The organism is Streptomyces sp. NPDC048288 (assembly GCF_043201555.1).
Taxonomy (GTDB): domain Bacteria; phylum Actinomycetota; class Actinomycetes; order Streptomycetales; family Streptomycetaceae; genus Streptomyces.
On record NZ_JBICZD010000001.1, the window covers coordinates 1,094,411 to 1,209,125 of the forward strand.

101 protein-coding genes and 2 pseudogenes (2 of these 103 cut by a window edge) are annotated in these 114,715 nt (G+C 71.8%); 59 read left to right on the top strand and 44 right to left on the bottom strand.

What is annotated here, in order from left to right:
- Positions 1–264, bottom strand: a pseudogene (locus ACGFZS_RS04850) (DUF4184 family protein) (it extends 577 nt beyond the left edge of the window).
- 321 nt (positions 265–585) lie between these two features.
- Between ACGFZS_RS04850 and ACGFZS_RS04855 the strand changes: the two are divergent.
- From ACGFZS_RS04855 to ACGFZS_RS04865, 3 genes are all read left to right on the top strand, one after another.
- A complete protein-coding gene (locus ACGFZS_RS04855) occupies positions 586–2,349 on the top strand; it encodes a lytic murein transglycosylase (protein WP_393793886.1) in 1,764 nt (587 codons plus the stop codon).
- A 146-nt stretch (positions 2,350–2,495) separates the two neighbouring features.
- Positions 2,496–2,630 (top strand): SPW_0924 family protein, encoded by a 135-nt coding sequence (locus ACGFZS_RS04860; protein ID WP_123977979.1) that lies wholly within the window; start codon positions 2,496–2,498, stop codon positions 2,628–2,630.
- A 21-nt stretch (positions 2,631–2,651) separates the two neighbouring features.
- Positions 2,652–3,644 (top strand): DUF3068 domain-containing protein, encoded by a 993-nt coding sequence (locus ACGFZS_RS04865; RefSeq protein ID WP_393793887.1) that lies wholly within the window; start codon positions 2,652–2,654, stop codon positions 3,642–3,644.
- Between the two features lie 28 nt (positions 3,645–3,672).
- On the opposite strand, the gene hrpB is transcribed toward ACGFZS_RS04865, so the two are convergent.
- Positions 3,673–6,150 (bottom strand): ATP-dependent helicase HrpB, encoded by a 2,478-nt coding sequence (gene hrpB / locus ACGFZS_RS04870; protein WP_393793888.1) that lies wholly within the window; start codon positions 6,148–6,150, stop codon positions 3,673–3,675.
- 40 nt (positions 6,151–6,190) lie between these two features.
- Entirely contained in the window at positions 6,191–7,039 is an 849-nt protein-coding gene (locus tag ACGFZS_RS04875; protein ID WP_393794120.1) for a class I SAM-dependent methyltransferase, read from the bottom strand.
- Between the two features lie 368 nt (positions 7,040–7,407).
- Here ACGFZS_RS04875 and rpsA point away from each other — a divergent pair, with 368 nt between their 5' ends.
- The 5 genes from rpsA to ACGFZS_RS04900 all read left to right on the top strand — a co-directional run bounded on the left by rpsA (position 7,408) and on the right by ACGFZS_RS04900 (position 13,130).
- Positions 7,408–8,904: a 30S ribosomal protein S1 gene (rpsA, locus tag ACGFZS_RS04880; protein WP_123977983.1), complete on the top strand. Its 1,497-nt coding sequence runs from the start codon at positions 7,408–7,410 to the stop codon at positions 8,902–8,904.
- Between the two features lie 351 nt (positions 8,905–9,255).
- A complete protein-coding gene (locus tag ACGFZS_RS04885; RefSeq protein ID WP_393794121.1) occupies positions 9,256–10,770 on the top strand; it encodes a flavin monoamine oxidase family protein in 1,515 nt (504 codons plus the stop codon).
- Positions 10,771–10,889: 119 nt separating this feature from the next.
- A complete protein-coding gene (locus ACGFZS_RS04890) occupies positions 10,890–11,828 on the top strand; it encodes a PAC2 family protein (RefSeq protein WP_359209891.1) in 939 nt (312 codons plus the stop codon).
- 231 nt (positions 11,829–12,059) lie between these two features.
- Entirely contained in the window at positions 12,060–12,671 is a 612-nt protein-coding gene (coaE, locus tag ACGFZS_RS04895; RefSeq protein WP_355708098.1) for a dephospho-CoA kinase, read from the top strand.
- 72 nt (positions 12,672–12,743) lie between these two features.
- Entirely contained in the window at positions 12,744–13,130 is a 387-nt protein-coding gene (locus ACGFZS_RS04900; protein ID WP_359209897.1) for a tetratricopeptide repeat protein, read from the top strand.
- A 12-nt stretch (positions 13,131–13,142) separates the two neighbouring features.
- On the opposite strand, the gene ACGFZS_RS04905 is transcribed toward ACGFZS_RS04900, so the two are convergent.
- Complete coding sequence (locus ACGFZS_RS04905; RefSeq protein ID WP_393655499.1) at positions 13,143–13,442, bottom strand: DUF6343 family protein; 300 nt, start codon at positions 13,440–13,442, stop codon at positions 13,143–13,145.
- 95 nt (positions 13,443–13,537) lie between these two features.
- On the opposite strand from ACGFZS_RS04905, the gene ACGFZS_RS04910 reads away from it, so the two are divergent.
- Entirely contained in the window at positions 13,538–14,452 is a 915-nt protein-coding gene (locus tag ACGFZS_RS04910; RefSeq protein ID WP_393793889.1) for an acyltransferase domain-containing protein, read from the top strand.
- Between the two features lie 106 nt (positions 14,453–14,558).
- Positions 14,559–15,239 carry a methyltransferase domain-containing protein gene (locus tag ACGFZS_RS04915; RefSeq protein ID WP_393793890.1) on the top strand — a complete coding sequence of 227 codons (681 nt, stop codon included), beginning with the start codon at positions 14,559–14,561 and terminating at the stop codon, positions 15,237–15,239.
- Positions 15,240–15,306: 67 nt separating this feature from the next.
- Here ACGFZS_RS04915 and ACGFZS_RS04920 read toward each other — a convergent pair whose 3' ends face one another.
- A complete protein-coding gene (locus ACGFZS_RS04920) occupies positions 15,307–15,987 on the bottom strand; it encodes an RNA-binding S4 domain-containing protein (protein ID WP_393793891.1) in 681 nt (226 codons plus the stop codon).
- Between the two features lie 64 nt (positions 15,988–16,051).
- Between ACGFZS_RS04920 and ACGFZS_RS04925 the strand changes: the two genes are divergently transcribed.
- Positions 16,052–16,744: a uracil-DNA glycosylase gene (locus ACGFZS_RS04925; protein ID WP_393793892.1), complete on the top strand. Its 693-nt coding sequence runs from the start codon at positions 16,052–16,054 to the stop codon at positions 16,742–16,744.
- A gap of 10 nt (positions 16,745–16,754) precedes the next feature.
- On the opposite strand, the gene ACGFZS_RS04930 is transcribed toward ACGFZS_RS04925, so the two are convergent.
- Positions 16,755–18,227, bottom strand: a complete 1,473-nt coding sequence (locus ACGFZS_RS04930; RefSeq protein WP_393793893.1) for a LamG domain-containing protein — start codon at positions 18,225–18,227, stop codon at positions 16,755–16,757.
- 112 nt (positions 18,228–18,339) lie between these two features.
- Positions 18,340–19,101 (bottom strand): GntR family transcriptional regulator, encoded by a 762-nt coding sequence (locus ACGFZS_RS04935; protein WP_393793894.1) that lies wholly within the window; start codon positions 19,099–19,101, stop codon positions 18,340–18,342.
- 138 nt (positions 19,102–19,239) lie between these two features.
- Here ACGFZS_RS04935 and ACGFZS_RS04940 point away from each other — a divergent pair, with 138 nt between their 5' ends.
- Positions 19,240–20,697 (top strand): NCS1 family nucleobase:cation symporter-1, encoded by a 1,458-nt coding sequence (locus ACGFZS_RS04940; protein ID WP_393793895.1) that lies wholly within the window; start codon positions 19,240–19,242, stop codon positions 20,695–20,697.
- Between the two features lie 5 nt (positions 20,698–20,702).
- Complete coding sequence (locus ACGFZS_RS04945) at positions 20,703–21,425, top strand: aspartate/glutamate racemase family protein (protein ID WP_393793896.1); 723 nt, start codon at positions 20,703–20,705, stop codon at positions 21,423–21,425.
- Positions 21,426–21,481: 56 nt separating this feature from the next.
- Here ACGFZS_RS04945 and ACGFZS_RS04950 read toward each other — a convergent pair whose 3' ends face one another.
- Together ACGFZS_RS04950 and ACGFZS_RS04955 are read right to left on the bottom strand one after the other, a co-directional pair.
- Positions 21,482–21,940 carry a GNAT family N-acetyltransferase gene (locus ACGFZS_RS04950; protein WP_393793897.1) on the bottom strand — a complete coding sequence of 153 codons (459 nt, stop codon included), beginning with the start codon at positions 21,938–21,940 and terminating at the stop codon, positions 21,482–21,484.
- Entirely contained in the window at positions 21,937–22,353 is a 417-nt protein-coding gene (locus ACGFZS_RS04955; RefSeq protein ID WP_365680558.1) for a RidA family protein, read from the bottom strand. Before ACGFZS_RS04955 ends, ACGFZS_RS04950 begins: the two co-directional genes overlap by 4 nt.
- 148 nt (positions 22,354–22,501) lie before the next feature.
- Between ACGFZS_RS04955 and ACGFZS_RS04960 the strand changes: the two genes are divergently transcribed.
- Complete coding sequence (locus tag ACGFZS_RS04960) at positions 22,502–23,233, top strand: hypothetical protein (protein ID WP_359209928.1); 732 nt, start codon at positions 22,502–22,504, stop codon at positions 23,231–23,233.
- Between the two features lie 540 nt (positions 23,234–23,773).
- On the top strand, positions 23,774–25,630 hold the full coding sequence (locus ACGFZS_RS04965; RefSeq protein WP_393793898.1) for an FUSC family protein: 1,857 nt from the start codon (positions 23,774–23,776) through the stop codon (positions 25,628–25,630).
- 1 nt (position 25,631) lies between these two features.
- Here the strand turns inward: ACGFZS_RS04965 and ACGFZS_RS04970 are convergent, their stop codons facing one another.
- Positions 25,632–27,029 (bottom strand): SMI1/KNR4 family protein, encoded by a 1,398-nt coding sequence (locus ACGFZS_RS04970; RefSeq protein WP_393794122.1) that lies wholly within the window; start codon positions 27,027–27,029, stop codon positions 25,632–25,634.
- A 113-nt stretch (positions 27,030–27,142) separates the two neighbouring features.
- Positions 27,143–28,099 (bottom strand): endonuclease/exonuclease/phosphatase family protein, encoded by a 957-nt coding sequence (locus ACGFZS_RS04975; RefSeq protein ID WP_393794123.1) that lies wholly within the window; start codon positions 28,097–28,099, stop codon positions 27,143–27,145.
- Positions 28,100–28,221: 122 nt separating this feature from the next.
- Between ACGFZS_RS04975 and ACGFZS_RS04980 the strand changes: the two genes are divergently transcribed.
- The 3 genes from ACGFZS_RS04980 (at position 28,222) to ACGFZS_RS04990 (ending at position 30,695) form a co-directional block, all read left to right on the top strand.
- Positions 28,222–29,610 carry an amidohydrolase gene (locus tag ACGFZS_RS04980; protein ID WP_393793899.1) on the top strand — a complete coding sequence of 463 codons (1,389 nt, stop codon included), beginning with the start codon at positions 28,222–28,224 and terminating at the stop codon, positions 29,608–29,610.
- Between the two features lie 113 nt (positions 29,611–29,723).
- Complete coding sequence (locus ACGFZS_RS04985) at positions 29,724–30,368, top strand: DUF899 domain-containing protein (RefSeq protein ID WP_393793900.1); 645 nt, start codon at positions 29,724–29,726, stop codon at positions 30,366–30,368.
- A 153-nt stretch (positions 30,369–30,521) separates the two neighbouring features.
- Positions 30,522–30,695, top strand: a complete 174-nt coding sequence (locus ACGFZS_RS04990; protein WP_355708130.1) for a hypothetical protein — start codon at positions 30,522–30,524, stop codon at positions 30,693–30,695.
- Here ACGFZS_RS04990 and ACGFZS_RS04995 read toward each other — a convergent pair.
- The 3 genes from ACGFZS_RS04995 to ACGFZS_RS05005 all read right to left on the bottom strand — a co-directional run bounded on the left by ACGFZS_RS04995 (position 30,692) and on the right by ACGFZS_RS05005 (position 33,822).
- Positions 30,692–32,647 carry an ABC transporter ATP-binding protein gene (locus tag ACGFZS_RS04995; protein ID WP_393793901.1) on the bottom strand — a complete coding sequence of 652 codons (1,956 nt, stop codon included), beginning with the start codon at positions 32,645–32,647 and terminating at the stop codon, positions 30,692–30,694. The two genes, ACGFZS_RS04990 and ACGFZS_RS04995, sit on opposite strands and share 4 nt — an antisense overlap.
- 195 nt (positions 32,648–32,842) lie before the next feature.
- Complete coding sequence (locus ACGFZS_RS05000) at positions 32,843–33,286, bottom strand: hypothetical protein (RefSeq protein ID WP_393793902.1); 444 nt, start codon at positions 33,284–33,286, stop codon at positions 32,843–32,845.
- The gene (locus ACGFZS_RS05005; protein WP_355719050.1) at positions 33,283–33,822 is read right to left on the bottom strand and encodes an ATP-binding protein; all 540 of its coding nucleotides are present in this window, start codon (positions 33,820–33,822) and stop codon (positions 33,283–33,285) included. The genes ACGFZS_RS05000 and ACGFZS_RS05005 overlap by 4 nt, the downstream gene beginning before the upstream one ends.
- A 488-nt stretch (positions 33,823–34,310) precedes the next feature.
- On the opposite strand from ACGFZS_RS05005, the gene ACGFZS_RS05010 reads away from it, so the two are divergent.
- Entirely contained in the window at positions 34,311–35,171 is an 861-nt protein-coding gene (locus tag ACGFZS_RS05010; protein WP_393793903.1) for a helix-turn-helix domain-containing protein, read from the top strand.
- Positions 35,172–35,447 carry a DUF397 domain-containing protein gene (locus tag ACGFZS_RS05015; RefSeq protein ID WP_089100964.1) on the top strand — a complete coding sequence of 92 codons (276 nt, stop codon included), beginning with the start codon at positions 35,172–35,174 and terminating at the stop codon, positions 35,445–35,447.
- 917 nt (positions 35,448–36,364) lie between these two features.
- Here ACGFZS_RS05015 and ACGFZS_RS05020 read toward each other — a convergent pair.
- From ACGFZS_RS05020 to ACGFZS_RS05030, 3 genes are all read right to left on the bottom strand, one after another.
- Entirely contained in the window at positions 36,365–37,852 is a 1,488-nt protein-coding gene (locus ACGFZS_RS05020; protein WP_393793904.1) for a glutamate synthase subunit beta, read from the bottom strand.
- A gap of 200 nt (positions 37,853–38,052) precedes the next feature.
- On the bottom strand, positions 38,053–38,532 hold the full coding sequence (locus ACGFZS_RS05025) for a DUF1772 domain-containing protein (RefSeq protein WP_393794124.1): 480 nt from the start codon (positions 38,530–38,532) through the stop codon (positions 38,053–38,055).
- 171 nt (positions 38,533–38,703) lie between these two features.
- Entirely contained in the window at positions 38,704–39,408 is a 705-nt protein-coding gene (locus ACGFZS_RS05030) for a DUF2293 domain-containing protein (RefSeq protein ID WP_393793905.1), read from the bottom strand.
- Between the two features lie 215 nt (positions 39,409–39,623).
- Here ACGFZS_RS05030 and ACGFZS_RS05035 point away from each other — a divergent pair, with 215 nt between their 5' ends.
- Positions 39,624–40,256, top strand: a complete 633-nt coding sequence (locus ACGFZS_RS05035; protein ID WP_393793906.1) for a uridine kinase — start codon at positions 39,624–39,626, stop codon at positions 40,254–40,256.
- Between the two features lie 102 nt (positions 40,257–40,358).
- Positions 40,359–40,628 (top strand): pyridoxamine 5'-phosphate oxidase family protein, encoded by a 270-nt coding sequence (locus ACGFZS_RS05040; RefSeq protein WP_393793907.1) that lies wholly within the window; start codon positions 40,359–40,361, stop codon positions 40,626–40,628.
- Here the strand turns inward: ACGFZS_RS05040 and ACGFZS_RS05045 are convergent.
- The gene (locus ACGFZS_RS05045; RefSeq protein WP_393793908.1) at positions 40,570–41,697 is read right to left on the bottom strand and encodes a magnesium and cobalt transport protein CorA; all 1,128 of its coding nucleotides are present in this window, start codon (positions 41,695–41,697) and stop codon (positions 40,570–40,572) included. The genes ACGFZS_RS05040 and ACGFZS_RS05045 overlap by 59 nt on opposite strands.
- 180 nt (positions 41,698–41,877) lie before the next feature.
- Here ACGFZS_RS05045 and ACGFZS_RS05050 point away from each other — a divergent pair, with 180 nt between their 5' ends.
- A complete protein-coding gene (locus ACGFZS_RS05050) occupies positions 41,878–42,672 on the top strand; it encodes a methyltransferase domain-containing protein (RefSeq protein WP_393793909.1) in 795 nt (264 codons plus the stop codon).
- A 140-nt stretch (positions 42,673–42,812) separates the two neighbouring features.
- Here ACGFZS_RS05050 and ACGFZS_RS05055 read toward each other — a convergent pair whose 3' ends face one another.
- Positions 42,813–43,703, bottom strand: coding sequence for a carbohydrate kinase family protein (locus tag ACGFZS_RS05055; RefSeq protein WP_393794125.1), 891 nt, complete (start codon positions 43,701–43,703; stop codon positions 42,813–42,815).
- A gap of 98 nt (positions 43,704–43,801) precedes the next feature.
- Positions 43,802–44,710 carry a pseudouridine-5'-phosphate glycosidase gene (locus tag ACGFZS_RS05060; protein WP_393793910.1) on the bottom strand — a complete coding sequence of 303 codons (909 nt, stop codon included), beginning with the start codon at positions 44,708–44,710 and terminating at the stop codon, positions 43,802–43,804.
- A 99-nt stretch (positions 44,711–44,809) separates the two neighbouring features.
- Between ACGFZS_RS05060 and ACGFZS_RS05065 the strand changes: the two genes are divergently transcribed.
- Positions 44,810–45,238, top strand: a complete 429-nt coding sequence (locus ACGFZS_RS05065; RefSeq protein WP_355718932.1) for a VOC family protein — start codon at positions 44,810–44,812, stop codon at positions 45,236–45,238.
- 25 nt (positions 45,239–45,263) lie between these two features.
- Here ACGFZS_RS05065 and ACGFZS_RS05070 read toward each other — a convergent pair whose 3' ends face one another.
- Complete coding sequence (locus tag ACGFZS_RS05070; RefSeq protein ID WP_359222148.1) at positions 45,264–45,818, bottom strand: methylated-DNA--[protein]-cysteine S-methyltransferase; 555 nt, start codon at positions 45,816–45,818, stop codon at positions 45,264–45,266.
- Between the two features lie 50 nt (positions 45,819–45,868).
- Positions 45,869–46,738 (bottom strand): glycerophosphodiester phosphodiesterase, encoded by an 870-nt coding sequence (locus tag ACGFZS_RS05075; RefSeq protein ID WP_393793911.1) that lies wholly within the window; start codon positions 46,736–46,738, stop codon positions 45,869–45,871.
- A 277-nt stretch (positions 46,739–47,015) separates the two neighbouring features.
- Here ACGFZS_RS05075 and ACGFZS_RS05080 point away from each other — a divergent pair, with 277 nt between their 5' ends.
- The 7 genes from ACGFZS_RS05080 to ACGFZS_RS05110 all read left to right on the top strand — a co-directional run bounded on the left by ACGFZS_RS05080 (position 47,016) and on the right by ACGFZS_RS05110 (position 55,763).
- A complete protein-coding gene (locus ACGFZS_RS05080) occupies positions 47,016–47,882 on the top strand; it encodes an MHYT domain-containing protein (RefSeq protein ID WP_393793912.1) in 867 nt (288 codons plus the stop codon).
- 40 nt (positions 47,883–47,922) lie between these two features.
- Entirely contained in the window at positions 47,923–50,070 is a 2,148-nt protein-coding gene (gene uvrB / locus ACGFZS_RS05085; protein ID WP_393793913.1) for an excinuclease ABC subunit UvrB, read from the top strand.
- Positions 50,071–50,227: 157 nt separating this feature from the next.
- Positions 50,228–50,806 carry a TerD family protein gene (locus ACGFZS_RS05090; RefSeq protein ID WP_355718919.1) on the top strand — a complete coding sequence of 193 codons (579 nt, stop codon included), beginning with the start codon at positions 50,228–50,230 and terminating at the stop codon, positions 50,804–50,806.
- Between the two features lie 64 nt (positions 50,807–50,870).
- Positions 50,871–52,892: a TerD family protein gene (locus ACGFZS_RS05095; RefSeq protein WP_393793914.1), complete on the top strand. Its 2,022-nt coding sequence runs from the start codon at positions 50,871–50,873 to the stop codon at positions 52,890–52,892.
- A 222-nt stretch (positions 52,893–53,114) separates the two neighbouring features.
- Complete coding sequence (locus ACGFZS_RS05100; protein ID WP_365680597.1) at positions 53,115–54,116, top strand: TerC/Alx family metal homeostasis membrane protein; 1,002 nt, start codon at positions 53,115–53,117, stop codon at positions 54,114–54,116.
- Positions 54,117–54,245: 129 nt separating this feature from the next.
- Positions 54,246–54,548, top strand: coding sequence for a hypothetical protein (locus ACGFZS_RS05105; RefSeq protein ID WP_365680599.1), 303 nt, complete (start codon positions 54,246–54,248; stop codon positions 54,546–54,548).
- Between the two features lie 114 nt (positions 54,549–54,662).
- Complete coding sequence (locus ACGFZS_RS05110) at positions 54,663–55,763, top strand: ionic transporter y4hA (RefSeq protein ID WP_365680601.1); 1,101 nt, start codon at positions 54,663–54,665, stop codon at positions 55,761–55,763.
- Between the two features lie 18 nt (positions 55,764–55,781).
- On the opposite strand, the gene ACGFZS_RS05115 is transcribed toward ACGFZS_RS05110, so the two are convergent.
- Positions 55,782–57,086 carry an MFS transporter gene (locus ACGFZS_RS05115; protein ID WP_393793915.1) on the bottom strand — a complete coding sequence of 435 codons (1,305 nt, stop codon included), beginning with the start codon at positions 57,084–57,086 and terminating at the stop codon, positions 55,782–55,784.
- A 139-nt stretch (positions 57,087–57,225) separates the two neighbouring features.
- On the opposite strand from ACGFZS_RS05115, the gene aroQ reads away from it, so the two are divergent.
- On the top strand, positions 57,226–57,699 hold the full coding sequence (aroQ, locus tag ACGFZS_RS05120) for a type II 3-dehydroquinate dehydratase (protein WP_362581397.1): 474 nt from the start codon (positions 57,226–57,228) through the stop codon (positions 57,697–57,699).
- A 39-nt stretch (positions 57,700–57,738) separates the two neighbouring features.
- Here aroQ and ACGFZS_RS05125 read toward each other — a convergent pair whose 3' ends face one another.
- From ACGFZS_RS05125 to ACGFZS_RS05145, 5 genes are all read right to left on the bottom strand, one after another.
- Positions 57,739–58,491 carry an amino acid ABC transporter ATP-binding protein gene (locus ACGFZS_RS05125; RefSeq protein ID WP_393793916.1) on the bottom strand — a complete coding sequence of 251 codons (753 nt, stop codon included), beginning with the start codon at positions 58,489–58,491 and terminating at the stop codon, positions 57,739–57,741.
- Entirely contained in the window at positions 58,488–59,390 is a 903-nt protein-coding gene (locus tag ACGFZS_RS05130; protein WP_393793917.1) for an amino acid ABC transporter permease, read from the bottom strand. The genes ACGFZS_RS05125 and ACGFZS_RS05130 overlap by 4 nt, the downstream gene beginning before the upstream one ends.
- Positions 59,387–60,271, bottom strand: coding sequence for an ABC transporter substrate-binding protein (locus ACGFZS_RS05135; protein ID WP_393793918.1), 885 nt, complete (start codon positions 60,269–60,271; stop codon positions 59,387–59,389). Before ACGFZS_RS05135 ends, ACGFZS_RS05130 begins: the two co-directional genes overlap by 4 nt.
- A gap of 378 nt (positions 60,272–60,649) precedes the next feature.
- The gene (locus ACGFZS_RS05140; RefSeq protein ID WP_393793919.1) at positions 60,650–61,306 is read right to left on the bottom strand and encodes an MBL fold metallo-hydrolase; all 657 of its coding nucleotides are present in this window, start codon (positions 61,304–61,306) and stop codon (positions 60,650–60,652) included.
- A 44-nt stretch (positions 61,307–61,350) separates the two neighbouring features.
- The gene (locus ACGFZS_RS05145; protein WP_393793920.1) at positions 61,351–62,040 is read right to left on the bottom strand and encodes a maleylpyruvate isomerase family mycothiol-dependent enzyme; all 690 of its coding nucleotides are present in this window, start codon (positions 62,038–62,040) and stop codon (positions 61,351–61,353) included.
- Between the two features lie 224 nt (positions 62,041–62,264).
- On the opposite strand from ACGFZS_RS05145, the gene uvrA reads away from it, so the two are divergent.
- Positions 62,265–65,294, top strand: coding sequence for an excinuclease ABC subunit UvrA (uvrA, locus tag ACGFZS_RS05150; protein ID WP_393793921.1), 3,030 nt, complete (start codon positions 62,265–62,267; stop codon positions 65,292–65,294).
- Between the two features lie 179 nt (positions 65,295–65,473).
- On the opposite strand, the gene ACGFZS_RS05155 is transcribed toward uvrA, so the two are convergent.
- On the bottom strand, positions 65,474–66,385 hold the full coding sequence (locus ACGFZS_RS05155; protein ID WP_393793922.1) for a carbohydrate kinase: 912 nt from the start codon (positions 66,383–66,385) through the stop codon (positions 65,474–65,476).
- A 99-nt stretch (positions 66,386–66,484) separates the two neighbouring features.
- Positions 66,485–67,549: a LacI family DNA-binding transcriptional regulator gene (locus tag ACGFZS_RS05160; RefSeq protein ID WP_393793923.1), complete on the bottom strand. Its 1,065-nt coding sequence runs from the start codon at positions 67,547–67,549 to the stop codon at positions 66,485–66,487.
- 347 nt (positions 67,550–67,896) lie between these two features.
- Between ACGFZS_RS05160 and ACGFZS_RS05165 the strand changes: the two genes are divergently transcribed.
- The gene (locus ACGFZS_RS05165) at positions 67,897–68,325 is read left to right on the top strand and encodes a ubiquinol-cytochrome c reductase iron-sulfur subunit (RefSeq protein WP_393793924.1); all 429 of its coding nucleotides are present in this window, start codon (positions 67,897–67,899) and stop codon (positions 68,323–68,325) included.
- Between the two features lie 30 nt (positions 68,326–68,355).
- Here ACGFZS_RS05165 and ACGFZS_RS05170 read toward each other — a convergent pair whose 3' ends face one another.
- A complete protein-coding gene (locus ACGFZS_RS05170; protein ID WP_393793925.1) occupies positions 68,356–69,303 on the bottom strand; it encodes a hypothetical protein in 948 nt (315 codons plus the stop codon).
- A 694-nt stretch (positions 69,304–69,997) separates the two neighbouring features.
- On the opposite strand from ACGFZS_RS05170, the gene uvrC reads away from it, so the two are divergent.
- The 13 genes and pseudogenes from uvrC to ACGFZS_RS05235 all read left to right on the top strand — a co-directional run.
- The gene (uvrC, locus tag ACGFZS_RS05175; protein ID WP_393793926.1) at positions 69,998–72,118 is read left to right on the top strand and encodes an excinuclease ABC subunit UvrC; all 2,121 of its coding nucleotides are present in this window, start codon (positions 69,998–70,000) and stop codon (positions 72,116–72,118) included.
- The gene (rapZ, locus tag ACGFZS_RS05180; protein ID WP_393793927.1) at positions 72,115–73,158 is read left to right on the top strand and encodes an RNase adapter RapZ; all 1,044 of its coding nucleotides are present in this window, start codon (positions 72,115–72,117) and stop codon (positions 73,156–73,158) included. Before uvrC ends, rapZ begins: the two co-directional genes overlap by 4 nt.
- Complete coding sequence (gene yvcK, locus ACGFZS_RS05185) at positions 73,155–74,222, top strand: uridine diphosphate-N-acetylglucosamine-binding protein YvcK (RefSeq protein ID WP_355715338.1); 1,068 nt, start codon at positions 73,155–73,157, stop codon at positions 74,220–74,222. Before rapZ ends, yvcK begins: the two co-directional genes overlap by 4 nt.
- Entirely contained in the window at positions 74,213–75,202 is a 990-nt protein-coding gene (gene whiA / locus ACGFZS_RS05190; RefSeq protein WP_030791337.1) for a DNA-binding protein WhiA, read from the top strand. The genes yvcK and whiA overlap by 10 nt, the downstream gene beginning before the upstream one ends.
- Positions 75,203–75,372: 170 nt before the next feature.
- Positions 75,373–78,327, top strand: a complete 2,955-nt coding sequence (locus ACGFZS_RS05195) for a M14 family zinc carboxypeptidase (protein WP_393793928.1) — start codon at positions 75,373–75,375, stop codon at positions 78,325–78,327.
- Positions 78,328–78,601: 274 nt separating this feature from the next.
- Entirely contained in the window at positions 78,602–79,612 is a 1,011-nt protein-coding gene (gene gap, locus ACGFZS_RS05200) for a type I glyceraldehyde-3-phosphate dehydrogenase (RefSeq protein WP_365680629.1), read from the top strand.
- 152 nt (positions 79,613–79,764) lie between these two features.
- Entirely contained in the window at positions 79,765–80,976 is a 1,212-nt protein-coding gene (locus tag ACGFZS_RS05205; RefSeq protein ID WP_393793929.1) for a phosphoglycerate kinase, read from the top strand.
- Positions 80,977–80,982: 6 nt separating this feature from the next.
- Positions 80,983–81,759, top strand: coding sequence for a triose-phosphate isomerase (gene tpiA / locus ACGFZS_RS05210; RefSeq protein ID WP_359222121.1), 777 nt, complete (start codon positions 80,983–80,985; stop codon positions 81,757–81,759).
- 140 nt (positions 81,760–81,899) lie between these two features.
- Positions 81,900–82,130: a preprotein translocase subunit SecG gene (gene secG / locus ACGFZS_RS05215; protein WP_352224631.1), complete on the top strand. Its 231-nt coding sequence runs from the start codon at positions 81,900–81,902 to the stop codon at positions 82,128–82,130.
- A gap of 210 nt (positions 82,131–82,340) precedes the next feature.
- Positions 82,341–82,676, top strand: coding sequence for an RNA polymerase-binding protein RbpA (locus ACGFZS_RS05220; RefSeq protein WP_003976875.1), 336 nt, complete (start codon positions 82,341–82,343; stop codon positions 82,674–82,676).
- A 186-nt stretch (positions 82,677–82,862) separates the two neighbouring features.
- Entirely contained in the window at positions 82,863–84,056 is a 1,194-nt protein-coding gene (locus ACGFZS_RS05225; protein ID WP_393794126.1) for an MFS transporter, read from the top strand.
- Positions 84,057–84,127: 71 nt separating this feature from the next.
- Positions 84,128–85,783 carry a glucose-6-phosphate isomerase gene (gene pgi / locus ACGFZS_RS05230; RefSeq protein ID WP_393793930.1) on the top strand — a complete coding sequence of 552 codons (1,656 nt, stop codon included), beginning with the start codon at positions 84,128–84,130 and terminating at the stop codon, positions 85,781–85,783.
- 123 nt (positions 85,784–85,906) lie between these two features.
- Positions 85,907–86,242: pseudogene (locus ACGFZS_RS05235) on the top strand (alkanal monooxygenase); the annotation flags it as partial.
- A gap of 70 nt (positions 86,243–86,312) precedes the next feature.
- Here the strand turns inward: ACGFZS_RS05235 and ACGFZS_RS05240 are convergent.
- Positions 86,313–87,416, bottom strand: coding sequence for a prephenate dehydrogenase (locus tag ACGFZS_RS05240; RefSeq protein WP_393793931.1), 1,104 nt, complete (start codon positions 87,414–87,416; stop codon positions 86,313–86,315).
- A gap of 282 nt (positions 87,417–87,698) precedes the next feature.
- Here ACGFZS_RS05240 and ACGFZS_RS05245 point away from each other — a divergent pair, with 282 nt between their 5' ends.
- From ACGFZS_RS05245 to ACGFZS_RS05275, 7 genes are all read left to right on the top strand, one after another.
- Entirely contained in the window at positions 87,699–88,199 is a 501-nt protein-coding gene (locus tag ACGFZS_RS05245) for a flavin reductase family protein (RefSeq protein WP_355715317.1), read from the top strand.
- A 132-nt stretch (positions 88,200–88,331) separates the two neighbouring features.
- Complete coding sequence (locus ACGFZS_RS05250; RefSeq protein ID WP_393793932.1) at positions 88,332–89,945, top strand: FAD-binding oxidoreductase; 1,614 nt, start codon at positions 88,332–88,334, stop codon at positions 89,943–89,945.
- 44 nt (positions 89,946–89,989) lie between these two features.
- Positions 89,990–91,210, top strand: coding sequence for an acyl-CoA dehydrogenase family protein (locus ACGFZS_RS05255; protein WP_393793933.1), 1,221 nt, complete (start codon positions 89,990–89,992; stop codon positions 91,208–91,210).
- Complete coding sequence (locus ACGFZS_RS05260; protein ID WP_393793934.1) at positions 91,207–92,868, top strand: AMP-binding protein; 1,662 nt, start codon at positions 91,207–91,209, stop codon at positions 92,866–92,868. The genes ACGFZS_RS05255 and ACGFZS_RS05260 overlap by 4 nt, the downstream gene beginning before the upstream one ends.
- A 1-nt stretch (position 92,869) precedes the next feature.
- Complete coding sequence (locus tag ACGFZS_RS05265; RefSeq protein WP_393793935.1) at positions 92,870–93,463, top strand: flavin reductase family protein; 594 nt, start codon at positions 92,870–92,872, stop codon at positions 93,461–93,463.
- A gap of 73 nt (positions 93,464–93,536) precedes the next feature.
- Positions 93,537–94,520 (top strand): LLM class flavin-dependent oxidoreductase, encoded by a 984-nt coding sequence (locus tag ACGFZS_RS05270; RefSeq protein ID WP_393793936.1) that lies wholly within the window; start codon positions 93,537–93,539, stop codon positions 94,518–94,520.
- A gap of 72 nt (positions 94,521–94,592) precedes the next feature.
- Positions 94,593–95,816, top strand: a complete 1,224-nt coding sequence (locus ACGFZS_RS05275; protein WP_393793937.1) for a styrene monooxygenase/indole monooxygenase family protein — start codon at positions 94,593–94,595, stop codon at positions 95,814–95,816.
- Positions 95,817–95,857: 41 nt separating this feature from the next.
- On the opposite strand, the gene ACGFZS_RS05280 is transcribed toward ACGFZS_RS05275, so the two are convergent.
- On the bottom strand, positions 95,858–96,487 hold the full coding sequence (locus ACGFZS_RS05280; RefSeq protein ID WP_359222102.1) for a TetR/AcrR family transcriptional regulator: 630 nt from the start codon (positions 96,485–96,487) through the stop codon (positions 95,858–95,860).
- A 154-nt stretch (positions 96,488–96,641) separates the two neighbouring features.
- On the opposite strand from ACGFZS_RS05280, the gene ACGFZS_RS05285 reads away from it, so the two are divergent.
- Positions 96,642–98,162: an MFS transporter gene (locus ACGFZS_RS05285; protein WP_393793938.1), complete on the top strand. Its 1,521-nt coding sequence runs from the start codon at positions 96,642–96,644 to the stop codon at positions 98,160–98,162.
- Between the two features lie 72 nt (positions 98,163–98,234).
- Here ACGFZS_RS05285 and ACGFZS_RS05290 read toward each other — a convergent pair whose 3' ends face one another.
- The 9 genes from ACGFZS_RS05290 to tkt all read right to left on the bottom strand — a co-directional run bounded on the left by ACGFZS_RS05290 (position 98,235) and on the right by tkt (position 109,795).
- Complete coding sequence (locus ACGFZS_RS05290) at positions 98,235–99,047, bottom strand: class II aldolase/adducin family protein (protein WP_393793939.1); 813 nt, start codon at positions 99,045–99,047, stop codon at positions 98,235–98,237.
- 65 nt (positions 99,048–99,112) lie between these two features.
- Complete coding sequence (locus tag ACGFZS_RS05295; protein ID WP_393793940.1) at positions 99,113–100,624, bottom strand: FAD/NAD(P)-binding protein; 1,512 nt, start codon at positions 100,622–100,624, stop codon at positions 99,113–99,115.
- Positions 100,625–100,861: 237 nt separating this feature from the next.
- Complete coding sequence (locus ACGFZS_RS05300; RefSeq protein WP_393793941.1) at positions 100,862–101,761, bottom strand: helix-turn-helix domain-containing protein; 900 nt, start codon at positions 101,759–101,761, stop codon at positions 100,862–100,864.
- Between the two features lie 449 nt (positions 101,762–102,210).
- Complete coding sequence (locus ACGFZS_RS05305) at positions 102,211–102,876, bottom strand: SDR family NAD(P)-dependent oxidoreductase (RefSeq protein WP_393793942.1); 666 nt, start codon at positions 102,874–102,876, stop codon at positions 102,211–102,213.
- A gap of 216 nt (positions 102,877–103,092) precedes the next feature.
- Positions 103,093–103,875: a 6-phosphogluconolactonase gene (gene pgl, locus ACGFZS_RS05310; protein WP_393793943.1), complete on the bottom strand. Its 783-nt coding sequence runs from the start codon at positions 103,873–103,875 to the stop codon at positions 103,093–103,095.
- On the bottom strand, positions 103,872–104,996 hold the full coding sequence (opcA, locus tag ACGFZS_RS05315) for a glucose-6-phosphate dehydrogenase assembly protein OpcA (RefSeq protein WP_393793944.1): 1,125 nt from the start codon (positions 104,994–104,996) through the stop codon (positions 103,872–103,874). Before opcA ends, pgl begins: the two co-directional genes overlap by 4 nt.
- Positions 104,993–106,531, bottom strand: a complete 1,539-nt coding sequence (gene zwf, locus ACGFZS_RS05320; protein ID WP_355715272.1) for a glucose-6-phosphate dehydrogenase — start codon at positions 106,529–106,531, stop codon at positions 104,993–104,995. The genes opcA and zwf overlap by 4 nt, the downstream gene beginning before the upstream one ends.
- Before the next feature lie 4 nt (positions 106,532–106,535).
- Positions 106,536–107,654, bottom strand: coding sequence for a transaldolase (tal, locus tag ACGFZS_RS05325; protein WP_359222085.1), 1,119 nt, complete (start codon positions 107,652–107,654; stop codon positions 106,536–106,538).
- Positions 107,655–107,686: 32 nt separating this feature from the next.
- Positions 107,687–109,795: a transketolase gene (gene tkt / locus ACGFZS_RS05330; RefSeq protein ID WP_393793945.1), complete on the bottom strand. Its 2,109-nt coding sequence runs from the start codon at positions 109,793–109,795 to the stop codon at positions 107,687–107,689.
- A 378-nt stretch (positions 109,796–110,173) separates the two neighbouring features.
- On the opposite strand from tkt, the gene ACGFZS_RS05335 reads away from it, so the two are divergent.
- The 4 genes from ACGFZS_RS05335 to ACGFZS_RS05350 all read left to right on the top strand — a co-directional run bounded on the left by ACGFZS_RS05335 (position 110,174) and on the right by ACGFZS_RS05350 (position 113,552).
- Positions 110,174–111,127 carry a heme o synthase gene (locus ACGFZS_RS05335; RefSeq protein ID WP_359222081.1) on the top strand — a complete coding sequence of 318 codons (954 nt, stop codon included), beginning with the start codon at positions 110,174–110,176 and terminating at the stop codon, positions 111,125–111,127.
- 58 nt (positions 111,128–111,185) lie between these two features.
- Positions 111,186–111,512, top strand: a complete 327-nt coding sequence (locus tag ACGFZS_RS05340; RefSeq protein ID WP_359222079.1) for a hypothetical protein — start codon at positions 111,186–111,188, stop codon at positions 111,510–111,512.
- Positions 111,513–111,689: 177 nt separating this feature from the next.
- Entirely contained in the window at positions 111,690–112,796 is a 1,107-nt protein-coding gene (locus ACGFZS_RS05345) for an amidohydrolase family protein (protein WP_393793946.1), read from the top strand.
- Between the two features lie 18 nt (positions 112,797–112,814).
- On the top strand, positions 112,815–113,552 hold the full coding sequence (locus ACGFZS_RS05350) for a nucleotidyltransferase domain-containing protein (protein ID WP_393793947.1): 738 nt from the start codon (positions 112,815–112,817) through the stop codon (positions 113,550–113,552).
- Here ACGFZS_RS05350 and ACGFZS_RS05355 read toward each other — a convergent pair.
- Entirely contained in the window at positions 113,507–114,526 is a 1,020-nt protein-coding gene (locus ACGFZS_RS05355; protein ID WP_393793948.1) for a heme A synthase, read from the bottom strand. The two genes, ACGFZS_RS05350 and ACGFZS_RS05355, sit on opposite strands and share 46 nt — an antisense overlap.
- A 34-nt stretch (positions 114,527–114,560) precedes the next feature.
- A protein-coding gene (locus ACGFZS_RS05360; protein WP_393793949.1) for an ABC transporter permease crosses the window boundary here: on the bottom strand, positions 114,561–114,715 show its end. It continues 628 nt past the right edge of the window; 155 of the gene's 783 nt are visible here — the last part of the coding sequence; its start codon lies off the right edge, out of view — the gene reads right to left on this strand; its stop codon occupies positions 114,561–114,563.

The window sequence follows — 114,715 nt, forward strand, 5'->3', positions numbered from 1 at the left end:
GAGCGCCGCCAGGGGCTCGCGCACCAGCACCCACAACGCCACCAGCGCCCAGGCGAACAGCACATCGACCGTGAGGACACCGGCGAAGGAGTGCGTGAACCCGCCGAACTCCATCGCGTCCGGCTCCGCGCTCGCCGCGTAGTAGGTGAGGTCGGGCGCGAAGGACCCCGCGACGAGCACCGCCGGCACCAGCCGCCCGCGCCCGGTCCCGTCACCGCGTACGGCGGGCAGCACGGCGGCGGCATGGCTGAGAGTGAACGGCACCCGGGCTCCCTGGAACGGTCGTCGGCCGAAGCGCCGAACAAGTGATCGCGTACGGCAAGTATCCGGGACGCCACCATCGTTCAACGAGGGATGGCCAACTGGTGAAAATCGGGCACCGCCGGGTGTCCGTGGAAGGGAAGTTGTCGTAGGGTCGCCTGGGTCGCCGCCCCGGCGCGCACCGCGGGATGCACCACCTCACACCTCGAAAGAGGTAACGGAGGCAACAGGGGGCAACCACAGCACCGGGTCAACCGTCACACCAGGGCGAGCGGACAGACGGAGACGGGCGCTCAGCAGGCGCCCATGGGAGGGGTTCACCTTATGGCGGCGCACATCGGCAAGCGGCTGCGCAAGGGAGCGGCGACGACCGCCGCCGCCGCGTTGGCGGTAGCGGCTCTGTCCGCGTCCCAGGCACCCGGCGGAACGGCCGGCGACGCGGGCCGGCAGGCCAACGCCGGCGCCAGCACCTCGGTGCCCGACGGGGGCGGTGCGGCCGACGGCGCCACCGGCAACTCGCCGTACTACACGGACCTGCCGCCGCTCAACAGCCCGAACCCCAGTTCCAGCCCCACCGCCTCCTCGTCCAGCATCGGCACCGCCGTCTCCCGGGGCGCGGCCGAGGCCGGCATACCGGCCACCGTCCTCGACGCCTACAAGAAGGCCGAGGCGGAACTGCGCAGCTCCAAGCCCGGCTGCAACCTGCCCTGGCAACTGCTCGCCGCCATCGGCAAGGTGGAGTCCGGCCAGGCCCGCGGCGGTGACGTCGACGCCGAGGGCAACACCCTGCACCGCATCCTCGGCCCCGAGCTCGACGGCAACGGCTTCGCGCTCATCAAGGACACCGACGGCGGCAAGTACGACGGCAACAGCCAGTACGACCAGGCCGTAGGCCCCATGCAGTTCATCCCGTCGACCTGGGCGTGGGCGGGCCGCGACGGCAACGGCGACGGCGTCAAGGACCCCAACAACGTCTACGACGCGGCGCTCGCGGCCGGCCACTACCTGTGCCGCTACGGCTGGGACCTGTCCGTCCAGGCCGACATGAACAGCGCGATCCTCAGCTACAACAACTCGCAGGACTACCTGAACCTCGTCCTGTCCTGGTACGAGTTCTACCGCAAGGGCACGCACTCGATCCCGAACGGCACCGGCACCCTGCCCACGCACCGCAGCGACGGCAAGACCGGCTCCGGTTCCGGCTCCGACGGCTCCACGGGCAAGCCCTCCACGAGCACGCCGGATCCCACCGAGCCCACGCCGAGCACCCCGAGCACGGACCCGACCCTGCCGCCCACGGCCACCGACACCGTGGACCACCTGGAGGACGCGGGCACCGCCAAGCTCACGGCGACGGCAGGCGACGCGTTCGCCAAGAAGATCAGCACACGCGCGGAGACCAAGGCCGGCCGGACCGTCGCCAAGGTCCGCGTCCGCTTCACCATCGTCGGGGACACGGACACGACCTTCACCGGCGGCGAGAGCGTCGCCACGGTCGCCACCGACAGCAAGGGCGTCGCCGTCGCCCCCACGCTCCAGGCGGGCGAGAAGACCGGCGACTTCACGATCCACGCCAGCGTGGTCGGCCGTACCGCGAAGGGCGTCGACTACGACGCGACGGTCACCGCGCGGGCCGCCGACACCCTCGCCCTCGTCAACACCACGGCGCCGACCTGCGTGGCGGGCGGCGAGTTCGCCGACCAGGTGCAGGCGAAGGCCACCTACCAGGGCGCCGTCGCCGACAAGGTCGCCGCCACCGCCACGCTCGTCAAGTCGGCGGACGACACGAGCGAGAACGACAAGGGCCCGTACTTCAAGGACGCGAACGGCAACGCCGTGCGCACCCTCACGGACCTCCAGACGGACGCGGACGGCCTGCTCACGCTGCCCAAGCTGTACGCGGACGACGCCACCGGCACGTTCCTGCTCCGCATCACGACCACCGGCGGCGCCACGCTCACCGTCGAGCTGACGGTCACCGCGGACAGCTCGCCGAGCCCGTCACCGACCGCCTCCGAGTCCGCTTCCGCCTCCCCGTCGGCGTCGGCTTCGGCTTCGGCGAGCGAGTCCGCCTCCGCCTCCTCCTGATCCACGGCCGTACGGCCACCGGGGCGCCCTTCCGCGACAGCGGGAGGGCGCCCTCGTGTGTGAGACCTGTTCTCATCTCACCCTCCCGTTGCTACGGTGCCCCGACCTGACGATCCATCAGGAAGCCGTCCGCAGGGAGGCCCCGCATGCGTGCCCTGATCGCCGCCGCGACCGGTCTCGCCCTCGCGCTCGTCCTGGTCGTGACCATCAGCGCCCTGGGGTCGCCGAACGGGAAGACGTCCCCGAAGCCGCTGCTCACGACGGTGCCCTCACACCCGTAACCGCCGCCCCGGGAGGCCGAGATGCGCCGCAAGGCCAGTCTGGTCCTGCTCGCCTGCGCCGTGTTCTTCGCGGCCCTGTCCCCGCTGCTGCGCTGGTACGCCTTCCCGCGCCTCGCCAAGATCCCGGCCGACCAGTACCAGGACATGGTCCTGGTCGCGAAGGACGCCACCCTTCTCGACTACGGCACCATGCAGGCCAAGAAGGTCCCCCGGGTCACCATCGTGCAGACCCTCAAGGGGAATGTGGAGGCGGCGAAGAAGATCGAGAAGACGGCGGGCCGGGACGTCGTCGTCTGGGACGGCCTGTCGTACGTCCAGGGCCCCGACGGCAAGATGGTCTCCGAGATCCCCGAGCGCTACATCTTCGACGCCCACAGCCAGGAACCCGTCCACGCCACCGGCGAGATGGTCGACGGTGACCCGGTGAAACGGGACGGCATCGAGTTCAAGTGGCCGTTCCTGACCGAGAAGCGCGACTACGAGTACTTCGACGCGCAGACCCGCACCACCAACCCCATCCACTACAAGGGGACGCAGACCTTCCGGGGCGTCAAGGTCTACTACTTCGAGCAGACCATCCCGTGGACCAAGGTCCCCATGCCCAAGAAGATGCCGGTGCAGGGCATCACCCCGGAGAGCGTCGCCAAGACCGGCACCACCCGCTGGTACACCACGGTCCGCAAGTTCTGGGTCGAGCCGGTCACCGGGGCGCCCGTCTACGGGGAGGAGATCCACAAGGAGGAGCTGCGCGGCGGCACCCTGCTGGGCGGCCGGGCCAAGGTGACGGCCTTCGCCGGCGACGTGAAGATGCGCGAGGACTACATCGAGCACACGGTCGCCCTGGTCAAGCACAACCGCACCATCGTCCTGCTGCTGACCTCCTACCTCCCCTGGGGCTTCCTTTCGCTCGGCATCGCGCTGCTCGCCCTCTCCCTCTGGCTGGAGGCACGCGCCCGCCGCCCCGCCGACCCGGAGCCCGCGCGGTCCGAGGTCCCGGAACCGGTCAGCGCCTGAGCCGTGCGGTCCGGGGTCCGGGAACCGGTCAGCGCCTGAGGCGTGCGGTGGTGTGCCGGGTGGGCTCGGCGCCGGCCGGGTCCTCGGGCCAGGGATGCTTCGGATACCGCCCGCGCAGTTCGGCCCGCACGCCCTTGTACCCGTCCCGCCAGAAGGAGGCGAGGTCGGCGGTGACCGCGGCGGGCCGCCCCGCCGGCGACAGCAGGTGCACCAGCACCGGCACCCCCGCCACCGCAGGCGACTCCTGCAGCCCGAACATCTCCTGCAGCTTCACGGCCAGGACCGGCTGTTCGGGATTCCCGTAGTCGACCCGGATCCGCGACCCGCTGGGCACGACGATCCGCTCGGGCGCCAGCTCGTCCAGTCGTCCCGCCTCCCCGGTCGCCCACGGCAGCAGCCGCCGCAGCCCCTCCCCGGCGTCGATCCGCCCGAGATCGGCCCGCCGCCGCGCCCTGCCGAGCTCCGGCTCCAGCCAGTCGTCCACGCGCGCGTGCAGCGCGTCGTCGCAGACGTCCGGCCAGGGCTCCCCGAGCCGCAGCCGCAGAAAGGCGAGCCGCTGCCGCAGTACGGCCGCGTCGGGAGTCCACCGCAGCAGACCGAGCCCCTCGCGGCGCAGCCCGTCCAGGAGCGCCTCGCGTACGAGGGCCGGGTCGGCGTCCCGCAACGGCCGCACCGCCAGCTCGATCGCCCCGAGCCGCTCCACCCGCCGCGCGACGACGTCCCCGTCGGCCCAGTGCACCTCCTGGCCCTCCGCGTACAGGGAGGCCGCCGCCGACCTGGCCATGTCCTCGTCCACCGCCGCCGCCAGCTGCACGCGCGCGTGGCCCTTGCCGACGGGACGGTCCGCGACGGCCACCGCGAGCCACGGGGCACCCCGCAGCGGGCTGCCCTCACGGAGCTCGGCCCGGGTACCGGAAGCCATGAGGTACGACCCTCCGTCGGCCTTGGCGACACGCTCAGGGAAGGCGAGGGCGGCGACGCGTCCCACGGTGCGGTCGTCCACGCCGGACACCGACCGGCCCTCGTCGTCCGTCCGCAGCCTGCGTACCTCCGCGAGCCACCGCGCGGCGTAGGCGTCACCGCCGCGCCGGACCGCGCGCAGGGCGGCCGCCAGATCGTCGCCGTACTCGCGCGGAGCCTCCTCGCTCAGCAGCGCGACCACCTCGGCACCCCCGCCGGGGGTGTCCAGCAGCGCCCGCCCCAGCCGCGGATGCACCCCCAGCCGGGCCAGCCGCAGCCCGCGTTCCGTCGCCCGCCCGGCGGAGTCGACCGCTCCGATCGCCGTCAGCACCTCCCGGGCCGCCGCCATCGCCCCGCCCGGCGGCGGATCCAGCAGCGCCAGCCCCGTCGCCCCGGGATCGCCCCAACAGGCCGTCTGGAGGGCGAACGCGGTCAGGTCGGCCACTTTGATCTCCGGTGCCGGAAACGCCGTGAGACGGGCGTCCTCCGCCTCGGACCAGCACCGGTACACCGCCCCCGGCGCCTCCCGCCCGGCCCGCCCCGCCCGCTGCCGGCCCGCCGCGCGGGACGCCCGTACCGTCGTCAGCGCGCTCAGCCCGCGCGCGTGGTCGACCCGCGGTTCCCGGGCCAGCCCCGAGTCGACGACCACCCGCACCCCGGGAACGGTGAGCGACGACTCGGCGACCGCCGTCGCCAGCACCACCCGGCGCCGCGCCCCGGGCGCCAGCACCGCGTCCTGGACCGCCGCCGGCGCCCTGCCGTGCACCTGGAGCACCTCCACGTCCCCCAGGCCGCCCAGCTGCCCCGCCACGCGCGCGATCTCGCCCACGCCCGGCAGGAAGCACAGCACGTCCCCCGGCCGCTCGGCCAGCGCCCGCCGCACCAGCGACGCCACATACGTCAGCAGCGCCGGATCGACGCGCATCCCGTGCGGCGGCCGCACCGGCCGCGCGGGCGGCGCCCACACCACCTCGACGGGGTACGAGACGCCCTCCGCCTCGACCACCGGAGCCCCGCCCAGCAGCCGTGCCCAGCCCCGCGCGTCCGTGGTCGCCGACGCGGCCACCAGCCGCAGCTCCGGCCGCAGGGTCTCGCGCACGTCCCAGAGGAAGGCCGCCACCGTGTCGGCGTCGAGATGGCGTTCGTGGCACTCGTCGAGGACGACGACGTCGACACCGGACAGCTCCTGGTCGCGCTGCAGACGCTGCAGCAGCACACCGGTCGTGACGACCTCCACGCGCGCGCGTGGCCCGACGACCCGCTCGCCGCGCACCGTGTAGCCGACGCTCCGCCCGACCTGCTCGCCCAGCAGCCAGGCCATCCGGCGGGCCGCCGCGCGGGCGGCGATCCGGCGCGGCTCCGCCACCACCACCCGCCGCGCGGGACCCTCGCCCACCAGCCCGGCCAGCACCAGCGGCACCAGCGTCGTCTTGCCGGTGCCGGGCGGTGCCACCAGGACGGCGGTGCCGTGCCCCTCCAGGGCGTCGTCCAGACCGGGCAGGGCCTGCCGTACGGGCAGCGCGTCCAGGGCGTCGTAGCGGATCACGTCCCCAGTGTCGTACGGACCCGCTTCCGGATACGTCCGCTCAGTCCCTCTCGCACACGAAGATCGCCGTGCCCGGGAGGAGGCTGCCCCGCAGTGGGGACCAGCCGCCCCACTCGGCGGTGTTCCAGGCCGGCCACTCCGGCTCCACCAGGTCGACCAGGCGGAAGCCCGACGACACGATGTCGCGGACCCGGTCGCCGATCGTGCGGTGGTGCTCCACGTACACCGCGTGGCCGTCCTCGCCCTGCTCGACGTACGGCGTGCGGTCGAAGTAGGAGGCCGAGACCGTGAGGCCCTCGGTGCCGGGCTCGTCGGGGAACGCCCAGCGGACGGGATGCGTGACGGAGAAGACGAGTCGGCCGCCGGGGCGCAGGACGCGGCGCGCCTCGCGCAGCACCAGACGAGGGTCGGCCACGAAGGGCAGCGCGCCGTACGCCGAGCACACCAGGTCGAAGGAGGCGTCGGCGAAGGGCAGCGTGCCGGCGTCCGCACAGATCAGGGGAAACGATCCGCCGATGCGCAGCGCGTGCTGGAGCTGGCGGTGCGAGAGGTCCAGGGCGACCGGACGGGCCCCCTGGGCGGCCAGCCAGCGCGAGCACTGGGCCGCGCCCGCGCCGATCTCCAGGACGTCCCTGCCCTTCAGCTCCTCCGCCGGGCCCAGCAGCTCCGCCTCCACCTCGTCGAGCCCCTCGGGGCCCCACACGAAACGGTTGTCGCCGAGGAAGGTGCCGTGTTCGATCTGGTACTCGTCGGCGTTGCGGTCCCACCAGCCCCGGTTGGCCCGGCTGCTCTCGGTGGTACCGGCATCACGCCGGGTGGCTTCCGGTTCGGCCTCGGCTCCGGTGTCTGTCCCGGCCTCTGCGAGGTCGAACGAATCGGGCTCTTGGATGATCGGCTCCCTCGTCGTACTCTTCCGTGCAACCCGTTCGGAGGGGGGTCACGGACGAGGTCTTTCAGGCTTACGTGGCCTCGTGGGACGGTTCTTGTGCCGGGTATGCGGCGATCCGCCCCGGGTGTGCGCCTTCGCGCATTGACCCTGCCCGGCTGCCCCCGTATGCTACAAGTTGCGCTGCGGGCCTGCGCACCTCAGACGTAGCAGGCTGCGCTCGCATCTGTATGTATGTCCCCTCGGTTGTCGAGGCGTCACCAGTGGTTCGGGTGGCGCTTCCCAGGCTGTCCGGCTTCTGCAGAGCGAAACAGGCTCCCGGCGTAAGCAGTACCTACGACTTCAATGTCCGTACCGGAGCCCTTTCTCACATGACGAGCAGCACCGAGACCACCGCCACCACCCCGCAGGTAGCGGTCAACGACATCGGTAACGAGGAAGCCTTCCTCGCCGCGATCGACGAGACGATCAAGTACTTCAACGACGGCGACATCGTCGACGGCGTCATCGTGAAGGTCGACCGGGACGAGGTCCTGCTCGACATCGGTTACAAGACCGAAGGTGTCATCCCGAGCCGCGAGCTCTCGATCAAGCACGACGTCGACCCCAACGAGGTCGTCGCCGTCGGTGACGAGATCGAAGCCCTTGTTCTCCAGAAGGAGGACAAGGAAGGCCGCCTGATCCTCTCGAAGAAGCGCGCCCAGTACGAGCGTGCCTGGGGCACCATCGAGAAGATCAAGGAAGAGGACGGCATCGTCACCGGTACCGTCATCGAGGTCGTCAAGGGTGGTCTCATCCTCGACATCGGCCTCCGCGGCTTCCTCCCGGCCTCCCTGGTCGAGATGCGCCGCGTCCGCGACCTCCAGCCCTACGTGGGCAAGGAGCTCGAGGCGAAGATCATCGAGCTGGACAAGAACCGCAACAACGTGGTCCTGTCCCGCCGTGCCTGGCTGGAGCAGACCCAGTCCGAGGTCCGCCAGACGTTCCTCACGACCCTCCAGAAGGGTCAGGTCCGCTCCGGTGTGGTCTCCTCGATCGTCAACTTCGGTGCCTTCGTGGACCTGGGTGGCGTCGACGGTCTGGTCCACGTCTCCGAGCTGTCCTGGAAGCACATCGACCACCCGTCCGAGGTTGTCGAGGTCGGCCAGGAAGTCACCGTCGAGGTCCTCGACGTCGACATGGACCGCGAGCGCGTCTCCCTGTCGCTGAAGGCGACCCAGGAAGACCCGTGGCAGCAGTTCGCCCGGACCCACCAGATCGGTCAGGTCGTCCCGGGTAAGGTCACCAAGCTCGTTCCGTTCGGTGCGTTCGTCCGCGTGGACGAGGGCATCGAGGGTCTGGTCCACATCTCCGAGCTGGCCGAGCGCCACGTGGAGATCCCGGAGCAGGTCGTCCAGGTCAACGACGAGATCTTCGTCAAGGTCATCGACATCGACCTCGAGCGCCGCCGCATCAGCCTCTCGCTGAAGCAGGCCAACGAGGCCTTCGGTGCCGACCCGGCCACGGTCGAGTTCGACCCGACCCTGTACGGCATGGCCGCGTCCTACGACGACCAGGGCAACTACATCTACCCCGAGGGCTTCGACCCCGAGACCAACGACTGGCTCGAGGGCTACGAGACCCAGCGCGAGGCGTGGGAGCACCAGTACGCCGAGGCGCAGCAGCGCTTCGAGCAGCACCAGCAGCAGGTCATCAAGAGCCGCGAGGCCGACGCTGCCGCTGCCGAGGAGGGTGGCGACGCCGCGGGTGCCGCTCCGGCCGCCGGTGGCGGTTCGTACTCCTCCGAGGGTGCCGACACCTCCGGTGCGCTGGCTTCGGACGAGGCGCTGGCCGCGCTTCGCGAGAAGCTCGCGGGTGGCCAGAGCTGACGCTCGCCACTCGGCTTAGCCGATGACTGAGGGCCCGCACCTTTCGAGGTGCGGGCCCTCAGTGCTGTGCGTCCGTCCTGGGCTCTCCTTCGGCCGACGGCCTCGGGGAGTCTTCGCCGCCGTCGCTCCGACGGTTCCGAGCGCCTTGTGGGGAGTTGCTCCCCTTCGCGTTCGCGGAAATGTGTGGGATACACGAGTCACCGTGGCGCCGTAACGCGGCGCTGGGACGCTTCCCCGGTCTTCGTTCAAGATCGGAAGGGGAGTCCCGTCATGGCACAGCCTCAGGACAGGTCAGGGACGAGTCGGCGGGCGTTCCTGCGGAACGTCGGCGTCACCGGCGGCGCCGGCGCCATGTTCGCCACCATGGGGGCCCTCGGCCTCGCTCCCACCGCCCGCGCGGAGCCCTTCCAGGCTCCCCGCACCGGCGACTTCACCCTCACCGGACGCGCCGCGGCCCGGGTGGTCGTCCTCGGCGGCGGCATCGCCGGCCTGGCGACCGCGTACGAACTGGGCAAGGCCGGCTACGACTGTACGATCCTGGAGGCCAGGGACCGTACCGGCGGACGCAACTTCACCGTGCGCGGCGGCGACACGACCACCGACCTCTACGGCAACACGCAGACCGCGCGGTTCGCCGACGGCCACTACATGAACGCCGGGCCCGCCCGGATACCGCAGTGGATGATCACCCTCGACTACTGTCGCGAACTCGGCGTTCCCATCCAGGTCTTCACGAACGTCAACGCCGACGCGTACCTCTACAACGAGTCGGCCGGCATGACGAAGCCCGAGCGCTACCGCACCGCCAAGGCGGACGTGTACGGCTATGTCTCGGAGCTGCTCGCCAAGGCGAGCGACAAGGGCGCGCTGGACGAGGCGCTGACGGCCACCGACCAGGAGCGGCTCGTCGAGTTCCTCAAGGACTGGGGCGAACTCGGTGACAAGCTGACGTACGAGGGAGGGGAGCGGCGCGGATACACGACCGTACCGGCCGCCGCAGGCACCCCCGGGGTGCTGCTCGGCGACGTTCCGACCGCCTCCGAGGTGTTCGCGAGCGGTGTCGGGCGCTACTTCTCCTTCGAGTTCGGCTTCGACCAGGCCATGCTGATGTTCCAGCCGGTCGGCGGCATGGACCAGATACCGCGCGCGCTCACCAGGGCGATCGGCGCCCACCGCGTCCGCACCGGAGCCGCCGTCTCCGAGATCACCGACACCGGGAACGGCGTCACCGTGACGTACACCCAGGGCGGCCGTACCAGGACCGTCGACGCCGACTTCTGCGTGGCCGCCATGCCGCCCAACATCCTCGCCAAGGTGCCGCACAACCTCGGCTCCGGCGTACAGAGCGCCCTGGAGGCCATCACGCCGTCGTCCGCGGCCAAGATCGGCCTCGAGTACCGCTCCCGCTGGTGGGAGCTGGACCACCGCATCTACGGCGGCATCACCGAGACCGACCAGGACGTCACCCACATCTGGCACCCCTCGTACGGCTTCCACGGCGAACGGGGCGTCCTCATCGGCTACTACAACTACGGCGACGACGCGGACTCGTACGCCAGGCTGAGCCCCGCCGCGCGGGAACAGCGCGCGGTGGCCGCCGGAGTGAAGATCTACGGCGGCAAGTACCGCACGGAGCTGGTCTCCTCCTTCTCCCACCACTGGCGCCAGACACCCCACCTGGAGGCCGCCTGGCACGACACCCCCGGCGGTCCGGACGACGCGCGCTACAAGCCGCTGAACGAGCCCACCGGCCGGGTCTACTTCGCCGGGGACTGGCTCAGCTACACGGACGCCTGGCAGCACGGCGCGTTCAGCTCCGCGCGCAAGGCGGTCACGGCGCTGCACGCGCGCGTGCTGTCGGCCTGAGCCCCTGATCCTCTGCGGCATGAGAAGGCGGTGAGAGCCCGCCTGTTCAGGGGCGCCGGCGGGAATGCCTGTGGACTGTGCCGCGTTGAGCCGTACGAACACGAGGAGGAGCGGTCACAGTGCTTGATCCGCAGGGTTTGTACGCATGGGAGCCGAAGGGCCTCGCCGTGGTGGACATGGCGCTCGCCCAGGAGTCGGCCGGTCTTGTCATGCTCTACCACTTCGACGGATACATCGACGCGGGTGAGACCGGCGACCAGATCGTCGACCGGCTCCTCGACTCGCTGCCCCACCAGGTCGTGGCCCGCTTCGACCACGACCGGCTCGTGGACTACCGGGCCCGCCGCCCGCTGCTCACCTTCAAGCGGGACCGCTGGACCGAGTACGAGGAGCCCAGCATCGAGGTCCGGCTGGTCCAGGACGCCACGGGCGCGCCCTTCCTGCTGCTGTCCGGCCCCGAGCCGGACGTCGAGTGGGAGCGCTTCGCCGCGGCCGTCCAGCAGGTCGTGGAGCGGCTCGGCGTCCGCCTGTCCGTGAACTTCCACGGCATCCCCATGGGCGTCCCGCACACCCGGCCCGTCGGCCTCACCCCGCACGGCAACCGCACCGACCTCGTCCCGGGCCACCGCAGCCCCTTCGACGAGGCCCAGGTGCCCGGCAGCGCCGAGTCGCTGCTGGAATACCGCCTCATGGAGGCCGGCCACGACGTCCTGGGCGTCGCCGCGCACGTCCCGCACTACATCGCCCGCTCGCCCTACCCGGACGCCGCCCTGACCGTCCTGGAGGCCATCACGGGCGCCACCGGCCTGGTGCTCCCCGGTATCGCGCACGCCCTGCGCACGGACGCCCACCGCACGCAGACGGAGATCGACAGCCAGATCCAGGAGGGCGACGAGGAGCTCACCGCCCTCGTCCAGGGCCTTGAGCACCAGTACGACGCGGCCGCGGGCGCCGAGACCCGGGGCAACATGCTCGCCGAGCCGGTGGAGATCCCGTCGGCGGACGAGATCGGCCTCGAGTTCGAACGCTTCCTCGCCGAGCGCGAGGGCGACAACTGAGGCCCGCGCGGGCGACGGCAGGTCCGCACGGCCGACGACGGAAGGCCGTGAGGACGACGACGGCAGGTACGACGGCAGGTCCGCGCGGGCGGCGGCAGAGGTCCGCGCGAGCGACGTCCGAGGCCCGTGAGGGCGACGACAGAGGTCCGCGCGAGCGGCGGGTACCGGCCCGGACGGGGAGAACGAGCCCCGTCCGGGCCGGTGTCGGTCCCAGGCCCTAAGCTTCGGGGCATGCTGAAAGTGGGTCTCACCGGAGGGATCGGCGCCGGCAAGAGCGCGGTGTCACGGCTGCTCGTCGGGCACGGCGCCGTGCTGATCGACGCGGACCGGATCGCACGGGAGGTCGTCGCGCCCGGAACCCCGGGCCTCGCGGCGGTCGTCGAGGCGTTCGGCCCGGAGGTGCTCACCGCCGACGGCGGACTGGACCGGCCGAAGCTGGGCTCGATCGTCTTCGCCGACCCCGCGAAACTGGCCGTACTGAACTCGATCGTGCACCCCCTGGTCGGCACCCGCTCCCGCGAACTGGAGAGCGCGGCGGCCGCCGACGCCGTGGTGGTCAACGACGTCCCGCTGCTCGCGGAGAACGGCCTCGCCGCGCTGTACGACGTCGTGGTCGTCGTGGACGCCGCCCCCGAGACCCAGCTCGACCGGCTGACCCGGCTGCGCGGGATGACGGAGGAGGACGCACGCGCGCGCATGGCCGCGCAGGCGACGCGCGAGAAGCGCCGGGAGATCGCCGACATCGTCATCGACAACGACGTACCCCTCGACGTGCTCGAACAGCGGGTCGCGGAGGTGTGGGCCGACCTCGTGCGCCGGGCGCGGGAGTCGGGCTCGAACTAGCGGGAAGCCGTCTTCGAAATAGCGGGCAGCCGTCCGGGCGTTGAACCGCTTCAGTGAGGGAAGGACTTTGCCGTGCCCGAGACCAGCGGTTCGACCGGACGTACTCCGGAGACGCATGTGATCGATTTCCGTGCCGCCGAGCAACTGCTCAACGCACGGGACCCGCGAGGCGCGGTGAAACTGCTCGACGGAGTGATCGCCGCGCACCCCGAGAACACCGCCGCCCGGCTGCTGCGCGCGCGTGCCTTCTTCGCCGCCGCGCAACTGCGCCCCGCCGAACTGGAGTTCACCATCGTCCTGGAGCGCGAACCGGACAACGCGTTCGCCCACTTCGCGCTCGCCCGCACCTATGAGCGCCAGGGCCGTGCCGACCTCGCGATACGCCACTTCCGGCTGGCGGCCGCCCTGGACCCGAACCCGGAGTACCTGAAGGCGGCCCGCTTCGAGAGCGGTGCGTGAGCGACCGCTCGCTCACGGGTGCCCGTGCCGCGGCGGCCGTCTGAACGGCGGCGGGCCGCCGTCGGCCGGCGGGTACGGCGGCACATCGCGGCCCGGCTGGTAGTGCGGGCCCTGCCTGATGTGCCGGAGGATCACCGTCAGGTCGACGGTGGCCACCAGCCACAGCACCCCGCAGGCGGCCGCCCAGCCCGGACGCCCCACCAGCGCGAACGCCGCCGTGCCGAAGATCGCCCAGAACAGACCCCACAGGCTCAGCCAGAGCCGCGCCCGCAGCGCACTGCGGGCGGTCGCCGGTTCACTGCCCGTACGCATCCCGGATCACCGCTCCTCCTTGCAACGTACTCTTCGACCAGGACGTTCACCAAGCAGGACGTTCAGCAGGACGTCCACCCGAGGGGGGACCCACCGTGCTGCCCGACGCCGACGACCTGCCCGGCCTGCTTCTCGACCTGGCGGTGCCGCACGAGGACATCAACGAGGTGGTGGCGCTGCGGCGGGCCGTGACCGCCGACCCCGGCCTGCGGCGGCTGCTGGCGGAGTGCGCCGAGGACGCGACCGGTGCCGTACGGGAGGTCGACGACCCCGACGGTCTCGGCGCCCGGGCCGCCCAGGCCCCGGCCACGCTGGGCGACTACTTCCTCGTGTACGTCTTCCTCGCCGCGGTGCCGGACACCCGCGCCCGGCACCGGGCGCTCGGCATCCCCGACGACATCTCCCGGCACACGCTCGCCGACCTCGGCCGCGGCATGGCACTGCACCGCAGGCGGTACGGCGGCGGAGGGCTGGGCACCCGCCAGGCGCACTGGCTCACCCGCCACTTCGGCGGCCGCCTCTACCAGCTGGGACGACTGCAGTACGAGCGGACGGGACTCGGCGAGCGCACGGCGCGGGCCGTCACGGCGGCCGGCGCCGGCGTGACCGCGGGCGAGCCCTGCCTGGACCTGCACATCCCCGACTTCCTCGGTCCGCTCACCCCGGCCGCCTGCGACCACTCCCTGGCGCGCGCCCGGGACTTCTTCACCCGGTACTTCCCCGAGGAGTCCCCGGCCGTCGCGACCTGCCACTCCTGGCTGCTCGATCCGCAGTTGCGCCGTCTCCTCCCGGCGCACTCCAACATCGTCCGTTTCCAGGAGAGGTTCCGGCCTGGCTGGGAGGACCCGGAACCGGCCGACACCACACCGGTCGGCTTCGTCTTCGGCGACCCGGACCTGCCGGTGGCGGACCTGCCCCGGCGTACCTCGCTGGAACGGACGGTCGGCGACCATCTGCGGGCGGGCGGCCACTGGTACGTCGGCCACGGCTGGTTCCCGTGGCGACGGTGAGGTGATCGAAGTTCCCGTTGGCCCTCGAACTACTCGAACGAGTGAACCATCGAGGGACGGGAACGGCTGTGCGGCGGCGGGCCGTTGTTCGGGCATGACGGTTGAAATGCGTGAGGGGCACGAGGGAACAGGGCCCGGTGCGATCACCCCGGACGGCTGCGCGGTGGAGCTCTACACCCGCCTGGCCGCGGGCGGCGAACCGGACATCATCGAGGCGGCGGTCCCGGCCGGCGCCCACATCCTGGAACTGGGCTGCGGTGTGGGGCGGATGACGCACCCGCTGCTGGAGCGCGGTTTCCGGGTCACGGCGGTGGACGAGTCGGCGGAGATGCTGGCGCGGGTGCGCGGGGCACGCACGATACGCAGCACCATCGAAGGGCTCGACCTGGGCGAGAAGTTCGACGTGGTGATGCTCGCGTCGTTCCTGGTGAACACCGGGGACACGGAGGTACGCCGGAGCATGCTGCGGACCTGCGCGGCGCACGTGGGGGACGGCGGCTGTGTGCTCATCCAGCGGGAGGGCGCGGACTACCACACGAACGTGCCACGAGAACGGGTCGATCCCAGCGGCTACACCGTGCGGATCGCGTCGGTCGAGCCGGTCGGGGACGGGGTGAACTCGGTGCTCGCGGAGTACGAGTTCCCGGACGCGGCCTGGACCCAGACGTTCCTGGCCCGACCGCTCACCCAGGAGCAGTTCGAGGACGCACTCGCGGAAGGGGGACTGGAGGTGGCCGAGTATCTGACCGAGGACGGGATATGGGTGAGGGCGGTCCCGACGGCGTAGCCGGGGCTGGTCCGGAGGAGGCGGTCGTCCCGACAGGTTTGTTCGGTGGCGGTCGTCCGAGGTCCGATCACCGACTGCCGGGGCGCCCACCGCGCGGTCGACCCGTTCCGCCTCCTGTGCCTCCGCCTCCCGTGCCCGCGCTTCCCATGCCTCCGGCTCCGCCCAAGCCTCCCGTTCCGCCCATCCCGCCGAATCCGCGCAGTCGTTCCAGCTCGCGGCGGTCGCGCTTGGTGGGGCGGCCCGTGCCGCGGTCGCGGATGCCGATGGGGGCGACGGCCTCGCGGGGCGGGGGCGGCGGGGAGTTGTCGACGAAGCACTGGGCGGCCACGGGGGCACCGACCCGCTTGCGGATCAGCCGCTTCACGATGACGACCCGTTCCCGACCCTCGTGACGCAGCCGCACCTCGTCACCGACGCGCACGGAGTGGGCGGGCTTGACCCGCTCGCCGTTCACCTGGACATGCCCGCCCCGGCAGGCGGTGGCCCCCATGGAGCGGGTCTTGATCAGGCGCACGGCCCAGATCCAGCTGTCGATCCGCACGTTCTCACCGGGAGCGGGCCCGGCGGCCTCGGCGGCGGCGACGGCCGCGGCCAGGGCGGCGGGGTCCAGGACCTGGGCGGCGGGATCGGGTGCCTGGACGGCGGCGGCCTCGGTGCCTTCGGCGGACTCGGCCGTGGTGGGGGTTCCGGTCCCACCGCTGGCCCGCTCCCCGCTCTCGTCGCTCTCGACCGCGTCCTCAGAAGCCATGCCCTGACCTTAGCCCCCGGGGCCGAGAGAAACGGAGCCGATTTCCTGGGCCTACCGTGGAGCCATGACCAGCAGCCCCCTCGCCCGTCTCGACCAGCGCGTCAGCGCCTGCCGGGCCTGTCCCCGGCTGGTCGCCTGGCGGGAGGACGTGGCCCGCACCAAGCGGGCCGCGTTCGCCGACTGGACGTACTGGGGCCGGCCCGTCCCCGGCTTCGGTCCGGCCGACGCCCGGTTGCTGATCATCGGCCTCGCCCCGGCCGCGCACGGCGGCAACCGCACCGGCCGGATGTTCACCGGCGACCGCTCCGGTGACGTCCTCTACCAGGCGCTGTACGACGTCGGGCTCGCCTCCCAGCCGACCTCGGTGAGCGCCGACGACGGCCTGGAGCTGTACGGCGTGCGGGTCACCGCGCCCGTGCACTGCGCCCCGCCCGCCAACAAGCCGACCCCCGAGGAGCGTGACACCTGCCGCCACTGGCTCGTCGAGGAGTTGGCGCTGCTGCGGCCGACCCTGCGCGCGGCCGTCGTGCTCGGTGCCTTCGGCTGGCAGGCCGCCCTGCCGGCGTTCGCCCAGGCGGGCTGGACCGTGCCCCGACCCCGCCCGGCCTTCGCCCACGGGGCCCGCGTCGACCTCGGCGGCCTGGACGTCTTCGGCTGCTTCCACGTCAGCCAGCGCAACACCTTCACCGGCCGCCTCACCCCCGGGATGCTCCGCGAGGTGCTGCGGACGGCGGCGGAGGCGGCCGGGCTGCCCTGAGGGGGCCGGGTCAGACGAGTCGGGCCGCCGCCACCGGGCGGTCGGCGACCGGGTGGGTGCCGGTGGACGCGGACGAGTTGACGCTCCAGCGGTAGCGGGAGAACTCGCCGGTGGGGTCGGAGGCGTAGAACATCATGTGGCCGATGCCGACGCCCTGGAGGTTCTCGCCGTCCACGGTGCCGGTCATGCGGGTGTCGGGGTACTGCGGGTAGTGGGAGAGGCCGTAGACACCGTGCGGGTCGGAGGTGCAGTCGACGATCTCGACGGCGTACTGGGTCTCGCCGGTGAAGTCGGCGACGCCGCTGAAGACGCCCTTGACCTCGCGGACCATCACGATGTGCCCGGTGTTGTCCGCGTCCTGCCCGCTGTAGTCGACGGCGACGAGGTCGCCGGGGCGCAGGTCGGTGACCTTGCGGATGCGGCGGAAGCGCGGGCCCGCCGTGCCGCCGAGGAAGGCCGAGCAGTAGTCGGCGGCCTCCGGGCCCGTCTCCTGGAAGTACTGGAGGAAGTAGTCGTCGGTCGCCCAGCCGTAGGTGTGCTTGAGCACCGCCGTGACGAAGGACGAGCAGCGGGCCCGGGCCACCCAGCCGGCGAGGTCGTCCGGCCGGCCCCAGGTCACGGTCGCCGCGGTGTTCATCAGGTAGACGTTGTTGGCGCGTGCCGTACGTCCGCTGACCAGGGCGATCTCATCTGCGGTGAGGGCGCGGCCGTAGGCGCGGACGTCGTCGACCGCGCCCTTGAAGCGGTTCACGTAGCCGCCGTCCCAGCGGGCCCGGCCGATGTTGAAGCCCTGGGTGGCGGCCCAGGAGAGGGTGGTGTCGGCGCTGCCTTCCGGTACGCCGTTCACGTACAGCTTGAGGCTGGTGCCGTCCCAGACGCCCGCCAGATGGGTCCAGACGCCCGTCTTCGTCACCGGCGTGGCCGCGAGCGCCGAGACCTTGGTGGACTGGTCCTCGCTGCGCACCTTGAAGGCCCAGGTCCCGGCCGTGTCGTCGTACTGGAGCAGGAAGCGGCTGGCGCCGGCGCCGTCCTGGCTGACGGCCGTGTACATGTTCGTCAGGACGGCGTCGTCGGCCAGCCGGACCCAGGCCGAGACCGTGAAGGGGGCCGTGGTGTCCAGGACGGAGGCGGTGGCGGCGTACGCCCCGGAGGTGCCGTCGAGGCTCAGTTCGCCGCCCGCCCGCAGACCGGTCCAGCTCGCCCCGGAGCCCAGGGCGACGGGGTGGTCCAGGCCGGAGCGGTCGGTGCCGGAGCCGTCCAGCGGCCAGTGTCCGGCGAGCCCGGTCGGCAGGTAGCCGGCGGCCAGCATCCGCTGGTACTGCACCATCCGCTCGGCCTCGGCCAGATGCGGCGCGGCGACCGGGGTGAACGGCGTGTCCAGCGGGGTGTCGGCCGCGGCGGTCCCGGTGCCGGCCGCCATCCCCGCCATCGCGCCCACCCCCACGAGTGCGGCTCCGCTCAACAGCCCCCGTCTGCTCACCATGGTCATGCCCTCCCCGTTCCGGTCCTCGCCGGTGTTCCGGTCTTCACCGGCGACGAGAACTCTAGGAGATTCCTGTGGGAACAGGCGTTCCCCTGGGTGGCCGGATTCCTGGCTAGCGGTCGTTCTCCTCGTCCCCGGAGCCCCCGGAGCCCCCGGAACCCCCGGAGCCCCCGGAGCCCCCGGGGTCGCCCGAGCCTCCGGAGTCGCCCAATTCCTCGGCGTCTCCGAAGAGGTGCCGCACCGTCGACCGGTAGTTGGCCTGGACGTGGCCCAGGGCGCGGGCGCGGGCCCGGTCCGGGTCGCCGGAGGCGATCGCGTCGTACAGCTCGCGGTGTTCGGTGAGGAGTTGGGGCCACTCCTCGTTGCGCCGGGTGAGCCAGCGCAGTCGGCCGTCGACCGGTTCCATGACCGAGATGAGCAGGCTGTTGCCGGCCAGGGCGAGGATCCGGTCGTGGAAGCGGGTGTTGATGTCGGTGATCGTCTCGGCGTCGTCCGCCTCGGTGGCGGTGGCCGCCCGGTCGAGCAGCTCCCGCAGCTCCGCCAGCGCCTCGGGGGTCGCCCGGGCCGCCGCGAGCCCGGCCGCGTACACCTCCAACGCCTCGCGCAGCTCGAAGAGTTCCTTGACATCGGTCGGGGTCAGCCGGCGCACGACCGTGCGGCGGGCCGACTCGAAGTGGACGAAGCCCTCGGCGACCAGGGCCCGGATCGCCTCTCTGACCGGCACCCGGGACACCCCGAACCGCTCGGCCAGCTCGCGCTCGACCAGCCGGTCGCCCGGGCCCAGACGGCCCTCGATGATGTCCTGCCGCAGTGTCGCCAGGACGCGCTCGCGCACCGCGCCCAGGGGTTCGATCTTCGTGGTGGGGGAGCCCATGAGGTCATTTTCGCCGACCCGGGGGCCTTTTACGGAGCCGTAACGGGACGGACATCGGTCGGAACGCTTGACGGGAGCACCATGACGGGAGTTTGGTATACCAAAAGTTGGTACACCGGTTGGTTACCTGGAGGCCCCGTGTCCCTGGCCGACCGCGCCGACGTCATCGGCGCAGCCGCGTTCGTCCCCGATCCCCGGCTCACCAACGAAGACCTCGCCCCCGCCGAGAAGCGGAACTGGAAGGTCTTCGACCTCTTCGCCATGTGGATGTCCGACGTCCACAACCTCGGCAACTACACCTTCGCCGCGGGCCTGCTGGTCCTCGGCATGAACGTCTGGCAGGTCTTCACCTCCCTCCTCGTCGGCTTCGTGCTCATCTACGTCGGCATGAACTGGATGGGGAAGATCGGCCAGCGCCACGGCGTGCCGTTCCCGGTGGTCAGCCGGATCAGCTTCGGTGTCTGGGGTGCCAACATCCCGGCGCTGATCAGGGCCGTGATCGCCATCATGTGGTACGGCATCCAGACCTACCTGGCCTCGGTCGCAGTCAATGTGATGCTGCTGGCGGCCTGGCCGGACCTGAAGTCCCTCACCGAGAGCTCCTTCCTGGGCCTGGACGCGCTGGGCTGGATCTCCTTCGTCTCGCTCTGGCTGGTCCAGGCGGCGATCATCAGCCGCGGCATGGAGACGATCCGCAAGTTCCAGGACTTCTGCGGCCCCGCGATCTGGCTGGTGATGATCGCCCTCGCCGTCTGGATCCTCGCCAAGGCCCACTGGACCATCTCGCTCACCTCCACCCCGCACCCGGTCTCCACCGGCGAGCAGTGGCGGCAGTGGTTCGGCGCGATCGGCCTGATCCTCGCCACCTACGGCACGCTGATGCTCAACTTCTGCGACTTCTCCCGCTTCGCGCCGGACTACCGCACCGTGCGCCGCGGCAACTTCTGGGGCCTGCCCATCAACTCCACGGCGTTCGTGGTCGTCTCGGTGATCGTCACGGCCGGCTCCCTGGAGGTCTTCGGCGAGGCCATCACCGACCCGGCCGAACTGGTCGCCAAGGTCGGCAACACCTGGGTCCTGGTCGTGGCCGCGCTGACCTTCGCGGTCGCCACCATGGGCGTCAACATCGTCGCCAACTTCGTCTCACCGGCGTACGACCTGGCCAACGTCTGGCCGCAGAAGATCAGTTTCAAGGTCGGCGGGATGATCAGCACGGTCGCGGCCCTGGTCGTCACGCCCTGGAACCTCTTCTCCAACCCGACCGTCGTCAACTACTTCCTCGGCGGCCTCGGCGCCTTCCTGGGACCGCTGTTCGGCGTGATCATGGTCGACTACTACGCGATCAAACGCGGTCGGGTGGACGTCCAGCAGCTCTTCAACGCGGCGCCCGGCTCGCCGTACCACTACCGCAAGGGCGTCAACCCCAAGGCCCTGTGGGCGTTCCTGCCCTCGGCGGCGGTCGCGGCCGTGCTCGCGCTGGTGAAGACGTTCAGCGACGTCGCGCCGTACTCCTGGTTCATCGGCACGGCGCTGGCCGCGGGCCTGTACCTGGCGCTGTGCCGCCGCGACCGAGCCCCCATCACCGAGGAGGTCTGACGGACGTGCGGATCGTCGTCACCAACTGCAACACCACGCAGGAGATGACCGAGGAGATCGTACGAGGTGCCCGGGCCGCCGCAGGCCCGGGCACCGCCGTGACCGGACTGACCCCGGCCTGGGGGCCCGAGTCGGCGGAGGGCTGGCTGGACAGCTACCTCTCGGCGGCGGCGGTCCTCGACGCGCTGCGGACATACGACGGTCCGCCGTACGACGCGGTGGTCATGGCCGGTTTCGGCGAGCACGGGCGGGAGGGCGTACGGGAGTTGGTGGACGTACCCGTCGTCGACATCACCGAGGCCGCCGCCCATCTCGCCTGCCTGCTGGGCCGCCGCTACGGCGTCGTCACCACGCTGGACCGCTCGCGCGGGCAGATCGAGGACAGCCTGGAGACCGCGGGGGTGGCCCGCAACTGCGTGGCGGTGGCGGGCACGGGACTGGGCGTACTCGACCTCGCCGATGACCCGGGGCGCACGGAGGCGGCGTTCCTCGCGGCGGCCGAACGGGTCCGGGACGCCGGCGCCGAGGTCCTGGTCCTCGGCTGCGCCGGGATGACGGGACTGCAGCGGGCGGTGGGGGAGAAGCTCGGCGTCCCCGTGGTCGACGGGGTCGGCGCGGCGGTGAAGCTGGCGGAGTCACTGGTGGCACTGGGGCTCACGACCAGCCGCGCGGGGAGCTACGGCAAACCGCTGGCCAAGCGGCGGCTGTGGGGGCCGGGCCAGGGGTAGGGAGCCGTGCCGGGAGTGCCTGAAACGCGGCCCGGTCGCCGGGGTCCAGGCGTGACCTACGGCAGCGGCCGCCACACGTAGCGCACATCGGGCTCGCGCTCCTCGTTGGCGCTGCCGTCCGTGTGCTCGACGGCGACGAAGCCGTGCCGCTCGTAGAACCGGTGGGCGGGCGTGTTCACCTGGAACGTCCAGAGCGTGAGCCCCTGCGGGAAGCGCTCCTTGGCCAGCGCGACGAACAGGTCCCCGACCCCCCGTCCCCGCCAGTCGGGGTCCAGATACAACTGCGACACCAGCCGGTCCGCGAGCACCATCATCCCCACCACGCGCCCACCCGCCTCCGCGACCCACGTCTCCCGCGACGGCACCACCACGTCCCGGAAGTAGGCGCGCACCTCGTCGTCCGAGTGCGCCCGCACGACGGTGGGCAGGGCCGCGGAGTAGGACCGCAGCCAGACCTCGGCGACCGCGTCGGCGTCCGGCCCACCGGCCCGGCGCAGCACGACCCCGCCGCTCACGCCCCCGCCCCCTCGTCGGGTACGACGGCCGTGGCCGTGATCTCCACCAGCTGCCCGGTGTACCCGAGACAGGCGACCCCGATCAGCGTCGACGAGTGCGGCCCGGCGCTGAGCCCCGAGGCCTCGACGACCTCCCACACCCCGGAGAGCACCGCGGGCTCACCGCTCACGACGTACACATCGGTCGACAGCACATGCTCCAGATCGCTCCCGACCGCCCGCAGCTGCTCCCGCAGATTGGCGATCACCTGCTCGGCCTGACGCGGCGGATCCCCCTCCCCGACGAGCTTCCCCTCACCGTCCAACGGAACGGCCCCCGCCAGAAACGCGAGCCTCGTGCCGGCCTCGACGACGGAGGCGTGGGAGTAACCGGGCGGTGGAAAGAGAGCCGGGGCGGTGACGCGCTGTATCACAAGGGCTCCTGAATTCAACGACGGACAACCGACCGATCGTCCGCCCTCGCACCGGCGGTCCGCACCTGAATTTTCCGGGTCCCCTGCGTCTCGTCCCGCTCGAAAAATGCTTGGGAATGCGTCAGTTGGCGCTGCTACCGTCCTTCACGTGGCGAAACTCAATCAGATCATCGCGGTCGAGAAGGGCATCAAGTCCAAGGCTCATCAGGACCTGACGTCGGCGCATCACGGGCTGCAGAAGCCCGCGTTGCTGGCCGGTATCTCGCGGACGTACCAGCCGAAGGACGAGGAGGGCGAGCAGTTGCCGCCCGAGTCCACGCGGGTCCAGGTCAAGGCCGAGGACGTGCTGCGGGAGACCTCGGCGACACTGACACGGCTCTTCGACGTGACCGCCACCAAGGACTGGGCGAACTGCGAGGCCAGGGCCGATGTGCAGGTGGACGGGCGGGTGCTGGTCGCCGGTGTGCCCGTGTCCTATCTGCTGTTCCTGGAGAAGCAGCTCGTCGACCTCAATACTTTCGTGCGGAAGCTGCCCGTGCTCGACGCCTCCGAGTCGTGGGTGCAGGACCCGTCCACCGACGCCTGGAAGACCGAACCGGTGCGGACCCTGCGGACCAAGAAGGTGCCCCGGAACCATGTGAAGGCCGAGGCGACCGAGAAGCATCCGGCCCAGGTCGAGGTGTACTACGAGGACATTCCGGTGGGGTACTGGACCACCGTGAAGTTCTCGGGGGCCCTCCCGGCCCGGCGGGTCAACGAACTCCTCGACCGGGTCGAGAAGTTGCAGCAGGCCGTCAAGTTCGCCCGTGAGGAGGCGAACGGTGCCGACGTCGTCGACCAGCGGGTCGGGGACGCCGTGTTCGGCTACCTGTTCGGGTAGCCTCCAAGGACCCCCGGTCCCTTGAGGCCGGGGTGCGCGAGGAGCGCAAGCTGAAGCTGAGGCTTGTCGTGACGAGCGGCCGTACCCCACAGAACACGGGGCGGGCCGCGTTGAATCTCAGACTCTCGCTCCAGACTCAGCATTCGCCGCCGATCGCCGGATCGAACGGGCCCGGGCCCCAGCACGTCGAAATGCAGGTTCAAGTCCTGCCCGCGCAGCTCGATGCGTGGTGGTCCAAAGGAAGGACGCGGCGACCTCACGACTGACCCGGGTTCTCAAGTGTGCCGGCGTGTGACGATGGGCGGCTTTCCAGGGCCCGGGGGCAGGCTACGCCCTCGGGCCCGCTCCCGTTTCCGGCCCCGAACAGGGGGGCGGAGAATTGCGTTCATAAAGAACGCGGCCTTTCGGGGCACTTGTCACATCCGCGAAATGTGAACGGACCTTTCCGTACCGGAACGCGATCTACCGTGGACACCGAAGCCAACAGCCCGGCCACCGTCGCCCGAAGGCACACCCCGCCCTCGTCCGGACAGGAGCCCCGTGTCCCGTCGTATCGCCCTGCCGCCCTGGCTCGCCCACGCCCTGCGCGCCCAGCGCGGACCCGTGTCCTGGAGCGCGGTGACACGAGGGGCGCTGGCCGCCGGACCGCTGCTGCTCACCGCGGTCCTGGCGCGGCACACCTCCCTCGGGGTCGTCGCCGCCATCGCCGCCATGCTCGCCGGGATCAACGACCGGCCCGGCAGCAGGCGGTCCGCCGTGCGGCGGCTCGGGGTGCCCGCGGCGGCCGGCGCGGTCGGGCTGCTCGTCGGGACGTACGGCGGGGAGCACCTCACCGCCGTACCCCTCACCCTGCTGCTCACCGCGCTCGGCCTGGTCGCCGGCGGCATGAGCGCCGTCGGGCCCGTGGCGTCCGGCGCCGGGACGCAGCTGCTGGTCGCCGCCGCCATCGGCGCCGGGATGCCGGTCGCCGAGGCGGGCTGGCAGCGGGCCCTCGCGTTCCTGGCCGGGGCCGGATGGCTGGTGGTGCTGCGGCTCGCCCTGCCCACCCCGGGCGCCCTCGCCGGCGACTACCGCTTCGACGGGGAACGGGACGCCGTCGCCGCCGTGTACGACGCGGTCGCCGGCCTGCTGGACGCCGCCGGGACCGAGGCCGCCGGACAGCGGCGGGCCGCCCTGACCGCCGCCCTCGACCACGCCCAGGACGCCCTCACCGGGCCCCGGCTGCGGAGGTACGCCAGCTCCGCCGCCGAACGCCGGCTGCACACGCGGTACGCCGCCGCCCTGCCCCTCGCCGAGGCGGCCACCGCCCTGGCCTGGGCCGGGGACCCGGTCTCCGCGCGGGCGGCCGAGGGACCCCGGCGGCTCGCCGCCGCGGTCCGGGGCAACGACGGCACCGGGCCGCTGCCCGCACCGTCCCGGTCGGCGCCCGCGCTGCGCGCACTCGACGACGCGCTGCTGCGCGCCGCCGAGGCCTTCGACCGCGGCGGGGGCCGGGAGCACCGGCCGCCCGCCCGGCGGCGCAGCCCGAAGGAGGTGCTGCGGGCCGCGCTCGGCAGCGGCGGACGGGAGTACGGGCTGCGGGTCGCCCTCTGCTTCGGCGCCAGCGCCGGCATCGCGCAGGCCCTGCACCACGCCCGCTGGTACGGCGAGCACCAGCACTGGTACTGGCTGCCCGCCACCGCCGTCTTCCTCGTCAAGCCCGACCTCGGACCACTCGCCTCCCGGGTGCTGTGCCGGGCCGCGGGCACGGTGCTCGGCGCCCTCGTCTTCGCGGGCTTCGCGGCCGTACTGCCCCGGCCCGAGGGGCTCATCGCGCTGGTGGCCGTCTGCGGGGCGGTCATCCCGGTGTCCACCCGGCACTTCGGCGCCCAGACCGCCGTGGTCACCGTCCTGGTGCTGGCCCTGGTCATGGTCGGCGGCGAACCGCAGGCCTCCGTAAGCCGGATCGGCGAGACCCTGCTGGCCTGCGCGATCGTCCTGCTCGTCGGGCACCTGCCGATGGCGGGGAGGCGGGGCGGCGGAGTACGGGCCCGGCTCGCCGCCGCCGGGCGGGCCGCGCACCTCTATCTCGACCACGTGCTGAGCGAGTCCGGCGACCGGGGCGAACGCTGGGCCCTGCGCCGGGAGGCCTACCGCACCCTCGCCGAGGCCCGCACCGCCATCGCCCTCGCCGCCGCCGAACTCCCCGCCCTCGCCCGGCACACCGAGGGCACGGACGCGGTGGCCGCCGTACTCGAACGGCTCGTGGACACGACCACCGCATGTGCCGTCCACCTCGACGAGACCGGACGGCTCACCGCCCGGCACACCCGGCAACTCGAAGCCCTCGCCGTCGAACTGGAGCAAGACGGGCAGCGGCTCGGGCTCGCGGTGCCACGGATGCCGGTCGCCGCGTAGCTCACCGCCCCAGCTCGCCCTCCAGCACGGTGACCGGGAGGGGCGGGCGGTTCCACAGGCCGAGGATCTCGTTGGCCAGCGCCACGACCGGCAGCGGCGGCCGGCTGTCGTGCACCGCGACGGCGGCCGCCGCCAGACCGCGCGGCACCGCCGAGGCGTCGAGCAGCACGCGCCAGTCCGCCGGGCCCAGTTCCAGGAACTCGAGACCGGTCAGCTTCGCGATCTCCAGCGGGTCGGCGAGCGTGTCCGGGCAGGCGCTGAGCGTGCGCAGCCGGGGCAGCCCGGTGACCGGGGCGAGCCCGAACCGCCGGCCCTCCTCCACCACACCGATGCTCAGCACCTCCAGATCGGGGTGCGCGGCCTCCTCGACGCCGGCGGCACTCCGGTGGTTGACGTACGCCACGGCCGGCGGCAGGTGGCCGGCCGCGCCGCTCCGCCGGACGTCCTCCGGCAGGTTCACCACCAGGTCGGTGAGGGAGTCGGCGAGCAGATCGGCCCCGGTGTGGTACTCGTGGGCGATCATGATGATCTGGCCGAGGTGGCCGCACGGGCCCGGCGTGAGGTCCACCGCGATCCGGTCACCGCCGCCGTTGTCGCCGAAGACGATCCAGCCCGGTGAGCCGACCAGGCCCTGCACGGCGGCGTCGGGCGGGGTGACGACCGCGTCCTTCGCCGCGAACCGCCAGTCGGTCGGCCGGGTCGCCGCCTCGGCGAGATACAGCTCGTCCAGTGGGAACAGCTCGCAGCCGGCCGCCGCGTAGCTGTCCTCCGGGTCGTCCCAGTCCTCCCAGTGCGCCCGCGTCACCCGGTACAGCGCCCTGAGCTCCTCGGGCAGCGGGACACCGAGCCGTGCCTCGGCCCCGGCGAGCTCCGCCTCGGTCGCGCCGACGGCGTCGGGGAGCCGTTCGCGCAGCGTCCGCTCCAGCAGGGCGGGGTCCGCGGCGGGGTGCGGCCGGGCGTCCGGCACCGGGTCGGGCAGTCGCCGCCACGGCTCCGGCACGGCGTCCTCGACCAGGACGAGCGCGCCCGGGTGCGGACCCCCGAGGCCCGGTGTCACGGCGGGGCTCCGGCCGATGAGATGGAGCACGGTCCGCCCGTCCGGCCCGATCTCCGCGACGAAGGCCATGTCGTCGGTACCGGCCTCGGCGAGCGCCGCCTGTACGCGCGCCACCGCGTCGTGCTCCTCCTGAACGTCCTCCACCTGAGCCGCCCGGCCCGGCCGGGGACCGGGCCGCCGCAGCCGCAGGCTCCAGCTGAACCGGGCGATGCGTCCGGACACCTGGACGACCGGTGCGGTGGGTCGCTCCTCCGGGGCGTCCCGCAGCAGCCGCAGCACCGGTGCCCAGGTGGCGAAGTCGTACAGCGCGGACTGCGGGGGCTGCGCGGGCTGTGCGGGCAAGGCGGGCTGTGCGGGCTGTGCGGGCAAGGCGGGCTCCAGCGGTTCGCGGTCGTCGGCGAGTTGATTGTCGCGGAGCGGGTGGCCGGGGGCGGTGGCGGCCTCCGTCGGGCTTCTCAGTCCGTGAAGCGGGCCCACACCGGGGCGTGGTCCGAGGCCGTGGCCCCGCGTCGTGTTGCCGGGTCCGTGCCCACCGACGGCAGCTTCGGTGGCGCGGTGGTGCCGGGCAGGCCGGTGCCCGCCTCTGCCAGGCGGTGGACGAGGTGGTGGCTGAGGAGGAGGTGGTCGATGAGTTCACGGCGGCCGGAGTCGACGCGGGAGTAACGCCGGTCGGCCGGGATGCGCGGGGCGATGTCCCACAGCCGTACGGCGTCGCCCTTGTCGTCGTGGTCGTAGCCGGTGGTGCCGAGTTCGGAGCCGGGCGGGCCGAGGAGGATCTGGGTGGTGGCCGCCTGCACCTCGTCGTTGAGGTCGCCGAGGACCGCCACGTCCTTGGCCGTGCCCTGTCCGGCGAGCAGCCGGTCGGCCAGCGCCCGCAGGGCCGTCGCCTCGGCGGCCCGCCGGTACAGGGCGTACGCCCCGTAGCGTGCCCGTTCGCCCTCGTCGTGCGGGTAGAAGCGGCCGCCGGGGTAGCTGAGCAGCTTGGACTTGAGGTGGGCCACCGCCGCCGTGAGCGGCCCGCCCGGGGTCACGAGCGTCACCGCCAGGAAGCCGCGGCCGGCCTCGACGGTGGTCTCTCCGGCGTCGTCGGTCTGCACCGGGCGCAGCCGGGCCGGCAGGGCCGCCGTGTCGGACACCGTCGTCAGCTCGGCGCGGGCCAGGAAGCCGACCCGGATGCCCCGGCCGTCGGGATGCCCGGAGAGCGCGAACCGCCAGTTCGCGCCGAGCAGTTCGGTCAGGTCCGCCAGGGCGTCGGGGTCGCCGACCTCCTGGACGCCGAGCAGGGTCGGGTCGAGTCCGGTGATCACGGTCGCGAGGGCGGCGAGCTTCGCCTCGTACGCGGACTTGTCCTTGGGGCCGTAGGGGCTGCCGGGTCGGTAGAGGTTTTCGAGGTTCCAGGTGCCGAGGAGCATGCCCGGCTCCTTCCAGGAGGTGGTGCGGCCAGCGTGCTCGCCCCGGGCGCCGGGCGACAGGGCCGGGGCCGGATGCGCGGTTCGGCTCACGCGGGCCGAGGACCCTGCCCTACGTTGGGGCGATGAGCTCCGCTCCCGCCGGCCGTGGCTCCGCTCCCGCCGACCTCGTCATCACGGGCTGTACCGTGCTCACCCACGACGACCAGGAGAACATCGGTTTCCTGGAGGACGCCTCGATCGTCGTACGGGACGGGAGGATCGAGGCCGTCGAGGTCCGGACAGACGCAGACGCAGACGCCGTCGCCGACGCCGACGCCGTCGAGCGGATCGACGGGCGGGGGCAGGTCGCGATGCCCGGGCTGATCAACTGCCATACGCACGCGCCCATGGTCGCGCTGCGCGGCCTCGCCGAGGACCTGCCGACCGAGGCGTGGTTCAACGACGTCGTCTGGCCGGTCGAGTCCAACCTCACCGAGAGGGATGTGGAGTTGGGGGCGCGGCTCGCCTGCGCCGAGCTGATCCGGGGTGGCGTGACCTGTTTCGCCGACCACTACTTCCACATGGACACGGTCGCCGCCGTCGTCGCCGAGTGCGGACTGCGGGCCCATCTGGGGGAGGCCTACTTCTCCTCGCAGGGGCCCGAAGGCCGCGAGCGGTCACTGGAGTTCGCGCTACGGCACCGGGGCGGCGCGGACGGCCGTATCACCACCGCCCTCGCCCCGCACGCCCCCTACACCGTCACCGACGCGGACCTCGCCGCCACCGCCGAACTGGCCCGCGCCCACGGCCTGCCCGTGCATCTGCACGCCGCCGAGAACCGCGACCAGACCGACACCAGCCTCGCCCGGCACGGCGCCACCCCCATCGAGATCCTGGACCGCGCCGGGCTGCTCGACACCGACCTGCTCATCGCCCACGGCACCGGCATCCTCGACCGCGACCTGCCCCTGCTGGCGCGGACCGGCGGCCGTACCGCCGTGGCGACCGCGCCCCGCGGCTACCTCAAGTTCGGCTGGCCCACCACCACTCCGGTACGGGCCCTGCGCGCGGCCGGCGTCCCGGTCGGCCTCGCCACCGACGGCGCCGCCTCCAACAACTCCCTCGACGTCTGGGAGTCGATGGCGCTCACCGCGCTCGTCCAGAAGTCCACCGAGGGCGACCCGCGTTGGCTGACCGCCCGGCAGGCCCTGCACCACGCCACGCTCCAGAGCGCGCGGGCCGTCGGCCTCGGCGCGAGCGTCGGCAGCCTCGCCCCGGGCCGCCGCGCCGACATCGTCCTCGTCGACCTCACCGGGCCGCACACCCAGCCCGTCCACGACCTCGCCGCCACCCTCGTGCACAGCGCCCGCTCCGCCGACGTCCGCACCACGATCGTCGACGGCCGCGTCCTGATGCGCGACCGCGAGCTGCTCACTCTCGATGTGCCCGCCGTCGTACGGGAGCTGGGGGAGCGCCTGCCGGGCCTCGTCGACCGGGGGCACGGACGGCGCATCCAGCAGTACGACACCTGACGGGGAGGGAAGAGGCGGGAGAGGAAGACGCGGAAAAAAACTTCGGCCGCGCCGATGAGTTCTGTTTCCCGCGGCGGTCACCACCCGGAACCGACCGTCGGACAGGAGGGCCCATGTCGCTTCCGGAGATCGTCTCGCGTGAGCGGTGGCATGCCGCGCGCGCGGAGTTACTGCTCAAGGAGGAGGCGCTCACGCGTGCGCGGAACGCGCTGGGTGCCGAGCGGCGCCGGCTGCCCATGGTCGAGGTGGACGCCGAGTACGTCTTCGAGGGCGGGGACGGCAAGGCGAACCTGCGGGATCTCTTCGACGGGCGGGCCCAACTGATCGTCTACCACTTCATGTTCGCGCCGGAGTGGGAGAGCGGCTGCCCCAACTGCTCCGCGTTCCTGGACCAGATCGGCCACCTATCCCATCTGCGGGCACGCGGCACCTCGTTCGCGGCGGTCTCCCGGGCGCCGTTCACCAGGATCCTGCCGTTCAAGGCGCGGATGGGCTGGACCCTGCCCTGGTACTCGTCGTACCACAGCGACTTCAACCGCGACTTCGAGGCGACCCTGGTGGTGGACGACGAACCGGTCGAACGGCCGGGCATCAGCTGCTTCCTGCGGGAGCACGACCGGGTCTTCCACACCTACTCCGCCTACGACCGCGGCCTCGACGGACTCGGTTCGACCACCTCCCTGCTCGACCTGACGGCACTGGGCCGGGTGCCCGAGGGCAGCGACCGGGTCCGCTATCACGACGAGTACGAGGACTGACGCGGACGGTCACGGACGTGGCCGAAAGTCAACGGATCCTCACCCTCCGCGCCGGTGGCGTGTCGGCTATGTCTCAGTACCGTCACCGGGCGAGCCATCCGTGTTCTCCAGAGCGTTAACTCCTACAAGTACGACGCTTTCTGGAGGTGCAGGATGGTGAACGGGCGAACCGTGCTCGAACGCTTTTCCGCAGGCGGACCGCGAGGATCATGGCCGGCGGAGGAGTTCGCGCACGCGCGGCGACTCGAGGGCCTGCCCGCGGAGGTCGTGATGGACCTGACCACGGACACGTTCCTGGTGATCGTGCGCGACGGGGCCGAGAGCTAGCCCACCTGCCCGGCGGCCTTCCGGGCGGGCACCTTGGCCGTGAACTGGCCGGCCTGGAGCGCGTACAGCTCGGCGTAGACGCCGCCGGCGGCCAGGAGTTCGTCGGGGGTTCCCGACTCCACGACCCGGCCCTGGTCGAGGACGTGCACCAGATCGGCGTGGCGGACCGACGCCAGGCGGTGGGTGATCAGTACGACGGACTGGCCGCTGCCCGCGAGGGCGCGGATCTTCTCGAAGACCTCCAGCTCGGCCCGGGCGTCCAGGGCGGCCGTCGGCTCGTCCACGATGAGGATGTGCCCGCGCCGGTAGGCGGCCCGCGCGATGCCGAGCCGCTGCCACTGACCGCCGGACAGCTCGTGCCCGCCGCTGAAGTTGCGGGCCAGCAGGGTGTCCAGACCGCGCGGCAGATCCTCGACCACTTCCTGGGCGCCCGCCTCCGCTACCGACTTCTCCAGCCGCTCCTCGGTGAGCGGCGCCGACGAGCGGCCGACGGCCACGTTGACCTTGGCGGTGAACGGCCAGCGCTTGAAGTCCTGGGCCACCATCGCGATGCGCTCGGCGAGCCGGTGCCGGTCGGCCTTCGCCGCGTCGACGCCGTCCCACCGGATGTGGCCCCGGTCCGGCTGGTACAGCCCGGCCAGCAGCTTGACCAGAGTGGTCTTGCCGGAGCCGTTCTCGCCGACCAGGGCGACGATCCGGCCGAGCGGGAGGGTGAGGCTCACGTCGTCGAGGGCGGGGCGGGTGCTGTCACCCGGATAGGTGAACGTGACGTTCTCGAACCGGATCTCCCGGGGGTCGTCCGGGAGCGGGTCGCCGCCCAGCGGGATCTCCCGCTCGGCGGCCTCGACGTACAGCCGCTCCAGATCACCCACGAACAGCGCCTCCTCGTGCAACGAGTTGATCTCCAGCACGAGGGTGTTCAGGCTCGACGAACCGGTGCGGATCGCGATCACCGCCGTACCGGCCACCGAGAGGGCCATCGCCCCGCTCAGCAGCAGCGCGCCGAGCGTCGCGTACGTGGCGACCGTCGCGAGGCCGGTCCAGGCCGCCGCGATCAGGCCGGTGCGGGCGGCGAGCCGGGCCAGCCGGGCCTGCTCCTCCTCCGCCGTCTCCGCCATCGACCGGAAGTGCCGCAGCAGGAACGGGCCGACCCCGTGCACCCGGATCTCGGGCGCCGCCTCCGGCTCGGTGAGCAGGTTGCCGATCAGCCGCCCCGCGCGGGCGTGCTGCACCCAGATGTGGAACGACTCGTAGTGGCGCCGGGCGTTGGTCAGCGCGCCCCACGCGCTCGGGATCGTCATCGTGATCAGCAGCGGGAGCAGGGCCGGGTGCAGCACGGTCAGCACACCGGCCGCCGCGGCCAGCGAGATCAGCGCGTTCACCACGCGGGTGCCGTAGCTGATCATGCGCCGGGCGGAGGAGGCGCCGTACTGCGCGGTGTCCAGCAGTTTGTGGAAGGCGTGGTCCTCGATCGCGGACAGCTCGACGGCCGCCGCCCGCTCCAGGTACTGCTCGGTCGCCACCCGCTCGACCTTGGGTTCCAGGCGGCCCGTGGCATACGTCGACGCGGCCCGCAGCAGGGCCGCCACGAACATCACGGCGGCCATGATCACCAGGGCGGGGGCGGCGCTGCGCAGCCGCTCCTCGATGGTGCCGGTGCCGATCAGCCGGCCCAGCACGCTGTTCACCGCCAGCAGGCTCACGGCCTGGGCCACCCCGACGCCCACCTGGGCGGCCAGTACGGTCCGCGCGGCCCGGGCGTCCGCCTGCCGGGCCAGCCGCAGACTCGACGCGAGCATGCCGGGCAGGCGGGTCATCATGGCGCGGAAGTCGAGCTCCAGGAAGGCGTTCCGGTGCTGGTTCCACCCCATGTCGTAGCGGAGCGGCCCCCCGAACAGCAGCCGTTCCGACTCCGACACCTCGGGCGCCGCCGCATCCCGCCTCTTCGTCACCGCGTTCCTCCCCGGGGCCGTCGACGAACGGCCACTATCGCGGGGTACGACGGTCCCCGGGCAGGGCGCGTGACGGGGCTCGCGGGGCGCGGGGGAGTGCGCCGGGGGTGCGGGCCGGGAGGGGGCCGCGGAGGGGACGAGGCGGCTCTGTCCGCCGGGCGTCCGCCCGGCGATCAGGCGACGATCACACGGTGATCAGGCGGACAGCGGACGGCTCCACTCCGGCGTCGTCCCCGTCACCCGGCACAGGGCGAGGTAGAGCGGTATCGGCGGGGTGTACGGCACCGTCCCGTCGGGGCGGTGGATCAGGCGGGCGGTGCCGGGGAGCGGGGCGCCCGGGCTGTAGTGGGCCGGCGCGGGCCAGGGCAGGGCGTAGTCGGAGTCCGACGGGACGATCCACCACCAGTGCGTGCCATCGGCGTACACGCATCCCACCCGCGGCAGCCGGGGCACGACCAGCGGTCCCAGACGCGCCGGTACGGCGACGGCGTCGCAGCCCAGTGGTGCCGTCATGCCCTCGGGCAGCGCCAGCCCGCGGGCGGCCGTGCCACCCTCGCCCGCCACGGACCGGTGTCCGCGCTTGAGCCGGACCAGTGTTTCGAGCCCCAGCGACCGGCCGGGGCCGCGGACGCCGTTCATGCCTGCCTCCGCCGGGGCACCTGGCGCAGCGCCGCCTCCGACTGCCCCTCCTCCCCGGAACCGGGAGAGGGACGGTGTACCGGGCGGTGCGCGGGCCCGTGCGGCGGCCCTGGTTCGGGGCGAGCGCCCCAGCCCAGGTCGTTGCGGGGTTCCGCGGTGTCCCGGGCGGCATCGGTCTGGCGCGGCAGCTCCGCCCAGACCAGCAGCCCCGGCCCGTGCTCCTGAGCCCCCCAGGCCTGGCACAGCGCGTCGACGAGGAGCAATCCCCTCCCGTGCTCCTCCTCCGGCCGCTGCGGGGACGGGTGGGGCTCGTCGGGCGTACAGCCCTCGTCGTGCACGGCGATGCGCACCGTGTCGTCGTGGTCGTGCAGCTCGCACACGACGCGACTGCTCGCGGTGTGCACGATCGCGTTGGTGACCAGCTCGGATATGACGAGCACGGCGGTGTCACAGGTGTCCGCGCAGACCGACCAGCCGGTCAGCCGGGCACGCACCAGGCGTCTCGCCTGGGCGGGGGAGCCCGGATGAGCGGCCAGCTCGAACCGGAACCGGCGCTCGGCAGTGCCCTCACCTGGGGCAACTCCCGTGGCAGCACCGAGACCGAGACGGTCTGCGGCGGCGTCTGTTCCTAAGGGCGCGGACGGAATCACGCTTGCCACTATCGCCCCGCCGTGAACACTTGGCAAGTGTCACTCTGAAAAATGCAGAGTGCTGTGTGACGCGGTGAAGGGCCGTGGCACACTGCTCGCAACAGCATGTCGAGCGGCGCCAGTTGGGATCAGTGAGGATCCGGCGGGCCGATCCGACCAAAGTGACCGAAGTGGCCGAACCGTCCTATGAACGGTCGTTCCGGGCACACTCGGTTGCCTTGGCCGGCCCGGTCGTTCCGTCAGATCTTCGAATGAGTCTTCGAATGGCGCCGCTGGGCTGTCAGCATGCCGGGTGACACCTGTATGTGCGGACGGCCGTGACACCGGCGAGCCCAAGTGGTGGCGCGGCCGGGGAACTTTCGTGGAGGTGGAGCGTGAGCGAGCCGCGGTCCGCGCCGACGGTGGGCCAGGTGGTCCTCGGTCGGCGCCTCCTTGACCTGCGGGAACGCGCCGGCCTCAAGCGCGAGGAGGCCGCCCGGGTGCTCCGCGTGGCACCCGCCACCGTCCGCCGTATGGAGATGGCCGAGGTCGCCCTCAAGATCCCCTACCTCCAACTGCTGCTGAAGGCCTACGGGGTGACCGACGAGGAGGCCGACCTCTTCGTCCGGCTCGCCGAGGAGGCCAACAGGCCCGGCTGGTGGCAGCGGTTCCACGACATCCTGCCGAGCTGGTTCTCCATGTACGTCAGCCTGGAGGGCGCGGCGGCCCTGATCCGCTCCTACGAGCCGCACTTCGTGCCCGGGCTGCTGCAGACCGAGGACTACGCGCGCGGGGTGCTGAGGTCGGGCGCCATCGGCCAGACCGAGCCGGAGGAGATCGAGCGCCATGTCGACCTGCGCATGGAACGCCAGCAACTGCTCACCCGTACCGATGCCCCCCGGTTCTGGGTGGTGATGGACGAGACCGCCCTGCGCCGCCCTGTCGGGGGTCCGGAGGTGATGCGCGCGCAGATCGACCGGCTGCTAGAGGTCACGAAGCTGCCCAATGTGACGATCCAGGTCGCCCCGTTCTCCAGCGGGCCGCACCCGGGGACGTACGGGCCCTTCGTGCTGTTCCGATTCGCCATGCCCGAACTGCCGGACATGGTCTACAGCGAGTACCTGACCGGCGCCGTCTACCTGGACGCGCGCACCGAGGTGGCGACCCACCTCGAGGTCATGGACCGCATGGCGGCGCAGGCCGCTACGGCACAACGCACGAAGGAGATCCTCCGGGATCTCCGCAAGGAGCTGTGAATGGATCGCATCAAACCCCAGTCCGGGCCGCGCAACCGCACCGAGCGGATCTACAACGGCATGCCCGCCAGGGAACTGGGCAGCGAGGGCTGGCACAAGCCGTGGAGCGGCGGCAACGGGGGCAACTGCCTGGAGGCCATGAAGCTGGCCGACGGCCGGATAGCCGTCCGTCAGTCGACCGACCCAGACGGGCCGGCGCTGATCTACACCACGGACGAGATGACCGCCTTCATCGAGGGCGCCAAGGCGGGGGAGGCCGACTTCTTGCTCTCCTGAACCTGCTTTTTCCCCTTTTCTTTCCTCTTATTCAACTTCTTGATAATGGTGCTGAATTGATCATCGACCGAGTCCGAAGCTTAGGGAGTGCCCCGTGATCGACACCGGCCGGCCGCACCCGGCGCGGACGTACGACTGACCCCCGGGCGCCGGTGATGGCGCGGGCCAACCGCGCCATCACGCACCGCGTCACCCGAAAGACGGCCGGGGTCACCCCGGCACAGCCCTCCCCGCGAGAAGTTCGCCCGCTTCTACGACGGCCTCGACCGCGTCGATCCGGGGGTACCGGTGATCCACCACCGGCTCCACCGGAACCGGGCGAACCCGTGCCCGGGCAGGCGACGGCGTGATCCCGGAGTGCGGGGCGGTGGCGCGCAAGCCGTAAGAGCCGGCGCCGGGGCCGGGGCCGGGGGCAGAGCCAGGACCACATGCGCCGGGGCGCGTTCACCAAGCGGCTGACCGCGACCACCGAGAACGGGGCTGGGCCGCATCCGGCCGGGGCCGAGGCTCAGGCCGTAGCAGATCTGCCCGATAGACGGCGGTCCGACCGCGAGACTGCGCCGGACCGCCGTGCCCGGCGACTACTGCCCGGTCTGCACGCCATTTCCGCCGAGCCCGCCGCGCGAGCCGGGCCAGCCGCACCGACTCGCCGCGGGTGAGCGGCGCGTCGGCGTCCACCGGCTCGGTCCGCAGCAGCCCGTCCCCGCCCGCTCAACCAGTGACTGGTCCCGGCCTGTTCACCGCCGACCAGACGATCCGGCCCGCCGCGCACCGCGCTGACGACCTCGTCCCCCCCCGGGCAGTACACCCGGCCCCCTCCCCAGGGCCGAGACCGCCCCCTACACCCCCGCGGCCCGGCACCCGCCCCCACTACGCCCTACTGCAAGCCCTACTACTACGCCCCGCTGCACGGCCTCCTACACGGTCATCGGCCGGTCGTGCGGCGCTATCGGCGACGGCAGCTGCGAACTGCCCGTCAGATAGCGGTCGACGGCCGTTGCCACCGCCCGCCCCTCCGCGATCGCCCACACGATCAGCGACTGTCCGCGTGCGGCGTCCCCGGCCGCGAACACCCCGGGCACGTTGGTCGCGAAGCCGGGGTCCCTGCTGATCGTCCCGCGCGGCTCCATCGCGACCCCCAGCTGGTCGATGAGCCCGTCCTCCCGGTCGGGCCCGGAGAAGCCGAGCGCCAGCAGCACCATGTCGGCGGGGAGTGTCCGCCCGGTCCCCGGCATCGGCTGCCGTGCCGCGTCCACCGCCACCAGGTGCAGCGACCGCACATGCCCGCTGCCGTCGCCCTCGAAGCGAAGCGTCGACGCCGCGAACAACCGGGCGTCCGCGTCCGCCGCGGGCGCCGTCTCCAGGTCCCGCGCCTCCTCGTGCGCCGCGGACAGCCGGTAGAGCTTCGGATACGTCGGCCACGGCTCGAGGTCCTCGTCCCGCTCCTCTCCCGGCTGCGCGTAGATGTCCAGCTGGGTCACCGACGCGGCCCGCTCCCGCAGCGCCGTCCCCAGACAGTCCGCCCCCGTGTCACCCCCGCCCACGATCACCACGTGCTTGCCCGCCGCCGACATCGGCGACTGGGCCAGATCCCCCTCGCACACCCGGTTGGCCAGCGGCAGATACTCCATTGCCTGGTGTATCCCTTCCAACTCCCGACCCGTCACCGGAAGTTCCCGCCACGCCGTCGCCCCGGTCGCGATCACCACCGCGTCGTACCGTGCCCGCAGCTCCGCCGCCCGGACGTCCCGCCCGACCACCACCGACGTACGGAACTTCGTCCCCTCGGCCCGCATCTGCCGCAGCCGCCGCTCCAGATGCGCCTTCTCCATCTTGAACTCGGGGATGCCGTACCGCATCAGCCCGCCGAGCCGGTCGTCCCGCTCGTACACGGCGACCGTGTGACCGGCCCGGGTCAGCTGCTGGGCCGCCGCGAGCCCGGTCGGCCCCGAACCGATCACCGCCACGGTCCGCCCGGACAGCCGCTCCGGCGGCATCGGCGGAGCGAACCCCTCCGCCCAGGCCCGGTCGGCGATGGCACACTCCACGTTCTTGATCGTGACGGCCGGCTGGTTGATCGCGAGCACACACCCCGCCTCGCACGGCGCCGGACACAACCGTCCGGTGAACTCGGGGAAGTTGTTCGTCGCGTGCAGCCGGTCGCTCGCCGCCCGCCAGTCCTCGCGGGAGACCAGGTCGTTCCACTCGGGGATCAGGTTGCCCAGCGGACACGCGTCATGGCAGAACGGCACCCCGCAGTCCATGCAGCGGTCGGCCTGCTTGCTGATGATGGGCAGCAGCGCCCCGGGGACGTACACCTCGTCCCAGTCCCGCACCCGCTCCTCGACCGGCCGCCGCGGCCACTCCTGGCGTGGCGTGGTCATGAAACCCTTGGGATCGGCCATGGTCGTCTTCCTCGCGTGCGATTACCACAGGCCGTGCGCCATCGGGCGGCACTCTTTCGGCCACGATACGTCGCCTCGGTGACGCCCGCAGAGTGGCTGACCGCCCTTTCCGCCGGGGCTTCCTCAGCCGGAAGCCAGTCACGGGCCAGCCGGCGGCCAGTGGCCGGCCAGCAGGGAGCCAGTTTTCTCCCACGTCTCCCTCAGGACAGCGCGAGTACATACACGACGGCCGTCACGGCCGACACGAGGGTGCGCACGTGGTTCCACTGGGTCCACTCCCGCACATACACCGGCCAGTAGGTCGCGGCCTCCGCCGTGCCCGGCTCCAGCCTGGCCAGCGCCTCGTTCCTGGGCACGTTCGCCACCAGAGTGAGCCCGAACGAGCCGAACAGATACAGCACGCTGCCCAGCAGCAGCTCCGCCTTCCCCTCGTCCGGCCACACCACGAACGTCACCACCGCGATCATCGCGCACACCACCGCCGACCCGGCGAACACCAGCATGAACGCCGGCGTCAGGGCGGCCCGGTTGATCGCGTTCATCGCGGCGACCCCCTGCGCCGCCGGCAACGAGGCCAGACCGCGCATCACAAAGGTCGAGAACCCGCAGAAGACCCCCGCCACCAGCCCGGTCCCCACCACTCCCACCAGCACCAGTACGTAATACGGCCCGTCGATCACGACCACCACACCCACTCTCGCCCTGGACACCTCCGCCACTGAAGTCAATGCCCATCCGCGCCCCCATCCCATGGCTGTGAAGCGCGTCCACATACGCATCCGTCCAAAAACACCCCCCACGCCATCGATGCCTCGGTCACATCGCCCGGCGGCGCCCGGCGCCATCCGGCGTCACCCGGTCAAGCGGACCGCCGCCCCGGCCTCCCACTCCCGCAGCACCGCCTCCACCGTCCCCGCGATCCGCCGCCGCGCCTCGTACCGTGGCACCCCGCTCATCAGCAGCTGGTCGTACGGCGTGTCCACATGCCGTACCCCCGCCACCACCGCCGAGATCACCGCCCCCTCCGTCAGCGCCCGCCCGGCCGCGGTCCGCCCCACCCGCCCGCTGCCCCGCACCGACGCATGGGCCGCTATCGCCCGGGCCCGCTCCGCCGGACACCCCGGAAACAGCCGCAGGATCTCCGCCGCGAACGCCTCCGTGAACCGCACGTCCGCGTCCGCCCGCCGCTTCGCGTCCCGCGCCCTGCGCCGCCGCCGCGCCTCGGCGTCCGCCAGACACCGCGCCTCGGCCCGGGCCAGCGCGGCCTCCTCGACCAGCACGCCCTGCCGCTCGTACCGGGCCTTGCGCCGGTTGAACCGCACCACCACCGCCGACAGCGCGCTCTCCTCCCGCGACCGCCTGGTCAGCGCCGTGTCCCCACGCGGCAGGAACACCAGATGCGCGAGATCGGCGCACTCCAGACACCGTGGCGCCCCGTCCTCCAGCACCAGCAACGACAACGGCCCCCGCCGGCAGGCCGCACACCGCTTGTCGCGCCGAACGGGCTGCACAACCAGAAGTCCACCGTGGTGACGGGGAGTTGCTAGACGCGTCATACGTGGTTCTTTCCCCTTTCCCCGCACTGATCCCACGCCGTCCCCACCTCCTCGCGGAAGGCGACCACCGACACCGACACCGACTCCGAGACCGACACCGGCTCCGAGGCCTACGCCGAGACCGAGGCCGAGCGTCGCGTACGGTGCCGCACCGGCCCGCCCGGCACCGGAATCACCCGGACGTGTCCGCGCGGTCGACCCGGCATCATGATCCCGTGCGACTCGAAGCGATCACCTGGGACCGGCTCGCCGAGCGTCTCGCCGAGCGGCTGGCCGAACTGAAGCCCGCCGACGGGGGCGCCTGGCCACGCGTCGCCTTCGACGGCGCCCCGGCCGCCCGGCCCGGGGACCTCGCGGAGCGCGTCGCGGAGGCGCTGCGCGTACGGGGCCGGCCCTCGCTCGTCGTGGGCACCGAGGGCTTCCTGCGCCCCGCCTCGCTGCGCCTGGAGCACGGCCGCCGGGACGCGGAGTCGTACTACGGCGGCTGGTTCGACACCAACGCCCTGTGGCGCGAGGTCTTCGGCCCCCTCGACCCCGGCGGGACCGGCCGTGTCCTGCCCGACCTGTGGGACCCGGCCACCGACCGCGCCACCCGCAGCCCCTATGTCCAACTACCGCCCGGTGGACTGCTGTTGCTGCACGGACCGCTTCTGCTGCGGCACTGGTTTCCGTTCGACCTGACCGTCCACCTCCTGCTGACTCCCGGTGCCCTGCGCCGCCGTACCTCCGAGAGCGACCACTGGACCCTGCCCGCCTTCGAGCGCTACGCGGCCGAGACCGACCCCGCCGGCACGGCCGATGTCCTGGTCCGCGCCGACGACCCGCGGCATCCGGCGTGGAGCGGCTGAGCGTCCGTGACCGGTCGGTGGGACCGTCTTCGGGCCTTCTTCGACGGCAAGAACTTCGTCAGCGTCGCCACCCTCGGCCCCGACGGCTCTCCGTAGAACTCGGTGGTCTGGTTCCGGCGCGAGGGCGACACCGTGCTGTTCTCCTCCACCGACGGCCGTCAGAAGGTGCGCAACCTCCGCCGTGACCCCCGGGTCAGCCTCACGGTCTTCGACCTGGCCAACCCCTACCACTCGGCCGAGATCCTCCCGGACGACTCCAGGCGGCTCCCGTACGAGCTCGCCCACAAGTACCTCGGCAGATCCGACGCCGGGCTCAGAGCCAGCCGTTGCGCCGGAAACCCCGGTACAGCGTCAGGCACGCCACGGATATGACGCCGATGACCAGCGGATAGCCGAACCGCCAGTGCAGTTCCGGCATGTGATCGAAGTTCATGCCGTAGACCCCGCACACCATCGTCGGCACGGCGATCACCGCGGCCCAGGCCGTGATCTTCCGCATGTCCTCGTTCTGCGCGACCGTCACCTGGGCCAGATGCGCCTGGAGGATGGAGTTGAGCAGTTCGTCGAAGGCCGCGATCTGCTCCTTGGCCCGCATCAGATGGTCGAGCACGTCCCGGAAGTACGTCTGTATCTCCGGGGGGATCACCCGTATCGGACGGGCGGTCAGCTCCTCCATCGGCCTGCCGAGCGGGACCACCGCCCGCTTCAGCTCCAGGAGTTCCCGCTTCATCTGGTAGATCCGCCCCGGGTCGGCCCGCGCGCCGTTCTCCGCGAACACGTCCGCCTCGACCTGGTCGATGTCGGCCTGCACCGAGTCCGTGACGTTCAGATAGTCGTCCACCACATGGTCCGCGATCGCGTGCAGCACCGCCGCCGGTCCCTTGGCGAGCTGGCTCGGCGCGGCCTCCAACTCCTCGCGCAGCGGCCCCAGCGAGCCGTGCCGGCCGTGCCGTACCGTGATCACGAACTCCTCGCCGACGAACACCATGATCTCGCCGGTGTTCACCACCTCGCTGGTCGCCGTCAGCTTCTCGTGCTCGACGTAGCAGACCGTCTTGAACACCGCGAACAGCGTCTCGCCGTACCGCTCCACCTTCGGGCGCTGATGGGCCTCCACCGCGTCCTCCACGGCCAGCGGATGCAGGTCGAACAACTCGGCGATGCCCGCGAACTCGCTGTCCGTGGGCTCGTGCAGCCCCAGCCAGACGAACCCCTCGCCCTTCTTGCGCACCCGCTCCACGGCGGAGAACAGATCGGCGCACTCCGGCACCCGCACCCCGTCCTCGTAGGTCACGCAGTTGACCACCGAGGAGCCCAGCGGGGACCGCGCGTGATGGTTCAGGTCGACGCGGGGCCGCCGCCGGGCCAGCCGCGCCACCTTGCGCAGGCCGCCGGCCCTGCCCAGCCCCGTGACCTTCCGCAGATTCCCTGCCATCGTCATCCGGATCTCCTTGCGTGCATCCCCTCGCGCAACGCTTCCGCGCCCTGCCGGGCCAGTCTGCCAGCCCGGTGTGAGACGCGGGTAAGCCTGTGGGAGCGAGGGATTCCGGTTGGTTCCGCCCTGTGGACAACCGGAGCGTCGGCCGTCCCGGACAAGCAGGGCAACTGGGATCATCGCTTCATGACACAAGCCGACGGTTACCTCCTCGACAACCGGCAGAGCGAGGCCGGACAGCGCTTCGACGCCTTCGCCACCCTGTTCGACCCCACCACCTTCCGGCACCTGGAGGCGCTCGGTCTCGGCCCGGGCGGGCGCTGCTGGGAGGTCGGCGCGGGCGGCACCTCGGTGGTGTCCTGGCTGGCCGAGAAGGTGGGGCCGGCCGGACAGGTCGTCGCCACCGACATCGACACCTCGCTGCTCGCCGCGGTCGCCCACGCACCCGTCGAGGTCCGTACCCACGACGTCGGCGCCGAGGAACCGCCGGGGGAGGACTTCGACCTGGTGCACGCGCGCCTCGTGCTGGTCCATGTACCGGACCGGGAGCGGGCGTTGCGCTCCATGGTCAAGGCCCTGCGCCCGGGCGGACGGCTGCTGATCGAGGACGCCGACCCCGCCCTCCAGCCGCTCACCTGCCCGTACGAGTACGGTCCCGAGCAGCAGCTCGCCAACCGCCTGCGGCAGGGCTTCCGCAAGCTCCTCGCTGAACGTGGCGCGGACCTGTCGTACGGCCGCAAGCTTCCGCGGCTGCTCCGCGAGGCCGGGCTGCGGAACGTGGCGGCCGACGCCTACTTCCCCGTCGCCTCGCCCGCCTGCACCGCCCTGGAGTCGGCCACGGTCCGGCAGATCCGCGACCGGCTCGTCACGGCCGGCCTGGCCACCGACGCGGACATCGACCAGCACCTGGCCAACGTGGCGGCAGGCAGCATGGACCTGGCCACGGCCCCGATGATCTCGGCATGGGGACACAAGGCGTAGCCCTGCCGGGTCCGACACAGCCTTGCCTGGTCTGACGTGGGCCCGCCGGGCGGACGTGGACTCGCGCCGGGCGGACGTGGACTCGCGCCGGGCGGACGTTGGCCCGCCACCGTTCCGCCACGTCCGGCCACGGCGTCCTGTCAGGCGCGCGCGGGCGGTCTTGCGCCCACCTGTTCCACCGCTCGTGCGCCTGCTCGGCAGCCCCGCGCAGCCGCCTCCTCGGGAGTCGCGCCGGCGACCGACGCGGCGAGGAACGCTCCGGTGAAGGCGTCACCCGCTCCCGTGGTGTCCCGTGGCGTCGCCGGCACGGCGGGGATCCGGGCGAGGACCTCGCCCGCCCTGGCGATCAGCGCACCGTCCGCCCCCGCCTTGGCCACCACCAGCGGCACCTGGAGGCTCAGCTTGGCCGCCGCGTCCGCCGGGTCGGGCAGCCCCGTCAGCAGACAGGCCTCGTCCCGGCTCGGCAGCAGGACGTCCACGCCCTCGACGAGCGCCAGGAAGCGGTCCACGCCCAGCGCCGCCAGGAACCCGGCCGACGCCGGATCCAGGCTCACCGGAACGCCCCGCGCGCGGGCCGCCGCCACCGCGACCGCCGCCAGCGCGCGGCTCGGCCCGGAGAACAGCAGATAGCCGGAGAGATGCAGCCGGGCCACTCCGTCGAGCAGCGCGTCCGACCAGTCGGCGGGTTCCAGCCGCAGGGCCGCCCCGCTGTCCGTGAGGAAGGTGCGTTCGGCCGCGGCGCCGCCGTCGACCAGGCAGATCACCGTCCCCGTCGGGGCCTCGGGATCCACCACGAGCCGTGGCCGCACCCCGGCGGCGGTCAGCTCCCGCTCGTGCCACTGGGCCGCGTCCGCGCCGACCCGCCCCAGCAGCCGGACGTCCGCGCAGCCCGTGCCGGCGGCCCAGCAGGCCACGTTGGCGCCCGCCCCGCCGGGCAGGGTCCGGATGACGGCGGCGGTGTCGGTACCGGCCGCGAGCGGCTCCCGATGCCGCGCGACGACGTCGGTGACGACGTCACCGACGACCAGCAACGCCCCGCCCGGGCCCGACGCCCCCTCCTCGCCCGACGACGCCCCCGTTTCGCCCGAGGGCGCCGCCTTCCCGCCCGGCGCCGCCGCGCGGCCCGCCGTCACCCCCTCGCCCACGCCGACGCGATCCGCGCCGCGAGCCGGACGTTGCCCCGCACGGCCGCCAGATTGGCCTCCAGCGAGGCGCCGTCCGTGTGCCGCACCAGATAGGAGAGCAGGAACGGGGTGACCGCCTGACCGGTGATCCCTTCCGCGTCGCACGCCTGCAGCGCGTCGGCGAGCACGCGCGCGTGCAGCTCGGGATCGAGCTGCTCCGCCTCCGGGACGGGGTTGGCGACGATCAGTGCCGTGTCCGCCGCGTCGAGCGTGTCCTGCGCCCGCATGACGTCCGCGACCTGCTCGGGGGTCTCCAGCGTCCAGTCGACCGGATGCCCCGAGTCGGACAGATAGAAGCCGGGGAAACGGTCCGTGCCGAATCCGGCCACGGCCACACCCAGGGTCTCCAGGCGCTGAAGGGTCGCCGGCACGTCCAGGATCGACTTCACGCCCGCGCACACCACCGTGATCCGTGTGCGGGCCAGCAGACCCAGGTCGGCGGACTCGTCCTGGACCACCGTCCACTCGCGGTGCACCCCGCCGAGACCGCCCGTCGCGAACACCCGGATGCCGGCCAGCGCGGCCAGCTGTGCCGTCGCCGACACGGTGGTGGCCCCGCTCGCCCCCGCCGCCACGGCGAGCGGCAGGTCGCGGTGGCCCAGCTTGCGGATCCCGTCCTCGTTGGCGACCCGCTCCAACTGGTCCTTGTCCAGGCCGACATGGGGCCGGCCGTCCAGCACCGCGATGGTCGCGGGCACGGCGCCCTCCCGTCGTACCGCGTCCTCCAGCTCCACCGCCACCTGGAGGTTGCGCGGGCGCGGCAGCCCGTGCGCGATGATCGTGGACTCCAGGGCGACCACCGCGCGACCCGCGTCGAACGCTTCCCGTACCTCTTCCGACACCACCAGCACCACGCGCCCGCCTCCTGTCTGTCGGTCTTCCCTCATCTCTGGCGGGTGGCAGACCCGCCCAAACGCTTGCGGCCTGTGGGGGACACCACCAGCCTGGGCCGCATGACGAATCCCACGGTACGTCTGGACCATGTCGTCCTCTGGGTCACCGACCCGGTCGCGGCCGCCGGCTTCTACGGGCGGATGCTCGGCCTGGAGCCGCTGCGGGTCGCCGAGTTCGTGGCCGGAGAGGTGCCCTTCCCCTCCGTACGGGTCGACGAGGGCACCATCATCGACCTGGCACCGCACACCCTCGCCGAGCGCATGCCCGCGCTTCCCGGCGCCACGGGCAGCGCGGGCCACCCCGTGAACCACATCTGTCTGGCCCTGCCGCCCGACGCCTTCGACGCCCTGCGCGCCCGCCTCGCCGAGCACACGGTCCCCATGACCGACATCGGCCACGACTCCTTCGGCGCCCGCGGGAAGGCGCCGCGCAACTTCTACTTCCGGGACCCCGACGGCAACATCGTCGAGGCCCGGCACTACGGCTGACCGCCGCTCCCGCCGCCGGGGCGGCTCAGAACAGCGGCTCGGGCAGGACCCCCTCCAGGGCGAGCAGCTTCCGCTTGGTCTCCAGACCGCCCCCGAACCCGCCGAGGCCGCCGTCGCTCTCCACCACCCGGTGACAGGGCACGACGACCGGCAGCGGATTGGCGCCCATCGCCGCGCCGACCGCCTGCGCCCCGCCGGGCTGCCCGACCCGCCCGGCCAGATCGCCGTACCCGACCACCGCGCCGTACGGAACACCGGCGGCCAGTTCACGCAGGACCTGGCGGTTGAAGCCGGAGATCAGCGACCAGTCCAGCGGCAGGTCGAAGTCCTGCCGCTCACCCGCGAAATACGCCCGCAGCTGGCGTATCGCCTCGGCCAGGACCGGGGCCGCGGGATCCTCGACGGGCTCGGTGCCCAGCCGGGCCCCCAGTCGCTCCAGAGCCCGCTCCCGCACCGCGTCGGTGGCGTGGAACACCACGTTGACCAGGCCGTCGCGGGTCGCCGCCAGCAGCAGCGGGCCGATGTCGGTGCCGATGACGGCCCACACCACCCGCTGCTCGTACTGCCCTTCGCTGTCCATGCGCCCCACCGTACGGCCCGCCACTGACAACGCCCGCCGTCCGGCCGGGCTCAGCTCGCGCGCAGCGCGGCCCGCACCACGTCCGGCTTGTTGGTGATGATCCCGTCCACGCCGTAACCCACGGCCTTCCACGTGGTGAGCGCGTCGTTCACCGTCCAGGTGAAGACGCGCAGCGGCCTGCCGTGCGGACCGTCGAACGAATGAACGGTATTCACATAGTCGGCGGAGATCGAGTCCACCGAGGGATTGATCAGATCGGTGAAGCCCGCGTACCGGCGCAGGGACGACACGGACGGTGTGCCGAGATAGCCGGTCGTCACGGCCGGCTGGAGATCGTGCGCGATGCGCAGGCTGTCCGCGCTGAAGCTCTGCACGATGATCCGGTCGAGGTGTCCCCGGTCCAGCCAGTGCTCGTCACCCAGCTGCTTGAGGATCTGCCGCTCGATCCCCGGGTACAGCTCCGGGTTCTTGATCTCCAGGAGCAGTTTCTCGTGGTTGTGCTCGACCCGGCGCATGTACTGCGCCAGCGTCGGCACGCGCGTGCCCGCGTACGAGGGGGAGAACCAGCTGCCCGCGTCCAGCCGGGCGATCTCGGCGGCGGTGAAGTCCTTCACCTTCCAAGGGGCCCGGCCGGGGAAGACCTGTGCGGCGTCGGTGGTGCGCCGGAGGCTGTCGTCATGGATCACCACCAGCCGGCCGTCCTTGGTGCGCTGGACGTCGTTCTCGACCCAGGTGAAGCCGAGCGCGGCCGCCTTGTCGATGGCGGCCAGCGTGTTCTCGGGCGCGTAGGCGGAGGCCCCCCGATGAGCGAGCACGGTGGGCTCGGCGGCATCGCCGGCCCGGGCGGTGGGGACCGGGCTCAGCAGGGCCGCCGTGCCCAGGAGCGCGGTGGTCACGGCGGCAACGGCGCGCGCGTGCATGCGTCGTCCTCACGTCGAGCGAATACGGACAGCACCAGAGTGACAGCAGGGAGTCAACAGCGGCCGGGTACGGGATGGCCACAGATTGAATGGAGTTGCCCAAGTCCACTCACTGGTGCCGCACAACTGGGGCAAGGCCGTGTTTCTTTGCCGGAAAATCGTTCGACCATTCCGGTGCGGGTCATACTCTCTGCGTCAACCCTGACCGCTCGGGCGGTCCTGGGACGGGGGCGCAATTCCAATATTCCGGGACGCAAAGGGTGAAGGGCAGCCGCGCATGCAGGGCACGGTCGACGGATTCAGCTATGGGGTGGTCACCCCGCTGGTGGCCTATCTGATGGCCTGCCTCGGCGGTGCTCTCGGGCTGCGCTGCACGACCAGAGCGATGCTGGTGGCGCACTCCTGGCGGCCCGCCTGGCTGGCCCTCGGCTCGGCGGCGATCGGCTCCGGCATCTGGACCATGCACTTCGTCGCCATGATGGGGTTCAGCGTCAAGGAGACGCCGATCCAGTACGACAAGCCGCTCACGTACGCGAGTCTCGGCCTCGCCATCGTCATGGTGGGCGTCGGGATCTTCATAGTCGGTTACCGGGGCGCGACCGGAACCGCGCTCTTCACCGGCGGCACGATCACCGGGCTGGGCATCGCCTCGATGCACTACCTCGGCATGGCCGGCCTGCGCCTCAACGGGACGCTGGAGTACAACACGCTCACCGTGGCCGCGTCGGTCGTGATAGGGGTCGTGGCCGCCACCTCGGCCCTGTGGGCGGCCGGGCAGATCCGCGGCTTCCTGTGGAGCGTCGGCGCGAGCCTCGTCATGGGACTCGCCGTCAGCGGTATGCACTACACCGGGATGGCCGCCCTCGACGTCCACCTTCACGGCTCCGGCGTGACGGGCCCCGGCGACTCGCCCGCCTCCCTGCTCGCCCCCATGCTGATCGGCCCGCTGGCCTTCCTCTGCCTCGCCGCCGTCGTCGTGATCTTCGATCCGCTGATGGTCACGGGCAAGCCCGACCGGCTCCGTGTGGAGCACAAGGCGGGCGTCCCGGCCGCCGATGTCACCCACCACCCGAGCCGCCGCCTCTCGCCGCGCGTCGGCCGCCAGCAGAGCCACCACAGCTCGCGCACCCCGCAGAACCGCTGATCAGAACCGGTTGTCAGTGCGGGGTCGTACGGTGGAGTCCATGCGGCCCGTTTCCCACATCGAACGCACGGTGGCGCCCTTCGAGGTCGTCAGCCCGTACCAGCCCAGCGGCGACCAGCCGACGGCCATCGCCGACCTGGCCAAGCGCATCGAAGGCGGCGAGAAGGACGTCGTCCTCCTCGGCGCGACCGGCACCGGCAAGTCCGCCACCACCGCGTGGATGATCGAGAAGCTCCAGCGCCCCACCCTCGTGATGGCGCCGAACAAGACGCTCGCCGCCCAGCTGGCCAACGAGTTCCGAGAGCTCCTCCCGAACAACGCGGTCGAGTACTTCGTCTCGTACTACGACTACTACCAGCCCGAGGCGTACGTCCCGCAGTCGGACACCTACATCGAGAAGGACTCCTCGATCAACGAGGAGGTCGAGCGGCTGCGCCACTCCGCCACCAACTCCCTCCTCACCCGCCGCGACGTCATCGTGGTCGCCTCGGTCTCCTGCATCTACGGCCTCGGCACGCCGCAGGAGTACGTCGACCGCATGGTCCCGCTGCGGATCGGTGACGAGATCGACCGCGACGACCTGCTGCGCCGCTTCGTCGACATCCAGTACACGCGCAACGACCTGGCCTTCACCCGCGGCACCTTCCGCGTCCGCGGCGACACCATCGAGATCTTCCCGGTCTACGAGGAGCTCGCGGTCCGCATCGAGATGTTCGGCGACGAGATCGAGGCGCTGTCCACGCTGCACCCGCTCACCGGCGAGATCATCAGCGACGACCAGCAGCTGTACGTCTTCCCGGCCTCCCACTACGTCGCGGGCCCCGAGCGCCTGGAGCGGGCTGCCAACGACATCGAGAAGGAGCTGGGGGAGCGCCTGGCCGAGCTGGAGAAGCAGGGCAAGCTGCTGGAGGCCCAGCGCCTGCGCATGCGCACCACGTACGACCTGGAGATGCTCCGCCAGATCGGCACCTGCTCCGGCGTGGAGAACTACTCGATGCACTTCGACGGCCGCCTGCCCGGCTCCCCGCCCAACACCCTGCTCGACTACTTCCCGGACGACTTCCTCCTCGTCATCGACGAGTCGCATGTCACCGTGCCGCAGATCGGCGCCATGTACGAGGGCGACGCCTCCCGCAAGCGCACCCTTGTGGACCACGGCTTCCGGCTGCCCTCAGCCCTGGACAACCGCCCCCTGAAGTGGGAGGAGTTCCAGGAGCGGATCGGGCAGGCCGTGTACCTGTCGGCGACCCCCGGCGCGTACGAGCTGTCCCGCGGGGACGGCGTCGTCGAGCAGATCATCCGCCCCACCGGCCTCGTCGACCCCGAGGTCGTCGTCAAGCCCACCGAGGGCCAGATCGACGACCTGGTGCACGAGATCCGCAAGCGCACCGAGAAGGACGAGCGGGTCCTGGTCACCACGCTCACCAAGAAGATGGCCGAGGACCTCACCGACTACTTCCTGGAACTCGGCATCCAGGTGCGTTATCTGCACAGCGACGTCGACACCCTGCGCCGTGTGGAGCTGCTGCGCGAGCTGCGCTCCGGCGAGTACGACGTCCTGGTCGGCATCAACCTCCTCCGTGAGGGCCTCGACCTGCCCGAGGTGTCCCTGGTGGCGATCCTGGACGCCGACAAGGAGGGCTTCCTGCGCTCCGGGACCTCGCTGATCCAGACCATCGGCCGTGCGGCGCGCAACGTCTCCGGCCAGGTCCACATGTACGCCGACAAGATCACCCCGGCGATGGAGAAGGCCATCGACGAGACCAACCGGCGCCGGGAGAAGCAGGTCGCCTACAACAAGGCCAGGGGCATCGACCCGCAGCCGCTGCGCAAGAAGATCAACGACATCGTCGCGCAGATCGCCCGCGAAGAGGTCGACACCGAACAACTGCTCGGCTCGGGCTACCGCAACCTCAAGGACGGCAAGGGCGCCAAGGCACCCGTTCCGTCCCTGGGCGACAAGGCGGCCAAGGGCGCGAAGGCCGGCAAGGCCGCCAAGGGCAAGGCAAGGGAAACGGTGCCCACCGACCGTCCCGCGGCCGAACTCGCCGAGCAGATCGAGGAGATGACGGAGCGGATGCGTGCCGCCGCCGCGGATCTGCAGTTCGAGATCGCGGCCCGGCTGCGGGACGAGGTCTCCGAGATGAAGAAGGAACTGCGTCAGATGAGGGAAGCGGGCCTGGCCTGACCCCTGGGCCGCGGCCGGACCCCGGCAAGGGCGCGAAGTGTTGCAAGACCGACACAAAGCGCGGGCCGGGGTTCGGCACTGTCAGTGGCGCTGCATAGGGTTTCGGTCAACCGCGCTCTGCGCGGCAACCGGGGACATCCGACGAGGGGAAGCAGCCGTGACCGTCAACATGACCAAGGGTCAGGCCATCAGCCTGGAGAAGAAGGACGGCGGCTCCCTCAGCGCCGTCCGGATGGGTCTTGGTTGGAAGGCGGCGCCCCGGCGCGGGCTGTTCGGCTCGCGCACCCGTGAGATCGACCTGGACGCCTCGGCGGTGCTCTTCGCCGACAAGCAGCCCGTCGACGTCGTGTTCTTCCGCCACCTGGTGAGCGACGACGGCTCGGTCCGCCACACGGGCGACAACCTCGTCGGCGGCGCGGGCCAGGGCGGTGACGACGAGGCCATCCTCGTCGACCTCGCGCGCGTCCCGGTCCACATCGACCAGATCGTCTTCACGGTCAACTCCTTCACCGGCCAGACCTTCCAGGAAGTGCAGAACGCCTTCTGCCGGCTGGTCGACGAGACCAACGGCCAGGAACTCGCCCGCTACACGCTCGACGGCGGCGGCGAGTACACCGCCCAGATCATGGCGAAGGTGCACCGCTCGGGCCCGGGCTGGACGCTGACGGCCCTGGGCGTTCCCGCCAGGGGCCGCACCTTCCAGGATCTGGTGCCCACCATCCTGCCGGTCCTCTAGCCTGACGGCCCTTCAGAGGGCCTCGCGGCGTACGACGAGCACGACACACAGGGGGACATGGGCTATGGCCGAGTTGGTGCGCGGGCAGAACCATCCGCTCCCGCGGAACCGGATCGAGATCCGGATCTCGGCCGAGGCGCCGGTCGTCGCCGGGGCCACCCTCGCCGACGAGAACGGCCGGGTGGGCGGCGCCGACCGGGTGGCCCACCCGGGGGCGCCCACCCTGCCCGGGATCGAGGTCTCCCGGCAGGCGGCCGCCGAACACCGCCTCGCCGTCGACCTCGACGCCCTCCCCGACGCCGTGCACCGGGTCAGCGTTCTGATCGCCCTGCCCGCCGCGCCCGGCGGCCCGTCCCGCTTCGGCGCCGTCGCCGCCCCTCGCGCCGCGGTCACCGGCCTCGACGGCACTGAGGTCGCCGGCTACACCCTCGCCGGCCTGGACGCCGAGTCGGCGGTCGTCGCCCTGGAGCTCTACCGGCGCCAGGGCGCCTGGAAGATCCGCGCGGTCGGCCAGGGCTACGCCGCGGGCCTCACCGCGCTCCTCACCGACCAGGGGCTGCCCCGGGCCGCCGAACTCGCCCGCGCGATCGAGGACGCGGTGGCCCGCGGAATGGCCCGCTCGGTCCCGGCGCGTACGACGGACACCGACCGCTCCCGCCGTGCGGCAGCGTCGGTCGCCGGGGAGCACCCCGGCACCGCCGCCGGGTCCCCGTACGACCCGCAGGCACCCGACCCCGGCAGCGTTCGGTCAGGCTCCTCCGACGGGCTCGGCGACGCGACGCCGGCACCCGGCGGTGCCCGGCCACCGGCCGCCGACGCGCCCGCCGTCACCGGAGCCGCCACACCCACCGGTGGCCCCGTCGACTACACACACCCGAAGCGCCGCCAGACATCGCCGCCCACGGCTCCGGCGGCTCCGGCGGCCCCGGAGGCCTCCGCGCCGGCCGACGGGCCCGCCCCGCCCGTCGCGGGTGACGCGGTCGGCTGGTCCATGGACGAGCGGCTGTACAACCAGGTCTGGGGCATGTTCGAGGACCTGGCCCGCACCACCGCCGCCTACCGCAGTGCCGTCGACTTCGCCGAGTCGCGCATGGAGAAGGAACTCGACCAGGTCCTCTCCGACCCGCGCAGCCGTCTGGGCTCCGTGGGCGACACCGCACGCGAGGCCGCCCATGCCCGGCAGGCCCAGCTCGTCGACCAGGCCCGGGCGGTCCTCGACCGTGACCTCGCCCAGCTCACCGCCGAGTCCGAGGTGGTCGAGCCCGCCCTGCCACCGGCGTACGCCCGCTGGGACAACCCCGTCTGGCACGGCTACCAGGTGCCGACCGAGCCGCCGATGGCCGTACGACTGGGCGACCTCCACCTCCCGGAGAGCGTCCCGTTGCGCATCCCGATGCTGGTCCGGCTGCCCCTGGAGCGAGGTCTGTGGATCGACAGCGGCCGCACCGCGACCTTTGACGGCGACTTCTCCGACTCCGGCGAGCTGCGGCACCTCGCCCTGCGGACGGCGGTGGAGCTCGCGGCCCGGCTGCTCGCCGCTCATCCGGTGGATGAGTTCGGCGTACAGGTCATCGATCCCGCCGGTGCCGCCGCCTCCGCGCTGGCCCCGCTGACGGGCACCGGTGTGCTGGCCGGGCCGCCGGCGACGGGCGCGGCCGGTGTCGCGGACGTGCTGGGGCGGCTCACCGAGCGCGTCGACCTGGTGCAGATGGCGGTACGGGGCGGCGCGCCCGACGCCCTGCCGCCCGCTCTGGACACCTCACGGCAGCTGCTGATCGTCAACGACTTCCCGCACGGCTTCGACGACCGTGCCGTCACCCAGCTGCGCTACCTCGCGGACGAGGGCCCGGGCGTCGGCGTCCATCTCCTGCTGGTCGCCGATCTGGAGGACGCCGCCGCCTACGGCCCCCTGCTCGATCCGCTCTGGCGTTCACTGATGCGACTCACGCCGGTGCCGGACGATCATCTGGCCGATCCCTGGGTGGGACACGCCTGGACGTACGAGCCCTGCCTCGTACCGGCCGGCAGTCAGGTGCTCCAGCAGGCGCTCACCCAGGTCGCGGCCGCCCGTACCAAGCGTATGTAAACTCCTCTGACCAGGTGTTTTGATCTTTTCTTTGCCAATCGCTTTACCTTTCCTTGGTGATTGGGGTACTGTTTTCCTCACGGAGGGGAGTACTCCCTGTCTGCTGCGGCGACCCCGTCAATACGGATCCGACCGGATCCCGGGGCGTCGGCCCGTCTCGGGTGGAAGAGACCTCCGGTAGCGCAACGCCGAAACTTTGCCGTTCACTAACCGGAGGAAGCAGTGGATGTATCCGTGACCCTGTGGGTCCTCACCATCGTGGGGTTGGCCGCCCTCATCGCGGTCGACTTCTTCATCGGCCGCAAGCCGCACGACGTATCCATCAAGGAAGCCGGAATCTGGACCGTCGTCTGGATCGCCCTGGCCGGACTCTTCGGCCTCGGCCTGCTTGTCTTCTCCGGCGGTCAACCCGCGGGAGAGTTCTTCGCGGGCTTCATCACCGAGAAGTCGCTGAGCGTCGACAACCTCTTCGTCTTCGTCCTGATCATGGCGAAGTTCGCCGTGCCCTCGCAGTACCAGCAGCGGGTGCTGCTCGTCGGCGTCCTGATAGCCCTGGTCCTGCGGGCCATCTTCATCGCGGCCGGCGCCGCCATCCTCGCCAGCTTCTCGTGGGTGTTCTACCTCTTCGGCGCCTTCCTGATCTGGACCGCCTGGAAGCTGATCCAGGAGGCCCGGGCCGACGAGGAGGAAGAGGAGTTCGAGGAGAACAGGCTGCTCAAGGCCGCCGAGCGCAGGTTCGGCGTGGCCGACCGTTACCACGGCACCAAGCTGTGGATCCAGCAGAACGGCAAGCGGGTCATGACCCCGATGCTGGTCGTGATGCTCGCCATCGGTACGACCGACGTCCTGTTCGCGCTGGACTCCATCCCCGCGATCTTCGGCCTGACCCAGGACCCGTACATCGTCTTCACGGCCAACGCCTTCGCACTGATGGGGCTGCGGCAGCTGTACTTCCTCATCGGCGGACTGCTGAGGAAGCTGGTCCACCTCTCCTACGGCCTGTCGATCATCCTCGGCTTCATCGGCGTCAAGCTGGTGCTGCACGCCCTGCACGAGTCCGGCGTCCATGTCCCGGAGATCAGCATCCCGGTCTCGCTCGGTGTCATCTGCGCGGTCCTGATCGTCACCACGATCACCAGCCTGATGGCCTCCAGGAAGCAGGCGGCGGCCGAGGCGGCGCAGGCGCGGAGCGAAGGCGCTCCGAAGGACAGCATCGACGTCTGACCACGTCGGACGTAGGAACAACCACCCCGTGGAGCGGTGCGAAGCGCATTGCCGACCCACCGCTCCCGATGCTTCCTTGAGTGGCGAGCGTCCCCCGTCCGGGGACGCCGCCACCCGGTGGAGGCAACCATGACGTTCGTCCAGATCATCGACTTCGAGACCGACCGCATCGACGAGTTGAAGGCCCTGGCCGACGAGATGGGCAACCAGCTCGCCGGCCGCGAGGACGGCCCCACGCGCCGCCTGATCCTCAGGGACCGGAGCCGGCCCGGCCACTACCTCGGCGTGATCGAGTTCAACTCCTACGAGGAGGCCATGCGGAACAGCGGCGACCCCGAGACGAGCAAGTTCGCCGAGCGGATGGCCGCCCTGTGCACCCGGCCGCCGTCCTTCACCGACTGTGACGTCGTGGACCTGACCGACTTCACGTAACCGCTCGACCGACCGCACCTGTACGACCCGGGGGCCGTGCCGTACCGGCGACCGGCCTCCGGGGAACGAAAGGACCGGAATGCGAACCCTGTACGCCTCTGCCACCATCGCTGCATGATCATTCGGCTCAGGTCGCTCACCACCCAGTGGACGTTCCTCGTGCCGGTGCTCGCGGTCGTCCTGCTCCTGTTCACCTGGGGCCGCCATCTGCCCGGCGCGGTCGTCGCCCTGGTGACCGTCGTCCTCGCCGCATCCGTCCTCGCCGCGGTCCACCACGCCGAGGTCGTGGCCCACCGGGTCGGCGAACCCTTCGGCTCCCTGGTCCTCGCCATCGCCGTCACGATCATCGAAGTGGCCCTGATCGTCACGCTCATGGCCGACGGCGGTGACAAGAGTTCCACCCTGGCCAGGGACACTGTCTTCGCCGCGGTGATGATCACCTGCAACGGCATCGTCGGCATCTGTCTCCTGGTCGCCTCACTGCGCCACGGCACCGCGGTCTTCAACCCCGAGGGCACCGGCGCCGCCCTGGCGACCGTGGCCACCCTGGCCACACTCAGCCTGGTGCTGCCGACCTTCACCACCAGCAAACCCGGACCCGAGTTCTCCGGCGTCCAACTCACCTTCGCGGCCCTGTCCTCACTGATCCTGTACGGCCTGTTCGTGACGACCCAGACCGTCAGGCACCGCGACTACTTCCTGCCCATCACCCGCCAGGGCGAGGTGATCACCATCGACGACCACGCCGCGGCCCCGTCCGCGCGCACCGCCTCGATCAGCCTCGGCCTGCTGGGCCTCGCCCTCGTCGGCGTCGTCGGACTGGCCAAGGGCGTGTCGCCGACGATCGAGTCCGGCGTGGCGGCGGCCGGCCTGCACCAGGCCGTCGTCGGTGTGATCATCGCCCTGCTGGTGCTGCTCCCCGAGACCATCGCCGCACTCCGCTCGGCCCGCCGGGACCGCGTGCAGACCAGCCTCAACCTGGCGCTCGGCTCGGCCATGGCGAGCATCGGCCTGACCATCCCCGCCGTCGCCCTCGCCTCCATCTGGCTGTCCGGACCCCTGGTCCTCGGCCTGAGCGCCACTCATATGCTGCTGCTCGCGCTGACCGTGGTGGTCAGCTCCCTGACGGTGGTGCCGGGCCGGGCCACACCGCTCCAGGGCGGCGTCCACCTGGTGCTGTTCGCCGCGTACCTGGAACTGGCGATCAATCCGTAGCGGCGGGCCCGGAGGCCCTCATCCGGTGACCGGCTCGGTCGCTGCCACCGGCACCGGACGGGTCTCCGGAAGCAGCGCGAAGCAGCCGAGGCTCAGCAGCGCGATCGCCGTCAGGTACGCCCCGACACCCCACGGCACGCGCCCGCCGTGCTCGGCCAGTGCCGTCGCCACGATCGGGGTGAGCGCGCCCCCGAGGACCCCGCCGAGGTTGTAGCCGACGGCGGCACCGGTGCAGCGCACCCGGGGTTCGTACAGCTCCGGGAGATAGGCGGCGATCACCGCGAACATCGTGATGAAGGCGACCAGCGCACCCGCGAACCCCAGGAACATCAGCAGCGGCTGGCCGGTCGCCAGCAGCGCGACCATCGGGAACATCCACAGCGCCGAGGCCGTGCACCCCGCCAGACACAGCGGCTTGCGGCCGAAGCGGTCGCCGAGCAGGGCCATCACCGGGGTGAGCGAGCCCTTCACCACCACCGCGGCCATGATGCAGGTCAGCATGACGGTACGGCTCACCCCGAGACGCTCGGTCCCGTACGCCAGCGACCAGGTCGTCACCGCGTAGAACACCGCGTACCCGACCGCGAGCGCCCCCGCCGTCAGCAGCACCAGCCGCCAGTGGTGCCGTGCGACGTCGACGAGCGGCACGCGCGCGTGGTCGTCGATCTCCAGGAACCGGGGGCTCTCGGCGAGCGAGGAGCGCAGCCACAGCCCGCCCAGCGCCAGCGCGCCCGCCGCCCAGAACGGCACCCGCCACCCCCACTGGGCGAACTGCGCGTCGGTCAGGGTCGCCGACAGGGCCAGCATCACGCCGTTGGCGAGCAGAAAGCCGACGGCCGGACCGATCTGCGGAAAGCTCGACCACAGGGCGCGCCGTCCGGCAGGCGCGTGCTCCGCCGTCAGCAGCACCGCACCGCCCCACTCCCCGCCGAGCCCCAGCCCCTGCAGAAAGCGCAGCAGGAGCAGCAGCAGGGGAGCGGCGACGCCGATCCGGTCGTACGCCGGCACGAACCCGACCGCGACCGTCGAGGCTCCGGTCAGCCACAGGGACATGACCAGGACCGGACGCCGGCCGCGCCGGTCCCCGATGTGCCCGAACAGCATCGAGCCCAGCGGCCGGGCCACGAACCCCACTCCGAACGTGCCGAACGCCGCCAGCGTCCCCGCCACCGGCGAGAACGTCGGGAAGAACAGCGGCCCCAGGACGAGCGCCGCGGCCGTGCCGTAGACGAAGAAGTCGTAGAACTCGATCGCCGTACCGGCGAGCGAGGCGGCCGCCAGCCGCAGCATCGAAGGGGCCCTCACGGTGCGTACATCGCTCATGCCGCGTCAACTACCCACGGTGATCACGAGTTACGGGGGCGCACGGCCTCCTTCGGAGGCGCCCCGGCGCACCGTGATAAACCGGTCTGAGCTGCGGTCCTCCGAGGGCCGCTCGTCGTCCGAACGGACCGGAGGAATCGTGCCCCGCACCCTGGCCAACGCCCCGATCATGATCCTCAACGGGCCCAATCTGAACCTGCTGGGCCAGCGCCAGCCCGAGATCTACGGCTCCGACACGCTCGCCGACATCGAGGCGCTGTGCGCCAAGGCGGCGGCCGCGCACGGCGGGACCGTGGACTTCCGGCAGTCCAACCACGAGGGCGAACTCGTCGACTGGATCCACGAGGCCCGGCTCGGCCACTGCGGGATCGTCATCAACCCGGGGGCGTACTCGCACACCTCGGTCGCGATCCTGGACGCCCTCAACACCTGTGACGGGATGCCGGTGCTGGAGGTGCACATCTCCAACATCCACAAGCGCGAGTCGTTCCGGCACCACTCCTACGTCTCCCTGCGCGCCGACGGTGTGATCGCCGGATGCGGCGTGCAGGGCTATGTGTTCGGCGTGGAGCGGGTGGCGGCGCTGGTGGGCGCCGCGACCGCCGACGCGTAGCCCTCACGCCCTCAGGGGGCAGCAGGGGCTTCAGGTCCTTCAGAGTCGCCCGGCCTCCACGATCCGCCGCAGGAAGCGCCGGGTGCGCTCCTGCTGCGGGTCGCCGAACACCTGCTCGGCCGTGCCGCGTTCGAGGACGACACCGCCGTCCAGGAAGCAGACCTGGTCGGCGACGTCCCGGGCGAAGCCCATCTCGTGCGTGGCCAGCACCATGGTCATGCCCTCTTCCTTGAGGTCGCGGACCACGGTGAGCACCTCGCCCACCAGCTCCGGGTCGAGGGCGGCGGTGATCTCGTCGAGCAGCAGCAGCCGCGGCCGTACCGCGAGGGCGCGCACGATCGCCACACGCTGCTGCTGACCGCCGCTGAGCCGGTCCGGATAGGCCGTCGCCTTGTCGCCGAGTCCGAGGCGCCTGAGGAGTTCCCCGGCCCGCTCCTCGGCCTCCGCGCGGGAGACGCCGTGCACCCGGCGCGGCGCCAGGGTGATGTTCTCCAGCACGGTCATGTGCGGGAACAGGTTGTACGCCTGGAAGACCACGCCGATCCGGCGCCGTACCGCGTCCTGGTCCGCGCGCGGGTCGGTGATCTCCTCGCCGTCCAGCCAGATCGCGCCGTCGTCGATCTCCTCCAGGAGGTTGGCGCAGCGCAGCAGCGTCGACTTGCCGGAGCCGGAGGCGCCGATCAGCGCGGTCACCGTGTGCGGGGCGACCTCCAGGTCGACATCGCGCAGCACCACCGACTCGCCGAAGGTCTTGCGGACGGACTCCATACGCAGGACGGTTGCGTCGCTCATACGGATCCTCCCTGGGCCCGCTGCCGGTCCATCCGCGCGGTCACCCAGTCCGTGAAACGGGTCATCGGGATGGTCAGCGCCACGAAGACCAGCCCCGCGACGATGTAGGGCGTGTAGTTGAGACTGCGCTGGGCGATGATGTCGGCCGCCCGCACGGCGTCGATCGCACCGCCGATCGACACGAGCCCGGTGTCCTTCTGCAGTGACACCAGGTCGTTCAGCAGGGGCGGCACCTGACGGCGCACGGCCTGGGGGAGCACCACGTGGCGCAGCGCCTGCCGGTTGGTCAGCCCCAGCGAGCGGGCCGCGGCGCGCTGCGAGGGGTGCACGGACTCGATGCCCGCGCGGAACACCTCGGCGACGTAGGCGGAGTACGTCAGGGTGAGCGCCGTACCGCCCAGCAGCACGGGATCGACGGTCACGCCCTGGAGGCGCAGCGCGGGCACGCCGAAGACCACGATCATCAGGTTGATGATCAGCGGCAGACCGCGGAAGAAGTCCGTGTACGCCGCCGCCAGTGCCCGCACGGGGAAGAACACCGGCCCCGGCAGGGTGCGCGCGATCGCGATCAGCATGCCGAGGAGCAGCACCAGCACACCGCAGATCAGCAGCAGCCGCACATTGAGCCAGAGACCTTCGAGGACCTTGGGGAGCGCCTCGCGCGCGTACTGCCCGTCGAAGAAGGTCTCCTTGGTGCGCTCCCAGCCCGGAGCGCTGACCACGACCAGGTACAGGACGACGGCCGTGACCAGAGTCGACAGCGCGGCGATCGCGGTCGCGCGCCGCGCGCGGGCACGCTTGTGGCGCTCCCGGTCCAGGCGCCGCTGCGAGGGGACGTACGCGTCGCGCATTCCGTCTTCGCCGGAGTCCTCCCCGGACTCGGCCTTCGCGACCGTCACTTGAGCACCGGCGCGTCGACGGCGTCCGACAGCCACTGCTTCTCCAGCGCCGCCAGGGTGCCGTCCTTGCGCAGGGCGTCCACGGCCGAACTCACGCAGGAGGTGAGGGCGCTGCCCTTGTCCAGGACGAGCCCGAACTGCTCGGGCGCATCGCCCTGGTTCTCGAACTGGCCGACGATCTCGGCATTCGTCACCTGGGCCGAGGTGATGTAGAAGGCGGTCGGCAGGTCGACGACGATCGCGTCCACCTGACCGTTCCTGAGCGCCGAGACGGCCTGGTCGTTCTTGGAGTACGCGGCCGCCTCCTGGGACGGCTTCACGACGTCGCTGATGTAGTTCAGGCTCGTCGTGCCGACCTGGGCGCCCAGCTTGAGGCCCTTCAGGCCCGCGATGCTCGTCGCCTTCGCGGCCTTGCTGCCCTTGAGCGCGATGACCGCCTGGCGCACGTCGTAGTAGCCGGACGAGAAGTCCACGGCCTTCTTGCGTTCGGTGCTGATGGACACCTGGTTGATGTCGAAGTCGAAGGTCTTCACACCGGGCGCGAACGCCTTGTTGAACGGCACGCTCTGCCAGACGACCGCGCTCTTGTCGTAGCCGAGCTGCTTCGCCACGGCGTACGCGACCGCCGACTCGAAGCCCTCGCCGTTGGCCGGCTTGTCGTCCTTGAACCAGGGCTCGTACGCCGGTTCGTCCGTCGCGATCGTCAGCTTGCCGGAGGTCTGGGTGGCCAACTTGCCCTTGGCGCAGGTGGTTCCGGCCGACGAGGAGGAACTCCCGGACGCCTTGTCGTCCGGCTGCGGAGCGCAGCCGACAGCGGTGGCGAGCAGGGCTATGGTGGCGGCGGCGACAGCGCGACGCAGTGCGCTCGGGGCAGGGTGCATGGCGGGAGAGTGACAGCGAAGTCCGCGTTTGTCCAGGTCAAGAGGGTTTTTGTCCGCATACTGGGAACGGGTGTTGCGGTCTTGTGAACACTGCCTCGGATGCGGGCGGACGCGCCGGGGCCGCCGGTCGAGGGCGGGGAATGATGACCGGCGGCCCGTACCGCGCAGGAGCCGTCATCCTGTGCGGGGCTGCTACCAGTTGACTGCGCGACCGCGCACGCCGGGAGCGTGCGCCGGGCTCCGGCGTGTGCGAACTGTTCACACGGGGCGCGCGAAGCAGTTCACGGGCGCGCGAGGCGGTTCACGGGCGTACGCCAGTGGACGCACGCCCTGCGCTCACGCCCCGTGCTCGCGCCTCGGGTTCGGCCGCCCCCGTGCTCACCACCCGCGCGCGTGCCACTCCGACAGGTGCGGGCGCTCCGTGCCCAGCGTGGTGTCGTTGCCGTGCCCCGGGTACACCCAGGTTTCGTCCGGCAGCGTGTCGAAGATCTTCGTCTCGACGTCGTGGATCAGGCTCGCGAAGGCCTTCGGGTCTTTGAACGTGTTGCCGACACCGCCGGGGAAGAGGCAGTCCCCGGTGAAGACGTGCGGGTGGCCGTGCGGGTCGTCGTAGACCAGGGCGATGGAGCCGGGGGTGTGGCCGACGAGATGGCGGGCGGTCAGCTCCACGCGGCCGACCCGGATGACGTCGCCGTCGTCGACGGGGACGTCGGTGGTGACCGGGATGTCGGGGGCGTCCTCGCGGCCCGCGTACGTCCGCGCGCCGGTGGCGGCGACGACCTCGGCCAGCGCCTGCCAGTGGTCGCCGTGCTGGTGCGTGGTGACGACGGACGCGATGCCGTCGTCACCGATCATGCCCAGCAGAGTCTCCGCGTCGTTGGCCGCGTCGATCAGCAACTGCTCGTCCGTCGCGCGGCAGCGCAGCAGATAGGCGTTGTTGTCCATCGGCCCGACCGCGACCTTGGTGATCATCAGGTCCTTGAGCTCGTGCACGTCCGCCGGTCCACCGACCGTCACCTCTCCGCTGTACGTCATGGCGGTCAGCCTATAGCGGGGAGTGGCCGGCGAGGTGCCGCCTGCTACAACGGCGGCAGGGCGGGCAGCGTTCCGCCCGTCACCTTCAGAGCCGAGCCGTCGCGGCGGCCGGCGAGCCAGCCGAGCAGGTCGGCGGCCGTGCCCTCGACCGAGACCGGGCCTCCCGGCGCGCCACCGCCCGTCGTCCAGACACGGCCGCTGTCGCTGCGCAGCCCGGTCGACGGGACGTCCTGGTGTCCGCCGAAGCGGTCCGCGAGGAAGTCGATCTCCCGCTCCGTGAACTCCTCCGGCAGCTCCTCCAGCTCGTACCCGATCCCGAGGTCGACATGGTGCAGCTCCACCTCGGCCCAGCGCCGGAACGGCACCTGCGCCGCCGAGTCGGTGACCCCGTTGCGCAGCTCCACCGTGCGCGTCCAGTCCGCGGGCTCGGCGCCGCGGGCCCGGAACCGGGCGTCGCTGTCACGCAGGTCGGCGAGGTGGACGTCGAGCGCGCGCGGTGCGTCACGGTCGATGTCGGCGTCCCGGGCCTCGCCGCTGACGTACATGGGGCGTCCGTCGAGGACGTTCGTGAGCGCGTCCGCGTTGCGGGCGAGGTGGGCCAGGACGTGACCGACCGTCCAGCCGGGCAGCCGTGACGGTCGCGCGACGGACGCGTTGTCCAGTGCGGCGACTGCGGTGAGCAGCCGTTCCGTCGCTTCCTGTACAGACGCCAGGTCATGAGCGTGATCAATCATGCGACTGACAGTAGTCCCGCCACACCTTCGGGTGAAGGTTTCGCGCGGGCTCCGTAAATCGAATGCGCGTGCTATATCTTCGGTGGCGGCGTCGGGCATGCTGGATGGTCCGGGATTGTTTACGCATCCAGGAATCCGACCGGCGTTGTCAGTGGCTCCCCCTAGTCTGAAGAAGCACGGGGCCCTGCCCCTGTCACTTCTCTCAAGAAAGGTGCGGACCGGCTGTGGCCGACCGTCTCATCGTCCGTGGCGCGCGTGAGCACAACCTGAAGAATGTCTCGCTCGACCTGCCTCGTGACTCGCTCATCGTCTTCACGGGCCTGTCCGGGTCGGGCAAGTCCTCCCTGGCCTTCGACACGATCTTCGCCGAGGGCCAGCGTCGCTACGTGGAGTCGCTCTCCTCGTACGCCCGCCAGTTCCTCGGCCAGATGGACAAGCCGGACGTGGACTTCATCGAGGGCCTGTCCCCGGCGGTGTCCATCGACCAGAAGTCCACCTCGCGCAACCCGCGCTCGACGGTCGGCACCATCACCGAGGTCTACGACTACCTGCGGCTGCTCTTCGCGCGCATCGGCAAGCCGCACTGCCCCGAATGCGGCCGGCCGATCTCCCGCCAGTCGCCGCAGGCCATCGTCGACAAGGTCCTGGAGCTGCCGGAGGGCAGCCGCTTCCAGGTGCTGTCGCCGCTGGTGCGCGAGCGCAAGGGCGAGTTCGTCGACCTCTTCGCCGACCTCCAGACCAAGGGCTACAGCCGCGCGCGCGTGGACGGCGAGACGATCCAGCTCTCCGACCCGCCGGCGCTGAAGAAGCAGGAGAAGCACACCATCGAGGTGGTCATCGACCGTCTCACGGTGAAGGACACCGCCAAGCGCCGCCTCACCGACTCCGTGGAGACCGCGCTCGGCCTCGCCGGCGGCATGGTCGTGCTCGACTTCGTCGACCTCCCCGAGGACGACCCCGAGCGCGAGCGCATGTACTCGGAGCACCTGTACTGCCCGTACGACGATCTGTCCTTCGAGGAGCTGGAGCCCCGCTCCTTCTCCTTCAACTCGCCCTTCGGCGCCTGCCCCGAGTGCACCGGCATCGGCACGCGCATGGAGGTCGACCCGGAGCTGATCGTCCCGGACGAGGACAAGTCCCTCGACGAGGGCGCCATCCACCCCTGGTCGCACGGGCACACCAAGGACTACTTCGGCCGGCTGATCGGCGCCCTCGCCGACGCCCTGGGCTTCCGCACCGACATCCCCTTCGCCGGGCTGCCGCAGCGAGCCAAGAAGGCCCTGCTCCACGGCCACAAGACGCAGATCGAGGTCCGCTACCGCAACCGGTACGGCCGCGAGCGGGTGTACACCACGCCGTTCGAGGGCGCGGTTCCCTTCGTCAAGCGCCGGCACAGCGAGGCCGAGAGCGACGCCAGCCGTGAGCGCTTCGAGGGCTATATGCGCGAGGTGCCCTGCCCCACCTGCCAGGGCACGCGCCTGAAGCCGATCGTCCTCGCGGTCACGATCATGGACAGGTCCATCGCCGAGGTCTCGGCGATGTCCATCAGCGACTGTGCCGACTTCCTGGGCGAGCTGAAGCTCAACGCCCGCGACAAGAAGATCGCCGAGCGCGTGCTCAAGGAGGTCAACGAGCGGCTGAAGTTCCTGGTCGACGTCGGCCTGGACTACCTCTCGCTGAACCGCGCGGCCGGCACCCTCTCCGGCGGCGAGGCCCAGCGCATCCGCCTGGCCACCCAGATCGGCTCCGGTCTCGTCGGCGTCCTGTACGTCCTCGACGAGCCGTCGATCGGCCTGCACCAGCGGGACAACCACCGGCTGATCGAGACCCTGGTCCGGCTGCGCGACATGGGCAACACGCTCATCGTCGTCGAGCACGACGAGGACACCATCAAGGTCGCCGACTGGGTCGTCGACATCGGCCCCGGCGCCGGCGAGCACGGCGGCAAGGTCGTGCACAGCGGCTCCCTGAAGGAGCTGTTGGTCAACGCCGAGTCGCAGACCGGCCAGTACCTGTCCGGCAAGAAGTCGATCCCGCTGCCGGACATCCGCCGCCCGCAGGACCCGTCCCGCCGGCTCACGGTGCACGGTGCCCGGGAGAACAACCTCCAGGACATCGACGTCTCCTTCCCGCTGGGCGTGTTCACGGCCGTCACGGGCGTCTCCGGCTCCGGCAAGTCGACGCTGGTCAACGACATCCTCTACACGCACCTCGCCCGCGAACTGAACGGCGCGAGAAACGTCCCGGGCCGGCACACCCGCGTGGACGGCGACGACCTCGTCGACAAGGTCGTGCACGTCGACCAGTCGCCCATCGGCCGCACCCCGCGATCGAACCCGGCGACGTACACGGGTGTCTTCGACCACATCCGCAAGCTCTTCGCCGAGACCACCGAGGCGAAGGTCCGCGGCTACCTGCCGGGCCGCTTCTCCTTCAACGTCAAGGGCGGCCGCTGCGAGAACTGCGCGGGCGACGGCACCATCAAGATCGAGATGAACTTCCTCCCGGACGTCTACGTCCCGTGCGAGGTCTGCCACGGCGCCCGGTACAACCGGGAGACCCTGGAGGTCCACTACAAGGGCAAGTCCATCTCCGAGGTCCTGAACATGCCCATCGAAGAGGCCATGAACTTCTTCGAGGCCGTCCCGGCGATCAACCGCCACCTCACGACGCTGAACGACGTCGGTCTCGGCTACGTCCGTCTCGGCCAGTCCGCCACCACCCTCTCCGGCGGTGAGGCGCAGCGCGTGAAGCTCGCCAGCGAACTGCAGAAGCGTTCCACGGGGCGCACGGTCTACGTCCTGGACGAGCCGACCACCGGTCTGCACTTCGAGGACATCAGCAAGCTGCTGAAGGTCCTCGCGGGCCTCGTCGACAAGGGCAACACGGTCATCGTCATCGAGCACAACCTCGACGTGATCAAGACCGCGGACTGGGTCGTCGACATGGGTCCCGAAGGCGGTGCCGGCGGTGGACTCGTCGTCGCCGAGGGCACGCCCGAGGAGATCGCCGCCGTTCCGGCCAGCCACACCGGCAAGTTCCTGCGCGAGATCCTCGGCGCCGACCGGGTCAGCGACGCCAGCTCGGTGAAGGCCCCGCGCAAGACGGCGGCGAAGAAGACGGTCGCGGCCAAGTCCACGGCGAAGCGGACGGCGACCGCCACGACCACCAACAACACGGCGACGAAGAAGGCCGCCGGGGTCACGAAGAAGGCGACGCCCGCGAAGAAGACCACGCAGGCCCGCAAGGCCTGAGTGCTCCGGGGCATCTGCTCCGACAAATCCAGAAAAGTACGGCGCCCCGCGGGAACTTCCCGCGGGGCGCCGCTCGTTGCAAGATCAGCCGCCCGATCCCTGCGGCCACGGCGAACCTTGACTCCTCAACAGCGAGATCAGCGATGGTGGTGAACCGGTGGGGGAGTGCCGAACGTCCCTCAAGGATTCCCGAGTTCGGAGGCGTACGGCGGCTCCGCGCCCGCCCGGGAACAGGTGATCGCGGCCGCCCGCGCCGCGAACCGCAACAGCCTTGTCCAGCCGTCGGCGTCCAGTCCCCGGAGCGCCTCGGCCGACAGGGCGTCCTGCGCGGCCAGGCCGTGCAGTAGCGCCGCGTTCACGGTGTCACCGGCGCCGATCGTGTCCACGACGGCGACCTCCTCACCGGGGACGGCGTACACGGTGCCGTCACGGGTGAAGGCGCTCAGACCGTCCCCGCCATGAGTGATCACGACCGCTGAGGGCCCCGCCGCCAGCCATTCGAGCGGGGTGCCGCCCAGCCACAGCGCGTCCTCCTCCGAGAGCTTGAGGAGAGTCACCGAGGGCAGCCAGCTCTTGAAGCGCGCCCGGTAGGCGTCCGGGTCCGGGATCAGGCCTGCCCGGATGTTGGGGTCGAGGGCGGTGAACAGGCCCTGCCCGGCCGCCCTGCGCATCAGCTCCTCATAGGCGCTCGCCCCCGGTTCCAGGACGAGCGACAGCGTGCCGAAGGACACGGCGCGGGTCGTGGTGGGGAGGTCGGCGGGGGCGGCGAACAGACGGTCGGCGGTGCCGTCGACATGGAAGGAGTACGAGGCGGAGCCCCGCGCGTCGACCGTGGCGACCGCGAGCGTGGTCGGCTCCGCGCCACGCTCCACCAGCGAGAGATCCACCCCCGCCCGCCGCAGCCCGTCCAGCAGGGCCTCCCCGAAGGCGTCGTAGGAGGTACGGGAGCAGAACGTGGTGGGGGAGCCGAGGCGGCCGAGGGCCACGGCCGTGTTGTACGGACCGCCGCCGGGCGTCGGCTGCAGGGCCGCGAGGGCGCCCGTGCCCTGCGGTACCAGGTCGATCAGTGCCTCACCGGCGACGACGATCACGAGAGGGTTCCTTTCTCGAGGTGCTGGGGGCTCGGAGCGTTCGGAGTGCTAGGGGGGCTCGTAGCGATCGGAGTACAAGGCCTCGGAGTGTTCGGAGTACTAGGGGAGTTCGTGGTGCCCGGACCGCGCGCCCCTGCTGCCGCCGCTCTCCTCCCGGCATCCGCACGACGTCCGGTGCACGAAGGCGCACGGGAGCCGTACGGTCCGGGCGGGCCGGTCGGGCGAGGCGAGCCGTTCGAGCAGCACCTGGACCGCCTCGGCGCCGATCTCCCTGCTGGGCTGGGCGATGGCGGTGAGCCGGGGCGAGAACAGATCGGCCCAGGCGAAGTCGTCGAAGCAGCACAGGGCGATGTCGTCCGGTACGGAGAGGCCGCGTGCGCGCAGGGCGCGCAGGGCGCCGATGGTCATCGCGTTGTTGGCGGTGACCAGTGCCGTGGGAGGGACGGGCAGCGACAGCAGGGTGGCGGTCGCCTCTCCGGCGCCGTCGGACTCGGAGTTGCCGGGGACGACCAGCCGTTCGTCCAGGGGCAGGCCGGCGGCCGCCAGCCCCTGCCGGTAGCCGGCGATGCGCTCGCCGGTGGTGCTCAGCCCGGGCAGCCCCGCGACCAGGCCGATCCGGCGGTGCCCGAGACCGGCGAGGTGGGTGACGAGCCGGGCCGTCGGCTCGGTGTTCTCGGCGCACACCTGGTCGAAGCGCGGGGCGCCGTCCACAGGTCCGTCGATCACCCGGTCGAGCAGGACGGTCGGTACGGCATGACGGCCGAGGTAGGCGAGGAGTTCGCGCGGGTCGGCGGAGGGGGCGACGATCATGCCGTCGACACGACGCTCGTGGAGGAGCTGGACGACCTTCCGTTCGTGCCCGGGGTCGTCGTGCGGGTCGGCGATCAGGAGGCTGTAGCCCTTCTCCAGAGCGGCGGCCTCGACGCCTTGGAGGATCTCCGTGAAGTAGGGGTTGCTGATCGCCGACACCGCGAGCCCGATCGAGCGGGTGCGGGAGGTCACCAGGGAACGGGCCAGGGTGTTGGGCGTGTAGCCCAGCTCCTCGATGGCGTCGAGCACGGCCTGGCGGGTGTGCGGCAGTACCGGACGCGTCTCGTTCAGCACATGAGAGACGGTCGCCACGGAGACACCGGCGCTCCGGGCCACGTCGGCCATGGTGGGCATGGGGCTCCCGTCCTCGTCTCCCGCTCTACGGCAAGGCTCGGCCGGGAAGCTACCTCATCCGACACCCGCGCGTAAACGCTTGCGCAAGCGTTTACGTCCCCCTCGGTCGACCCACCGCCCCGCACGTCGCTCCTGCCCTACCCGACCCACCCCGAAGCGGGGTGATCTGTCCAGGTATCGTCGCCCTGCGCACATCCCGGACGGCTGTTCCGCGCCTCTTGGCCGACCCGCACCCCTTGGCCGTCCCGCCCCCGCCCCATTCCCGCCCGCTCTCCTTCTCGCCTCGCCCGTCCCCGGTCCCGCCGCCGCGACGAACACCCGCACCGCCCGACCCACCTGGAGCCCTCATGCCCGCCCGTCCCTCCGCGAGCCGCCGTACCGTCCTGCGCGGGGCGGCGGTCACACCGGTCGCCGCGCTGGGGCTGGCCGCCTGCAAGGCTCCCGCCGGCGGCACCTCGGCGGACGCGACGCCGACCGCGCCCGTCGATCTCGGGGCCGAGAGCGAGGTGGCCAAGGGCGGCGCGAAGCTCTACCGGGAGCACAACGTGGTGGTCAGCCGGACCACCGACGGCGCTCTGCGGGCATACAGCACGATCTGCACGCACGCGGGGTGCCCGATCAACAAGCTCCAGGGCACGACGCTGGTCTGCCCCTGCCACGGCAGTGAGTTCGACGCCGTGAGCGGGAAGGTGGTGCGGTCACCGGCCACCGAGCCGTTGAACGAACTCCCGGTCAAAGCGGTGAAGGGCCGGATCGTGGCGGGACCCGGCGCCTGATCCGACGCGCGGACTCGGCCCCGGCCCCGGCTACTCCCAGTCCCAGCCGATCCCGAGGAGGCCCGGCCGTACCCGGGGCTCGACCAGGTGGACGGAGCGGTGCAGCCCGCTGAGCGGCAGGGACTGCCGGCCGCTGCGCGGAGCCGCCGCCGAGTGCTGGGCGAAGCGGTGGCAGCGGGTCGGCAGGGCGTCGGCGGCGAAGCGCACCTGGAGGGTGTACTGGCCTCCGGGAAAGCCGAAACCGCGGACGTACTCGCGTGAGGCACCGGCCGTGCCGTCCTCGACGGCGTAGCGGAAGAGGAAGGTGTCGCCGGAGCGCAGACGGGTGCCGAAGAGGATCTCGGCGACGAGCAGGCCGGTCTCGTGGTCGGCGCGGACGCGTCCCGTGCGGCAGTTCTCCAGGGCGTGCACGGCCATGTGCTGCGGGGCGCAGCCGGGGTCGCCGTGGTGCACGGCCACGAAGCGGTCGACGCCGTCGCGGTGGGCGCGCACGATGTACTGCGACTCGCGGAGGGCCAGTTCGCGGTGGGCTCCGATCCGCACCCGCTCGTGGTGTCCCAGCGTGTGCAGGCCGCCGTCCAGGTACCAGCCGAGCTCGGCCTGCAGCTGTTCCAGCACGTCGGAGGCCTCGACCAGCGAGCGGTAGGAGCGGGTCGCGGGGCGGCGCACGGCGGGGCCCTGGTCGGCCTCGGCGAGCAGCCGGATCAGGGACTCGTCCGGGAGCTGGAGGATCTCCTCCAGCGCGCGGACGGCCCGTAGCGACTCCGGGCGCTGCGGGCGGCGGGCGCCCTGCTGCCAGTAACTCAGGCTGGTGACGCCCACTTTGACCCCGTAGCGCGACAGGTGGTGCTGCACGCGCTGGAGCGGCAGCCCGCGGGCGGCGATCGCGGCGCGCAGGGCCACATGGAAGGGGCCGCCGCGCAGGGCCGAGTCCAGTTCCGCGGTGGCGACGTCCGCGTGCTGTATGCCGTGCCGCATGCAGGGGCCTTTCTCTTGGGGGGTGCCACGGCTGGTCAGGCCGTTGGCGCGGGCTCGGGGCCACCCCGTCGGCGCCGGGGCGGCCGCACCTGGGTACGCCGCGTCCGCAGGCGCCGTGGCTCACGGCCCCGAGTTCCCCCGCATTGAAGCGTGTTGACCAATCCCCGACAACACCTTCGTCCGGCCGAGGGCACCCGCCTGGCCGAGGCGTGCCCCCGCCACCGGCGGGACCGGGCGGGTGCGGCAGGGGCGTGATTGCCCCGGATGCCCGGGATCGGTCGTGCGAAGTGTGCCGATTCGGAGAGGAGGCCGCGCGGAACCCACCGGGATCGGGCCGAGGGCTCCACCGCGGCCGTGGACCCGGCCTGCGCGGATGGCGCGCCGCACCGGTCCGGATCGTCACCGAGGTGGCCGATTTCCGGATCCGCCGTCCAGGCGGCCCGCAGGCCCGGCGGCCCGGCGGCCTCGCCCGGAGCGGCAGGTGTCACTGGTCCCGACCCCAGCCTCAGCCTCCGACCTCCCCGGATGGCGGGGGAGCCTTCTCCGCATCGCCGTCCACATCGCCGTCCACCCCGCCGTCCGGTCCGCCCAGCCCGTCCGGGACCCTCGCCTCGCCCGGTTCGCCCCGCCCGCCCCGTCGAGGGTTGTCCACAGGCTCGTCGCGGTGTCGGCGCTCGCCAGTAGGGTGTGAGACATGGCCGACCCCTCCAGCTACCGCCCCAAGCCGGGACAGATCCCGGACTCTCCCGGGGTGTACAGGTTCCGTGACGAGCACCGCCGGGTGATCTACGTCGGGAAGGCGAAGAGCCTGCGCCAGCGCCTGGCGAACTACTTCCAGGACCTGGCGAGCCTGCACCCGCGCACCCGGACGATGGTCACCACCGCCGCGTCCGTGGAGTGGACCGTGGTGTCCACCGAGGTCGAGGCCCTCCAGCTGGAGTACTCCTGGATCAAGGAGTACGACCCCCGGTTCAACGTCAAGTACCGCGACGACAAGAGCTACCCGTACCTCGCGGTGACGATGAACGAGGAGTTCCCGCGGGTCCAGGTGATGCGCGGTCACAAGAAGAAGGGTGTCCGCTACTTCGGGCCGTACGGCCACGCGTGGGCCATCCGGGACACCGTCGACCTGCTGCTGCGCGTGTTCCCGGTGCGCACCTGCTCCGCCGGGGTGTTCAAGAACGCCACCCGCACCGGCCGCCCCTGTCTGCTCGGCTACATCGGCAAGTGCTCGGCCCCCTGCGTCGGCCGGATCGAGCCGGCGGACCATCGCGAACTGGCCGAGGAGTTCTGCGACTTCATGGCCGGCCGTACCGGCACCTACCTCCGCCGGCTTGAACAGGGGATGAAGGACGCCGCCGAGGAGATGGAGTACGAGCGGGCCGCCCGGCTGCGCGACGACATCGAGGCCCTGAAGAAGGCCATGGAGAAGAACGCGGTCGTGCTCGCCGACGCGACCGACGCCGACCTCATCGCCGTCGCGGAGGACGAGCTGGAGGCGGCCGTCCAGATCTTCCATGTGCGCGGCGGACGGGTGCGCGGCCAGCGCGGCTGGGTCACGGACAAGGTGGAGGACGTCACCACCGCGGCGCTGGTCGAACACGCGCTCCAGCAGCTGTACGGCGAGGAGACCGGCGACGCGGTGCCCAAGGAGGTGCTGGTCCCGGCCCTGCCCGACCCGGTCGAGCCGGTCCAGGAGTGGCTCACCGGCCGCCGCGGGTCGAACGTCTCGCTGCGCATCCCGCAGCGCGGCGACAAGAAGGCCCTGATGGAGACCGTGCAGCGCAACGCCCAGCAGGCGCTCGCCCTGCACAAGACCAAGCGCGCCTCCGACCTCACCACCCGCTCGCGGGCCCTGGAGGAGATCTCCGACGCCCTGGACCTGGACAGCGCCCCGCTGCGCATCGAGTGCTACGACATCTCGCACCTGCAGGGCGACGACGTGGTGGCCTCCATGGTCGTCTTCGAGGACGGACTGCAGCGCAAGAGCGAGTACCGCCGCTTCCAGATCAAGGGCTTCGCCGGCCAGGACGACGTGCGCTCCATGCACGAGGTGATCACCCGCCGCTTCCGCCGCTACCTCGCCGAGAAGGAGAAGACCGGCGAGTGGGTGGAGGAGGGCACCGAAGATGCCCTCACGGACACCACTGTCCTCACGGACGCCGGTACCGACACCGACACCGACGGCGGTACGGCCGGCGGTTTCAAGGACGACGAGGGCCGTCCCAAGAAGTTCGCCTATCCGCCCCAGCTCGTGGTGGTCGACGGCGGCCAGCCCCAGGTCGCCGCCGCCAAACGGGCGCTCGACGAACTCGGGATCGACGACATCGCCGTCTGTGGTCTCGCCAAGCGTCTGGAGGAGGTCTGGCTGCCCGAGGACGACGACCCGGTGGTGCTGCCCCGGAGCAGCGAGGGGCTGTACCTGCTCCAGCGGGTCCGTGACGAGGCGCACCGCTTCGCCATCACCTACCAGCGCACCAAGCGGGCCAAGCGCTTCCGTTCCAGCCCCCTGGACGACGTGCCGGGCCTCGGCGAGACTCGCAAACAGGCGCTGATCAAGCATTTCGGCTCGGTGAAGAAGCTGCGGTCCGCCACAATCGAGCAGATCCAGGAAGTGCCCGGGATAGGCCGCAAGACGGCCGAGACCATCGCCGTGGCCCTTGCCCAGGCGGCCCCGGCCGCTCCCGCCGTGAACACGGCCACTGGAGAGATCATGGATGACAGGGAAGACGAGGCGCCCGAGACGACGGCGGACGCCTCGGGGGAGCCCGTACCCGCGGGTGCCCCGGACGATCGACGGGGGCAGGAGAGATGACCGAGCACGAGACACAGCCCACAGCACAGCGAGATCCGGCGGTTGGCGAAACACGGGGCGAGCCCCAGGAAACGCACAACGAGGCGGGTCAGGATCAGCCGCAGGAAGCGGTAGCGGTCCAGGAAAACGGAGCAGAAGAAGTGAGTACGGATGCCACTGGGGCCGTGGCCCCCGAGGCGGCCATCCCCGAGCTGGTGATCATCTCCGGCATGTCGGGGGCCGGCCGTTCGACGGCGGCCAAGTGTCTGGAGGACCTCGGCTGGTTCGTCGTGGACAACCTCCCGCCGGCCCTCATCCCCACCATGGTCGAGCTGGGCGCCCGCTCCCAGGGCAACGTGGCGCGGATCGCGGTCGTCGTCGACGTGCGCGGCCGGCGCTTCTTCGACAACCTGCGCGAGTCCCTCGCCGACCTGGACGGCCGGGGCGTCACCCGCCGGATCGTGTTCCTGGAGTCCTCCGACGACGCCCTGGTCCGCCGCTTCGAGTCGGTGCGCCGCCCGCACCCGCTGCAGGGCGACGGCCGGATCGTCGACGGCATCGCCGCCGAGCGGGAGCTGCTGCGCGAGCTCCGCGGCGACGCCGACCTGGTGATCGACACCTCCAGCCTGAACGTGCACGAGCTGCGCGCGAAGATGGACGCCCAGTTCGCCGGCGAGGAGGAGCCGGAGCTGCGGGCGACCGTGATGTCGTTCGGGTTCAAGTACGGCCTGCCGGTCGACGCCGACCTGGTCGCCGACATGCGGTTCCTGCCCAACCCGCACTGGGTGCCGGAGCTGCGCCCGTACACCGGCCTGAACGAGGAGGTGTCGGCGTACGTCTTCAACCAGCCGGGCGCCAAGGAGTTCCTCGACCGGTACGCCGAGCTGTTGCGGCTGATCGCGACCGGGTACCGGCGTGAGGGCAAGCGGTATGTGACCATCGCCATCGGCTGCACGGGCGGCAAGCACCGCTCCGTCGCCGTGTCCGAGAAGCTCGCCGCCCGCCTGGCCGCCGAGGGAGTGGAGACCGTAGTCGTGCACCGGGACATGGGGCGCGAGTGACCGACCGCACTCCACGGCTGAGCAGGCTGCGCCGGATGGCGCCCGAGAGCCTCGCCGGCCGTCCTGTCGAGCCCCGCGGTGCCCGGCCGCGTCGCCGCGGCGCCCAGCCCAAGGTGGTCGCCCTCGGCGGCGGCATGGGCCTGTCCGCCTCGCTCGCCGCCCTGCGCCGGATCACCGGCGACCTCACCGCCGTCGTCACCGTGGCCGACGACGGCGGCTCCAGCGGCCGCCTCCGTGACGAGCTGGGTGTGCTGCCGCCCGGTGATCTGCGCAAGGCCCTGGCCGCGCTGTGCGGGGACGACGACTGGGGCCAGACCTGGGCCCGGGTCATCCAGCACCGTTTCCAGTCCAAGGGCGACCTGCACGAGCACGCGGTCGGCAATCTGCTGATCGTCGCCCTGTGGGAGCAGCTCGGCGATCATGTCCAGGCCCTGGACCTGGTCGGCAAGCTGCTCGGCGCGCACGGGCGGGTGCTGCCCATGTCCGCCGTGCCGCTGGAGCTGCAGGCCCTGGTCAAGGGGCACGACCCGGAGCGTCCGGACGAGGTGGACATCGTCCGGGGGCAGGCCACGGTGGCGCTCACCCCGGGCGAGGTGCAGTCGGTGCACCTGGTGCCGCACGACCCGCCGGCCGTGCCGGAGGCCGTCGCGGCGGTGCAGGACGCGGACTGGGTGGTGCTCGGCCCCGGGTCGTGGTTCTCCTCGGTGATCCCGCACCTGCTGGTCCCCGATCTGATCGACGCGCTCACCGAGACGAAGGCCCGTAAGGTTCTCTCCTTGAACCTGGCACCGCAGCCCGGAGAAACAGAGGGCTTCTCCCCGCAGCGTCATTTGGAGGTTTTGGGGCGACACGCCCCTAAACTCGCCCTGGACGTGGTGCTGGCCGACGAGGCCGCCGTGCCCGACCGCGACTCGCTCACCGAGGCCGCCAAGCGGCTCGGAGCCGCGGTCGAGCTGGCCCCCGTGGCCCGGACCGACGGTTCACCCCGGCATGATCCGGAGCTGTTGGCCGCCGCGTACGACCGTATTTTTCGGATGCATGGAAGGATCGGCCCATGGCGATGACGGCAGCGGTGAAGGACGAGATCTCCCGGCTACCCGTCACCCGGACCTGCTGCCGGAAGGCGGAGGTCTCCGCCATCCTGCGGTTCGCGGGCGGCCTCCACCTGGTGAGCGGGCGCATCGTGATCGAGGCGGAGCTGGACACCGCGATGGCGGCCCGGCGCCTCAAGCGGGACATCCTGGAGATCTTCGGCCACAGCTCCGAGCTGATCGTGATGGCACCCGGCGGGCTGCGCCGCGGCTCCCGCTATGTGGTGCGGGTGGTCGCGGGCGGTGACCAGCTCGCCCGCCAGACCGGGCTCGTGGACGGCCGGGGCCGCCCGATCCGCGGGCTGCCCCCGCAGGTGGTCTCCGGCGCCACCTGCGACGCGGAGGCGGCCTGGCGCGGCGCGTTCCTGGCGCACGGCTCGCTGACCGAGCCCGGCCGTTCGTCCTCCCTGGAGGTGACCTGCCCGGGCCCCGAGGCCGCCCTCGCCCTGGTCGGCGCGGCCCGCCGGCTGTCCATCGCCGCGAAGGCCCGTGAGGTGCGCGGCGTGGACCGGGTGGTCGTCCGTGACGGTGACGCGATCGGCGCGCTGCTGACCCGGCTCGGCGCGCACGAGTCGGTGCTCGCCTGGGAGGAGCGCCGGATGCGGCGCGAGGTCCGGGCCACCGCGAACCGCCTCGCCAACTTCGACGACGCCAACCTGCGCCGTTCCGCCCGGGCCGCCGTGGCGGCCGGCGCGCGGGTGCAGCGGGCTCTGGAGATCCTCGCGGACGAGGTTCCCGAGCACCTCGCGGCGGCCGGCCGGCTGCGCATGGAGCACAAGCAGGCCTCCCTGGAGGAGCTGGGCGCGCTCGCCGACCCGCCGCTGACGAAGGACGCGGTCGCGGGCCGGATCCGCCGTCTGCTCGCGATGGCCGACAAGCGCGCGTCCGACCTGGGCATCCCGGGCACCGAGGCCAACCTCTCCGAGGAGCTGGCGGACAACCTCGTCGGCTGACCCGTCGTCACCTCACCGGTGCCGACGGCCGATCGGGGGTCGTCGGCACCGGCGTTTGCAAGTCCGTGAATTACTCATGAGCTGTCTGTGAGTCGCCCTTGACTCGATCAAGGAGTGTCATGAGCCTGGCATGAGTTCGCCGCCGGGGCGGACCACTGCTAGGGGGGTTCATGAGACACAGAGCGAGATCGATCCTCGCTGTCGGCGCGCTCCTGATCGGCGGAGCGGCGCTCGCACCCGTGGCCCAGGCACAGACCGGCGCGGCGCCGAAGCCCGACCCCGACGAGGTCAAGGTCTTCCGCGCGGACGTCACCAAGCAGCAGATTCCGTTGTTGCTCAAGGCCGGGCAGGACGGCCACGAACTCGGCGACCAGGTCACCGGATCCGGGAAGACGGAAGTCGAGCTGTACCTCACCGACCAGCAGGCGCAGAAGCTGGAGAAGCAGGGCGTCGACCTCACCGAGCACACACTCTCGGCCAAGGCGGAGACCCGCGTCGAGGACGCCTCCCAGGGTGTGTTCCGCCCGTACAGCGGCACCGGCGGGCTCGAACAGGAGATCCTCGCGACCGCGCAGGCCAACCCCGGCCTCACCAAGGTCGAGTCCATCGGCAAGACGATCAACGGCCAGGACATCCTCGCGCTCAAACTGACCAAGGGCGCGAAGAAGTCGAAGGACGGCTCCAAGCCCTCCGTGCTGTACGTGTCCAACCAGCACGCGCGCGAGTGGATCACGCCGGAGATGACCCGCCGGCTGATGCACTACTACCTGGACAACTACCGCACCGACAAACGCATCAAGAAGATCGTCGACTCGACCGAACTGTGGTTCGTGCTGTCCGCCAACCCCGACGGCTACGACTACACCTTCCAGAACTCCGACACCCGGCTGTGGCGCAAGAACCTGCGGGACGTCAACGGCGACGGTGTCATCAGCACGGGTGACGGCGTCGACCTCAACCGCAACTTCGGTTACAAGTGGGGCTACGACGACGAGGGCTCGTCCCCCAACCCCACCAGCGAGACCTACCGCGGCGCGAGCCCCGAGTCCGAGCCCGAGACCAAGGCGCTCGACTCCTTCGAGAAGCGGGTCGGGTTCACGTACGGCATCAACTACCACTCCGCCGCCGAACTCCTCCTCTACGGCGTCGGCTGGCAGGTGGCCACCCCGACCCCGGACGACGTCCTCTACAAGGCGCTCGCCGGCACGCCCGACAACTCGGCGGTCCCCGGTTACCACCCGCAGGTCTCCTCGGAGCTCTACACCACCAACGGCGAGGCGGACGGCCACGCGTCGAACGTCAACGGCATGGCGATGTTCACCCCGGAGATGTCGACCTGCCAGACCGCGTCGGACATCGACCCGAACGACGCCTGGAAGGCAGCCGACTGCCAGTCGGTCTTCAACTTCCCCGACGACGAGACGCTGATCCAGGACGAGTTCGCGAAGAACATCCCGTTCGCGCTCTCCGTCGCCGAGACCGCCGCCCACCCCGACCGGCCGGTCTCCTCGGTCGGCCTGAGCGCCGCCGACTTCACCCCGGCCACGTTCTCCACGTCGTACGCGCGCGGCGCCGACCAGGAGGTCTCCGTCGTCGTCCGCAAGGCGGTCCGGGACAAGGAGCTCAAGTACCGCGTCAACGGCGGCCGTACCCACGAGACGGCGCTGCGGCCCTGGCGGGGCGGCGAGACCTACGGCGGTGCGGACAACCTCTACTTCGACCAGTACCGGGCCAAGGTGAAGGACGGCGCACCGGGCGACAAGGTCGAGGTGTGGTTCACCGGTGAGGCCAAGGGCGGCAAGAAGGTCTCCAGCGCGCACTTCACGTACACCGTCGCCGAGCGGGCCAAGGCGGACACCCTGGTGGTCGCCGAGGAGGGCGCCAAGGCCACCCAGGCGCAGACCTACGTCGACGCGCTGAAGGCGGCCGGGCACAAGGCCGTCGTCTGGGACGTCGCCACCCAGGGCGCGCCCGACGCGCTCGGCGTGCTGAAGCACTTCAAGAACGTCGTCCACTACTCGGGCACCAGCGGCCCCGGCAACGACACCCAGCTCCAACTGCGCGCCTACCTCAACGAGGGCGGCAAGCTGATCGAGGCGGGCGAGCTGGCCGGCGGCAGCGTGAACCTCGGCGACGGCACCCCCTCCAACGACTTCAGCCAGTACTACCTGGGCGCCTACTCCCGTACGTCCACTCCCGGGGCCACCGGCTTCACCGGCTCCGGCACGCTGGACGGCTTCACCGGAGCCCTGAGCGGTACCTCCGCCAACCCGCTCGACAAGGCCGGCACCTACGCCGTCACCTCCGACGAGCTCTCCACCGCCACCTACCCCCAGTTCGCCAGCGCGGGCGCGGGCCAGTTCGCCGGGACCGTCAACCCGTACGGGCCGTACTCCGGGTCGTACATGGCCGCAGCGGTGCACACCGACGACTCCTACAAGCGCCTCACCCGCACCATCGACCTCACCGGTGTCACCGCGTCCCAGCAGCCGGCCTTCAGCACCAAGCTGCTCTGGGACACCGAGCCGGGCTACGACCACGCGGTCGTCGAGGCGCACGTCGTCGGCTCCGACGACTGGACCACGCTGCCCGAGAAGGGCGGTGCCACCACCGACGCCGTACCGTCCGAGTGCGGGGCCGGCTTCCTGATCGCCGAGCACCCCTGGCTCAAGCACTACCTGACCATCGACAACAACCAGTGCACCTCGTCCGGCACCAGCGGCTCCTGGCACAGCCTCACCGGAAGCTCCGCGGGCTGGCAGTCGGTGAGCTTCGACCTGAGCGCCTACGCGGGCAGGTCCGTCGAGCTGTCCCTCTCCTACATCACCGACCCGAGCAGCGGCGGCCACGGTGTCCTCGTCGACGACGCCTCGCTCGTGGTCGGCGGCGCGGCCACCGAGACCGAGGGCTTCGAGACCTCGCTCGGTTCCTGGAGCGTCGCCGGACCGCCCGCGGGCAGCCCGGCCGTCCTCAAGGACTGGGAGCGCACCGGGGCGTTGTTCAAGACGTACGGAGCGGTCACCACCGACCGCACCGTGCTGCTCGGTTTCGGCCTGGAACAGGTCACCTCCGCCGCCGATCGTGCCGCTCTGGTGAAGAAGGCGTTGACAGCACTCGACAACTGACCCCGACGGTACTCGACAAGTGAGCCGACCCGCTCACGAACGAGTGAAAGAGCCGTAAAAACGGGTCGGCATTCCCTGACAAAACGGGGCGATGCGACCCCCGATCCGAGACGGTCCGTACCCCTACTGGCGGGTACGGACCGCCTCGCCGTGTATGGGGCATCTGGATGTCACCACGGGAGCCTCAGGGAGGTAGGGTCGTGGGTGGTCGGGGACATCCCAAATACAGCTCGCCGGCACCGCATGGCCGGCGTACCAACGAGGAGATCGGTTCGTGACGATCCGCGTAGGCATCAACGGCTTCGGTCGTATCGGTCGCAACTACTTCCGCGCGCTGCTGGAGCAGGGCGCTGACATCGAGATCGTGGCTGTCAACGACCTGGGTGACACCGCGACCACCGCGCACCTGCTGAAGTACGACACGATCCTCGGCCGCCTCAAGGCCGAGGTGACGCACACCGCCGACACGATCACCGTCGACGGTCACACCATCAAGGTGCTGTCCGAGCGCAACCCCGCCGACATCCCGTGGGGCGAGCTGGGCGTCGACATCGTCATCGAGTCGACCGGCATCTTCACCAAGAAGGCCGACGCCGCGAAGCACATCGCCGGCGGCGCCAAGAAGGTCCTCATCTCGGCTCCGGCCAAGGACGAGGACATCACTATCGTGATGGGCGTCAACCAGGACAAGTACGACGCGGCCAACCACCACGTCATCTCCAACGCCTCCTGCACCACCAACTGTGTGGCGCCGATGGCCAAGGTCCTCGACGAGAACTTCGGCATCGTCAAGGGCCTGATGACGACGGTCCACGCGTACACCAACGACCAGCGCATCCTGGACTTCCCGCACTCGGACCTGCGCCGCGCGCGGGCCGCCGCCGAGAACATCATCCCGACCACCACGGGTGCCGCCAAGGCCACCGCGCTGGTCCTCCCGCAGCTCAAGGGCAAGCTGGACGGCATCGCCATGCGCGTCCCGGTCCCGACCGGCTCCGCCACCGACCTGGTCGTGACGCTCCAGCGCGAGGTCACCAAGGACGAGGTCAACGCCGCGTTCAAGAAGGCCGCCGACGACGGCGACCTGAAGGGCTACCTCGCGTACACCGAGGACCCGATCGTCTCCTCGGACATCGTCGGCGACCCGGCCTCCTGCACCTTCGACTCCTCCCTGACCATGGTCCAGGAGGGCAACACGGTGAAGATCCTCGGCTGGTACGACAACGAGTGGGGCTACTCCAACCGCCTCGTCGACCTCACGGTCTTCGTCGGCGACCAGCTCTGATCGGCCGAGCAGGCACCTCGATGCGGTAGCAGGGCTCGGGCAGCGCACGGTCGCGCCGCCCGAGCCCTGACGCACGTAAGGATCGACCCGCCCGTCTACGGTTCGATCCGTCCTCGTACGATCAAGAGCCCTCCTGTAGGAGTCCCCAACACATGAAGACGATCGACGAACTCCTCGCCGAAGGGGTCGACGGCAAGCGGGTCTTCGTCCGTGCCGACCTCAACGTGCCGATGGCCGACGGCCTCATCACCGACGACGGCCGCATCCGCGCCGTCCTGCCCACCGTCAAGGCCCTCGCCGACGCGGGCGCCAAGGTGGTCGTCGCCTCCCACCTGGGCCGCCCCAAGAGCGCCGCGGACACGCAGTTCTCCCTGCTCCAGGCCGCCGAGCGGCTCGGTGAACTGCTCGACGCCCCGATCGCGTTCGCCCAGGACACCGTCGGCCCCGCCGCCCACGACGCCGTGAACGGCCTGCAGCCCGGCCAGGTCGCGGTCATCGAGAACCTTCGCTTCAACGCCGGTGAGACCGCCAAGGACGAGACCGAGCGCGGCGAGTTCGCCGACCAGCTGGCCGCCCTCGCGGACGTCTACGTCGGCGACGGCTTCGGCGCCGTGCACCGCAAGCACGCCTCCGTCTACGACCTCCCGGCCCGGCTGCCGCACTACGCCGGCTACCTGATCGCCACCGAGGTCGGCGTCCTGAAGAAGCTCACCGAGGACGTCCAGCGGCCCTACGTCGTCGTGCTCGGCGGCGCCAAGGTCTCCGACAAGCTCGCCGTGATCGACCAGCTGCTCGGCAAGGCCGACCGCATCCTCGTCGGCGGCGGCATGGTCTATACCTTCCTCAAGGCCAAGGGGTACGAGGTCGGCAGCTCCCTCCTCCAGGAGGACCAGCTCGCGGCCGTCACCGAGTACATCGAGCGCGCCGAGAAGACCGGCGTCGAGCTCGTCCTGCCGGTGGACACCCTGGTCGCCCCCGCGTTCCCGGACCTGTCCGGCAAGGCCCCGGCCAACCCGAGCACGGTCGCCGCGGACGCCATGCCAGCCGGCCAGATGGGCCTGGACATCGGCCCGGAGACCCGCAAGCTGTACGCCTCGAAGCTCGCCGACGCCGCCACCGTCTTCTGGAACGGCCCCATGGGCGTCTTCGAGCACCCCGACTACGCCGAGGGCACCCGCGTGGTCGCCCAGGCCCTCGTCGACTCGAAGGGCTTCACCGTCGTCGGTGGCGGTGACTCCGCCGCCGCCGTGCGCATCCTCGGCTTCGACGAGAACGCGTTCGGACACATCTCGACCGGTGGCGGCGCCTCCCTCGAATACCTCGAGGGCAAGACGCTCCCCGGCCTCGCCGCACTGGAGGACTGACCCCGCATGACCACTCGCACGCCGATCATGGCGGGTAACTGGAAGATGAACCTCAACCACCTCGAGGCCATCGCGCACGTCCAGAAGCTCGCCTTCGCCCTGGCCGACAAGGACTACGAGGCCGTCGAGGTCACCGTCCTGCCGCCCTTCACCGACCTGCGCTCCGTGCAGACCCTGGTCGACGGCGACAAGCTCAAGATCAAGTACGGCGCCCAGGACCTCTCGGCGCACGACTCCGGGGCCTACACCGGCGAGATCTCGGGCCCGATGCTGGCCAAGCTGAAGTGCACGTACGTGGTCATCGGCCACTCCGAGCGCCGCCAGTACCACAACGAGACCGACGCCGTCGTGAACGGCAAGGTCAAGGCCGCCTACAAGCACGGTCTGACCCCGATCCTGTGCGTCGGCGAGGAGCTGGACGTCCGCGAGGCGGGCAACCACGTCTCCCACACCCTCACCCAGGTCGAGGGCGGTCTGAAGGACGTCACGGCCGAGCAGGCGGAGACGATCGTCATCGCCTACGAGCCCGTGTGGGCCATCGGGACCGGCAAGGTCTGCGGCGCGGCGGACGCCCAGGAGGTCTGCGCCGCGATCCGCGCCAAGCTCGCCGAGCTGTACAGCCAGGAGCTGGCCGACCAGGTCCGCATCCAGTACGGCGGCTCCGTCAAGGCCGGCAACGTGGCCGAGATCATGGCGCAGGCCGACATCGACGGCGCCCTGGTGGGCGGTGCCTCGCTGGACGCCGACGAATTCGTCAAGATCGTGCGCTTCCGCGATCAGTGAGCAGACCGTGAGTAGGCGGTAGCGGCGATCCGTCGTACCCTTGCGGGGCCGAGGCTGTTTGTCGTCAGGAGCGTGAAGCCTCAAACAGTCTCCGGCCCCGCAGTCCATCCGTATCCGAGGAAGTTGGTCCAGCCGTGGTTTTGGGGTTCTCGATCGCCCTGATCGTCTTCAGCCTGCTGCTGATGCTGCTGGTGCTGATGCACAAGGGCAAGGGCGGCGGTCTCTCCGACATGTTCGGTGGCGGCATGCAGTCCTCCGTGGGCGGCTCCTCGGTCGCCGAGCGGAACCTGGACCGGATCACCCTGGTGATCGGTCTGCTGTGGTTCGCGTGCATCATCGTCCTCGGCATGCTGATGAAGACGAACAGCTGAGCCGCGACTCGCACACACGCACATTCCGCACGTAAGGCCCCATGTTCGGTACGCGCACCTGAGCGCGGCCTATCATGGGGCTTGCGTCTAGGTGCGGAGGCGGTAACTCCCACCACTGGACGCGCGTTGGGCCTTACGTAGACTGAGGCGCTCGCAACGAAGCGACACGCCGACTCGCTTCGCGGCACCATCACGCAGGGAGTTACGACCGTGGCAAGTGGCAACGCGATCCGAGGTAGCCGGGTCGGGGCGGGGCCGATGGGCGAGGCCGAGCGCGGCGAGTCCGCGCCGCGTCTGCGCATCTCCTTCTGGTGCTCCAACGGGCATGAGACGCAGCCGAGCTTCGCCAGCGACGCGCAGGTGCCCGAGACCTGGGACTGCCCGCGCTGTGGCTTCCCGGCCGGTCAGGACCGGGACAACCCGCCGGACCCGCCGCGCACCGAGCCGTACAAGACGCACCTCGCGTACGTACGGGAGCGGCGCAGCGACGCGGACGGCGAGGCGATCCTCGCCGAGGCGCTCGCCAAACTGCGGGGCGAGATCTAGGAGTTGAGGTCGGCCGGGTGCCCGAGGGCGCCTGGCCGGAGTTGTCTCCGCGGCCCGGCCCCGGGCCCGTTGTCAGTGGTGCCCTCTACGGTTTGTGTATCGACGAATCGTGAGGGGGCGGCGGTGACGGTGGGGGAGCGGGCGCCGGTGTGGCGCGGGGGATTCGGACGGCTGTGGACGGCCGCCGTGGTCTCCCGGTTCGGGGACGCGTTGCGGACGTCCGCGCTGCCCCTGCTGGCCGCGCGCCTGACCGACGACCCCCTCGCCATCGCCTCGGTGACCGCCTGCGGCTATGTGCCGTGGCTGCTGTTCGGGCTGCTCGGCGGGGCCGTCGCGGACCGGGTGGACCAGCGGCGCGCGATGTGGGCCGTGGACTCGGTACGGGGGCTGCTCGTCGCCGCCTTCGCGCTCGCCGTGGCGCTCGGTCACGCCTCGATCCCGCTGCTGCTCCTGCTGGCCTTCGCGCTGACCACGCTCCAGACGCTCTTCGACAACGCCTCCACGGCCCTGTTGCCCTCCCTGGTGGACCGCCAGGCCCTGGGCACGGCCAACGCCCGGCTGATGACCGGCCAGCAGATCGCCGGCGGCCTGCTCGGCGCCCCGCTGGTGCCGCTGCTGCTCACGGCCGGCGCGTTCATGCCCTTCGCGGCCGACGCGGGCACCTATCTGGCGGCCGCCGCCCTGGTCGCCTCCCTGCGGACACGGCCCCCGCAGCGGGCGCCACGCCCGGCCGGCAGCACCCTGCGCGCCGAGATCGGCGCGGGCCTGCGCGCCCTGTGGCAGGACCGGGCCCTGCGGGCGGTCTGCCTCTCCACCCTGCTCTGCAACATCGGCATGGGCGCCCTGATCGCCACCCTGGTGCTGCACGTGACCCGCTGGCTGCACGCCGGCACCGCCGGATACGCGGCCGCCATGACCGCCTACTCGGCCGGCAGCATCGCCGGCGGCTTCCTCGCCCAGCGCATCGCCCGCCGCACCGGCCGGGTCCGGGCCCTGCTCGTCGCCGGGACCGTCCAGACCTCGTCCCTGGTCCTGATAGGCACCGTGCGGCACCTCGGCGCCCTGGCCGCGGGCATGCTGCTGCTCGGCGCGATGAACATGGTGTGGAACGTCAACCAGGTCACGCTGATGCAGCAACGCGCCCCCGAGTCGATGACCGGCCGGATCGCCGCCGCCTTCCGCACCTCCTCGACGTCCGGAGCACCACTCGGCGCCCTCCTCGGCGGGGCGGTCGCCGGGGCGTACGGTCTGAACGGGCCCGCGCTGCTCGCCGCCGCCCTGTTCGCTCTGGCCGTCACCTCGTTGATACCGGTGCGCCGGCCGGACGTACCTGTTGTTGCGCCACGGGACAGCGCTACGGCAGGCCGTGCCCCGAGCTGATCAACTAGGTTGGAACGGCAGCGGCGCAGGCACGCAACAGGACAGGTGCAAGGAAGAAGGCTGAAGTCCGAATGAACGCAGACGGCCGTACCAGGCTCAACCAGACGCCCGAGTGGACCGCGCTCGCCAAGCACCGGGAGGAGCTCGCCGAGACTCATCTGCGGGACCTGTTCGCCGCCGACCCGGGACGCGGCACGGGCTACACCCTCCAGGTCGGCGATCTCCACATCGACTACTCGAAGCACCTGGTCAACGACGAGACGCTGCGGCTGCTGCGCGAGCTGGCCGCCGCCACCGACGTCTTCGGGCTGCGGGACGCCATGTTCCGCGGCGAGAAGATCAACATCACGGAGCAGCGCGCGGTGCTGCACACCGCGCTGCGCGCCCCGCGCGACGCGGTGGTCGAGGTCGACGGCGAGAACGTGGTGCCGCAGGTGCACGCGGTCCTGGACAAGATGGGCGCCTTCGCCGACCGGGTCCGCTCGGGCGAGTGGACCGGCCACACCGGCAGGCGCATCCGGAACGTCGTCAACATCGGCATCGGCGGCTCCGACCTCGGCCCCGCGATGGCCTACGAGGTGCTGCGCAGCTTCACCGACCGCGACCTCACGGTCCGCTTCGTCTCCAACGTGGACGGCGCCGACCTGCACGAGGCCACCCGCGACCTGGACGCGGCGGAGACCCTCTTCATCATCGCCTCCAAGACGTTCACCACCATCGAGACGATCACCAATGCCACCTCGGCCCGCAACTGGGTGCTCGGCGAGCTGAAGGCCGGTCAGGAAGCGGTCGCCAAGCACTTCGTGGCCCTCTCCACCAACGCCGAGAAGGTCGCCGACTTCGGTATCGACACGGCCAACATGTTCGAGTTCTGGGACTGGGTCGGCGGCCGCTACTCCTACGACTCCGCCATCGGTCTCTCCCTGATGATCGCCATCGGCCCGGACCGCTTCCGCGAGATGCTGGACGGCTTCCACCTGGTCGACGAGCACTTCCGCACCGCCCCCGCCGAGGCCAACGTCCCGCTCCTGCTCGGCCTGCTGGGCATCTGGTACGACAACTTCCACGACGCCCAGTCGCACGCGGTGCTGCCGTACAGCCACTACCTCTCCAAGTTCACCGCCTACCTGCAGCAGCTGGACATGGAGTCCAACGGCAAGTACGTGGCGCGGGACGGCAAGGAGGTCGAGTGGACCACCGGCCCGATCGTCTGGGGCACGCCCGGCACCAACGGCCAGCACGCCTACTACCAGTTGATCCACCAGGGCACGAAGCTGATCCCGGCCGACTTCATCGGCTTCGCCGAGCCGGTCGCCGAGCTGAGCGGTGAACTCGGCGCGCAGCACGACCTGCTGATGGCGAACTTCTTCGCCCAGACGCAGGCGCTGGCCTTCGGCAAGACCGCCGAGGAGGTCCGCGCGGAGGGCGTCGCCGAGGAACTGGTCCCGCACAAGACCTTCCAGGGCAACCGCCCGACGACCACGATCCTCGCCAGGGAACTCACCCCGTCGGTCCTCGGCCAGCTCGTCGCCCTGTACGAGCACAAGGTGTTCACCCAGGGCGCGGTCTGGAACATCGACTCCTTCGACCAGTGGGGCGTCGAACTCGGCAAGGTCCTCGCCAAGCGCGTGGAACCGGCGCTGACCGAGGGCGCGGAGGTACCGGGCCTGGACGCGTCGACGAAGGCCCTGGTCGCCAAGTACCGGGAGCTGCGCGGGCGCGACTGACGGCCGGTGCGCGCCGCGGCGGCCGTCCTGGAGGAGGGGCCGCCGCGGTCGTCGGCGCGCGGGACGATCCATCCCGGTCAACTCGCCTACCCGGCAGGGATTTCGCCGGACCGCCGCCGGACCGACGACGCCCGGGAGGCGCGGCGGCAGGCGCTCACCGGCGCGCTCGCCACCATACGGCTGCGCAGCGGCCGGCCGGGGCTCATCCCGACGCCGGAGGAGGCCGAGGCACACGTCTTCACCGAGCGGGAGACGGCCGTCCTCGGCGGCCGGCTCGACAACGCCCTGTACGGCACGGCCGACGAGGTCACGGCGGGCCTGGACGACCTGTGCAAGAGGACCGGCGCCGACGAGCTGATGCCGGCCATGAACTCGCACGGCCCGGACTTCCGGGTCCGGTCCTACGAGCTGGTCTCCGGTGCCTACGGGCTGCCGGACGGCGCGTCCGAAGGCGGCTGACAGCACATCGCGGGGCCCTGGTCCCGCCGCCCGGAGCGGGGGCAGGGCCCTGCGCACGTGTCGGGCGGGATCAGGGGGCGGCGGAGACGGAGACCCGCCAGCCGTCGTCGGCGAGCCTGCGGCGGACGGACTCCGCGGTGATCCGGGATGCGGCCAGGCTCGCCGACAGCTCCGTGGACGCCCCGGACCAGGACAGCCGGATGTCCTGGGCGCCGATGCCGGACTCCTCGGCCGCGTGCAGCAGCCGGTCCACCTCGCCCGGCCGGCCCGCGAGCGGCACCGTCAGCGTCACCGCGCCGACGGTGCCGGCACCGTCCGGCCGGTGCACGGCCGCCCAGCCGTCCCTGCCCCGGGCCAGCAGTTCCCCGAGCGAGGCCAGGGCGTCCTCGGCTCCCTCGGTGCCGGGGGACACCTCCAGCGCGTGCAGGGCCCGGGTGAGCGCCTCCAGGTCCTTCGTCAGGGCTTCCAGGATCTCCACGATGGCCGGGGCGTTGGCCCGGACGATGTCGGTCCACAGCCCTGGGTCGCCGCCCGCGACCCGGATCACGTCCCGGATGCCCCGGCCCGCGAGCCTGACCGCGTCCCCGGACGCGTCGGCCAGTCTCGCCGCCATCAGGGACGCCACCAGATGGGGCGCGTGCGAGACCAGGGCGACCGCACGGTCGTGCGCGTGCGGATCCATCACCACGGGCACGGCCCCGCACAGCGACACGGCGGCCAGCACCCGGTTGAGCGCGCCCGGGCAGGTCTCCGGTCCGGGCGTCAGGATCCACGGACGGTCCTCGAAGAGATCGGCGCGGGCGGCCAGCGGGCCGGAGCGCTCGCTCCCGGCCATCGGATGACCGCCGACGAAACTGCGCGGCTGCGGGGTGCCGTGCGCGACGGCCAGTGCCGTGGGCGCCTTGACGCTCGCCACGTCGGTGTAGGCCCGGGCCAGCCCGCGACGCTGCTGCTCCGCCAGCACCCGGGCGACCGCGCCGGGCGGCACGGCCAGCACGGCGAGGTCGACCGGGCCGTCGGGCGGACCGACCGAACCGGCCCCGCGGGCGGCCGCCACCCGGGCCGCCGACTCGTCCGTGTCGAGCAGGTGCACATGGACGTCGCGGCGGCTCAGCGCGAGGCCGGCGGACGTGCCGATGAGTCCGGTTCCCACCACTGCCGCGGTGCGGATCACTGGTTCCCCCTTCTGCCCGGATCATCCGTGGGCGGGGCGGTGCGCCCCGCCGTGCGCGGGCGCGGCGGTCACCGCCGTACGCCCGCGACCGTCGCAGTGTGACCCGCGGCCGGGGCCCGGCACTCGGCCAGCCGCGCACGGCGAGTGCCGCATCCGCGCATGTCCCGGCTTTCGCGAATGCGACAGAGCACATGCGCGAGCACGGCACCGTGCGTCCGCCGCGGTTCGTACGTTCGTCTGGCCCGGGGCCCGTCCGGGTCCGTACGACGGAGAGGACGCTCAGTGGAACTCGATCTGCGTGCGGTGATGCGGCACTTCGCGACCGGCGTCGGCGTGGTCAGCACCTGGACCGAGGAGCCGGCCGCGCCCGGCGGGCGGCGCCATGACGCCATCACGGTCAACTCGCTGATCCCGGTGTCGTTCGAGCCCCCGCTCGTCGCGCTCTCGCTGCGCCACGGGTCCGCCTTCCTGGCCGACCTGCTGACGGCCAAGGCCTGGGGGGTGTCCATCCTGGCCGCGGCCGGGGCGGACACCGCGCGGACGCTGGCCCGGCCCCGGGAGAACCGGGCCGAGGCGCTGCGCACCCTGCCCGCCGCACCGGGCCGGCACACGGGCGCCCTGCTGCTCGACGGCACCGGCTGGCTGGAGTGCGCGCTGGCCGACTCCTTCACCGTCGGCGACCACCTCATGGTGATCGGCACCGTGCTGGCCACCGGGGTGCGCGCACCCCAGGACCCGCTGGTGTTCCTGCACGGTTCGCTCACCCCGGCCACCGCCGCCTGACCGCCCGCCGCCCGCCGCCTGACCGCCCGCTGGCCGACCCGCTGCTGCCCGGCCGCCGCCCCGCCCGCCCGACCGCCGTCCGACCCACCACCGACCGCACGGCCAGGACCCACACCGTCCAGGGAGACCAGCATGTCCGAACTGTCCACCGCCACAGACAGCCCGGCCGCCGCCCCGCCCACCTCCGGCCCCACCTCCGGCGCCGCCACCGGCCCCGCCTCCGCGTCTGCCTCCGGCTCCGCCACCGGGCGCGGCTCCGGCCCCGCCACCGCGCCCGCCTACGGGTCCGCCGCGTCGCGTGCTGCGCTGGACGCGGCCCGTCGGATCCTGGGCGAGAACCGGGTCGTGGGTGCGGACGGCGATGCCGGGCGGACCCGGCTCCTCGGGCCCAACACCAGCCTGTTCCGCTCCCGCAGGGTCGACGCCGTACTGCGGCCCGCCACCGCCGAGCAGGTCGGCGCGATCGTGGCGCTCTTCTCGCGGGAGCCGGACTCCGGGAGCCTGCACGCCGTCAGCACCGGACGCAACTGGGGCCTGGGCTCCCGCGAACCGGCCCGGGACGACGCCGTGGTGCTGGACCTCGGCGGTCTCGACCGGGTGCGCGCGCTGGACCTGGAGGCCGGCTGGGCCGTCGTAGAACCGGGCGTTACCCAGGGACAGCTGTCCCGGCTGCTCGCCCACACCCCCCGGATGGTCAACGTCACCGTCTCCGCCGCGGCGACCAGCGTCGTGGGCAACGCCCTGGACCGCGGCGTCGGGCTGCGCGGCCAGCGCACCGAGGACCTCGCCGGCCTGGAGGTGGTCCTGCCGGGCGGTGAGACGGTCCGCGTCGGCTGGTGGCCCGCACCCGGGCGCACCGCGCCGGTCTACCCGCACGGGCTCGGCCCCTCCGCGCTGCCGCTGTTCGTGCAGTCCAACCTCGGGGTGGTGACGGCGGCCGTGATCCGGCTGCCCGCCCGGCCCGAGGCGGTGCGCGTGACCCGCCTCGGCTTCCCGGCCCCGGCGCTCGCCGAGGTGACCGACACCGTGCGCCGCTGGGTCGCCCAGGGACTCACCCGGGGCGTCCCGCGGATCTACGACCCGGCCGCCGGGCTCTCCTACGGAGGTACCGAGGGCGAGTACACCGTGCACCTCGCGGTCGACGGCACCGCCGAGTCGGTCGAGGCGCTCACCGGCATCCTGACCGCCGAGGCCCGCCGCTCCGGCCTGTTCACCGAGGTCTCCGCCGCCGAGGGCGTCGACCCCGCCCACCCGAACCACGAGGTGACCCGGCTGGTGGAACGCGCGTACGCCGGCGACCCGGACATCACCGACACGCTCTTCCGGGCCAAGATGGGCGTGGCCGCCGACAAGATCGACACGGCGGCCGGGTTCCTCTTCTTCCTGCCGCTGCTGCCGTTCACCGGCGAGGCGGTCGCCCGTGCCGACCGACTGCTGCGCGAAGCCGCGGCGGCCAGCGGCGTACGGCTCTCGTCCACCCTGCACCTGCTCGGCGCCGACCTCGTCGACTGCGTGGTGGCGATGAAGTTCCCCCACGAGGAGGCGGCGGCCGAGCGGGCCCACCGGGCGCTGGACCTCCTGTACGAGTCCTTCACCGAGGCCGGTTTCACGCCGTACCGGCTGGACGTCGACCACGCGGGACAGCGGGACGCGCTGGCCGTGGACACCGCGGCCGTGGCCCTCGTCCGTCGGCTCAAGGCCGTGCTCGACCCCAACAACGCCATCGCTCCGGGGCGTTACCGCTGACCGTGGAACGCCACCGGACCCGAGTGAGACAGGGGACTTCGCAGATGACCACATCACAGGCGGCCGCCGTCAGGCGCCCCGCCACCTCCCGGCCCGTCACGCCCGTCACGGCGGAGGAACTGTTCCGCAGGGCCGAGGACCTCGTCCCGGTGCTGCGGGCCGCCGCCGAGGACATCGAACGGGCCCGTCGGCTGCCGGCCGCGGTGGTCGAACAGCTCCGCGACGCCGGGGTCTTCCGGATGGGCGTGCCGGCCGAGAGGGGCGGGCCGGGGCTCGACTCCGTCCAGCAGACGGAAGTCGTGGAGATCCTCGCCCGCGGGGACGCCTCCGCCGCGTGGTGCGCCATGATCGGCATGGACACGCCGTTGTACGCCCAGTTCCTGCCCGAGTCCGTCGCCCGTGACGAGCTGGGCGACCCGGACATCGTCACCGCCGGCCTGATCCTGCCCCTGGGCCGGGCGGACCGGGTGCCGGGCGGCTACCGGGTCACCGGGCGCTGGCAGTTCGGCAGTGGCATCACCCACGCCGACTGGGTGGTGGCCGGCTGCTTCGTCCACCGGGACGGCCGGCCGGAACCCGGACCGGAGGGGGCACCGGGGCACTGGCGCATCATGCTGGCGCGCCGCGAGGAGTTCGAGATCCTCGACACCTGGCACACCACCGGGCTGGCCGGCAGCGGTAGTTGCGACTACCAGGCCCAGGACCTGTTCGTACCGGAAGAGCACACCTTCAGCCTGGGCCACCCCCGCACCCCTGGGCCGCACGCGACCCCCGAGGCCATCCTGCGCAACATGCCCGGAGTGCCCCTCGGCGTGGCCCGGGCCGCCCTGGACCATGTGCGCGAACTCGCCGCCGGCCGCACCGACCGGGCCACCGACACGCCCTGGGCGGACACCTACCGGGTGCAACTGGCCGTCGCCGAGTCCGAGATGGAACTGGGCGCGGCCCGGCACGCGGTCTACGGCAGCCTGCGCAGGCAGGCGCAGCTCATCGACGCGGGCGGCGAACTCGGCCGCGACGACCGGGTGGACACCGTCCTCGCCCGGGTCAACGCGTTCCGGGTGGCCCGCACCATCGTCGGCCGGCTGTACGACCTGGTGGCGACCACGGCCGTCTACCGCCCGTCGCCGCTGGACCGCTGGCTGCGCGACCTGACCACGATGCGCCAGCACGTCATCGCCCAGGACCAGGTGCTCCAGTCGGCCGGCGCCCACCTCCTCGGCGGCACCCCGCACAACCCCTTCAGCCTCGGCATCGTGGCATGACCACCCACTCGCCCACCGGCCACTCGCCCACCGGGCCCCCACCCCCGGACGCCCCGGCGGTGTTGCACGGCGGGGAGTTGCCCGGGGCGTCGGTCGGCACGCTGGGGGAGGTGCTGGAGCGGGCCGCGCGTGGTGCGCGCGGTGTGGTGCTGGTGGACGGGGAGGGCGTCCCGACGAGCCGGTCCTACCGCTCGCTGTACGAGGACGCGGACCGGGTCCGCGCGGGACTGGCCGCCGCCGGGGCCCGGCCGGGGTCACGGGTGATCCTGCGGACGTCGGGCTCCGCGGAGCTGCTCACCGCCTTCTGGGCGTGTGTGCTCGGCGGACTGGTCCCGCTGCCGGTGCCGTTCGGTACCCCGGCGGACCGGCTCGCCGAGGCCGTCGACGCGGTGGGGGAGGCGTGGCTGGTGGGTGACGGCCTCCCGGCGGGGCCGCCGCCGAGAGTACGCCCGGCCGGCCCGGTGAGCGCGCTGCGGGCGGCCGGCCCCGGGACGCTCCCCCCGGTCGCCGCCCGGCCCGACGACCTGGCCGTGCTCACGCTCACCTCGGGCAGCGGCGGCCGGCCCAAGGCGGTAGCGCTGACCCACCGCCACCTCATCGCCCGAGCCCAGGGCACGGCCCTCGCCCGCGGCCTCGACGAGCGCACGCGGAGCCTGAACTGGATGCCGCTCGACCACGTCAGCGGGATCGTCATGTTCCATGTGCGCGACGTCTTCCTCGGCTGCCACCAGGTGCACGCCGACACCGCGTGGGTCCGGGCCGACCCGCTGCGCTGGCTGGACCTCGCCTCCGCCGGACGGATCGACACCACCTGGGCGCCGAACCCCGCCTTCGCGCTCGTCACCGACCGGCTGGACCGGCTGGACCGGCGACCGCACCGCGACTGGGACCTGAGCCGGCTGCGTTACGTCATGAACGGGGGCGCGCCGGTCAAGGACCGGGTGGTCCGCCGGTTCGTCGCGGCGCTCGCTCCGTACGGCCTGCCGCCCGGCGCGGTGCATCCCGGCTGGGGCATGCCGGAGACCGCCTCGGGGGTGGTCGACAGCGTCTTCCGTCCCGGCGACGGCCCACCGCGGCGGTTCGTGCCGGTGGGTGTTCCGCATCCCGGGGTCTCCGTGCGGGTCGTGGACGAACAGGACCGGGTGCTGCCGGCCGGCCGGGTGGGCCGGCTCCAGGTGACCGGCGCACCGGTGGTCCGCGCCTACCTCGACGGCGGCCGCGTGCGGCCGGCCCCGCACTCCGCCGACGGCTGGCTGGTCACCGACGACCTCGCCCTCGTGGCCGACGGCGAGCTGGTGGTGACCGGCCGGGCCGACGGACTCGTCCGGCTGGCCGGGGCCGCCTGGTACGGCCACGAGATCGAGGACGCGGTCGAGGAACTGGCGTGTGTGCTGCCGGCCTCGGCGGTCGCCCGCCCCGTCGCCGACGGCCTGGCGGTGTTCTTCCGCGCCCGGCCGGGGACCGCGCCGGGCCGGGCGGAGCGGCTGGTGCGGGAGCGGCTGCGCGGCCGGTTCGGGGCCGACGCGGCCCGGGTGGAGGCACTGGCGGAGGACGACGAACTGCCCAGGACGGCCACCGGCAAGCTCCGCCGGTCGGTGCTGGCTGCCCGGCTGCCCGGTGCCCGGCCCCGGCCGCGGCACCCCGAACGAGAGGCCTGACGTGTCCCTGGACCTGAGCGCGACGATGCGCACGTTCGCCACCGGGCTCACCGTCGTGACGACCTTCGCGGAGCCGGAGACGGCACCGGAGACGGCACCGGAGACGGAGACGGCGCCGGAGGCAGAGGCAGAGGCAGCGGCAGCGGCAGCCGCACCGGCGGGGACGGCGAACCCGGCGGGCGGCGGACGGCGCCACGACGCGGTGGTGGTGCGTTCCTTCACCTCCGTCTCCCTGGATCCGCCGCTGGTCTCCCTGGCCGTCCGCCGCGACTCCGACGTCCTCACCACGCTGCTCGCGACCGGGCTCTGGGCCGTGTCGATTCTCGACGTGGCCGGTGTGGATCTGGCGCAGGCGCTGGAGGGCGACCGGGAGACCCGGGCCCGAGCCCTGCTGACCTGCGCGACCTCACCCGGACCCGGTACCGGGGCGCTGGTCCTGGACGCCCCCGGCTGGCTGGAGTGCCGCCTGTACGACCGGCATGACACCGGCGACCACACCGTGCTCATCGGCGAGGTGCTGGCCACCGGAGGCCGGCACCGGCGCCCCCCGCTGGTCTCCGTCAACGGCGCCCTGCGCGCCCTCTCCGAGGCCTGACCCGCCGCCGTACACCGACCCGATCCCATCTGATCCCACTCGATCCCGTCCGATCCGACCCCCAGGAGGAACCGTGAAATTCGGCATCTGGCTCGACTTCCGCAACCCCGAGCGCTGGCGGCGGCCCTGGGCCGAGGTGTACGAGGAGAACCTCACGCTGGCGACCGAGGCCGAGGAGCTGGGCTTCGAGTCCGTCTGGCTCTCCGAGCACCATCTGACCGACGACGGCTACCTGCCCTCCCTCTTCCCGGTGCTGGCCGCCATCGCCGCCCGCACCAGCCGGGTCCGGCTGGGCACCGCGATGCTGCTGGCGAGCCTCACCCATCCGCTGCGGCTCGCCGAGGACGCGGCCGTCACCGACCTGCTGGCCGGCGGCCGGCTGGAGCTGGGCCTGGCGCCCGGCTACCGCGAGAAGGAGTTCGAGGCCCTCGGCGTGGGGCGGGCCGAGCGCGGCGCCCGCACCGAGGAGACGGTCGAGATCCTGCGCCGGGCCTGGGACGGGAAGCCGTTCTCCTACACCGGCCGGCACTTCAGCGTCGACGACGTCGTGGTCACCCCGGTGCCCGACCGTCATCCGCCGCTGTGGATCGGCGGCGGTGGCAAGGCCGCCGCGCTGCGGGCGGGCCGGCACGGCCTGCGGTTCCTGCCCGACCTCGGCACCCCGCCGGAGATCCTCGACCTGTACCGGCGCACCCTCGCCGAACACGGCCACGACCCCGCGCGCTTCGGCGTCACGGCCATCGTCACCCCCGGCGTGTATGTCTGCGAGGACGCCGAGGAGGGCTGGCAGGAGATCAAGGAGCACTACTGGTACCTGCTGAACAAGTTCCAGGAGTGGTTCGGCAACCCCGGCCTGCCGTCCGTGGACGACCTGCCGCGCGACCTGTTCCTGGTGGGTCCGCCCGACGCCGTCGCGCAGGGGCTGCGCGACCGGGTCAAGCCGCTGGGCGACGTGGAGCGGGTCCTCTTCTTCGGGCGGGCGCCCGGCCTGCCCGCCGACCGGGCCCGCCGCTCGCTGCGCCTCTTCGCCGAGCACGTCGTCCCGCAGTTCGGGTGAGGCGGCGGCGCCCGTCGCCGCGGCCCGCCCATTCCCTCGTACGGCCTCCCCTCACGAAGGAGCACCAGCACCATGCCAGACATCGCCATCGTCGGCGCCGGCGTATCCGGCCTGCACCTGGCCCTGCGGCTGCAGCAGGCCGGGGTGAGCACCACGGTCTACGCCGAGCGCGCTCCCGAGGAGGTCGCCGCGGGCCGCCCGCTCAGCCTCCCGGTGCGCTTCGGGCACACCGTCCGGCGCGAGCGGGAGCTGGGCGTCGCGCACTGGGACCAGCCGGAGAACCACACCCTCGGCGTGCGTCTGGTCGCGCCCGGCGACCCGGACATCCACTTCCTCGGCCGTCTCGACGAGCCCGCGAGCGGCGTGGACCTGCGGCTCTACCTGCCCCGTCTGACCGCCGACTACCTGGAGCGCGGTGGCCGCCTGGAGCTGCTGGTGCCGGACGCGGCCGAGATCGACCGGGTCTCCCGCGACCACGACCTGGTCGTGGTCGCGAGCGGGCGCGCCGCGCGCACGGGACTGTTCCCGCGGGACCCGGAGCGATCGCCGTACGCCGGGCCGCAGCGGATCCTGACCGCCGGTCTCTTCCACGGCATAGCGCCCGTCGAACCGGGCCACATCCACTTCCAGGTCTCCGAGGCCGGGGAGATCTTCTCCACCAGGATCCTCACCGCCGACGGCCCGGTGCACGGCATGGTGGTGGAGGCCCTGCCCGGCGGCCCGCTGGAGCAGCCGGCCTCCTACGACCACCTCGGCGACCCGGCCGGCTTCGTGAAGACGCTGCTCGGGCTGGTCGGCGAGTACGCGCCCCAGCTGCGCGAGCGCATCACCGACAGCGAGTTCGGGATCGTCCGCCCCGGTGACGTGATCCAGGGCGGCCTCACCCCGACGGTGCGCCGCGGCTGGACCACGCTGCCCTCCGGCCGGCCGGCCCTGGCCCTCGGGGACGCCTGGGTGCTCAACGACCCGCTGACCGGGCAGGGCGCCAACCTCGGCTCGCGGTGCGCCTTCGAGCTGGCCGGGCTGATCGCGGCGGGCGGGCCGTTCGACACCGCGTTCGCCGAGCGGGCGAGCGAGCTGCTGTGGCGGATCGCCGAGCCGGTCGTCGCCTGGTCCAACCTCAACATCGGCCCGCCGCCGGAGCACCTGGGCGGCATCTTCGTGACCGCCACCGGCGACCAGCGGGTGGCGGACGCGTTCGTCACCAACTTCAACCACCCGGCGGACATGTGGGAGGCCATCAGGTCGCCCGAGGCCACCGGGGCCTGGCTGGAGCGCGTCACGGGCGCGGCCTGAGCCGGCCTGAGCCGGCCCGGGTCCCGGTCGGCCGGACTCCCTCAAGGCGCCGGCGAGGCGCCGACGAGGGGGCCGGCCGGCGCGTTCCAGGCGCCCATCGCCATGTCCACGAGCTCGTGCAGCTGAGCGCGCTCCGCCCCGTCGCGGGCCTGGATCGACAGGCCGTTGAGGAACGTGGCGTAGAACGCGGCGATGCGGTCCGTGTCCGTGTCCGGGGCCAGCTCCCCGGCGTCCCGGGCGCCGTCCAGCCGCTCCTTGATCATGTCCTTGGTGCGGGCGCGGCAGCGCAGCGCGAAGTCGCGCACCGACTCGTGGTCCTCGGTGCAGTTGGTGGCGGCGAGCACGATCATGCAGCCGCGCGGCCGGTCCTGCATGGTGAACCGGTCGGCGCTCGTGTGCAGCAGCGCGGCGACGGCGTCGCGGGCGGTTGCCGCGGCGTCCATCTCCCGGCGCGAGGCCTGCGACTCGGTGCGTTCATAGAGTCCGATGGCCTCCCTGAACAGCTCTTCCTTGTTCTTGAACGCGGCATACAGGCTGGGCGGGTTGATGCCCATGGCGGCACTGAGGTCGGTGGTCGAGGTGGTCGCGTAACCACGCTCCCAGAAGACCAGCATGGCGGTGTGCAGTGCCGCGTCCCGGTCGAAGGCGCGGGGGCGCCCGGTGCGGGCCACTTGACCTCCTTGACGGCGGATCAGCCGATCGTTAGCTTCATCTGTAGAGGTTAGTACAGAAGTCGTGTCGCCCACAGTCCCTGGCGGGAGCGGGCGTACGGCCACTTCGTCCTGCGTCGACTCTATGGTTCAACCCCGAAGGAGACCCGGTTTCATGGCTATCGCGGACGACGTCCCGGACGCTCGCGTGCGTTGGGGCCTGCGCGAGTGGCTGATGCTCGTGGTGGTGTGCGGCGCCTTCTCGCTGGACGCCCTGGACAACATCATGGTGGGCATCGCCACTCCCCAGATCAAGGACGAGTTCGATATGAGCACGTCCGCCGCACAGTGGGTGGTCAGCGCCTACGTCCTGGGCTTCGGCGGCTTCCTGCTGCTGGGCGGGCGCATGGCCGACCTGCTCGGCAAGCGGCGGGTGTTCCTGACCGGCCTCACCGTCCTCGCGGTCGGTTCACTCGCGGGCGGTCTGGCCACCAGCGGCTTCCTGGTGATCGTCGGCCGGCTGGTGATGGGCATCGGCGCCGCGCTGACCGCGCCCTCCGCCCTGTCCATCGTGGTCGGCACCTTCCCGGAGGGACCGCAGCGCAACCGCGCCCTCGGCATCTACACGGCCTGCGGTGCCGTCGGATACTCCATCGGCGTGGTGGTCGGCGGTGCCCTCACCCAGGCGAGCTGGCGCTGGACCTTCATGCTCTCCGTGCCGGTCGCCGTCGCCGCCCTCGTCGGCGCCCTGACCCTGGTCCCCAAGGACCCCCCGCACGACGGCACCGAGCGCCACTACGACGCCGCCGGCGCCGTCACCGTCACCGCCGCCATGCTGCTGCTGGTCTACGGCATCGTGCAGGCACCGGCCGAGGGCTGGCTCGCCGGCCGCACCCTGGGCGTCTTCGCGGCCGCGGTCCTGCTGCTCGCCGCCTTCACCGTCATCGAGTCACGCGCCCCGCAGCCGCTGCTCCGCCTCGGCCTGCTGCGCAACAAGTCCCTGGTCGGCGCCAGCCTGATCGCCGCCGCGATCCTCGGCACCTACATGAGCTACCAGTTCGTCGGCAGCCTCTACCTGCAGACCTACCGGGGCTGGTCCCCGCTGGAGATGGCCTTCGCCTTCCTGCCGATCGGCCTGCTGATCCTCACCTTCGCCCCGCGTGCCGGGAACTGGCTCGGCAAGACCGGACTGCGCCGGCCGATCTTCGGCGGCATGCTCGCCTACGCCGTCGCCTTCCTGCTCTTCCTGCGGGTCGGCGAGGGTTCCTCGTACTGGACGATGGTCCTGCCGAGCATGGTGCTGATCGGCATCGGCTTCCCGTTCGCCTTCACCGCCGCCAACGTGCAGGCCACCAACGGCGTCGACGAGTCCGAACAGGGCCTGGCCGCGGGCATCCTGCAGACCGGGTACCAGGTGGGCGCCGCGGTGGTGCTCGCCGTCGTGACCGTGCGCATGGGCGACGAGGACGACGCGGCCGACCGGCCCGCCCTGCTCTCCGGCTACCACCACGGCACCTGGGTGATCATCGTCATCGCGGCCGTGTCGGCTCTCGCGGTACCCGTCGCGGCGCTGGCCGCCCGGCTGCGGACCGGCGCGGCCACCCCGGCCGCGCCGGGTGCGCCGGGTGCGCCGACCGTCGGGGAGGAACGCACGGCCGAGTCGGCCGGCCGCCCCACGGGCCGATCCGCGGGCTGATCCGCGGGCTGATCCGCTACGACAGGAGGCCGCCCCTCGTGCGAGGGGCGGCCTCGTCGTCGTGCCGTACGGTCACTCCTCCAGCAGGTCCGGCTGCTCGTGGACGATCTCGTCCCACAGCAACTGGAAGCTGAACCGGCCGAGCTGCCGGTCCCCGAAGCCGTCGCGGGCCGCGAGCGCCTGCTCGTGGCTCATCGGCTCGGGCCGGCCGGCCGCCGCCGCGAGCAACTGCACCTGGGCCGCGGCCTCGTAGGTGAAGAACCAGTGCACCGCCTCGTCCACCGAACCGCCGACGGTGATCAGCCCGTGGTGGCGCAGCAGGATCGCCCGCCGGTCGCCCAGCCTGGCCGCGATGTCCTCGCCCTGGGCCAGGCTGATGGAGGGACCCTCGTAGTCGCCGTAGAGGACCTGGTCCTGGTAGAAGGCGGCGGACTCCTGGTCGAGCGGTTCCAGCAGCCTGCCGAGCGCGCCGAGCGCCCGCGAGTGGGGCGTGTGCCCGTGGGCCGCCGCGGTGGCGCCGGGACCGGCCCGGTGGATGGCGGAGTGGATCACGAAGGCGCTGGGGTTCACACGGTGGTGCCCCTCGACCACCCGGCCCTCCGCGTCCACCAGGATCAGGTCGCGGACCTTCACCCGGCTGAAGGAGACGCCGAACGGGTTCACCCAGAACCGGTCCGCGTCCTCCGGGTCGCGCACCGAGATGTGCCCCGAGACGCCCTCCCCGTAGCCGTACTTGCCGAACAGTCGCAGGGCGGCGGTCAGCCGCTGCTTGCGGTGCCTGCGCTCGTCCGCCACGGAGTCGAAGACCGGCTCCGTGGGCAGCGGGAGCCCGGTGTGGGTGTCCGCGAGGTACCCGGCCCGCTCGCGCGTGGCGATGTCACTCATCAGATAACTCCTCCGTGATCGGTGGTCGGTGGTCGGTACCGGCCGGGTCCTGGCCGGACCGGCGTTCACGCGGGTTGCCTGGAGTCCGCGAACCCGGCGGTGCTGCGGGCCGCGTCCCGCTGGATGGCTTCGGCGATGTCGACGGCGCGGTCCACCAGCGAGGGCACCCCGAAGGTGAAGAACAGCGACCCGGCGGCGAGGTCGCCCAGGACGTAGACCTGCCGGTCGGTCCCGCCGGCGTGCAGCAGGCCGCTGGTGGCCCGGGCCACGCCGACCCCGCCGCGCGGGTGCCGGGACGCGAGGCCCCGGCCGGTGAGCGAGTCGATCAGCGCGGCGGCGGCCGGCGGCACCCGGTGCGCGGGCGGACTCACGGCGTTGACGACGACATCGGCGGGGCGGACGCCACCGTCGCCGTACACCCGGAAGCCGCCGGTGGGTCCGGGGCTGACCCGCTCCACCCCGCGCAGGACACCGAGCCGTCCGCTGTCCGCCTGCGCCAGCAGTGCCGCGGCGCTGGCCGGCGGCATGGGGCAGCAGAGGCTCATGATCGTCCGGTAGTGGTCGCGCAGCAGCCCGGTCCGGTCCTGCTCGGGCAGCAGCGGCCACACGTCGGGGCCGGTGTCGGGGACGGCGCGCTGCAGGATGCGCAGCCCCGGATCGGGGTCGTCCACCCGGCCGAGCTGGCGGCGCAGCCGGGCGAGCGGTGCCTCGCCGCCGCCCGTCGCGATCTCCCGGGCGACCGTGTCGAAGCGGGAACCGGCGGCGGTCAGCTCGGTCCGCATCAGGGCGACGGCGTCCGCCAGGGGCAGCCGCTCGCCCCGCGCGGCCAGCGCGCGGAAGCGGGCCGCGGTGAAGAAGCGCAGCTCGTGCTCGACCGGGCGCTGCCGGACACCGGGCAGCACACCGCGCCGGGACGCCAGGACGACCTCCCCGGTGTGCCCGTTCGCGGTGAGGGCCAGCACGACGTCCACGGCGGTCAGTCCGCTGCCCAGCACGACCACCCGGTCCCGCTCGCCGATGCCGGCCAGCCGCCGGGTCACCGGGTAGGGATCGGGGACGAAGCCCGGCGCGCCCAAGAGCCCGTGCGGGTCGGCCGGCACCCCGGTGCCGACGCACAGCACCACGTGGTCCAGGCCGTGGGCGGCGCGGTCGGCGGTGCGCACGAGGAGCGAGCCGTCCTCGCGGGTCAGACCGGTGGCGGCCGCGCGCACCAGCCGGATCCGGCTGCCCAGGGCCGCCAGCCGGGTCAGGGCGCCGCGGGCGCACTGCTCCAGGTAGTCGCCGTAGAGGGCGCGGGGCGGGAACGGGATGCCCGAGCGGGTGTCCGTGTGGTCCGCGGGCGGGCCCAGCACCACCGACCGCGCTTCCAGCCAGCGCGAGAAGTGGGTCGGGTCGCCCGCCCGCACGGTCATGTCCTCGGGCGGGGCGTTCACCCGCAGGACCGCCGAGTCGGGCTGATAGGCACGTCCCCGCCACAGGTGCGGGGACGGATCGAATACGGTGACGGATTGCGGGACTTCCTCCTGCCGGCTCAGCGCGTCGAGCAGGCATACCGCGGAGGCACCTCCTCCGATCACCCCGATTCTCGTCGGAATTGGCATATGCGAGACCCCCGTTCGTGCGGGCGGCTTTCTGCGCCCGATGGAATCGGCCGACGGAAATCGGCCGTGCCGTACGGCGAACCGAAATGCGTACCGCAGGAAAACCCGGAAAACACGGCCTCATTGTTGTGGAATCCGGACGTTGTCCGTGGCGCGTGCACGCATAAGGGATGGCGGATTCGCGCATGGCGGGCGAATCCGGGGAAGGAGGAGTCAGACGCGGGCCGGCGAAGCCTGCCTGCGCCACTCGCGGGGCGTCAGCCCGTAGCGCTCCCGGAAGAGCTTGCTGAAGTGCGACGCGCTGTCCAGGCCCCAGCGTTCGGCGACGTTGGCGACCGTCAGATGCGCGGTGCGCGGATCGGCCAGGTCGTCACGACAGCGCCCCAGCCGCTCGTTGCGGATCCACAGGGCGGGGCTGGTGTTCTCGTCCTGGAAGAGCAGCTGGAGATAGCGCAACGAGATGTTGTGGCTCCTGGCCAGCACGCTCGGGCTCAGCTCCGCGGAGCCCAGCCGGGCCCGCGCGAACGTCTTGATGCGGTGCAGCAGCGCTTGGCGGGCCGCCGCGGGATCGTCGCCCGCCCTGCCGAGCTTTTCCGCGCACACGGCCGTGACCAGGCTGGCGACACTGGTGCCCAGCTGGTCCGCGACCGTCATGTCGAGCTCGGTCAGGTGCAGCGCCGCGCTGCGCAGCAGGCCGGCGAGGAGCACGCTGGCCCCCCTGGCGCCGGACCAGGTCGCCGCGCGCAGCGGATGCTCCAGCCCGACCCTGAGGTCGACCAGACGGTGGTCGAACTTCACGCTCACCATGTGGATGGGGCGCCGCATGCTCATGCGGAAGGGGCGGGAGCTGTCGTGGGAGAAGAGGTTGCCGGTCCGGGCGACGGCGGTGCGCCCGCCCTGGCTGACCTGGACCTCGCCGTCGAGGACGCAGGTCAGATAGAGAGGGGTGGAGGCGGCCTGGCCGGCCAGGCGTTCGGTGCGCTCGACGGAGTGCGGGCCGGCCTGGACGGTGGCGAGCTGGACGGTGCCGAAGGTGCCGGAGGCGATGGCCCCGTGGAAGTCGCCCGGATCCGTCCGGTAGACGTGCAGCGGCCCGCAGGCGTCGGCCACCATCTCCCCCCAGGTATGGAAACTGTGGTGCAGGTGTGAATCCCGCGTACGCAGAACCCGCACCGGTTCCCCCGTGTCGATGAGCGCGGTCTTCATGACCGGTGCCCGGCCGGAATGGACCCGGGTATGCCAGTGCCTCGTCGTGGGCGGGGCATGAAAACTCCTTTCCTTGCCATACAAACCGGTAGGAGCAGTTCTCGGTGACATTCTGTGCCAGCGTCCGGCCGGGCTGGCAGTAACGTTTACGCCATGGTCAAAGTCGCAATTGTTGACACTGTGTACGTCCTGGTGGCCGTGTCGGCACCGGCCCTTTGCGCTGGGTAGTTCATACAGATTTCATGACGCGAAACACGACCGACGGCTCGCGGTGCGGCCGGCCACCGGCACGACGTGACAGGACGACCGGAAAGCCGTTCTTGACGTCACGCGGTGCCGGTGCAGGAGGCCGCCCGCTACGCCACGGGCCCGCCGCCGTGCACGACCTCGTGCTCCCACGCCGTACGGGGCTGGGTGTGCAGCCGCCAGTAGTGCTCGGCGATCTCGTCGGGGTCGTAGGCGGTACCGGGTGCTACGGCGCCGGGTACGGTCACCGAGGCCACGTGGACACCCGCCGGACCGTACTCCGCGTCGAGCAGGCTGACCAGGGTGCGCACCCCGAATTTTCCGAGACCCAGACTGACGTAGCCGGGGTCGGGGCGCGGCATGCCCCCGGTGACCAGGATCGATCCGTGCCCGCGCGCGGCCATGGCCGGAGCCACGTGCGCCGCGGTGCTGAGCGCGCCGACCACGTTGACGGCCCAGGCGTCCAGCTGTCCGCGCGCGTCCAGTTCGCCCGGGGCGTCCCGGCGGATCAGCGCCGCGTTGTAGACGGCCACGTCGATCGGCCCGAGTTCCGCCGCGGCCCTGTCCAGCGCGGAGTGCAGCGCCGCCTCGTCCGTGCTGTCCGCGGTGAGCGCGAGGACCTTCCCGCCGCCCTGCCCGATCTCCGCGGCCACCCGGGTCACGGTCTCCGCGCGGCGCGCGATCACGGCGACCGCCAGCCCCCCGCGCGCGAACCGGTCCGCGACGGACTTGCCGATCCCCGGCCCCGCACCGACCACCACTGCCGTCGTCACCATCAACTCCCGTGTGTCTGAGGACAGTTACAACCGGAGCGTATGTTCCAGGAGCGGTGGGACCCATTCCGCTCGGGGTCCGGGCCACCCGGAAGGGGGAACCGCGGTCACGGAGCGTGGCGGCGGGCCGGGCCGCCGGCCCGCGGGCGGGGACGCCGTACGAACGACACCGGGGCGGCGGGAGAGTTCCCGCCGCCCCGGTGGTGGTGCGTCACCGTCTCACGGAGAGGCCGGCGGATACAGCGACCTCGGCAGCTGGGCCGCCGCGGCCGAGTCCAGGAGCCACAGGGTGCGTCGGCGGCCCTGGGCGCCCGCTGCCGGGGCCTGGATCTCGCCCGCGCCCGAGAGGGCGATGGCGACGGCCTCGGCCTTGTCCTCGCCCGCCGCCAGCAGCCAGACCTCGCGGGCCGAGCGGATGGCGGGGAGGGTGAGGGAGACCCGGGTCGGCGGCGGCTTGGGGGCGCCGTGGACGCCGACCACCGTGCGTTCCGTCTCGCGGACCGCGGGGAGCTCGGGGAAGAGCGAGGCCACGTGGGTGTCCGGGCCGACGCCCAGCATCAGGACGTCGAAGGTCGGCACCGGACCGTGGTTCTCGGGGTCGGCCGCTGCGGCCAGCTCCGCCGCGTAGGCCTCGGCCGCCGCGTCCACGTCGGTGCCCCAGGGGCCGTCCGACGCGGGCATGGCGTGCACGCGCTTCGGGTCCACCGGAACCTGGTCGAGCAGGGCCTGGCGGGCCTGGGTGACATTGCGCTCCGGGTCGCCCTCGGGCAGGAAGCGTTCGTCGCCCCACCACAGGTCGAGCCGGCCCCAGTCGACGGCGTCCCTGGCCGGGGCCGCCGCCAGGGCCGCCAGCAGGCCGTTGCCGTTGCGGCCGCCCGTGAGGACCACGGACGCCTCGCCCCGGGAGGCCTGGGCGTCCACGATCTTCGTGATCAGACGGGCCGCGGCGGCCTGCGCCATCAGCTCCTTGTCGTGGTGCACGACCAGCTGGGGAGTGCTCATGTCGCCTTCGCCCTCTTCTTCAGCGGTGCCGGTTCCTGCGGCGCCGCTTCTGCCGCGGGAGTCTCGGCAATGGCTTCGGGCTCTGCTCCGGGCTCTGCTCCGGGCTCTGTTCCGGGCTCGGCGACGGGCTCCGCTCCGACGGCGACCGGTGCTCCTTTGGGCAAGGAGTCCGGGACCGGGAGCACCGCCGTCGCCGACGCGTTCAGCCGCTCCACCCCGAACCGCAGCGCCGAGGCGTAGGTGTCGTCCGGGTCGAGTCGCCGCAGTTCCTCGGCGATCAGCTCGGCCGTCTCCCGCCGCTTCAGCGCCACCGCCCGGTCCGGCTGACCGTCGATGGACAGGGTGGCGAGGGAGCCGTCGGCGCGGTCGAGCGCGATCGCGCCCTCGCTGGTGTCGAGCCGCACCGCCGTCAGACCGGGACCGGCCGACAGCGACCGCCGGACGGGGACGTCCAGCCGGTCCGCGAGCCACATGGCCAGCAGCTCACAGCTCGGGTTGAACTCCTCGCCCTCCACCTCGACGGCCTTGACCTCGCAGACCACCTGGTCCAGGGCCGCCGCCAGCATCGAGCGCCAGGGCGTGATCCGGGTCCAGGACAGGTCCGTGTCGCCGGGCGTGTAGGTGTCCGCGCGGGCGGACAGCTCCCGTACCGGCTGCTCGGAGGAGTAGGTGTCGGTGACCCGGCGCTGGGCGAGCGCGCCCAGCGGGTCCTTCGCCGGGTCCAGCGGGGCGTTCACCGGCCACCAGACGACGACCGGCGCGTCGGGGAGCAGCAGCGGCAGCGCGACCGAGTCGGCGTGGTCGGCGACCTCGCCGTGCAGCCGCAGGATCACCGTCTCACCGGAGCCCGCGTCCACGCCCACCCGGACCTCGGCGTCCAGGCGGGACGCCGTACGGTCGCGGGGGGAGCGGGAGACGCGCTTGATGACGAGCAGCGTGCGCGAGGGGTGCTCGTGCGAGGCGTCGCCGGCGGCCTTCAGGGCGTCGTACGCGTTCTCCTCGTCGGTGACGATGACGAGGGTCAGCACCATGCCCACGGCGGGCGTGCCGATGGCCCGGCGGCCCTGCACCAGCGCCTTGTTGACCTTGCCGGCCGTGGTGTCCGTGAGGTCTATCTTCATGGCCGGCGCCAGCTCCGTCCGTCTCGTGCGAGCATCTCGTCGGCCTCGGCGGGACCCCAGGTGCCCGACTTGTACTGCGCGGGCCGGCCGTGCGTGTCCCAGTACTCCTCGATCGGGTCGAGGATCTTCCAGGACAGCTCGACCTCCGCCGTGCGCGGGAAGAGGTTGGAGTCGCCGAGCAGCACGTCCAGGATCAGCCGCTCGTACGCTTCCGGGCTCGACTCGGTGAAGGACTCGCCGTAGGCGAAGTCCATCGAGACGTCCCGGATCTCCATCGAGGTGCCCGGCACCTTGGAGCCGAAGCGGACCGTGATGCCCTCGTCGGGCTGGACGCGGATGACGATCGCGTTCTGGCCGAGCTCCTCCGTCGCCGTGTGGTCGAAGGGGGAGTGCGGGGCCCGCTGGAAGACCACCGCGATCTCGGTGACCCGGCGGCCCAGGCGCTTGCCGGTGCGCAGGTAGAAGGGGACGCCCGCCCAGCGGCGGTTGTCGACCTCGACCTTGACGGCCGCGTAGGTGTCGGTCTTCGACTGGGCGTCGATGCCGTCCTCTTCGAGGTAGCCGATGACCTTCTCGCCGCCCTGCCAGCCGGCCGCGTACTGGCCGCGCACGGTGGAGGTGCCCAGGTCCTTCGGCAGCCGTACGGCGCCGAGCACCTTCTCCTTCTCGGCGGCCAGCGCGTCCGCGTCGAAGGAGGCGGGCTCCTCCATCGCGGTGAGCGCCATCAGCTGCAGGAGGTGGTTCTGGATGACGTCACGGGCGGCGCCGATGCCGTCGTAGTAGCCGGCCCGGCCGCCGATGCCGATGTCCTCGGCCATGGTGATCTGCACGTGGTCCACGAAGGACCGGTTCCAGATCGGCTCGAACATGGTGTTGGCGAAGCGCAGCGCCAGGATGTTCTGGACGGTCTCCTTGCCGAGGTAGTGGTCGATCCGGAACACCTGGTCCGGTTCGAACACCTCGTGCACGACCTTGTTGAGTTCCTCGGCCGACTTCAGGTCGTGGCCGAAGGGCTTCTCGATGACCGCGCGCCGCCAGGAGCCGCCGGTCTGGTCGGCCAGACCGTGCTTCTTCAGCTGCTGGATGACGACCGGGAAGGAGCGCGGCGGCACGGAGAGGTAGAAGGCGAAGTTGCCGCCGGTGCCCTGCGCCTTGTCCAGCTCCTCGATGGTGGAGCGGAGGCGCTCGAAGGCGTCGTCGTCGTCGAAGGTGCCCTGGACGAAGCGCATCCCCTGGATGAGCTGCTGCCAGACCTCCTCGCGGAACGGGGTGCGGGCGTGTTCCTTGACGGCGTCGTGGACCTCGGCGGCGAAGTCCTCGTTGGCCCACTCGCGGCGGGCGAAGCCGACCAGGGAGAAGCCCGGCGGCAGCAGACCCCGGTTGGCGAGGTCGTAGACGGCGGGCATGAGCTTCTTGCGGGAGAGGTCGCCCGTGACGCCGAAGATGACCAGGCCCGACGGCCCCGCGATACGCGGGAGCCGTCGGTCCGCGGGGTCACGAAGCGGGTTCGCTCCGGAACCGGAAAAGGGGGACAAGATGTCAGCCCTCCGAGGGGGCCAGGCGCTCCAGCTCCGCCTGGGTCGACTTGAGCAGGTCGTTCCAGGACGCCTCGAACTTCTCGACGCCCTCGTCCTCCAGTACCTGGACCACGTCGTCGTACGAGATCCCGAGCGCCTCTACGGCGTCCAGGTCGGCGCGGGCCTGCTCGTACGTGCCGGTGATCGTGTCGCCGGTGATGCCGCCGTGGTCCTCGACCGCGACGAGGGTGGCCTCCGGCATGGTGTTGACCGTGTTCGGCGCCACCAGGTCGTCGACGTACAGGGTGTCCTTGTACGCCGGGTCCTTGACGCCGGTGGAGGCCCACAGCGGACGCTGCTTGCGGGCGCCCGCGCTCTCCAGGGCGGTCCAGCGGGCCGAGGAGAACACCTCCTCGTACGCCTGGTAGGCGAGCCGCGCGTTGGCGACGGCGGCCTTGCCGCGCAGCGCCTTGGCCGCGTCGGTGCCCAGGTCGTTCAGGCGCTTGTCGATCTCGGTGTCCACCCGGGACACGAAGAACGACGCCACCGAACGGATGAGCGACAGGTCGAGGCCGCGCTCCTTGGCCTTCTCCAGACCGGCCAGGTAGGCGTCCATGACCGCGCGGTAGCGCTCCAGCGAGAAGATCAGCGTGACGTTGACGCTGATACCGAGGCCGATGACCTCGGTGATCGCCGGCAGGCCCGCCCGGGTGGCCGGGATCTTGATCAGGGTGTTGGGGCGGTCGACCAGCCAGGCCAGCTGCTTGGCCTCGGCGACGGTCGCCGTCGTGTTGTGCGCCAGGCGCGGGTCGACCTCGATCGACACCCGGCCGTCCTGGCCGTCGGTCGCGTCGAACACCGGGCGCAGGATGTCGGCGGCGTCACGGACGTCCGCCGTCGTGATCATGCGGATGGCCTCTTCGACGGTCACCTTGCGGGCGGCGAGGTCGGCGAGCTGCTGGCCGTATCCGTCACCGCCGCTGATCGCCTTCTGGAAGATCGACGGGTTGGTGGTGACGCCCACGACGTGCTGCTGGTCGATCAGCTCGGCGAGGTTGCCGGACGTGATCCGCTTGCGCGACAGGTCGTCCAGCCAGATCGCGACGCCTTCCTCGGAGAGGCGCTTGAGTGCGTCTGTCATGGAATTACATCTCCTACGTGTCGTTATGAGCGTCAGCGCTGGGCGGCGGCGATGGATTCCCGGGCCTTGTCGATCGACTTCTTCGCCTGATCGGCAACGTGCTCGGCATTGAAGCCGAACTCCTGGAAGAGCACCTTGCCGTCGGCGGAAGCACCGAAGTGCTCCAGGGAAACGATGCGGCCGGCGTCGCCCACGTACTTGTGCCACGTGAGACCGATACCCGCCTCGACCGAGACACGAGCCTTGACGGACGGCGGCAGAACGCTGTCCCGGTACCCCTGGTCCTGCTCCTCGAACCACTCCACGCAGGGCATGGACACGACGCGCGTGGGCACGCCGTCGGCCTCAAGACGCTCGCGCGCCTCGACGGCGACGTGCACCTCGGAACCGGTGGCGATGAGGATGACCTCCGGGGCCCCGTTCGAGGCCTCGAAGAGGACGTAACCGCCCTTGACGGTGTCCTCGTTGGACTCGTACACCGGCACGCCCTGGCGGGTCAGCGCGAGGCCGTGCGGGGCGCCCTTGCCGAACACCTTGGTGTAGCGCCGGAGGATCTCGCGCCAGGCGATCGCGGTCTCGTTGGCGTCCGCGGGGCGCACGACGTTGAGACCGGGGATGGCGCGCAGCGAGGCGAGGTGCTCGACCGGCTGGTGCGTCGGGCCGTCCTCGCCGAGGCCGATGGAGTCGTGGGTCCACACGTACGTCACCGGCAGGTGCATCAGCGCCGACAGGCGCACGGAGTTGCGCATGTAGTCGGAGAAGACGAGGAACGTACCGCCGTAGACACGGGTGTTGCCGTGCAGGGTGATGCCGTTCATCTCCGCGGCCATGGAGTGCTCGCGGATACCGAAGTGGATGGTGCGGCCGTAGGGGTTCGCGCCCGGCAGCGGGTTGTCCGCCGGCAGGAACGAGCTGTCCTTGTCGATGGTCGTGTTGTTCGACCCGGCGAGGTCCGCGGAACCGCCCCACAGCTCGGGGATGATCGCGCCGAGGGCCTGCAGCACCTTGCCGGAGGCCGCGCGGGTCGCGATGCCCTTGCCGGGCTCGAAGACCGGGATCTTCTCCTCCCAGCCCTTGGGCAGCTCGCCCGCCGCGATCCGGTCGAACTCGGCGGCCCGCTCGGCGTTGTTGTCCCGCCACAGCTGGAAGGACTTCTCCCACTCGGCCTTGGCGGCCGCGCCGCGCTCCCCGGCCTGCCGGGTGTGGGCGATGACCTCCTCGGCGACGTCGAAGTTCTTCTCCGGGTCGAAGCCGAGGACGCGCTTGGTGGCCGCGACCTCGTCCGCGCCCAGCGCCGAGCCGTGGGCGGCCTCGGTGTTCTGCGCGTTCGGGGCGGGCCAGGCGATGATCGAGCGCATCGCGATGAAGGACGGCTTGTCCGTCACCTTCTTCGCGGCCTCGATCGCGTTGTAGAGGGCGTGCGGGTCCAGGTCGCCGTCCGGCTTCGGGGCGATGCGCTGGACATGCCAGCCGTACGCCTCGAACCGCTTGACGGTGTCCTCGGAGACGGCCGTCTCGGTGTCGCCCTCGATCGAGATGTGGTTGTCGTCCCACAGCAGGACCAGGTTGCCGAGCTTCTGGTGGCCGGCCATCGAGGACGCCTCGGCGGAGATGCCCTCCTGGAGGCAGCCGTCACCGGCGATGCAGTACACGAAGTGGTCGAAGGGCGACTCGCCCTGCGCGGCCTCCGGGTCGAACAGACCGCGTTCGTAGCGGGCGGCCATGGCCATGCCCACGGCGTTGGCGACACCCTGGCCCAGCGGGCCTGTGGTGGTCTCGACACCCTTGGTGTGGCCGTACTCCGGGTGACCGGGGGTCTTCGAGCCCCAGGTGCGGAACGCCTCCAGGTCCGCCAGCTCCAGACCGAAACCGGCCAGGTAGAGCTGTGTGTAGAGGGTCAGCGACGAGTGACCGGCGGACAGCACGAAGCGGTCGCGGCCCACCCAGTCGGGGTCGGACGGGTCGTGCCGCATCACCTTCTGGAAGAGGGTGTACGCGGCCGGCGCCAGGCTCATCGCCGTACCCGGATGGCCGTTGCCGACCTTCTGTACGGCGTCGGCGGCCAGGACACGGGCGGTGTCTACGGCCCGCTGGTCCAACTCGGTCCAGTCGAGGTCTGTGGTGGTCGGCTTGGTGCTCACCCTGAGTCAGGGCTCCTCTCCACATGTTCGGATACCGGTCCTCGGGCATACGCCCACACCGGCTGCCGGTGGCCTGGGTGCCCACCGGCCGTTGTCGAGCCTACCCCCGTAAGGACGTGCATTTTTTCGAGTGTTTCCAGACTGCCGGGCCTTGCGGGGATCCGCCTCCCGACTGGCCGGGAAGGCATTCGGCACATGAATACGGAGCCGCTCATCTGACTGCTCAATCGAGCCACCCCGCCCCTCTCCCGAGACGCCCCCCAACACGACCCCACCCCCGCGAAGGTCGGGGTATGGGCAACGTCTAAAGTGGCGTGGTACGCGCGAGCCTTTACCGTGAGTTCACACGGCGGGGCTCGCTGGGAGTCTCTGTCAGGGGTGTGCGTGACGGCCGTCGAATCCCGTCCAGCGGGGGTACTCGGTGCGAGCGAGAGCCCGAGTCACCGGCCGTTCGGGGCCCGTGTCAAAGCTTTCGTGGCGCTGACCAAGCCACGGATCATCGAGCTGCTGCTCATCACCACCGTTCCGGTGATGTTCCTCGCGCAGCAGGGCGTGCCCGATCTGACGCTGGTGCTGCTCACCTGCGTCGGCGGCTACCTGTCCGCGGGTGGCGCCAACGCGCTGAACATGTACATCGACCGGGACATCGACGCGCTGATGGACCGCACCTCGCAGCGTCCGCTGGTGACCGGCATGGTCAGCCCGCGTGAGTGCCTCGCCTTCGGTATCAGCCTGGCGGTCGTCTCCACGCTGCTGTTCGGCCTCACCGTCAACTGGCTGAGCGCCTGGCTGTCACTCGGAGCGCTCCTCTTCTACGTCGTCGTCTACACGATGATCCTCAAGCGGCGTACCTCGCAGAACATCGTGTGGGGCGGGATCGCCGGCTGCATGCCGGTGCTGATCGGCTGGTCGGCCGTCACGGACTCGCTCTCCTGGGCGCCGCTCATCCTCTTCCTCGTCATCTTCTTCTGGACGCCGCCGCACTACTGGCCGCTGTCCATGAAGGTGAAGGACGACTACGCGCGCGTGGGCGTCCCGATGCTGCCGGTCATCGCCTCCAACAAGGTGGTCGCCAAGCAGATCGTCATCTACAGCTGGGTGATGGTCGCCGTCTCCCTCCTCCTGACCCCCCTCGGCTACACCGGCTGGTTCTACACCCTGGTCGCCCTGGCGGCGGGCGGCTGGTGGCTGTGGGAGGCACACGCCCTGCAGCACCGCGCGAAGTCCGAGGTGTCGGGCGGGAAGCTCAAGGAGATGCGCCTGTTCCACTGGTCCATCACCTACGTCTCCCTGCTCTTCGTGGCCGTGGCGGTCGACCCCTTCCTTCGCTGACCCACGTCACACCGCCCTGCCCTCGCCAGCCGATCTACCGCTGAGTAGCATCCTGCTCATGGCAGACACGCAGCAGGTTGAGGCGGACCAGAAGGCCGAGCGCAAGGTCGCGCGCCTCGCCAAGCAGATCAGCACCTTCGCCAAGGCCCACGGCGGCGCCGAGGGCCAGGTGGCCTACATCGGCGAACGCGGCGCCCGCATCGTCCTCGTCGGCGCGGACGGCGGCTGGGGCGACCTGGTGGCCCCGAGCACCGAGATCGCCCAGCAGGCGGTGGAGAAGGCGGGCATCACCGTCCACGAGTCCTTCGACGGCGAGTTCGCGGCCAAGGTCCAGACCGGCCCGTACGAGTGGAAGCGGATGGCCGGCATTCAAGTGGGCGGCTGATCCAGCGCCCCTTCAGGGGCGCGGGGCTGTATCTGATATGCGGCTCCGCCGCGTGGGCGCGACCAGCCACACACGGCCCGCACCCGCCGTACAACCGGTACCACCCACCCCGGACCGCGACCTCCATCCCGGTTCACCCGTTAAGACGGTCAAGTAGCCGTCCACACGGGAGCCAGGATGATCGAAACGCCGTCCTTGGTGGACCAGTACTGCCACGGAGTGCTGCGCACGGAGCTCGGCCTCGGCACCTTCGAGGCCCAGCTCGCCCGCACCGAAGGTCCCCCGGCCCCCGGCACCACCCTCTTCGACACCCAGACCGGTTTCGCGGTACGCCGCTGGTGCCCCCCGCTCCTCGGCCTGGAACCCCACTGCCCACCCGCCCGCTACCTCGCCCGGCGCCGTGAACTCGGCGTCCTGGAGGCGGGCCGCCGGCTCCTGCGCGGCAGCGGCATCACCACCTACCTCGTCGACACCGGCCTGCCCGGCGACCTCACCGGCCCCACCGAGATGGCCTCGGCCGGCGACGCCCAGGCCCGCGAGATCGTCCGCCTGGAACTCCTCGCGGAGCAGGTCGCCGACACCTCCGGCACCGTCGAGTCCTTCCTCGCCAACCTCGCCGAGTCGGTGCACGGCGCCGCGGCGAACGCGGTCGCCTTCACCTCGGTCGCCGGTCTCCGGCACGGCCTCGCCCTGGCCCCCGAGCCGCCCGGCCCCGGCGAGGTGCGGGGCGCGGCCGGCCGCTGGCTGGCGGGCCGCCGGGTCGGCGGCGAGCTGTCCGACCCGGTGCTGCTACGGCACCTGCTGTGGATCGCGGTGGCCTCCGGCCTCCCCCTCCAGCTGCACGCGGGCCTCGGCGAGCCCGGCGCCCGGATCGACCGGACCGACCCGGTCCTGCTCACCGACTTCGTCCGGGCCACCGCGGGGCTCGGCACCGACCTGGTCCTGCTGCACGGCTACCCCTACCACCGCCACGCCGCCCACCTCGCCGGCGTCTTCCCGCACGTCTACGCCGACTCCGGCGCGGCCCTGGTCCGTACCGGTGCCCGCGCCGCGAGCATCCTCGCCGAGATCCTGGAACTGGCCCCCTTCGGCAAGATCCTCTTCTCCAGCGGTGCCCACGGCCTGCCCGAGCTGCACGTGGTCGGCGCCCGGCTCTTCCGCGAGTCGCTCGCCCGGGTGCTGGGCGGCTGGGCCGCCGAGGGCGCCTGGTCGCTGGGGGACGCCCAGCGGGTGGCGAAGCTGATCGCGGCGGGGAACGCGAAACGGGTGTACGGCCTGGAGTGAGCTGTACAGACTGGGCGGATGGACACCGAGACGTTACTGGCCCGCTTCGTCCGCGAGCTGTCGTCGCTGGACCCGGTCGCCGTCTGGGCGCACGGCTCGCTCGCCGCCGGTGACTACCAGGAGGGCCGCAGCGACCTGGACCTGATCGCGGTGCTGCCGGGCCGGGTGACCCCGGCCGTCGTCTGGCGGATCGCCCTGGTCCACGCCCGGCTGCGCGCGCTGCCGCTCGCCGCGGGGCTGCACTGCACCTATCTGACCCCTGCGACGGCGGCCGATCCCGGCCGGCGCCATCCGACCTGGGCGCACGAGGAGCTGTTCCGGCGGACGGTCACCCCGGTGACCCGGCGCGAGCTGCACGCCTTCGGGCGGGTGCTGCACGGCCGCCCGCCCGCCGGTCTGCTGCCGCCGGTGGAGGACCGGGAACTCACCGACTTCGTCGTCCGCGACCAGCGCGACTTCTGGCGGCCCGCCCTGGACAACGTCCCGCTGTGGACCCGGGACGTCTGGGTCGACCTGGGGCTGATCACCTTCGCCCGGGCCACCGTCACCGCCCGCGAGGGCCGGCTGATCTCCAAGCGCGAGGCACTCGACCTGCTGCCCGGCCTGGGCGCGCCCACCGAGGTCGTCGAGGACGTCCGCAGCCGCCGCTACGACACCCCCGCGCCGCCCACCGAGCAGTGGACGGCAGACCGGGCCCGCCTCACCCGGGACTACTTGGTCCCGGCGATCGACGCGCTCACCGCGTCGTACGACTGAGCGGGCAGCTCGGCCCTCACGTCGGCGCGCTCCCGCAGGGACAGCAGGACCCGCAGCACACCGATCCACACCAGGCAGGAGCCGAACATGTGGAGGCCGACCAGGACCGTCGGCAGGTGGGTGAAGTACTGGACGTAACCGATCACGCCCTGGCCGAGCAGGATCAGGAACAGGTCGCGGACGCGGTCGCGCGGTCCCTGGGGCGCGCCGACGCCCTTGAGGAAGAACCACAGCGCGAAGGTCAGCGACACCACGATCCAGGCCAGCACCGCATGCAGCTCGGCGACGCCCGACCAGCTGACGTCGATGCGCTCGACGTCGCCGGAGTCGCCCGGGTGCGGTCCCGCGCCGGTCACCACGGTGCCCACGGCGATGAGCAGCAACGACACCACCACCAGGGCCCACACCAGCTGCTGCACGGCCTTGCCGACCAGCGGCCGCGGCTCCCCGTCGCCCTCGCCGGTGCGCTGCCACATCACGGCGGCGACCGTGATGAGGGCCGTCGCCAGCAGGAAGTGGGCGGCGACGGTGTACGGGTTGAGCCCGACCAGCACCACGATCCCGCCGAGGACCGCGTTGCTCATCACCAGCCAGAACTGCGCCCAGCCCAGCCGGGTCAGGCCGCGCCGGTACGGCTTCTCGGACCGGGCGGCGATGATCGCCCAGCCGACCGCCGCGCACAGCACGTACGTCAGCATGCGGTTCGTGAACTCGATGGCGCTGTGGTAGCTCAGCGCGTTCGTCGGGGTCAGCGAGCCGGCGGTGCACTCGGGCCAGGTCGGGCAGCCGAGGCCCGAGCCGGTGAGCCGCACCGCGCCGCCGGTGACCACGATGACCACCGACATGACGAGCGCGGCGAGCGCGGCCCGCCGGACGGTCCGGGGCTGCGGAGTCCAGCGGTCGGCGATGAAGGCGAGCGGGTTGCGCAGCGCCGCTACGGCGTCGGCGGGGGTCAGCTTTGGCACGCGCACCATCGTAGGGGGCCGCTTGTGCATGCGTTCACGAGGGTCACTCCCAGCGGAAGAAACGGCCCGCGGCGGCCAGGCCCAGCACCGCCCACACACCGAGGATCCCCAGGTCGCCCCAGGGTGTCCCGGCCCCGTGCTGGAGCACGTCCCGCAGCCCGTCCGACAGGGCGGAGATGGGCAGCAGGCCGAGGACGT

Excerpts from the sequence above, each read along its gene's own strand:
- ACGFZS_RS04980 (WP_393793899.1), top strand. The coding sequence starts at position 28,222 with ATGAGCTCCGCTCCCGCCGGCCGTGGCTCCGCTCCCGCCGACCTCGTC.
- ACGFZS_RS04935 (WP_393793894.1), bottom strand. The coding sequence starts at position 19,101 with ATGGGCTCCCCCACCACGAAGATCGAACCCCTGGGCGCGGTGCGCGAG.
- rpsA (WP_123977983.1), top strand. The coding sequence starts at position 7,408 with ATGACGAGCAGCACCGAGACCACCGCCACCACCCCGCAGGTAGCGGTC.
- ACGFZS_RS05125 (WP_393793916.1), bottom strand. The coding sequence starts at position 58,491 with ATGAGCGACGCAACCGTCCTGCGTATGGAGTCCGTCCGCAAGACCTTC.
- ACGFZS_RS04930 (WP_393793893.1), bottom strand. The coding sequence starts at position 18,227 with ATGGTGAGCAGACGGGGGCTGTTGAGCGGAGCCGCACTCGTGGGGGTG.
- ACGFZS_RS05255 (WP_393793933.1), top strand. The coding sequence starts at position 89,990 with ATGACCACATCACAGGCGGCCGCCGTCAGGCGCCCCGCCACCTCCCGG.
- ACGFZS_RS05000 (WP_393793902.1), bottom strand. The coding sequence starts at position 33,286 with ATGAACGGCGTCCGCGGCCCCGGCCGGTCGCTGGGGCTCGAAACACTG.
- ACGFZS_RS05305 (WP_393793942.1), bottom strand. The coding sequence starts at position 102,876 with ATGGTGACGACGGCAGTGGTGGTCGGTGCGGGGCCGGGGATCGGCAAG.
- ACGFZS_RS05110 (WP_365680601.1), top strand. The coding sequence starts at position 54,663 with ATGATCATTCGGCTCAGGTCGCTCACCACCCAGTGGACGTTCCTCGTG.
- pgl (WP_393793943.1), bottom strand. The coding sequence starts at position 103,875 with ATGAGCACTCCCCAGCTGGTCGTGCACCACGACAAGGAGCTGATGGCG.
- ACGFZS_RS05250 (WP_393793932.1), top strand. The coding sequence starts at position 88,332 with ATGTCCGAACTGTCCACCGCCACAGACAGCCCGGCCGCCGCCCCGCCC.
- ACGFZS_RS05080 (WP_393793912.1), top strand. The coding sequence starts at position 47,016 with ATGCAGGGCACGGTCGACGGATTCAGCTATGGGGTGGTCACCCCGCTG.
- ACGFZS_RS05275 (WP_393793937.1), top strand. The coding sequence starts at position 94,593 with ATGCCAGACATCGCCATCGTCGGCGCCGGCGTATCCGGCCTGCACCTG.
- ACGFZS_RS05340 (WP_359222079.1), top strand. The coding sequence starts at position 111,186 with ATGGCAGACACGCAGCAGGTTGAGGCGGACCAGAAGGCCGAGCGCAAG.
- ACGFZS_RS04855 (WP_393793886.1), top strand. The coding sequence starts at position 586 with ATGGCGGCGCACATCGGCAAGCGGCTGCGCAAGGGAGCGGCGACGACC.
- ACGFZS_RS04915 (WP_393793890.1), top strand. The coding sequence starts at position 14,559 with ATGCGTGAGGGGCACGAGGGAACAGGGCCCGGTGCGATCACCCCGGAC.
- whiA (WP_030791337.1), top strand. The coding sequence starts at position 74,213 with ATGGCGATGACGGCAGCGGTGAAGGACGAGATCTCCCGGCTACCCGTC.
- opcA (WP_393793944.1), bottom strand. The coding sequence starts at position 104,996 with ATGAAGATAGACCTCACGGACACCACGGCCGGCAAGGTCAACAAGGCG.
- ACGFZS_RS05115 (WP_393793915.1), bottom strand. The coding sequence starts at position 57,086 with ATGAGCGATGTACGCACCGTGAGGGCCCCTTCGATGCTGCGGCTGGCG.
- ACGFZS_RS05045 (WP_393793908.1), bottom strand. The coding sequence starts at position 41,697 with ATGACGATGGCAGGGAATCTGCGGAAGGTCACGGGGCTGGGCAGGGCC.
- ACGFZS_RS05300 (WP_393793941.1), bottom strand. The coding sequence starts at position 101,761 with ATGGTGGCCGACGCCTGCGGGCCGCTGCACGTCTACCGGACGGATCCG.
- ACGFZS_RS05205 (WP_393793929.1), top strand. The coding sequence starts at position 79,765 with ATGAAGACGATCGACGAACTCCTCGCCGAAGGGGTCGACGGCAAGCGG.
- ACGFZS_RS05195 (WP_393793928.1), top strand. The coding sequence starts at position 75,373 with ATGAGACACAGAGCGAGATCGATCCTCGCTGTCGGCGCGCTCCTGATC.
- ACGFZS_RS05135 (WP_393793918.1), bottom strand. The coding sequence starts at position 60,271 with ATGCACCCTGCCCCGAGCGCACTGCGTCGCGCTGTCGCCGCCGCCACC.
- ACGFZS_RS04885 (WP_393794121.1), top strand. The coding sequence starts at position 9,256 with ATGTTCGCCACCATGGGGGCCCTCGGCCTCGCTCCCACCGCCCGCGCG.
- ACGFZS_RS04905 (WP_393655499.1), bottom strand. The coding sequence starts at position 13,442 with ATGCGTACGGGCAGTGAACCGGCGACCGCCCGCAGTGCGCTGCGGGCG.
- ACGFZS_RS05070 (WP_359222148.1), bottom strand. The coding sequence starts at position 45,818 with ATGGACAGCGAAGGGCAGTACGAGCAGCGGGTGGTGTGGGCCGTCATC.
- ACGFZS_RS04990 (WP_355708130.1), top strand. The coding sequence starts at position 30,522 with ATGGTGAACGGGCGAACCGTGCTCGAACGCTTTTCCGCAGGCGGACCG.
- ACGFZS_RS04865 (WP_393793887.1), top strand. The coding sequence starts at position 2,652 with ATGCGCCGCAAGGCCAGTCTGGTCCTGCTCGCCTGCGCCGTGTTCTTC.
- ACGFZS_RS05345 (WP_393793946.1), top strand. The coding sequence starts at position 111,690 with ATGATCGAAACGCCGTCCTTGGTGGACCAGTACTGCCACGGAGTGCTG.
- ACGFZS_RS05160 (WP_393793923.1), bottom strand. The coding sequence starts at position 67,549 with ATGCCCACCATGGCCGACGTGGCCCGGAGCGCCGGTGTCTCCGTGGCG.
- ACGFZS_RS04985 (WP_393793900.1), top strand. The coding sequence starts at position 29,724 with ATGTCGCTTCCGGAGATCGTCTCGCGTGAGCGGTGGCATGCCGCGCGC.
- ACGFZS_RS05140 (WP_393793919.1), bottom strand. The coding sequence starts at position 61,306 with ATGACGTACAGCGGAGAGGTGACGGTCGGTGGACCGGCGGACGTGCAC.
- tal (WP_359222085.1), bottom strand. The coding sequence starts at position 107,654 with ATGACAGACGCACTCAAGCGCCTCTCCGAGGAAGGCGTCGCGATCTGG.
- ACGFZS_RS05095 (WP_393793914.1), top strand. The coding sequence starts at position 50,871 with ATGGCCGAGTTGGTGCGCGGGCAGAACCATCCGCTCCCGCGGAACCGG.
- ACGFZS_RS05050 (WP_393793909.1), top strand. The coding sequence starts at position 41,878 with ATGACACAAGCCGACGGTTACCTCCTCGACAACCGGCAGAGCGAGGCC.
- ACGFZS_RS05020 (WP_393793904.1), bottom strand. The coding sequence starts at position 37,852 with ATGGCCGATCCCAAGGGTTTCATGACCACGCCACGCCAGGAGTGGCCG.
- ACGFZS_RS04920 (WP_393793891.1), bottom strand. The coding sequence starts at position 15,987 with ATGGCTTCTGAGGACGCGGTCGAGAGCGACGAGAGCGGGGAGCGGGCC.
- ACGFZS_RS04860 (WP_123977979.1), top strand. The coding sequence starts at position 2,496 with ATGCGTGCCCTGATCGCCGCCGCGACCGGTCTCGCCCTCGCGCTCGTC.
- uvrB (WP_393793913.1), top strand. The coding sequence starts at position 47,923 with ATGCGGCCCGTTTCCCACATCGAACGCACGGTGGCGCCCTTCGAGGTC.
- ACGFZS_RS04975 (WP_393794123.1), bottom strand. The coding sequence starts at position 28,099 with ATGCTCCTCGGCACCTGGAACCTCGAAAACCTCTACCGACCCGGCAGC.
- uvrC (WP_393793926.1), top strand. The coding sequence starts at position 69,998 with ATGGCCGACCCCTCCAGCTACCGCCCCAAGCCGGGACAGATCCCGGAC.
- ACGFZS_RS05170 (WP_393793925.1), bottom strand. The coding sequence starts at position 69,303 with ATGCGGCACGGCATACAGCACGCGGACGTCGCCACCGCGGAACTGGAC.
- ACGFZS_RS05015 (WP_089100964.1), top strand. The coding sequence starts at position 35,172 with ATGGATCGCATCAAACCCCAGTCCGGGCCGCGCAACCGCACCGAGCGG.
- ACGFZS_RS05355 (WP_393793948.1), bottom strand. The coding sequence starts at position 114,526 with ATGGTGCGCGTGCCAAAGCTGACCCCCGCCGACGCCGTAGCGGCGCTG.
- ACGFZS_RS05065 (WP_355718932.1), top strand. The coding sequence starts at position 44,810 with ATGACGAATCCCACGGTACGTCTGGACCATGTCGTCCTCTGGGTCACC.
- ACGFZS_RS05145 (WP_393793920.1), bottom strand. The coding sequence starts at position 62,040 with ATGATTGATCACGCTCATGACCTGGCGTCTGTACAGGAAGCGACGGAA.
- ACGFZS_RS05290 (WP_393793939.1), bottom strand. The coding sequence starts at position 99,047 with ATGAGTGACATCGCCACGCGCGAGCGGGCCGGGTACCTCGCGGACACC.
- ACGFZS_RS05165 (WP_393793924.1), top strand. The coding sequence starts at position 67,897 with ATGCCCGCCCGTCCCTCCGCGAGCCGCCGTACCGTCCTGCGCGGGGCG.
- coaE (WP_355708098.1), top strand. The coding sequence starts at position 12,060 with ATGCTGAAAGTGGGTCTCACCGGAGGGATCGGCGCCGGCAAGAGCGCG.
- ACGFZS_RS04925 (WP_393793892.1), top strand. The coding sequence starts at position 16,052 with ATGACCAGCAGCCCCCTCGCCCGTCTCGACCAGCGCGTCAGCGCCTGC.
- ACGFZS_RS05350 (WP_393793947.1), top strand. The coding sequence starts at position 112,815 with ATGGACACCGAGACGTTACTGGCCCGCTTCGTCCGCGAGCTGTCGTCG.
- ACGFZS_RS05030 (WP_393793905.1), bottom strand. The coding sequence starts at position 39,408 with ATGACGCGTCTAGCAACTCCCCGTCACCACGGTGGACTTCTGGTTGTG.
- ACGFZS_RS05075 (WP_393793911.1), bottom strand. The coding sequence starts at position 46,738 with ATGCACGCGCGCGCCGTTGCCGCCGTGACCACCGCGCTCCTGGGCACG.
- pgi (WP_393793930.1), top strand. The coding sequence starts at position 84,128 with ATGAACGCAGACGGCCGTACCAGGCTCAACCAGACGCCCGAGTGGACC.
- ACGFZS_RS05260 (WP_393793934.1), top strand. The coding sequence starts at position 91,207 with ATGACCACCCACTCGCCCACCGGCCACTCGCCCACCGGGCCCCCACCC.
- ACGFZS_RS05105 (WP_365680599.1), top strand. The coding sequence starts at position 54,246 with ATGACGTTCGTCCAGATCATCGACTTCGAGACCGACCGCATCGACGAG.
- tpiA (WP_359222121.1), top strand. The coding sequence starts at position 80,983 with ATGACCACTCGCACGCCGATCATGGCGGGTAACTGGAAGATGAACCTC.
- rapZ (WP_393793927.1), top strand. The coding sequence starts at position 72,115 with ATGACCGAGCACGAGACACAGCCCACAGCACAGCGAGATCCGGCGGTT.
- ACGFZS_RS05285 (WP_393793938.1), top strand. The coding sequence starts at position 96,642 with ATGGCTATCGCGGACGACGTCCCGGACGCTCGCGTGCGTTGGGGCCTG.